General features: G+C 38.9%; 95 protein-coding genes, 1 tRNA gene, 1 pseudogene and 1 riboswitch (2 of these 98 cut by a window edge). Of the genes and pseudogenes, 44 read left to right on the plus strand and 53 right to left on the minus strand.

Annotated features, from left to right (window positions below):
• From BLR60_RS05140 to BLR60_RS05150, 3 genes are all read right to left on the minus strand, one after another.
• On the minus strand, positions 1-143 hold the beginning of the coding sequence (locus BLR60_RS05140; RefSeq protein WP_090497499.1) for a M16 family metallopeptidase. Its footprint begins 1090 nt before the window's first position; only the first 143 of its 1233 coding nucleotides appear in the window; it begins with the start codon at positions 141-143; the stop codon falls past the left edge of the window.
• A gap of 26 nt (positions 144-169) precedes the next feature.
• Complete coding sequence (locus BLR60_RS05145; protein ID WP_143009032.1) at positions 170-622, minus strand: hypothetical protein; 453 nt, start codon at positions 620-622, stop codon at positions 170-172.
• 142 nt (positions 623-764) lie between these two features.
• A complete protein-coding gene (locus BLR60_RS05150; RefSeq protein WP_090497501.1) occupies positions 765-2915 on the minus strand; it encodes a S9 family peptidase in 2151 nt (716 codons plus the stop codon).
• Positions 2916-3320: 405 nt separating this feature from the next.
• On the opposite strand from BLR60_RS05150, the gene proB reads away from it, so the two are divergent.
• Positions 3321-4400, plus strand: a complete 1080-nt coding sequence (gene proB, locus BLR60_RS05155; protein ID WP_090497502.1) for a glutamate 5-kinase — start codon at positions 3321-3323, stop codon at positions 4398-4400.
• Between the two features lie 86 nt (positions 4401-4486).
• Entirely contained in the window at positions 4487-5761 is a 1275-nt protein-coding gene (locus tag BLR60_RS05160; protein ID WP_262502247.1) for a glutamate-5-semialdehyde dehydrogenase, read from the plus strand.
• A 253-nt stretch (positions 5762-6014) separates the two neighbouring features.
• Here the strand turns inward: BLR60_RS05160 and BLR60_RS05165 are convergent, their stop codons facing one another.
• Positions 6015-7397 (minus strand): MBL fold metallo-hydrolase RNA specificity domain-containing protein, encoded by a 1383-nt coding sequence (locus tag BLR60_RS05165; RefSeq protein ID WP_090497503.1) that lies wholly within the window; start codon positions 7395-7397, stop codon positions 6015-6017.
• Positions 7398-7485: 88 nt separating this feature from the next.
• The gene (locus BLR60_RS05170) at positions 7486-7830 is read right to left on the minus strand and encodes a hypothetical protein (protein ID WP_090497504.1); all 345 of its coding nucleotides are present in this window, start codon (positions 7828-7830) and stop codon (positions 7486-7488) included.
• Positions 7831-7922: 92 nt separating this feature from the next.
• Between BLR60_RS05170 and BLR60_RS05175 the strand changes: the two genes are divergently transcribed.
• The gene (locus BLR60_RS05175) at positions 7923-8177 is read left to right on the plus strand and encodes a hypothetical protein (RefSeq protein WP_208600577.1); all 255 of its coding nucleotides are present in this window, start codon (positions 7923-7925) and stop codon (positions 8175-8177) included.
• Between the two features lie 53 nt (positions 8178-8230).
• On the opposite strand, the gene BLR60_RS05180 is transcribed toward BLR60_RS05175, so the two are convergent.
• The 7 genes from BLR60_RS05180 to ffh all read right to left on the minus strand — a co-directional run bounded on the left by BLR60_RS05180 (position 8231) and on the right by ffh (position 15162).
• A complete protein-coding gene (locus tag BLR60_RS05180) occupies positions 8231-8911 on the minus strand; it encodes a type 1 glutamine amidotransferase domain-containing protein (RefSeq protein WP_090497505.1) in 681 nt (226 codons plus the stop codon).
• Between the two features lie 87 nt (positions 8912-8998).
• The gene (locus BLR60_RS05185) at positions 8999-9568 is read right to left on the minus strand and encodes a Crp/Fnr family transcriptional regulator (RefSeq protein WP_090497506.1); all 570 of its coding nucleotides are present in this window, start codon (positions 9566-9568) and stop codon (positions 8999-9001) included.
• A gap of 112 nt (positions 9569-9680) precedes the next feature.
• A complete protein-coding gene (locus BLR60_RS05190) occupies positions 9681-10055 on the minus strand; it encodes a hypothetical protein (protein WP_090497507.1) in 375 nt (124 codons plus the stop codon).
• Positions 10056-10436: 381 nt separating this feature from the next.
• Positions 10437-11063: an XAC2610-related protein gene (locus BLR60_RS05195; RefSeq protein WP_143009033.1), complete on the minus strand. Its 627-nt coding sequence runs from the start codon at positions 11061-11063 to the stop codon at positions 10437-10439.
• A gap of 17 nt (positions 11064-11080) precedes the next feature.
• Entirely contained in the window at positions 11081-11800 is a 720-nt protein-coding gene (locus BLR60_RS05200; RefSeq protein WP_090497509.1) for a hypothetical protein, read from the minus strand.
• 125 nt (positions 11801-11925) lie between these two features.
• Complete coding sequence (locus BLR60_RS05205; RefSeq protein WP_090497510.1) at positions 11926-13464, minus strand: YifB family Mg chelatase-like AAA ATPase; 1539 nt, start codon at positions 13462-13464, stop codon at positions 11926-11928.
• A gap of 360 nt (positions 13465-13824) precedes the next feature.
• Entirely contained in the window at positions 13825-15162 is a 1338-nt protein-coding gene (gene ffh, locus BLR60_RS05210; protein ID WP_090497511.1) for a signal recognition particle protein, read from the minus strand.
• 190 nt (positions 15163-15352) lie between these two features.
• On the opposite strand from ffh, the gene BLR60_RS05215 reads away from it, so the two are divergent.
• Entirely contained in the window at positions 15353-17776 is a 2424-nt protein-coding gene (locus BLR60_RS05215; RefSeq protein WP_090497512.1) for a DUF5916 domain-containing protein, read from the plus strand.
• 175 nt (positions 17777-17951) lie between these two features.
• Here BLR60_RS05215 and BLR60_RS05220 read toward each other — a convergent pair whose 3' ends face one another.
• Complete coding sequence (locus BLR60_RS05220; RefSeq protein WP_090497513.1) at positions 17952-18938, minus strand: helix-turn-helix domain-containing protein; 987 nt, start codon at positions 18936-18938, stop codon at positions 17952-17954.
• A gap of 96 nt (positions 18939-19034) precedes the next feature.
• On the opposite strand from BLR60_RS05220, the gene BLR60_RS05225 reads away from it, so the two are divergent.
• Positions 19035-19763, plus strand: coding sequence for a ferredoxin reductase domain-containing protein (locus tag BLR60_RS05225; protein ID WP_090497514.1), 729 nt, complete (start codon positions 19035-19037; stop codon positions 19761-19763).
• Positions 19764-19765: 2 nt separating this feature from the next.
• On the opposite strand, the gene BLR60_RS05230 is transcribed toward BLR60_RS05225, so the two are convergent.
• The 7 genes from BLR60_RS05230 to ruvX form a co-directional block, all read right to left on the minus strand.
• Complete coding sequence (locus BLR60_RS05230; RefSeq protein ID WP_090497516.1) at positions 19766-20791, minus strand: DUF3078 domain-containing protein; 1026 nt, start codon at positions 20789-20791, stop codon at positions 19766-19768.
• A gap of 93 nt (positions 20792-20884) precedes the next feature.
• Positions 20885-21202: a hypothetical protein gene (locus BLR60_RS05235; RefSeq protein ID WP_090497518.1), complete on the minus strand. Its 318-nt coding sequence runs from the start codon at positions 21200-21202 to the stop codon at positions 20885-20887.
• A 2-nt stretch (positions 21203-21204) separates the two neighbouring features.
• Entirely contained in the window at positions 21205-21957 is a 753-nt protein-coding gene (locus tag BLR60_RS05240; RefSeq protein WP_090497519.1) for a hypothetical protein, read from the minus strand.
• Positions 21958-22005: 48 nt separating this feature from the next.
• Positions 22006-22848: a glucosaminidase domain-containing protein gene (locus tag BLR60_RS05245; protein ID WP_090497520.1), complete on the minus strand. Its 843-nt coding sequence runs from the start codon at positions 22846-22848 to the stop codon at positions 22006-22008.
• An 89-nt stretch (positions 22849-22937) separates the two neighbouring features.
• Positions 22938-23615, minus strand: coding sequence for a glucosaminidase domain and LysM peptidoglycan-binding domain-containing protein (locus BLR60_RS05250; RefSeq protein ID WP_090497522.1), 678 nt, complete (start codon positions 23613-23615; stop codon positions 22938-22940).
• Between the two features lie 78 nt (positions 23616-23693).
• Positions 23694-24332, minus strand: coding sequence for an O-methyltransferase (locus tag BLR60_RS05255; RefSeq protein ID WP_090497524.1), 639 nt, complete (start codon positions 24330-24332; stop codon positions 23694-23696).
• 7 nt (positions 24333-24339) lie between these two features.
• Positions 24340-24756 (minus strand): Holliday junction resolvase RuvX, encoded by a 417-nt coding sequence (ruvX, locus tag BLR60_RS05260; protein WP_090497526.1) that lies wholly within the window; start codon positions 24754-24756, stop codon positions 24340-24342.
• 623 nt (positions 24757-25379) lie between these two features.
• Between ruvX and BLR60_RS05270 the strand changes: the two genes are divergently transcribed.
• The 3 genes from BLR60_RS05270 to BLR60_RS05280 are packed head-to-tail and all read left to right on the plus strand — an operon-like array spanning position 25380 to position 28519.
• The gene (locus BLR60_RS05270; protein ID WP_090497530.1) at positions 25380-26528 is read left to right on the plus strand and encodes a DNA polymerase III subunit; all 1149 of its coding nucleotides are present in this window, start codon (positions 25380-25382) and stop codon (positions 26526-26528) included.
• Position 26529: 1 nt separating this feature from the next.
• Positions 26530-28068 carry a PSP1 domain-containing protein gene (gene ricT / locus BLR60_RS05275; protein WP_090497531.1) on the plus strand — a complete coding sequence of 513 codons (1539 nt, stop codon included), beginning with the start codon at positions 26530-26532 and terminating at the stop codon, positions 28066-28068.
• Positions 28037-28519: a gliding motility lipoprotein GldH gene (locus tag BLR60_RS05280; RefSeq protein ID WP_090497533.1), complete on the plus strand. Its 483-nt coding sequence runs from the start codon at positions 28037-28039 to the stop codon at positions 28517-28519. Before ricT ends, BLR60_RS05280 begins: the two co-directional genes overlap by 32 nt.
• Before the next feature lie 24 nt (positions 28520-28543).
• On the opposite strand, the gene BLR60_RS05285 is transcribed toward BLR60_RS05280, so the two are convergent.
• The gene (locus BLR60_RS05285) at positions 28544-29845 is read right to left on the minus strand and encodes a UDP-N-acetylmuramoyl-tripeptide--D-alanyl-D-alanine ligase (RefSeq protein ID WP_208600578.1); all 1302 of its coding nucleotides are present in this window, start codon (positions 29843-29845) and stop codon (positions 28544-28546) included.
• An 86-nt stretch (positions 29846-29931) separates the two neighbouring features.
• Here BLR60_RS05285 and BLR60_RS05290 point away from each other — a divergent pair, with 86 nt between their 5' ends.
• From BLR60_RS05290 to BLR60_RS05310, 5 genes are all read left to right on the plus strand, one after another.
• On the plus strand, positions 29932-32427 hold the full coding sequence (locus BLR60_RS05290; protein ID WP_090497536.1) for a M14 family metallopeptidase: 2496 nt from the start codon (positions 29932-29934) through the stop codon (positions 32425-32427).
• Between the two features lie 811 nt (positions 32428-33238).
• Complete coding sequence (locus BLR60_RS05295; protein ID WP_090497538.1) at positions 33239-36460, plus strand: SusC/RagA family TonB-linked outer membrane protein; 3222 nt, start codon at positions 33239-33241, stop codon at positions 36458-36460.
• 16 nt (positions 36461-36476) lie between these two features.
• Complete coding sequence (locus BLR60_RS05300; protein ID WP_090497540.1) at positions 36477-37904, plus strand: SusD/RagB family nutrient-binding outer membrane lipoprotein; 1428 nt, start codon at positions 36477-36479, stop codon at positions 37902-37904.
• A 780-nt stretch (positions 37905-38684) separates the two neighbouring features.
• On the plus strand, positions 38685-41825 hold the full coding sequence (locus BLR60_RS05305) for a SusC/RagA family TonB-linked outer membrane protein (RefSeq protein ID WP_090497542.1): 3141 nt from the start codon (positions 38685-38687) through the stop codon (positions 41823-41825).
• 21 nt (positions 41826-41846) lie between these two features.
• A complete protein-coding gene (locus tag BLR60_RS05310; protein ID WP_090497544.1) occupies positions 41847-43301 on the plus strand; it encodes a SusD/RagB family nutrient-binding outer membrane lipoprotein in 1455 nt (484 codons plus the stop codon).
• Positions 43302-43505: 204 nt separating this feature from the next.
• On the opposite strand, the gene BLR60_RS25405 is transcribed toward BLR60_RS05310, so the two are convergent.
• Positions 43506-43589, minus strand: coding sequence for a transposase (locus tag BLR60_RS25405; protein ID WP_090497546.1), 84 nt, complete (start codon positions 43587-43589; stop codon positions 43506-43508).
• Positions 43590-44145: 556 nt separating this feature from the next.
• On the opposite strand from BLR60_RS25405, the gene BLR60_RS05320 reads away from it, so the two are divergent.
• The 3 genes from BLR60_RS05320 to BLR60_RS05330 are packed head-to-tail and all read left to right on the plus strand — an operon-like array spanning position 44146 to position 49767.
• Positions 44146-47292: a SusC/RagA family TonB-linked outer membrane protein gene (locus tag BLR60_RS05320; RefSeq protein ID WP_090497549.1), complete on the plus strand. Its 3147-nt coding sequence runs from the start codon at positions 44146-44148 to the stop codon at positions 47290-47292.
• Between the two features lie 25 nt (positions 47293-47317).
• Positions 47318-48826: a SusD/RagB family nutrient-binding outer membrane lipoprotein gene (locus BLR60_RS05325; protein ID WP_090497551.1), complete on the plus strand. Its 1509-nt coding sequence runs from the start codon at positions 47318-47320 to the stop codon at positions 48824-48826.
• A 14-nt stretch (positions 48827-48840) separates the two neighbouring features.
• A complete protein-coding gene (locus BLR60_RS05330) occupies positions 48841-49767 on the plus strand; it encodes a DUF1735 domain-containing protein (protein WP_090497553.1) in 927 nt (308 codons plus the stop codon).
• 124 nt (positions 49768-49891) lie between these two features.
• On the opposite strand, the gene BLR60_RS05335 is transcribed toward BLR60_RS05330, so the two are convergent.
• Positions 49892-50593 (minus strand): hypothetical protein, encoded by a 702-nt coding sequence (locus BLR60_RS05335; RefSeq protein ID WP_143009034.1) that lies wholly within the window; start codon positions 50591-50593, stop codon positions 49892-49894.
• A 523-nt stretch (positions 50594-51116) separates the two neighbouring features.
• Here BLR60_RS05335 and BLR60_RS05340 point away from each other — a divergent pair.
• Together BLR60_RS05340 and BLR60_RS05345 are read left to right on the plus strand one after the other, a co-directional pair.
• On the plus strand, positions 51117-54284 hold the full coding sequence (locus BLR60_RS05340; protein WP_090497557.1) for a SusC/RagA family TonB-linked outer membrane protein: 3168 nt from the start codon (positions 51117-51119) through the stop codon (positions 54282-54284).
• Between the two features lie 17 nt (positions 54285-54301).
• Positions 54302-55792, plus strand: coding sequence for a RagB/SusD family nutrient uptake outer membrane protein (locus tag BLR60_RS05345; protein WP_090497559.1), 1491 nt, complete (start codon positions 54302-54304; stop codon positions 55790-55792).
• 69 nt (positions 55793-55861) lie between these two features.
• Here the strand turns inward: BLR60_RS05345 and BLR60_RS05350 are convergent, their stop codons facing one another.
• Together BLR60_RS05350 and BLR60_RS05355 are read right to left on the minus strand one after the other, a co-directional pair.
• Positions 55862-56269: a DoxX family protein gene (locus tag BLR60_RS05350; RefSeq protein WP_090497561.1), complete on the minus strand. Its 408-nt coding sequence runs from the start codon at positions 56267-56269 to the stop codon at positions 55862-55864.
• Between the two features lies 1 nt (position 56270).
• Entirely contained in the window at positions 56271-57170 is a 900-nt protein-coding gene (locus BLR60_RS05355; RefSeq protein WP_090497563.1) for a S66 peptidase family protein, read from the minus strand.
• Positions 57171-57210: 40 nt separating this feature from the next.
• Between BLR60_RS05355 and metG the strand changes: the two genes are divergently transcribed.
• Positions 57211-59319 carry a methionine--tRNA ligase gene (gene metG / locus BLR60_RS05360; RefSeq protein WP_090497565.1) on the plus strand — a complete coding sequence of 703 codons (2109 nt, stop codon included), beginning with the start codon at positions 57211-57213 and terminating at the stop codon, positions 59317-59319.
• Between the two features lie 83 nt (positions 59320-59402).
• Here the strand turns inward: metG and BLR60_RS05365 are convergent, their stop codons facing one another.
• Positions 59403-60125 carry an SDR family oxidoreductase gene (locus BLR60_RS05365; RefSeq protein ID WP_090497567.1) on the minus strand — a complete coding sequence of 241 codons (723 nt, stop codon included), beginning with the start codon at positions 60123-60125 and terminating at the stop codon, positions 59403-59405.
• Between the two features lie 368 nt (positions 60126-60493).
• Between BLR60_RS05365 and BLR60_RS25410 the strand changes: the two are divergent.
• From BLR60_RS25410 to BLR60_RS05380, 3 genes and pseudogenes are all read left to right on the plus strand, one after another.
• Positions 60494-60664 (plus strand): annotated as a pseudogene (locus tag BLR60_RS25410) (GIY-YIG nuclease family protein); the annotation flags it as partial.
• Positions 60655-60726: transfer RNA gene (locus tag BLR60_RS05375), tRNA-Arg, on the plus strand. The pseudogene BLR60_RS25410 and the gene BLR60_RS05375, both read left to right, overlap by 10 nt.
• A gap of 226 nt (positions 60727-60952) precedes the next feature.
• A complete protein-coding gene (locus tag BLR60_RS05380; RefSeq protein WP_090497569.1) occupies positions 60953-61930 on the plus strand; it encodes a S41 family peptidase in 978 nt (325 codons plus the stop codon).
• Positions 61931-62017: 87 nt separating this feature from the next.
• Here BLR60_RS05380 and BLR60_RS05385 read toward each other — a convergent pair whose 3' ends face one another.
• Together BLR60_RS05385 and BLR60_RS05390 are read right to left on the minus strand one after the other, a co-directional pair.
• Positions 62018-62851, minus strand: coding sequence for a helix-turn-helix domain-containing protein (locus BLR60_RS05385; RefSeq protein ID WP_090497571.1), 834 nt, complete (start codon positions 62849-62851; stop codon positions 62018-62020).
• Positions 62852-63823: an aldo/keto reductase gene (locus tag BLR60_RS05390; RefSeq protein ID WP_090497573.1), complete on the minus strand. Its 972-nt coding sequence runs from the start codon at positions 63821-63823 to the stop codon at positions 62852-62854.
• 386 nt (positions 63824-64209) lie between these two features.
• Here BLR60_RS05390 and BLR60_RS05395 point away from each other — a divergent pair, with 386 nt between their 5' ends.
• A complete protein-coding gene (locus BLR60_RS05395; RefSeq protein ID WP_090497575.1) occupies positions 64210-64821 on the plus strand; it encodes a GIN domain-containing protein in 612 nt (203 codons plus the stop codon).
• A gap of 266 nt (positions 64822-65087) precedes the next feature.
• Here BLR60_RS05395 and BLR60_RS25295 read toward each other — a convergent pair whose 3' ends face one another.
• Positions 65088-65216 (minus strand): hypothetical protein, encoded by a 129-nt coding sequence (locus BLR60_RS25295; protein WP_262502248.1) that lies wholly within the window; start codon positions 65214-65216, stop codon positions 65088-65090.
• A 619-nt stretch (positions 65217-65835) separates the two neighbouring features.
• Here BLR60_RS25295 and BLR60_RS05400 point away from each other — a divergent pair.
• The 11 genes from BLR60_RS05400 (at position 65836) to BLR60_RS05450 (ending at position 81988) form a co-directional block, all read left to right on the plus strand.
• Positions 65836-67419, plus strand: coding sequence for a hypothetical protein (locus tag BLR60_RS05400; protein WP_143009035.1), 1584 nt, complete (start codon positions 65836-65838; stop codon positions 67417-67419).
• A gap of 1247 nt (positions 67420-68666) precedes the next feature.
• Positions 68667-69278 carry a GIN domain-containing protein gene (locus tag BLR60_RS05405; RefSeq protein ID WP_090497579.1) on the plus strand — a complete coding sequence of 204 codons (612 nt, stop codon included), beginning with the start codon at positions 68667-68669 and terminating at the stop codon, positions 69276-69278.
• Positions 69279-69407: 129 nt separating this feature from the next.
• A complete protein-coding gene (locus BLR60_RS05410) occupies positions 69408-70913 on the plus strand; it encodes a serine hydrolase (RefSeq protein ID WP_090497581.1) in 1506 nt (501 codons plus the stop codon).
• A gap of 341 nt (positions 70914-71254) precedes the next feature.
• Complete coding sequence (locus BLR60_RS05415) at positions 71255-72790, plus strand: hypothetical protein (RefSeq protein WP_143009036.1); 1536 nt, start codon at positions 71255-71257, stop codon at positions 72788-72790.
• A gap of 27 nt (positions 72791-72817) precedes the next feature.
• Positions 72818-73156, plus strand: a complete 339-nt coding sequence (locus BLR60_RS05420) for a hypothetical protein (protein WP_090497585.1) — start codon at positions 72818-72820, stop codon at positions 73154-73156.
• Between the two features lie 18 nt (positions 73157-73174).
• Positions 73175-74818 carry a hypothetical protein gene (locus BLR60_RS05425; protein ID WP_090497587.1) on the plus strand — a complete coding sequence of 548 codons (1644 nt, stop codon included), beginning with the start codon at positions 73175-73177 and terminating at the stop codon, positions 74816-74818.
• Positions 74819-74824: 6 nt separating this feature from the next.
• Complete coding sequence (locus BLR60_RS05430) at positions 74825-78733, plus strand: hypothetical protein (protein ID WP_090497589.1); 3909 nt, start codon at positions 74825-74827, stop codon at positions 78731-78733.
• Positions 78734-78738: 5 nt separating this feature from the next.
• On the plus strand, positions 78739-80019 hold the full coding sequence (locus BLR60_RS05435; protein WP_090497591.1) for a hypothetical protein: 1281 nt from the start codon (positions 78739-78741) through the stop codon (positions 80017-80019).
• Between the two features lie 27 nt (positions 80020-80046).
• Positions 80047-80616: a TerD family protein gene (locus BLR60_RS05440; protein ID WP_090497594.1), complete on the plus strand. Its 570-nt coding sequence runs from the start codon at positions 80047-80049 to the stop codon at positions 80614-80616.
• On the plus strand, positions 80613-81266 hold the full coding sequence (locus BLR60_RS05445) for a TerD family protein (protein WP_167354692.1): 654 nt from the start codon (positions 80613-80615) through the stop codon (positions 81264-81266). Before BLR60_RS05440 ends, BLR60_RS05445 begins: the two co-directional genes overlap by 4 nt.
• A gap of 11 nt (positions 81267-81277) precedes the next feature.
• The gene (locus BLR60_RS05450; RefSeq protein WP_090497599.1) at positions 81278-81988 is read left to right on the plus strand and encodes an OmpA family protein; all 711 of its coding nucleotides are present in this window, start codon (positions 81278-81280) and stop codon (positions 81986-81988) included.
• 1262 nt (positions 81989-83250) lie between these two features.
• On the opposite strand, the gene BLR60_RS05460 is transcribed toward BLR60_RS05450, so the two are convergent.
• The 10 genes from BLR60_RS05460 to BLR60_RS05505 all read right to left on the minus strand — a co-directional run bounded on the left by BLR60_RS05460 (position 83251) and on the right by BLR60_RS05505 (position 92006).
• Positions 83251-83775, minus strand: coding sequence for a thermonuclease family protein (locus BLR60_RS05460; RefSeq protein WP_090497603.1), 525 nt, complete (start codon positions 83773-83775; stop codon positions 83251-83253).
• Entirely contained in the window at positions 83757-83969 is a 213-nt protein-coding gene (locus BLR60_RS05465) for a hypothetical protein (RefSeq protein ID WP_090497605.1), read from the minus strand. Before BLR60_RS05465 ends, BLR60_RS05460 begins: the two co-directional genes overlap by 19 nt.
• Positions 83970-84063: 94 nt before the next feature.
• A complete protein-coding gene (locus BLR60_RS05470) occupies positions 84064-84909 on the minus strand; it encodes a hypothetical protein (RefSeq protein WP_090497607.1) in 846 nt (281 codons plus the stop codon).
• Between the two features lie 12 nt (positions 84910-84921).
• A complete protein-coding gene (locus BLR60_RS05475) occupies positions 84922-86250 on the minus strand; it encodes a beta-carotene 15,15'-monooxygenase (RefSeq protein ID WP_090497609.1) in 1329 nt (442 codons plus the stop codon).
• A gap of 32 nt (positions 86251-86282) precedes the next feature.
• On the minus strand, positions 86283-86675 hold the full coding sequence (locus tag BLR60_RS05480) for a DUF6804 family protein (protein WP_090497611.1): 393 nt from the start codon (positions 86673-86675) through the stop codon (positions 86283-86285).
• Positions 86675-87280: a PH domain-containing protein gene (locus tag BLR60_RS05485; protein ID WP_090497613.1), complete on the minus strand. Its 606-nt coding sequence runs from the start codon at positions 87278-87280 to the stop codon at positions 86675-86677. The genes BLR60_RS05480 and BLR60_RS05485 overlap by 1 nt, the downstream gene beginning before the upstream one ends.
• A 966-nt stretch (positions 87281-88246) precedes the next feature.
• The gene (locus BLR60_RS05490; protein WP_090497615.1) at positions 88247-89311 is read right to left on the minus strand and encodes a type I restriction endonuclease; all 1065 of its coding nucleotides are present in this window, start codon (positions 89309-89311) and stop codon (positions 88247-88249) included.
• 103 nt (positions 89312-89414) lie between these two features.
• A complete protein-coding gene (locus BLR60_RS05495; RefSeq protein ID WP_090497617.1) occupies positions 89415-90080 on the minus strand; it encodes a response regulator in 666 nt (221 codons plus the stop codon).
• Between the two features lie 11 nt (positions 90081-90091).
• Positions 90092-91741: a tetratricopeptide repeat-containing sensor histidine kinase gene (locus tag BLR60_RS05500; RefSeq protein ID WP_090497619.1), complete on the minus strand. Its 1650-nt coding sequence runs from the start codon at positions 91739-91741 to the stop codon at positions 90092-90094.
• Positions 91742-91811: 70 nt separating this feature from the next.
• Entirely contained in the window at positions 91812-92006 is a 195-nt protein-coding gene (locus BLR60_RS05505; RefSeq protein ID WP_090497621.1) for a hypothetical protein, read from the minus strand.
• 378 nt (positions 92007-92384) lie between these two features.
• On the opposite strand from BLR60_RS05505, the gene BLR60_RS05510 reads away from it, so the two are divergent.
• On the plus strand, positions 92385-93623 hold the full coding sequence (locus BLR60_RS05510; RefSeq protein ID WP_090497623.1) for a hypothetical protein: 1239 nt from the start codon (positions 92385-92387) through the stop codon (positions 93621-93623).
• Between the two features lie 713 nt (positions 93624-94336).
• Here BLR60_RS05510 and moeB read toward each other — a convergent pair.
• From moeB to thiS, 7 genes are all read right to left on the minus strand, one after another.
• The gene (gene moeB / locus BLR60_RS05515) at positions 94337-95365 is read right to left on the minus strand and encodes a HesA/MoeB/ThiF family protein (RefSeq protein ID WP_090497625.1); all 1029 of its coding nucleotides are present in this window, start codon (positions 95363-95365) and stop codon (positions 94337-94339) included.
• The gene (gene thiH, locus BLR60_RS05520; RefSeq protein WP_090497627.1) at positions 95359-96483 is read right to left on the minus strand and encodes a 2-iminoacetate synthase ThiH; all 1125 of its coding nucleotides are present in this window, start codon (positions 96481-96483) and stop codon (positions 95359-95361) included. Before thiH ends, moeB begins: the two co-directional genes overlap by 7 nt.
• A complete protein-coding gene (locus BLR60_RS05525) occupies positions 96470-97240 on the minus strand; it encodes a thiazole synthase (RefSeq protein ID WP_090497629.1) in 771 nt (256 codons plus the stop codon). The genes thiH and BLR60_RS05525 overlap by 14 nt, the downstream gene beginning before the upstream one ends.
• 11 nt (positions 97241-97251) lie before the next feature.
• A complete protein-coding gene (locus BLR60_RS05530) occupies positions 97252-97887 on the minus strand; it encodes a thiamine phosphate synthase (RefSeq protein ID WP_090497631.1) in 636 nt (211 codons plus the stop codon).
• Positions 97888-97909: 22 nt separating this feature from the next.
• Complete coding sequence (locus tag BLR60_RS05535; protein WP_090497633.1) at positions 97910-98497, minus strand: thiamine phosphate synthase; 588 nt, start codon at positions 98495-98497, stop codon at positions 97910-97912.
• Positions 98498-98503: 6 nt separating this feature from the next.
• Complete coding sequence (thiC, locus tag BLR60_RS05540; protein ID WP_090497635.1) at positions 98504-100387, minus strand: phosphomethylpyrimidine synthase ThiC; 1884 nt, start codon at positions 100385-100387, stop codon at positions 98504-98506.
• 133 nt (positions 100388-100520) lie between these two features.
• A complete protein-coding gene (thiS, locus tag BLR60_RS05545; protein ID WP_090497637.1) occupies positions 100521-100724 on the minus strand; it encodes a sulfur carrier protein ThiS in 204 nt (67 codons plus the stop codon).
• A 64-nt stretch (positions 100725-100788) separates the two neighbouring features.
• A riboswitch (TPP riboswitch) is annotated at positions 100789-100877 on the minus strand.
• Positions 100878-101245: 368 nt separating this feature from the next.
• Between thiS and BLR60_RS25075 the strand changes: the two genes are divergently transcribed.
• The 3 genes from BLR60_RS25075 to BLR60_RS05555 all read left to right on the plus strand — a co-directional run bounded on the left by BLR60_RS25075 (position 101246) and on the right by BLR60_RS05555 (position 103314).
• The gene (locus BLR60_RS25075) at positions 101246-101524 is read left to right on the plus strand and encodes an ATP-binding cassette domain-containing protein (RefSeq protein ID WP_208600579.1); all 279 of its coding nucleotides are present in this window, start codon (positions 101246-101248) and stop codon (positions 101522-101524) included.
• A gap of 101 nt (positions 101525-101625) precedes the next feature.
• Positions 101626-101964: an ATP-binding cassette domain-containing protein gene (locus BLR60_RS25080; protein WP_208600580.1), complete on the plus strand. Its 339-nt coding sequence runs from the start codon at positions 101626-101628 to the stop codon at positions 101962-101964.
• 51 nt (positions 101965-102015) lie between these two features.
• Positions 102016-103314, plus strand: coding sequence for a leucine-rich repeat-containing protein kinase family protein (locus BLR60_RS05555; RefSeq protein WP_090497639.1), 1299 nt, complete (start codon positions 102016-102018; stop codon positions 103312-103314).
• Positions 103315-103548: 234 nt separating this feature from the next.
• Here the strand turns inward: BLR60_RS05555 and BLR60_RS05560 are convergent, their stop codons facing one another.
• Positions 103549-104211, minus strand: coding sequence for a DUF1349 domain-containing protein (locus BLR60_RS05560; RefSeq protein WP_090498004.1), 663 nt, complete (start codon positions 104209-104211; stop codon positions 103549-103551).
• Between the two features lie 168 nt (positions 104212-104379).
• Here BLR60_RS05560 and BLR60_RS05565 point away from each other — a divergent pair, with 168 nt between their 5' ends.
• The gene (locus BLR60_RS05565) at positions 104380-104946 is read left to right on the plus strand and encodes a Crp/Fnr family transcriptional regulator (protein WP_090497641.1); all 567 of its coding nucleotides are present in this window, start codon (positions 104380-104382) and stop codon (positions 104944-104946) included.
• A 150-nt stretch (positions 104947-105096) separates the two neighbouring features.
• Here BLR60_RS05565 and BLR60_RS05570 read toward each other — a convergent pair whose 3' ends face one another.
• Positions 105097-105963, minus strand: a complete 867-nt coding sequence (locus BLR60_RS05570; RefSeq protein ID WP_090497644.1) for an aldose 1-epimerase family protein — start codon at positions 105961-105963, stop codon at positions 105097-105099.
• A gap of 104 nt (positions 105964-106067) precedes the next feature.
• Positions 106068-107321, minus strand: a complete 1254-nt coding sequence (pepT, locus tag BLR60_RS05575; RefSeq protein ID WP_090497646.1) for a peptidase T — start codon at positions 107319-107321, stop codon at positions 106068-106070.
• Positions 107322-107380: 59 nt separating this feature from the next.
• On the opposite strand from pepT, the gene BLR60_RS05580 reads away from it, so the two are divergent.
• The 3 genes from BLR60_RS05580 to BLR60_RS05590 are packed head-to-tail and all read left to right on the plus strand — an operon-like array spanning position 107381 to position 110505.
• On the plus strand, positions 107381-108112 hold the full coding sequence (locus tag BLR60_RS05580) for a hypothetical protein (RefSeq protein ID WP_090497648.1): 732 nt from the start codon (positions 107381-107383) through the stop codon (positions 108110-108112).
• 31 nt (positions 108113-108143) lie between these two features.
• A complete protein-coding gene (locus BLR60_RS05585; protein ID WP_167354693.1) occupies positions 108144-109883 on the plus strand; it encodes a M14 family metallopeptidase in 1740 nt (579 codons plus the stop codon).
• A gap of 7 nt (positions 109884-109890) precedes the next feature.
• Entirely contained in the window at positions 109891-110505 is a 615-nt protein-coding gene (locus BLR60_RS05590; RefSeq protein WP_090497650.1) for a rhomboid family intramembrane serine protease, read from the plus strand.
• 99 nt (positions 110506-110604) lie between these two features.
• On the opposite strand, the gene BLR60_RS05595 is transcribed toward BLR60_RS05590, so the two are convergent.
• Together BLR60_RS05595 and BLR60_RS05600 are read right to left on the minus strand one after the other, a co-directional pair.
• Complete coding sequence (locus BLR60_RS05595; RefSeq protein WP_090497652.1) at positions 110605-111588, minus strand: hypothetical protein; 984 nt, start codon at positions 111586-111588, stop codon at positions 110605-110607.
• Between the two features lie 132 nt (positions 111589-111720).
• The gene (locus BLR60_RS05600; protein ID WP_090497654.1) at positions 111721-112857 is read right to left on the minus strand and encodes a hypothetical protein; all 1137 of its coding nucleotides are present in this window, start codon (positions 112855-112857) and stop codon (positions 111721-111723) included.
• A gap of 74 nt (positions 112858-112931) precedes the next feature.
• On the opposite strand from BLR60_RS05600, the gene BLR60_RS05605 reads away from it, so the two are divergent.
• On the plus strand, positions 112932-113963 hold the full coding sequence (locus tag BLR60_RS05605) for a dipeptide epimerase (protein ID WP_090497656.1): 1032 nt from the start codon (positions 112932-112934) through the stop codon (positions 113961-113963).
• A gap of 138 nt (positions 113964-114101) precedes the next feature.
• Here the strand turns inward: BLR60_RS05605 and BLR60_RS05610 are convergent, their stop codons facing one another.
• The gene (locus BLR60_RS05610) at positions 114102-114299 is read right to left on the minus strand and encodes a DUF6358 family protein (protein ID WP_090498008.1); all 198 of its coding nucleotides are present in this window, start codon (positions 114297-114299) and stop codon (positions 114102-114104) included.
• A gap of 110 nt (positions 114300-114409) precedes the next feature.
• The gene (locus BLR60_RS05615) at positions 114410-114727 is read right to left on the minus strand and encodes a rhodanese-like domain-containing protein (RefSeq protein WP_090497658.1); all 318 of its coding nucleotides are present in this window, start codon (positions 114725-114727) and stop codon (positions 114410-114412) included.
• 128 nt (positions 114728-114855) lie between these two features.
• On the opposite strand from BLR60_RS05615, the gene BLR60_RS05620 reads away from it, so the two are divergent.
• Positions 114856-115343, plus strand: the 5' portion of a protein-coding gene (locus tag BLR60_RS05620) for a DUF4407 domain-containing protein (RefSeq protein WP_090497661.1). The gene runs 637 nt beyond the window's last position; only the first 488 of its 1125 coding nucleotides appear in the window; it begins with the start codon at positions 114856-114858; its stop codon lies beyond the right edge, outside the window.

The following is a 115343-nucleotide window of genomic DNA, read 5'->3' on the forward strand; positions in this document are numbered from 1 at the left end:
ATAAAGTGCGCTAAACCTGCTTTGCCTTCAGGCTCATCTCTGGATCCTGTATTAACGATGATGCATGCGTGAGATATGGCAGAGGCCGCGGGCACGTGTAATAAGCGAATGCCGTTCGGCAAAGTGTGAACATTGTATTCCATTGAGGGGCAAAGATAAGGCTAATTGCTTATAAAGACCCTGAATCTGGATGTTGCAATTGTAAAGTGGAAATCAATTTATCTTTAGTTGGCCGTTTCAGTACCAAAAATATAAAATTAGCCGCCCCGAAAATCAAAAAGAACGAATTACGTGTCATAAAGAAACCAACAATATTGAAAAGGGCCCCACCTTCCAGTAAAGCTGAACTAATGATAAATGCACTTTGGTACATATTGATTTTGACATTATCGGAAGCCGTTTTATCAATTTTAGCGATTAAATTCCGGTAGAAAAAGATGCTTGCTGATAGGGTGATTAATCCCATGACCGGAAAAATCGGGTTAAAAGGAGCAGTGGTTTTAGGATCGGCATCGAAAAACATGATTTCGCGGTTGAGAAATATCGTTACCAATGCAAAAAGTAATACGCTTGAGCACAGCGCAAGATGAATGATTTGTATCGTTTTGAGTTGATTGTTCATGTTGGGATAGTATTGGTATTATTATTGAAAAAGTTCCGTCATCTCGACTGAAGCGCAGTCCCGAACGTTCGGGAGAGAGATCTGCTTAATTAGATTTCTCGACTGCGTTGCACTCCGCTCGAAATGACGGATTTATGGAAAATTATTTCGTTATTCCCTCCAGCGAGAATAAAAATGCCCATCGTAAAGACACATCTTTCAAATAATCAAAACGGCCTGACGCACCTCCATGGCCAAATTCCATATTAGTTTTGAGCAGCAGTACATTTTTGTCGGTTTTGGTGGCTCTTAATTTAGCGACCCATTTTGCAGGCTCGAAATACTGCACCTGGCTATCGTGTAATCCTGTAGTGACTAACATATTTGGGTAAGCTTTTTTCTCAATATTTTCATAAGGAGAATAGCTTTTCATGTAATCGTAAGCTGCTTTTTGTTTTGGATTGCCCCATTCATCAAATTCGTTTGTAGTAAGCGGAATGCTTTCATCCAGCATCGTATTAATTACATCTACAAAGGGCACATCAGCAATAAGGCCGTTCCATAAATCGGGCGCCATGTTGGCTACAGCACCCATTAATAAACCGCCTGCACTGCCTCCATGACCATATAAATGCCCTTTTGAGGTATATTTCTGTTCGATTAAATACTCCCCTGCTGCAATAAAATCAGTAAACGTGTTTTTCTTTTTCATCAGCTTTCCATCTTCGTACCATTGGCGGCCCATTTCCTGTCCACCACGAATATTGGCGATAGCAAATACAAATCCCCGATCTAGCAAACTTAAACGGGGAGAAGAGAAATAAACATCCGAATTTGAACCATAAGAGCCATAACCATAAAGCAACAATGGCGATTCACCATTCTTTTCGAAGCCCTTTTTGTAAACCAGCGCAATGGGCACTTTGGTACCATCTTTTGCGGTTGCAAAAACACGTTCAGTAACATAATCTTTTGGATTATAACCCCCCAAAACCTCCTGTTGTTTCATTAGTTGCTGGTCTTTCCTGATGAGGTTATAATCGTAAACCGAGCTGGGTGTAGTTAATGATGTATAATTGTAACGCAAGGTAGTGCTGTTGTATTCTGGATTTGCGCCAACGCCTACATCATACACAGGTTCATCAAATTTGAGGTAATAATCGCTTTTGTCTTTTTTTAGTACACGCAATTCGGTTAATCCGTTTTTGCGCTCAGATAAAACAGTAAAATCTTTAAATTCTTCCACACTTTCCAATAAAACATCAGCACGGTGCGGAATCACTTCTTTCCAGTTTTCTTTTTCGGTTTTATCCAACGGACATTCCATTAAACGGAAATTTTTAGCATTCCAGTTGGTTAAGATCAGGAACTTGCCATCAACAGGCATTACATCATACAAAACATCTTTTGAGCGGGCCGCAAAAACTTTAAAAGGGCTCTCCGGATGGTCGGCATCAATCATTTTATATTCTGCAGTTAAAGTTCCCTGTGAAGCGATAAAAATATATCTGCCGTTTTTCGATTTGCCTACGCCGATGTAGTTCGTATTATCTTTCTCATTGTAAACCACAGCATCCGTTTTGGCATCTGCACCGAGTACGTGTTTTTTTATTTTTTCACTCAACAAAGTAACTGGGTTTTTCGACGTATAAAAGAACGTTTTATTATCATTGGCCCAGGCCACTCCACCTTCTGTATTGGTAATGGCATCTTTTAAAATCTCTCCGGTTTCTAAATTTTTAACGTTAATGGTGTACTGCCTGCGCGAAACCTGATCGACCCCAAAAGCTAAAAGTTTATTATCGGGACTCACACTAAATCCGGTTGCACTGTAATAGGAATGGCCTTTTGCCAGTTGATCTACATCCAGCAAAATTTCTTCCGGAGCAGATAAACTTCCTTTTTTGCGGCAATATTTAAAATATTGCTGACCATCTTCTGTACGTGAGTAATAATAGTACCCATTTCTAAAAACCGGAACGGATTCGTCTTTTTCTTTAATCCGGCCTTTCATTTCCTTAAACAGGTCGGCCTGAAACTTTTCGGTACTTTTCATCATGGTATCCAGGTAAGCATTTTCTGCTTTCAGATAATTCACAACTCTGGTACTATCGGGACCCTTTTTAAAATAATCGATCATCCAATAGTAGTTATCTACTACGGTATCGCCATGTGTTACTCTTTTATGTGGAATAATTTCTGCTACCGGAGCTTTGGCATCAGGCCACTTTATTGCTTTCATTTCTTTCTTTTGAGGGTGATTACAGGCTGTAATTGCACTAAGCAACATCAGGCCGGGTAAGATACGTTTCATAGCGGTTTGATTTAGGATCAACTGCAATTTAATAATTTAGTTCAATAGTTCATTAGCCATTAGCGGTTAACTGGTTAATTGTTTAAAGCGGTTAACTGTGTTAGTCGTCGAGATCCCCGACCTAAATCCGCTAACTTCGGACTAGGGATTGATTGTTTAAATCGTTTAATTGGCTCCATTTCCAAAAGTCCAGCTTCAAACGCAATGGTTCATTAGTCATTTGTTAGCATTGCGCAGAAGAAAGCACTGATTATTTATTTCGCATAATAGACTCACAACTTGGGACTTCAGACTTAAGACTCTCACTAATTATCATTTTGGTAAAAATCCAGGACGCCTATAGATAATCATCCGAATTAGAAAAATTGATGTTAAATTGCCACATCCAAACGGTTTGAAATTATAATGAAATTAGGTTACAAAAAGATAGTTGTTAAAGTCGGTTCTAATGTAATCACGCAGGCGAATGGCTTGCCTGATGAAGCGAGGATTAAACACCTCGTAAATCAATTGGCCGACATTAAAAAGCAGGGTATTGAAGTAATTTTGGTGTCTTCAGGTGCAGTAGCATCAGGCAGAAGCTTGATCAAGGTATCTGAGAGACAAGATGCCGTAACTACCCGACAGCTACTAGCGGCTATCGGGCAGGTGAAACTGATTAATACTTACTCCAATTTTTTTGCAACACATGCTATACAATGCGCCCAGGTTTTGGTTACCAAGGAGGATTTTCGCGACCGGGCGCATTATCTGAATATGAAAAACTGCCTGCAGATTCTGCTTCAGAACGAGGTAATCCCAGTAGTGAATGAAAATGACGTCGTTTCGGTTACTGAGCTGATGTTTACCGATAATGACGAACTGGCTGGACTAATTGCCTCTATGTTAAATGCCGATGCTTTGATTATTTTATCGAATGTAAATGGCATTTATAATGGCGATCCAAAAGTAGAAGGTTCAGCTGTTATTGAGGAAATTAGTGGTTCGGTTGCTAACCTGGCCTCTTTTATTCAAACCGGTAAATCGCAATTTGGCCGAGGAGGGATGATTACCAAATCGACCATGGCACAAAAGGTAGCTAAACTGGGCATAACGGTTCATATTGCCAACGGAACAACAGCTGATGTACTGACTTCGCTATTAAACCATGAACTGGTACACACGCGCTTTGTTCCTGAAAAAAGCAAATCAGGCAAGAAAAAATGGATTGCCCATTCTGAAACTGCTGCAACTGGCGTGGTTAAATTAAATGATGGTGCCAAAACGGTATTGACATCAGGCAAAGCAACCAGTTTATTGCCTGTAGGAATTATTGAAATCCAAACAGACTTTTTAAAGGGTGATATTATTAAAATTATCGATGAAAATAACAACCTGATTGGATTAGGTATTGCAGAATATGGTTCTGATAAAGCTAGAGAACGCATCGGACAGAAAAAGCAAAAAGCACTGGTGCATTACGATTATTTTTACTCGGCTATTTAGTTGGGTTAACCACGGAGCCCACAGAGAAAAAATCACAGAGCGGCACAGAGGTGATTAAATTCTCTCTTTTTCTCTGTGAAAACCCCGTGACCTCTGTGGTAAAAAAGAAAAAAATGGATTATCAACAATACTTCGAAAAAGCAAAGCAAGCTAGTCGTACTTTGATTAGTTTGGGCAAAGAAACAACAGATGCTGTTTTAAGGGATCTGGCTGAAGCTCTAGTGGCTCATACAGCCGAAATTCTTACTGAAAACGCGAAGGATTTAGCTAAAATGCGCGTTGAAGATCCTAAGTATGACAGGTTGAAGCTAAGCGCGGCACGTATTGCGGATATAGCTAATGATCTCAAAAATGTTGCAAGCTTAAACAGTCCATTAGGTAAAGTTCTTTCTGATAAAATATTAGATAACCAGCTTCACATCCAAAAGGTTAGTGTGCCTTTAGGTGTTGTGGGTGTAATTTATGAAGCCCGCCCAAATGTTACAGCGGATGTATTTTCGCTTTGCTTTAAAACCGGAAATGTTGCGGTATTAAAAGGCGGCAGTGATGCTGAGTTTTCTAACCTGGTCATTGCAAAAGTAATACATGAGGTATTGGATAACCATAAAATTAATCGTGATGTGCTAACCTTATTGCCTGCAGAAAGAGCCGCAACCGAAGCTTTGCTAAATGCAAGGGGATTTGTTGATGTGCTGATTCCGAGGGGAAGTCAATCATTAATTCATTATGTTCGTGAAAACAGTAAAATCCCTGTTATTGAGACCGGAGCAGGAATCGTACATACCTATTTTGACGAAACGGGTGATTTAGAGAAAGGCAAAGCGATTATTTTTAATGCTAAAACCAGGAGGGTAAGTGTTTGTAACTCGTTAGACTGTGTGCTTGTTAACGAAAGCAGATTAAATGATTTACCCGCACTTTTAGCGCCTTTAGCAGATGGAAATGTAGAATTGTTTGCAGATGAAAAAAGCTATGAGATATTACAGTCTTCTTACCCACCACAGCTATTAAATAAAGCGACTCCTGAGCATTTTGGAACAGAGTTTTTATCATTAAAGCTGGCTGTTAAAGTGGTAACGGATTTGGCTGAAGCATTGAGCCACATTGCCAATTATAGTTCTAAACATAGTGAAGCCATTATTTCGGAAAATGCTACTCATATCGCTCAGTTTTTAAATGAAGTAGATGCCGCTGCGGTGTATGCCAACGCCTCTACTGGTTTTACAGACGGTGCACAATTTGGCCTTGGTGCCGAAATCGGGATCAGCACCCAAAAACTTCATGCCCGGGGACCAATGGGATTGGAAGAATTAACCAGTTATAAGTGGGTTGTTAGGGGAAATGGGCAAGTGAGGGGCTAATGATTGAAAATGTAAGAGGGATCATGGAAAGGGTGAATGACAGCCAGTAGGTGCGTCTCATATTATCATCATTTTGAGTAGGGTGTTATGTAACTAAATCTATCCAGAATGTCGTCACCCTGAACTCGTTTCAGGGTCTTTCATGCTAGATAAATCTCTCCCGCCTGTACGGGCAGGTCTGTCCTTACAGACGGGCATTCCACTGCGTTACAGTCGAGACGACTTTATATACTGGGAAAACAAAATAAATAAACTACAATTCAAAAACCGCTCCCCTTTCAGGCACTTCTACATTAAAACCATCTTCTTGCAGAGCCAGCGATAGACTTTGCAGGCTTTTATCTTCACCATGCACGAGGAATACTTTTTTGGGTTGGCCTGTTTGTTTAATTGCTTTTACTAAATCGTTATGATCGCCATGGCCACTCAGTAGGTCTGTTTGGCGGATGGTGGCATAAACCATCATTTCGCGGTCTTTAATACGCACAATGGGTGCTCCACTTAACAATTTATATCCAAGCGTCCCTTTGGCACAATAACCGATAAAAAGAATAGTGCAGTAATAATTCTGGATGTTGTAATACAGGTGATCCTGAATCCTTCCGCCTTCTAACATACCTGCAGAGGAAATAATGATACAGGGGTCAAAATAATTGGAAACATCTTTACTTTCTTTCATGGTTTGAACATAAGCGAGGTGTTCAAAATCAAATTCATCACCCATGGTTTGGTAAAAGTCTTTCGCTTCCTGACTGACCAGATTGTGGTGTTTGCGGTAAACCTCAGTCGCCTGGATGGCCATGGGGCTATCTACAAAAATCTGGATTGGTGGCAGCAGTTTTTTGGTAAAAATCTGGTTAAGCGCAAATACGAGCGATTGCGTACGGCCAATACTAAATGCCGGAATAATTAATCGTCCGGGACTTTTTATGCAGGCTTCTGTAATTTCCTGAACCAAGCGTTCTTCAAGTGTTTGGTCTTTGGTATGTACTCTGCCCCCGTAAGTTGCTTCGCTTACCACATAGTCTACCTCTGGCAAAGGCTCTGGATTAACCAATACCGGATAGTTCTCTCTTCCGATATCGCCGGTAAAAGCGATTTTCTTTTCTATACCCTCATCGTTTATGGTTAAAACAGCTGCTGCAGCCCCCAGTAAGTGGCCAACTGGCACAAAGGTTAAGCTAATATCACCATTGATCTTAAAAGGCTTGTTAAAAGCAATCGTTACAAAACGATCGATGGTATCCATCACATGTTTGTGCAGGTACAGCGGCTTTGGTCCGCTGAAGTTACCACGTTTAGTTCTTGGTTTTCGACCAGCCTTTCTTAAAAAAAGTTCAACAGAATCGAATAATAATATCGAGGTAAGATCGGCAGTTGGTGGTGTACAAAGTACCTGACCCTCAAAACCCATTCTAACCAGCGTTGGTAAGTTACCAGAGTGATCAATATGCGCATGGGTTAAAATTACCAGGTTTATGCTGGCCGGATCGAAGGGGAATTGTTGGTTTTCTTCCTGGTAGGTTTCTTTCTCGTAATCTAATCCGCAATCTATCAGTATTTTATAATGACCAATTTCGAGCAGGTGCATACTGCCGGTTACTTGTTGCGCTGCGCCCCAAAATGTTAACTTCATCTTCTTATCTATCGCGTAAAATCTTTAGCCGTAAAGTAGTATAAATGATGGGATTTTTAAACAATCAGGCGTAATTTTTTAATTATAGTTAATCGGCTTCTCTAAATTTAAGTATCCTCAATATTTCGCTTTTTGCTTCATCAGAAAAATCAGCTAAATCGGGTTGTAAAAGTGTTTTGTCTAAAAGCATGGCTATAATGGTGTCGAAAAACCACGAATTTCTAAGTCCGTCATATCTTCTGGCAATGTGTTTATCGAAATCTTTTACGGCAGTAAATATTTTATAATAATCGTCTCTATTGTCTTCAGGTTGCTGTGTTTTCCAGTCGTTTAGTATTTCGGAGAATGACTGCATTTCTTTTTTTAATTCCCGTTGTAAAGCTACTTCAAATAATTTTCGGGCAACTTTGTTATCTGCTTTAGAAAAATCCATATCGTAAATTATACCATAAAGATAAGAATGTCTTATATGTAGTCGTGCCTAACCCAAAGAAAGATTATTTATCTTTGAAGAAAAATATCCACATGCAAGAACCTTTTGATATAGAGATAGGACCAATTAACTATTCAGTTTTTCCGGAAGGAAATGATTCATACACCATTTTTAAAGATGGAAAAGAATACATTCAGATTCAGAAGGATACTTCATCGATCTGGTTAAAAATGGACTATAAAACCGAACTTCCAATTTTTGAGGAAGATGAAGAAGTGAATGCCATTGGGCAGGCCATTGAAAATTATGTACCTGAACCTGAAGACAAGGAAGAAGACGAGCTATAATAAGGAATCCTCAACAGGGATGGGAAAAACCAATCTCTGTTGAGGATTTAAATTTAGGCAAGAAGCTTCAACAGTTCTTCTGCAACTTTTTCTGATGATGCAGGGTTTTGGCCGGTAATCAATAAGCCATCAACTACCGCATACGGGTTCCAGTCGGCTATCTTACTGTAATTTCCACCATTTTTTATTAACATATCCTCTACTAAAAAAGGGACTACATTTGTTAGTTGTACCGCTTCTTCTTCGGTATTGGTAAACCCAGTTACATTTTTTCCGTTTACCAGATATTCACCATTCACCTTAACATCTTTGAGTACTCCGGGAGCATGACATACAAAGGCAACAGGTTTGTTAGCGGTATAGAATTTGGTAATGAGCTGTTGTGAAGTTGTGCTTTCTGCCAAATCCCAAAGTGGTCCGTGGCCTCCAGGATAAAAAACGGCATCATAATCATCCATCTTTATATCGGCCAATGGGGTGGTATTTTTCAATTTATCTAAAAGAATTGCGTCTTTGTCCATTCTTTTCGTTGTTTCGGTTTGAAAAGAAGGGTCTTCACTTTTAGGGTCTATTGGAGGCTGGCCACCTTTTGGAGAGGCCAGTACAATATTAATATCTTTGTCGGCTAAGGCATAATATGGCGCTGCCAATTCTTCTGACCAAAAACCTGTTTTTAAACCTGTATTTCCTAATTCATCGTGGCTTGTTAGCACGAATAAAACTTTCTTATTCATATTCTTTTTATGTTAAGTGTACCACAAATTTAACCCTGTTGGTTTTGGTAACAAAGGACTTCCATCACAGATTTATTGTGCGCGAAATCACGTTTTTGTGGAAAGTCTGCTTAAGGTTTCTCTTGAAATCCCCAGGTAAGCTGCAATTATTGTTTTAGAAAGCCGTTGCATCAATTGCGGATATTGTTGAGCGAGTTGTTCAAAGCGCTCTTTTGGGTTGGTGGTTAAAAGCGATAAAACCCTTTGTTGTAAACCTACATAACCTAAACTGTTTTTAATCCTGAAAAAATGTTCCATTTTATGACTTTCTCGGCATAGTTGATCTAAGTTATCTTTGCTGATGGAGAGTAGTTCGGAGTTTTCCAAGCAACTGATGTTGGTAATCGATTTAACATGGCCATAAAAAGCCCTGAAATCGGAAAGCCACCAGTTTTCCATTGCAAACTGGATAATATATTCTTTACCATTGGCATCTGTAAAAGTGGCCTTTAATAAACCTTTAACTACAAAATAAATATGATTGACAAATTCGTCTTCCTGGATGAGATACTGATGCTTTTTAAGTGTTTTAGGTTTGAAATGTGATACTATATGCTCAAACTCCTGATCGGTAAGGGAAATGATTTCTTCAAGGTGTGTTTTTAATTCAAAACTCATGCTATAAATTTAGCTAAATTAAGCATGAAACTTTTTTCTGATTTCAGAATAAAAGTTGGAGCAAAAAATAAGGCCCGGTTACGAACCGAGCCTCAATTTAAATCATTCTTTTTTATCTGGTACAATCTGCAGTCCAGAATTGACTATCTTTGACTACTCTTATCGTTAGATTACTAGCATCAATGCTAATACCCGTTAAGCCTGAACCAATACTTACATAGCTGTTATCTCCTTTTTTTTCAAATTTTACGCCGGTAATATCAGGAATGTTATTTCCAAAGTAAAAATTATAGGTTTCACCAACTTTGCTCACGGTTACTTTTCCATCGCTGCTGGTAATTGTATTTTCGCCACTACGGTAAGAAACTGATCCTTTGTAAGTGCCAACAAAGAAATCGCGATCTGCTGGATCGGTATCTTTTTTACACGATACCATTACGGTTAATGCTATTAAAAGCATGCTGAAAATTTGGACTGTTTTTTTCATCTCTTTCACTTTTTTAATTTTAAATAGGTAATAATTGTAACAGTACTATGACAATGACTATGCCAAACAAAAATGTGATTGGTAAATAAGATAGATGATTAGTAAGAAAATCTATTAAATCTATTTTTTAAGTGACTGTAGTTTAGGTTGTTATTAAGATTTTCTCTTCTTTTGGTGTTAGCTATTTTAATGATCCATTTTCAAAGGCTGGATGATTTATTTAGCGAATCAAAACTGTTTAGTTTAAAGGAACTTGTTCAATTTGGATCTCGTTCATTGGAATGAATCGCCTGATTAGTCTGGTGCCTAAGTTTATAATAACACTCAAAATAAAAGCAAGCTTGATGATTTTTAGATGTTCATTATTGACAGGTTAATTGTTTATCTCTTTGATCTGTTGGTTTTGGGTTGTTGTTTTTTTAAAATTGCGTCAATATTTTTATCCAGATCTAAATTTTCCGTATCGTCGAAAGGCTCGCCGATTTTATAAGGTATTTGTTTTTTATTAAGTCTATACAACTGATAATAATTAGTACCTGTTAAACCATAACTCACAATCACTTTGTATTTTTTGTTGTAGTTGGGGTTAACAATTTTATCGAAATCTTTAACCTTGGTTAAGGTATGGTTTTGGGAATTAACAAGATAAAGATTGTAATACGAGTTTCCTCCTCTGCCACCTGTATCTTCGAAAATTAACAGATCTTTTATACCGTCGTTGTTATAGTCTTCGTAAGTGATATTGTCAGTAATGTGGCGCATATCACGATTTTCTTTCCAGAAAATTTTGTCAGCTGTTTTTCCGCTTTTACCGAAATAAATATTGGCCTTGGACAGTTCTTTATCAACCATTAAGTATTGTATTGCCAGTACATAGCTTTTATCTTTAAATGGACAAACGTATTGCCATGTGCCTTTTGCATTAGGCTGATGGAATATTTTTTGCGCAAACGAATGGCTGGAGATAAATATAAAGCATAGCAAAAATATCCTGTACTTGTTTGGCATCTTGTAATAGATTGGCGTTAAATTTCTGAAAATTTTTGGGTAAGTTCTTCCGTCATTTCATCAAGTGTAAACAATCTGCCCCAATTAAACTTTTTCCATACCGTTTTTGGTTTGTTGGTTTTGTCGCTAAACATATTGCCACCAGAGGTTTCACTTTTTTTTCGGGTAGAGAAATTAATACTGGTAATGTTTTCTTCTCCTGAAGATCGACTATATTCTCCCGTTTGAAAGCCGATCAGTTCCATTTTTTGATTCTGGAACCTGAATGTATAATCGACATTACTCACCCCGTAAGAACCACAGCTTAACCAATATTGATAACTTAAAATGAGCACTCCGTTTTTTATGCTGATGGCACCGGTTTCTTGTAAAGGATCGGCGAGGCAAGTGTTCTCTGCATCATTTTCAGTTGGAATAAAATTAGTGTTTTGGGCCTGTAAGCTATAATTGCCGGATGTTTTAAAAAGCACCAAAAGCATGCGGGGATTCACATTCAGTTGATCACTGCCCATACCGTCGTTTTTGATGATATTTTTCGGATTGGTATTCTGGATAATGATTGCTTCATCAGGTAAATGATCTTTATTTAAATCACCTTTGGCCCGATAAATTATTTTCCATCCTTTTGGAACAAAGGCATTTATATTAGTGCCGGTTTTAGGGATTTGAGGATGATCGCTTTGGGCAAATAACTGAACAGAAATTAACAATAACAATATGCCTGTAATATTTCTCATATAACATAAATTAGGAATGAGCTAAAAATAAGAAGATAAATTTTTCATATATGATACTTGCTGATCAATAAACTTAATCTTTATCAAGATAAAGAACAAATTAAAGCGCTCCTTTGTGTAAAGAATTATCCTGCCCAGCCATCTCTATCCAAACTCCTGTAATTGATCGACTCAGCTAAATGTTCAAGCTCTATATTTTCACTGCTGGATAGATCGGCAATGGTTCGGGCTACTTTTAAAATACGGTCGTAGGCACGGGCCGATAACCCTAGCCTTTCCATTGCAGTTTTTAATAAATGGGTTCCGGCTTCGCTGATCTGGCATACTTTGCGTACCATTTTCGGACTCATTTGAGCATTGCAATGCAGGTCTTCTCTATCTGCAAAACGAAGGTCCTGAATTTCTCTTGCTTTAATTACCCGATCCCTGATGTGGTTACTTCTTTCCGTTTCAGTAGTAGAGGCTAATTCGGTAAAATCAACAGGTGTTACTTCTACATGCAGATCAATCCGGTCTAGAAGCGGCCCCGATATTTTGCTTAGGTATTTTTGCACCACACCAGGTGCACAAACACAATCTTTTTCCGGGTGATTATAAAAGCCACAAGGACAGGGGTTCATGGAGGCGACCAACATAAAACTGGCTGGATATTCTACCGAAAACCTTGCCCTTGAAATGGCGACCTTACGATCTTCCAGGGGCTGGCGCATTACCTCTAAAACGGTTCGTTTAAATTCTGGCAGTTCATCCAAGAATAGAACGCCATTATGCGCCAGTGATATTTCTCCAGGTTGTGGATTCATTCCCCCGCCTACCAGCGCAACGTCACTGATCGTATGGTGTGGAGAGCGGTACGGGCGGCTTGTCATTAAAGCATCGCTAGCAGCGAGTTTTCCTGCAACGGAATGGATTTTTGTGGTTTCTAAAGCCTCGTTTAAATTTAAAGGGGGTAATATAGTTGGCAGGCGCTTAGCCAGCATGGTTTTGCCCGCTCCTGGCGGACCGATTAAAATAACATTGTGACCACCCGCAGCTGCAATTTCCAATGCCCTTTTAATATTTTCCTGACCTTTAACGTCTGCAAAATCGTGTTCGTAATTATTGATGTTTTTTAAGAATTCTTCTTTGGTATTTACTTTAACTTGTTCCAGCGCTTCGCTTTTGTTAAAGAAAGCGACTACCTGCGCCAGGTTTTCTACGCCATACGCCACTAAATCATTTACGATTGCTGCTTCACGAACGTTTTGTTTCGGTAAAATGAAACCTTTAAAGCCGTCTTGTTGTGCTTGGATGGCAATTGGAAGGGCGCCTTTTATGGGCTGGATACTTCCATCTAAAGAAAGTTCCCCCATAATGAAATAATCTTCCAGTTCGTCGGCAGGGATTTGCCCAGAGGCTGCTAAAATACCAATGGCAATTGGCAAATCATATGAAGAGCCTTCTTTTTTCATATCGGCAGGTGCCAGGTTTACTACTATTTTCTGCTTAGGCATGCGAAAACCTGAAACATTAATGGCACTGGCCACCCTTTGCAAACTTTCTTTTACCGCATTATCGGGTAGGCCTACCATATAGTATTTGGTACCCGCGCTAATATTCACTTCGATGGTTATGGTTAGTGCATTTACGCCATAAACAGCACTCCCGTATGTTTTTACAAGCATTTAGGTTTAATTAAATAAATTCGGATGTAAATTATTCGGGATGAATATTGATTCTAATATACAGATTATTTAAAAAAAGATCAAGCTTTGGTATCTATTGACGGATCGGTTTTACCAGCCTTTGTTAAATAAACCTGATTGTACGAATGCCGATTCCTTCTATCGGCAGCAGGGAAAGCAGGACTGAACCCTGCTATGGAAAACTGAACACTCATTTCCAAAACCTAAAACAAAAAAATCCCGACCATTACTGATCAGGATTTGAATATTTTTGGGAGATGCTGATCCCGAAGTTTCAGGACAGCATGAGGTTACTTTTTTAACCTTATGCCTTAAACCCTCTACCCTAAACCTTCTTAACTATCTGCCAAATGGCATTTTAGGCATACCTTTCATCATCGCTGCTGCAGCTGCAGGGTTCGAAAACTGCTTCATCATTTTACGCATATCTTCAAACTGTTTAATAAGTTTGGTTACTTCTTCAACCTTACTTCCAGATCCTTTTGCAATACGTAAACGGCGACTTTGCTGAATGCTATCCGGGTTTTCTTTCTCAAATGGTGTCATCGAATTGATGATGGCTTCGATTGATTTGAATGCATCATCCTGGATATCGACATTTTTCATCATCTTGCCTACACCTGGTATCATACCCATCAGATCTTTCATGTTACCCATTTTCTTAATCTGCTGAATCTGGTTGTAGAAATCGTTGAAATCAAATTTATTCTTGCGGATTTTCTTCTGCAATTCTGCAGCTTCTTTCTCATCGAACTGCATTTGTGCACGTTCAACAAGCGAAACCACATCACCCATACCCAAAATACGCGATGCCATACGATCTGGATAGAAAACATCCAGTGCTTCCATTTTCTCGCCGGTACCGATAAATTTAATCGGCTTGTTTACCACCGATTTAATGGAAAGGGCTGCACCACCGCGGGTATCGCCATCCAATTTGGTTAACACAACGCCAGTAAAATCTAAACGATCGTTAAATACTTTGGCCGTGTTTACTGCATCCTGACCAGTCATCGAATCCACAACGAATAAAATTTCGTGTGGTTGAGTTTTGGCCTTAACTTCAGATATTTCGTTCATTAACGATTCGTCGATCGCTAAACGACCGGCGGTATCGATAATAATAACGTTATTTCCATTTTGTTTACCGTGTGCAATACCTTCTAAAGCGATACCAACAGGATCATTTGATGCACGGTTTGCATAAACAGACACACCAACAGAAGTTCCTAAAACCTCCAATTGATCTACAGCTGCCGGGCGGTACATATCGCCTGCTACCAATAAAGGTTTTTTGCCCTTGCCTTTTAAGTGTAGCGCCAGTTTACCGGCAAAAGTGGTTTTACCCGCACCATTTAAACCTGCAATTAAAATAATAGTAGGGTTTGCTTTAGTCTCTAACTCTGTAACTTCGCCACCCATTAAGGCTGCAAGTTCATCGTTCATGATCTTAGTCAGCAATTGACCTGGAGAAACCGCGGTAAGTACGTTTTGCCCCAAAGCTTTTTGTCTCACCTCATCAGTAAAGGCTTTTGCTGTTTTATAGTTAACATCGGCATCCAGCAATGCTTTGCGGATTTCTTTCATGGTTTCTGCCACGTTGATTTCCGTAATACTGCCTTGACCTTTTAATACTTTAAATGCTCTGTCTAGCTTGTCCTGTAAATTATCAAACATCTTTTTTTAAGCTAAAAGCTTTATGCGAAAGGGCAAAAAGCTACTTGTTTTTAATAAAAGGCAAATGTATCAAATTTTGCTTGTAAATCGCTGCACCTCAAAGTCAAAACTTTGGGAAGATATATTAAATTTTTCTTTTGGTGCAACATTCTGGTTAAGGTGCGGTCTTATACCTAACTAAGCTAAACGAATGAAACGCTATCTCCTTATTCTTTTTGTATTTTCTTGGGCTTTTTCTCAAGCTCAGGATATTTCGAAACAGCGTCAACTGGAGGCGAAAAGAACGCTTCAAATCCCTAAAATAGATGGTGTTTTAGATGATGTATGTTGGAATAATGTTCCCATTGCCACTGATTTTATTCAGATCAGGCCAAATCCAGGAAAGGTAGAAACGCATGATCGGCGTACTGAAATGAAGGTGCTTTATGATGATGTGGCCATTTATGTTTATGCCCGGATGTACGATCATCCTGACAGCGTTTCGCACGAATTGGTTTCGAGGGATAATATTGGTAACGCTGATTTCATTTCGATCATCGTTGATCCGTTTTATGATAAAATGAATGGAAATGGGTTTTTTGTTACGGCAGCAGGCGTTCAATTCGATGCCAAATACTCGCAGGTTGGAGATGAAGATGCAAACTGGAATGCGGTATGGGAAAGCGCAGTTAAAATTGATGACAAAGGCTGGACCTGCGAAATGAAGATTCCTTATTCGGCCCTTCGGTTTTCTGGTAAGGATATCCAAAACTGGGGTTTGAATTTTAGCCGCAGGATACAGCGGAGTAATACGCAAACCTTTTGGAATTTTGTAGACCCTAAAGTTAATGGCTTTATTAACCAGGAAGGACTTTGGACAGGAATAAAAGATGTTAAACCACCTTTAAGATTATCTTTTTCGCCATACATTTCGGCCTATGTAAACCATTATCCTGTTAATTTGCCCGGGGTAAAAAATACCACCTCACGGTTTAACGGGGGTATGGATGTTAAATATGGAATTAACAACAGTTTTACACTGGATATGACCTTAGTACCCGATTTCGGGCAGGTTCAATCTGATAACCGGATATTAAATCTTACTCCTTTTGAAGTGAAATTTAATGAGAACCGCCAGTTTTTTACGGAGGGGACCGAACTGTTTAACAAAGGCGATCTTTTCTATTCCAAACGGATTGGTTCTATACCATCTTATTATAATTATAGTGAGGTAGGCAGCACGGATAAAATTGTAAAAGATCAAACAGAGGCTAAGGTGTTAAATGCCACAAAGATTTCTGGCCGAACCGCAAAAGGGCTTGGCATTGGCCTTTTTAATGCAGTTACCGGTAGCATGGAAACCGAGGTTGAAGATGCTCAGGGGAACATTCGGATGGTAGAAACGCAACCACTTACCAATTATAATATTTTGGTTTTTGATCAGTCGTTGAAGAACAATAGTTCGGCTACATTTATCAACACCAACGTGCTCAGGCAAGGCACGGCGTACGATGCCAATGTGAGTGCTTTGCTTTTCAATCTAAATAATAAAGGCAATAAGTATTTCGTAAATGGCGGTGGTAAGATGAGTTATTTAAGGGGAGAAGAATCGACTACGGGATATAGTTATACATTACGGTTTGGTAAGCAGAGCGGCAACTTTACCTGGAGTTACAATCAGGTATATGCTGATGATAAGTTTGACCCATCAGATATGGGTTTCTTTACCAATAACAACTTTTTAGATCAGCGGATAGGCATTGGTTATAACGTGTATAAACCTAGCAAATGGTATAATCAATTTGAAAGCTGGATTAATTTAAACTATTCGCGCAGGGCAATACCAAGTGTTTATCAAAGAACAAGTACAAATGCAGGGTACTGGGTACAGTTTAAAAATCAATGGTCGGCAGAATTGGATTTAAGCTGGGAGAGAAAGGGTAATGACTTTTATGAGGCACGCAACGGGCAATTATACCGTGCGCCAGAAAATTACGGCATCAGTCTTTATATAAATCCAAACCGCGCCAAAGCCTATAATTTTGGCGGAAATGTACGCTACTTTAAACAGCAGCTTTTCGGCGGAAAACAGTATAACTTTTACTTTTTTCAGAACCTGAGGCTGAATGATCAGGTGGCGTTTGGATTAGACTTGAATTTTAATCCGAACTACGACTACGTAAATTGGGTAACGGCACAAGGCAACCAGGCTATTTTTTCGAGATACGACCGCCGGACGGTAGAAAACTCTTTCGATGCCAAATACACCTTTACCAATTTAATGGGAATAACTGTTGTATTAAGACATTATTGGAGTGATAGAAGAAATAAGGAATTTTACCTGCTTAATCCTGATGGGCATTTAACAAAATACCATGGTGTGCCATTAACCGGAATGGACAGGAATTATAACGTATTTAATATTGATTTAATTTATACCTGGCAGTTTGCGCCGGGCAGCACCCTTTCTGTTTCGTATAAGGATGCGGCCGAAACTTATGATACTTTTTACACACAGCGTTACAACAAAAACCTAAGCGGGATTTTAAATGCTCCTCAGAACAATAGCCTTTCGGTAAAGGTGTTGTATTATGTAGATTATCTAGACTTTAAGAAAAAAAGGAAGAGAGATTAAACTCCTTTTCGTCATGCTGAATATATTTTACAAGTAGAAGTAGTGTTTTCAATTGTCTTGTAGCTACTGTGTGGTCAGCACCTTTCTTGCAGTTAAGACCCTGAAATAAATTTACTACGTAGCTTTCCGCTGCACTACAGGTCAGGGTGACGATCACTTGAAACCAGAAACTAACCTAACGGGCTTTCCCCGGGCTTATGCCAAATTTCTTGCTAAAGGCAGTGCTGAAATGTTGTACTGAAGAATAACCCAGTTCATCCGAAATGATTTTGATGTCCTTGTTGCCATCTGCTAGTAGTTCTTTAGCCTTCTGGAGTTTATAATCGCTTAAATAACCAAAAACAGTGTTTTTAAATACTTCTTTAAAGCCCTGTTTTAATTTGAACTCGTTTATGCTTGCTATTTTTGACAGTTCGGTTAAAGATGGCGGGTGATTGGCATTGGCCAGCAGGTATTCCCTGGCATAATAAATTCTTTCTTTATCGTAATTAGATTTAATAGAGGTATTTGTTTTTTTAGCCGCCTCTTCAAAAGCTTGTGCCTGTAGCGCAAGCAGTTCCAAACATTTAGATTGAAGAAACAAGAGTTTTAATCCACCTGTAAAGTTGCAGTTCATAATATCATTAATGCAGCTATGCATGGCTAGGGTAATGGGCAGGGTTTCCGATGAAATTTCTACCGAACGGCTGTTCATGATGTTTTCGGCAAAATTCTTTAACAGGATGCTGCTTTCGCAGGTTAAATCAATAAAACGTGCCCTTTCGAAATTTATCTCAAAAAATTTATGTGGACCTCCCGTATCAAACTCTGCCGTCCCATCAAAATCTGGACTATAGATAATGTTGTGCTGGTTTGCTTTAATATCCTGGCGTTTATTGGTGAGGTAATTTTCCATAATGCCCCCGCCGATGAGCGCAAAGTGGAGCTCAACCAGATCAGGTTCATCAAAAGCTTTGATGCGCAGGCGGCTCTGTTTCACTACCATATCACCGTAAACAATATAAATACCCGAAAAAGCGATCTCCACAATCTCTGCATCGCCAAAGGGAAAGCTGTATTTGTTCCTTCTTTCGGTTACCAGTGCCTGATTAAATTCGTTATTGTCGAACTTGTTGCCAACAGTATAGTATTTATCGTCACCATCGTAAATGTTTAAAGCCATAAAATCCTTTTGATATAAACTTTAATCCTTTTGGTATAAAAAGATGCGTTTGTTAGACCACTACTTTTGTTCAAAGTTACTAAACAAAAGAATACGATGCCTAAATTACCTTCATGGCTGGCCAACACAATGGAAAAAGTGATCAGCAATAAAATATATCAAGTAGAAGTTACAGAAACCAAAATGTTAAGCAGCAACTTAAAGAGCGTTACCTTTAAAGGCGATTTTTTCGATGCTAAATTTATTCCGGGAATGGAAGTGCTGTTTAGGGTTAATGCCAACGAGTACAGACATTATACATTATCAGGCTTTGACGAAGGACACGAAACCTGTGAGGTGATTTTTTATCTGAACAGGCAAGGACCCGGTCATCATCTGGCCGTAAATATCCAAAAAGGGGACCGTTTAAAACTGATTGTAGACCGGGCAAAGGTAAAATACAATGAAGCATCCAATCAGCATTTCTTTTTTGGCGATGAAACCAGCCTTGGTTTATACGAATCGCTAGGTAAAAAAGTAATGGATGAAGATGTAGAATATTTCGGGGTGTTGGAACTTCAGGAAGAGAACCTGCATTCAGTTGAACATCTTAAATTATTGATCGATACCGTACCATCTGACCTGAACGCCCCTGCGAAAAATGCCATTACCTGGATGGACAATATGCATCCGCTATGTTGGGAAATGTGGCAAAATGCTACGTTTTATTTAACAGGCAGGGCAAAATCAGTACAGCAGTTTAAGCGTTACCTAAAACAAAGGGGCGTAAGCTTTAGACAGATTATTACCATGCCTTATTGGGAAATGGGTAAGGTTGGTGGCTAGACTTACCTCGGGAAAGTAAAGCCAAAACCAAGTGCTAAAGTTTGATTCGCCTGTATTTTGTTTGTACCTGTATCTTTATCAAACAGGAGTACACCGGTTAAACTGGTGTTCATAAAGCGGTTAATTTTTGCCGTTAATGCAACATCTAAACGGTGATCAATATTGCTCATTTTAAAATCCTGATACGGAATGAACATCTGATAACGTGCTTTAAGATTGGTATTGGTAAATATATCCTTATCAAACGCACTTACAATCTGGAAAGCCAGTTCATTACGTACTTTTTTGCCATATTCTACACCATAAACAGTAGCTTTTGGTGGATTGGCATTATTAGTAGGATCAAGAAATAGCTTTTCGTCCAACACAAAAGTTTGGCGTGCCGTACCTGTACCTATACGGGTAGAAAAATATTTAACCGGTTTATACTCGAAACCGATAGATTCTGTTAAATAACCCGGTCCCATAAATTTTGAAATAAGCGTGGCGGTTTCCTGTCCGTTTGTAACGCTGTAAGAGTAACCATTGTCAAATTGGGATTCAAAACTTAACGATCCGAAGAAAAACCAGCTTTTGGAGAGTTGAAAAGAAGCTTTATTATCCCAGAAAATACGGTCGTTCGTTTTCTTTTGCAGCTGATCTTTATTTTTGATTTTACCATACTGCAAAACCAGCTCGCTTACATAACTATAACTGTCTTTATTGTATTCTGCCTTCCAGTTTAAAAGCCCCCCAACTGCCACAGAGTTGGTACCACCGCCTTTCCAGTTATTACTGAACTGAGCCTGGTTAACATTGATGCCAATATTAGTCCTGGTTTTCCAGTAATTAATCTTGGCATTTACTACCAATGGCTTAATTTTTACAGGTTCAAAGTTTAACGGCCCTTGTCTACTTGGCAACGGGCTACGTTTTAACTTGATATTCAGGTCTTTTGTATTGATCGGAATAGTATCAATTTCCTGTGCATATAATTTTGTAGAGCAGAAACTTAGAATCAGGATGATGGCAGCTAAACAGTTCTTCATTACCTACAAAGAAAAAGAAAAATTTTAGAGATAAAAAGCATTTAACAAAATGATTACCAGAACACCTATTAAGACAAAATAGAGATGGTAGTTTCACTCTGTCTTGATCCAGCCGTACCAATTACCATTTTTCAGGTAATTTAAATCAGTTTCATAACGGTACGCTTCCTTCTCAAAAACAATATTCCGATAGGCCAGATCGTGTTTTTTGTATATGATCAGGTTAATTAAATAATTAAGCATATATAAGATATAAAAGGGAAGCACAAGTAATTCCAGCTGTTGACGCAAATGGATTTTCTCGTGATTGATAATCTCCTGATCGTTTTTAAGCCTTGCCGATTTTAACAGGATAAATGGAAAGATGGCCATGCCTGCTGCTGGAAGTCTCTTAACGATCAGAATTGGCATGCTCACAACTTATCGATCGTTATTTTGGGTAATGTCGGTAATTTTAACGCTGTAGGATTTAACCTGTAGCTTTTATAGGCATTCCTGATAAAAAGATTAAAAGCATAATCTGAGGCATCAAGCACAAATTGATAGGTCGGGCGATATTGTTGCATAAAATCGGTCAGTTCAGCATCTTTTATACCCAATACCTGGCTCACCAGATTGGCATTGAAACGGTAATCGATCAGGTCTTCACGATAATCTTTTTCCAGGACTTTTTGCAGGTGACGGGCATTTCTCCCTTGTCTGCTTAACAGGTTGTAAATGGCGTCAATACCTAAGCCAACACCACCGTTGCCTAAATTCAATAAATCTTTACTACTTCCTTTCATGGTTTGGTAGCGGTATTCCTGAACATTCTTTTCGTATTGCTGCTGCGGGCTCAATCTTTTTTGTTGAATAACTACGTCACGGAGTCTGATACCGAGCGATCTGAGTTGAAAATATGCAGCAGTTTGTCCCTTAAAAACAATAGTATCTACACCATAGCCCGATAGAGCCGCAACCAAGGTATCGCCTGGCAGTGCAAAAGTGCTGAATTCGCCTTTTGTATTGTTGTATAAGCCATCACCTGTGCGGATGTTATAAATATAAACTTTAGCCAAACGCTGCTTGGTTTCTTTATCAATAACAATACCCTGCACAGGTTTATTTTGTGCATGAAGCCACGTAGAGAAGCCAAGAACAAGTATAAAGGGAATAAAAAATTTCATTCAGTTACAAAACTACAAATATCTTGCTGGCTATGTTTGCACTTAACATTATTTAACCTTAAGTGTCTGACCAAGCTTAATGGCATCGGTAGTCATTTCATTCAGCATTTTTAACTGATCAACCGTTAAATTAAAGCGTTTTGCAATATTATATAAGGTATCTCCTTTCACAACCGTATAAGTGCCATCTGCCAGAATTGGTTTGGCACCTGCCGGTGGCGTTTCAACCGGGGTAAACTTAGCTTTCTCCTTTGGGATATTTTGATTGATTTCTGAAAAGACACGATCTTCTCGGGCAATTTTTTGCTTTTCGCTTTCCGGTTGATCGTATTGGTAAAGCTGATATTTTTCGATGGTGTTGATGAGCAGATCTGGATATCTTGGATTGGTTGCATAGCCCGCTGTTTTCAATCCCTGCGCCCAGCTCTTGTAATCGTTTTTGTCTAACTGGAAAAGAAAACTGTAACGTTTACGTTTTAAAAATTCAGAATGGTCTCTAAACGATTCCCGGGCATCTTTATACACCCTAAAACAGTCATTTTTCTGGTCATCATCACGGAAATAGTTCTTTCCTTTCCACTCTGAGGTGCATTTAATGCCGAAATGGTTGTTGGCGTACTTGGCTAAATCGCTGTTTCCACTACCAGATTCTAAGATTCCCTGTGCCAAAGTAATACTTGCAGGGATACCGGCCGAGTTCATCTCTTCTATGGCTACACCTTTAAACTCATCGATGTAACTTAAAGTATTGTAACTTTTGTAATTGTTGTTATTCGCCTTGTTGGCTTCTTTTTCGATCTTTTTATTGTTTTTAGAAAATTTTCTGGTGCCGCAGGAGCTTAAAAAAAGAAGGATTGCCGCGATGGTAAGGTAATGGTGATATGAACGCATATAAGTTTAATTGTTTAAATCGGTGAACTGGTTAATTGTGAACTGCAAATTGCAATTTAGACTTAGGAATCATGACTACGGACTTAAGACTAATATTTAATCTTCTGTCCTGGTTTTAAGTTTGCCTTTTTAATGCCGTTTTTTTGCATAAGGGCTTTAACGTTTGTGCCTTTCTTTTTGGCAATTATGTTTAGGTTATCGCCAGATTTAACGGTATATATCTTTGTTTTTCTTCTGTTTTTTGCCCTGCGATGAACAGGAGCTGCATACACAGGTTCCTCGTACCCCTCTGGACGCTCATCGTATTGATAGAGTTCGTATTTTTTAATTAAGCCAATTACCTGGCTGGCCCAGCTTCTGCTATGGGCGTAACCACAGCGGCGGATACCGTAAGTCCATCCCTTGTAATCATATTGATCATATTTCCCAAAAAGATTGTTAAAAGGCTCCCGGGTTTCCATAATTTCTACAAAGTGGCTGTAAGATTCGTCGGCATTTACATAATCGCGGTATGAAGAATGGATTTCTGCATTGTTATTTGGCCCTTTTACACCGAAATGGTTATTAAGGTGCTGTGCAATTCTACTATTGCCAGCAGCAGATTCATGTATGGCAACAGCTAAAATAACACTGGCCGGAATTTTATGATCGTGCATTAAACCTTGTGCATATGCTGCATGTTCGGCAATATAATCATCGGTATCTTGTGCTTGCGCAATCATTCCTGATAAGAGCAGTACACAAAAAGTAAGGATTTTATTAGTCATGGTTAACTGTACAAATTGTTTAATTGGTTAACTGTACGACTAACCGATTAAAACACTTAACCGATTAACCATAATATATTAAGCTTTCTTCCTGATCACAAACAAACCATCGCGAACAGGTAAAATTAATTTCTCAACCCGTTCATCTTCAGCTATTTTATCATTAAAGCCAGTAATATTTCTGGTGTCTTTATCCTGTTTTTCCTGAAGTACTTTTCCACTCCATAATACATTATCAACAATGATAATTCCGCCCGGGCGAACACGGTCAAAAATCAGATCATAATAGGTGCCGTTGTTTTTCTTATCTGCATCAATGAAAACAATGTCGAAAACTTCATCTAAACTTGAAATGGTAGTAGTAGCATCGCCAAGGATGTAATTAATCTGATTATTATAGGCTGATTTGGCGAAGTTGCGGCGAACCATGTCTTCCAGTTCCTCATTAATATCCAGCGTATATAACAGGCCATCTTTGGTTAATCCCTCGGCAAGGCATAAAGTAGCGTACCCGGTAAAAGTGCCAATTTCTAAAATCCTTTTAGGGGCAACCATTTTGCTGAGCATGCTTAAAACCCGGCCTTGATAGTGGCCAGAAAGCATGCGGGGCATTAAAACTTTAAGGTTGGTTTCGCGGTCTATGTGTTGAAGCAATTCGCTTTCAGGCTCGCAGTAGGTAATTAGTAAATCCTGTAAATCGTCGTTTATTAGGCTCATTTGTTGGTTATAAACGGTTACTTTCCATAAAATATTGTAAAATAATGGTTGCGGCAATGGTATCAACCCGGTCTTTGTCTCTTCTGTCCATTTTTTTTAAGCCACTTTGCATAATGGCCTGATGTGCCAGTTTAGAAGTAAAACGTTCATCAACCCAATGCCTTGGGATATCGGGAAATGATTTTTTCAACAGCGTGGCAAAACCTTTTACATGTTGTGCCGAATCAGACGGAGAACCATCCATTTGTTTAGGATCGCCCAGTACAAAGGCCTCAACTTGCTCATTAAGCATATATTTTTTAACATATTCGATCACATCTTTAGGGTGTACCGTATCCAGGCCTGTTGCAATAATTTGCAGAGGATCGGTTACCGCAATACCGATGCGTTTTGTTCCATAATCAAATGCGAGGATCCTTGCCATAAGTTAAGCGTTAGGGGTTGGCGCAAAGCGTTGGCCCATCTTTTAATTTTAAAAAGTTCAAAGGTAAGGTTTTTGAAATAATAGGTAAACCTAAGAGTAATGCTGTTAACCAGCGTGTTATTGACTTAAAATTGATTTCTTCTATTTTTGAAAAGCAAAACCTGTGTTACTTGGGTATGTCCTGTCCTGCTGTATGCTTTAGCCCTCATGCTTCGGGGCTGCCGCTCCCATCAGGTTTAGTTAATGCAGACCGGTGCGGTTTGGGTAATTTGCGTAGTGCGCTATTTGATGTTCCTAAAGAATACTGATTTAGTTAAATAAACCTGGTAGGGCGTAAAGCGTTTAGTGCCGTTAAAAAACAAAAGTCAAGGATAAGGTTTTTAGTAAATCGGTTTTCAAGCAAAAAGGCTTCCTCAAAACCAATCTAAACCCTGGTGCAGCGGCATCCCAAATTAGTTCAATTTGGGATATAGCGGAAAAAGGGACCGAACAGAACAAAAGCACTACCGGAGCCTGCTTTTCTAAAAAATAAAATGTCGTTTTAATCTAAAAAACGCAGCTTCTGAAACAACTTCAGGATGCCGAGGCTGTGAATCTCATATCTATTTCTTATTTTGCACCAAATGCAGTTTAAAGAAATCATAGGACAGGAAAGAGTGAAGCAACAATTGGTGCAGACGGTTAAGGAAAACCGGATTAGCCATGCGCAGCTATTTTTGTCGCCTGCCGGTTCCGGGGCTGTAGCACTGGCTATTGCCTATGCACAATACGTCAATTGCCTTAACAAAGGTGAAAATGATAGTTGTGGCGAATGTTCGAGCTGTAGAAAATACGAACGTTTAATTCATCCCGATTTGCATTTCTCCTATCCTTTTTTTGCTTCTGCTAGTGTAAAAACGGCTGTAGATGTGCTGGAAGAATGGCGGGGCATGCTACTGCAGGATCCTTATTTTGATATGGATATTTGGCGTTCCAAACTCGATGCGGCCAATAAACAGGCCAATATTAACATCGCTGAATGTCACGATATTATTAAAAAACTGAGCTATAAAGCCTTCGAAGCCGAAACAAAGGTTTTAATTATGTGGCTGCCCGAATACCTGGATAAAGCCGGGAACGCCTTGTTGAAATTAATTGAAGAACCGCCTGCAAATACACTGTTTATTTTAATTGCGCAAAGTCAGGATCAGATTTTAACGACCATTTTATCCAGAACGCAGATTGTGAAGATCCCAAAACTTTCATCAGAAGAGGTAACCGGATATTTATTAAAGGCGAGCGGATTAACGGAGCATCAGGCTATTGATTATTCATTTTTGGCCGATGGAAATTTAATTGAGGCTAAAGCGCTTGCCGCAGATACACAGAGCGACAGTTCTGGCACATTTACGGCCTGGTTAAGGATGGGTTTTGGAAATAAATTGCCCGATTTGATCGACTTTACGGATGATGCAGCGAAATGGGGAAGAGAAAACCAGAAGAATTTTTTAAAGTATGGTGTAAATTATTTACGCGAATGCTGTTTAATTTTAAGTGGTGCCGAAGAATTGGTGAAATTGCCTCCGCTAACCTTCGAAACTGCCAAAAAACTGAGTATGCACGTGCTTACCTTACCTATGGCCGAGGCCATTATTGGCGAGTTGGAAAAAGCGCATTACCATATTGAAAGAAACGCAAACCCAAAAATTCTGTTTTTAGATGTATCTTTACAATTGGTAAAAATTATCAAGTTTAAAACGCTCCCTGCGGGGACTCAATATATATACAATTAATATGGGATGTGGAAGTTGTTCAACAGGTGGTGGTTGCACCCCTAATGGATGCAAAAGTAATGGCTCATGCGGCACCGGTGGTTGCCAAACAATGGAAGTTCATGATTGGCTGTCTAATTTGGATATGCCTTCTAATTATAAACCTTTTCAGGTTACAGAAATTAAGTTTAAGGGCTCGCGTAAAGAGTTTTTCCTCAATAGCGATAACATTTATCTCGAAATTGGAGAACTTGTTGCCGTTGAAGGGCCAACTGGTGGTTTCGACGTAGGACATGTTTCGCTTACCGGCGAGCTGGTGCGGATCCAGATGAAACGCCGTAAAACGGCACTCGATCAGGTCACCAAAAAAATCTACCGTAAAGCTACCGAAGCTGATGTGGAGAAATGGAATGCCGCCAAGGGAATGGAATGGGAAACCATGCATAAGGCGCGTAAACTGGCACTCGATCTCCGTTTGCAGATGAAAATCAGCGATGTGGATTATCAGGCCGATAAAACGAAAGCTACTTTCTTTTATACTGCTGATGGACGTGTGGATTTCCGAGAGCTGATTAAAAAGATGGCGGAAAGCTTCCGTATCCGGATTGAAATGCGCCAGATCGGAATGCGTCAGGAAGCTGGCCGTTTAGGTGGAATCGGTTCCTGCGGTCGCGAATTATGCTGCTCTACCTGGTTAACAAATTTCAAAACCGTATCTACAGCTGCGGCCAGATATCAAAATTTATCATTAAATACCTTAAAGCTTGCGGGGCAGTGCGGTAAATTAAAATGCTGCTTAAACTACGAGCTGGATACTTATCTGGATGCTTTAAAAGATATTCCCGATAGAATTGAAAACCTGGATACGGAGGCCGGTTATGCCCGTCACCAGAAAACTGATATTTTCAAAAAAATCATGTGGTTCAGTTACCAGGGTGACGAAAACTGGATCCCGGTTAAAGCCGCACGTGTAAAAGAGATTATGGCGATGAATAAGGCAGGTAAAAAAGCACCTAACTTAAAAGAAGAAGCCGTTCAGATCGCCGCACCGGTTGTGGTAGAAAAATCTTTCGATTACGAAAATGTAGTGGGTCAGGATAGTTTAACCCGCCTTGACGAACGTTCTCGCTCTAAAAATAACCAGAACAGAAACAACAACCAGAAAAATAGCCGCAACAATAACCAGAATAAGAGAGAAAGAATTCCTGCAGGAGAGAAAAATGCTGGGCCTAATAACAAACCTCAGCAGGCTCAACAGGGTGTACAGAAAGCGCAACAAAGCGGAAAGCAACAACCTGGCGGAGCAAAACCGCAACAAAATTCGGGTCAAAAGGCTCAACAAGCAGTGCCGAAACCACAACATGTTAATGGACCAAAGCCTCAAAATAACAAACCGAAGCAAATGCAAGGACCAAAACCTGAAGTTAAGGCTGAAGGAAATGTTATTATAGAAGGTACCAAGCCAGAGCAGAGCAAAAATAAGAACAGAAATAACCGTAGGAAAAACAATAACCGCCGAAACAATAATAATGGCTCAGAGAATAAACCTGCTGCTGAATAAAAGGCAAATTATTTTGCTTGCATTTTTATGGACGGTTACGCTATTTGTAGGCTGTAAGGACAGTGTAGTTGATAGCAATATAGAAATTGCCGACCGCAGGTGGACTTACCGTAACCATATTTCTACAACATTTGACATTAAAGATAATACCAAGGCCTATAATATTTATTTTAAGTTAAGGCATACAGCCAATTATAAATATGCCAATATTTTTATCCTGGCTCATTTTAAAGATGGGAAAAAAGTAGTAACCAAACGCTATCAATATAAATTGGCCAAAAATGATGGCGAATGGTTGGGTAGCGGTTCCGGGAATGTATTTAGTTATACCCTGCCCATGTTAACCAACTATCATTTTCCGCGAAATGGCAAATTTGAGATTGAAATTGAGCAGAATATGCGCGATAATCCGCTTTTGGAAGTAAGCGATGTTGGATTGTTGGTAGAGTAATAAAGCGTGTTAGGCATCCTTACCCTACAAATATTGCAGCAAGCTTTCCAATTTCATTCCCCGCGAGCCTTTGAGTAATACTAAATGATCGTGGACTAAGTTTTCTTGTAAGTATTGAGTCGCCTCAGCAGGCGTTTCGAAAAATATGCCTTTAAAACTGTCTTTAAATGTATGGAAATCCTTCCCGATAAAAATGATTTGATCTAAACCACTTTCATTGGCTTGTTTTACGATCAGTTCGTGTTGATCACGTGATTCAGGGCCTAATTCGAACATGTCGCCCAAAATAGCCGTCTTTTTATCAGCCGATATTACGGAGAGGTTTTTCAAAGCCGCAGCCATGCTGCTAGGATTGGCATTATAGAAATCGCAGATTACCGTGTTTTTTTCAGTTTTAGTGAGTTGCGAACGATTGTTTTTCGGCTGGTATTTTGATAAACCGGTATTGATCTCTTCAGGACTCATGTCGAAAAAGTCTCCTATGCAGATTGCTGCCAGGATATTTTCAAAATTATAACTGCCGGTTAAATTGGTTGTTACTGAGGATGAAGTCTCATGATTGGTCCAGTTTACTTCGATAAAAGGATCGCTGCTTTTTAGTTCCCCTTTAATGGTATTGCCGTTTTCTGTTCCATAATAAATGAGCTTGTTTAAGCCTGCTGCTATACTCATTTTAAGTAAATCAGGATTGTCCCTATTAATAAAAGTATAGCCATTGGTCTGTTTAAGGTAAGCGTAAAGTTCTGCCTTGCCTTTTTTTACCCCTTCAAAACCACCAAAGCCGTCTAAATGTGCCATGCCTACATTGGTAATAATGCCATGGGTGGGTTGAGCGATGGTGCAAAGCAATTCTATTTCTTTTTGATGGTTGGCCCCCATTTCAATTACCGCAACCTGTACATCATCGGTAATGGACAATATCGATAGAGGAACACCAATATGATTGTTTAAGTTACCCAAGGTGGCAAAGGTTTTATACCGTTCGGATAAAACAGCATTTACCAATTCTTTGCTCGTTGTTTTTCCATTGCTACCCGTTAAGCCGATAACCGGAATATTGAGCTGTTTGCGGTGATGGCGCGCCAGCTCCTGTAAGCTGCTTAATACATCTTCAACCAATAGAAAGTTATCGTTTTCTGCGTATTTTTCTTCATCAATTACGGCAAATGCTGCCCCTTTTTCTATGGCCTGGGCGGCAAATTCATTGGCATTAAATAGATCACCCCTTAAGGCAAAAAAGATACAACCGGGTGTAATGTTTCTTGTGTCGGTAGAAATAACAGGGTTTTTAAGGTAGTAATCGTATAGTTTTTCGGTTGTAATCATGCCTATCGTAAAAAAAAGTATGATGTAAAATTAAGCTTTCGCATCAACAAAAAACAAAATTAGTACATTAGTTAAAATTATTCCTTATGAAAAGACTCTTAACGTTCTGTCTAGTCTCCCTCAGTACTGTTTTCTTTGTGCAGGCACAGCTAAAATCTCCCGACGATTTTTTAGGTTATCAGTTAGGTTCGCATTTTAGCCCCCATCACAAAGTAGCCGATTATTTTAGGCAAACTGCTACGGCTTCTGCTAAAAATATGAAGTTGATTGAATATGGTAAAACCAATGAGGGCAGACCGTTAATGGTAGCGATTGTATCTTCGCCAGAAAATATATCCAAACTGGAACAGATCAGGAGTAATAATCTGGTTTTGGCAACAGGCACCAATAATACTATCGATCTAAATAATCAACCAGCTATGCTTTGGTTGAGCTATAATGTACATGGTAATGAGGCCAACTCTACTGAAACCGCCATGAAGATGCTTTACACCTTAGTTTCGGGTTCTAATAAGCCTGCTGCCGAGTGGTTAAAAAATACCATTGTAATCATTGATCCTTGCTTAAATCCAGATGGAAGAGACCGTTATGTAAATTATTTTAATAGTGTCGTAGGAAAAATACCTAATTCAGATCCCTCATCAAGGGAGCACATTGAACCCTGGCCAGGCGGCAGACCAAACCATTATTATTTTGATTTAAACCGCGACTGGGCCTGGCAAACTCAGATTGAAAGTCAGCAGCGTTTGGCTTTGTATAACCAATGGATGCCGCAGGTACATGTTGATTTTCATGAACAGGGTTATAATGAGCCTTACTATTTTGCGCCGGCAGCAGAACCGGTTCACCAGAACATTACACCCTGGCAAAAAAGTTTCCAGGTGGTTGTAGGTAAAAACAATGCCAAATACTTCGATGCCGAAGGCTGGCAGTATTTTACCAAAGAACGTTTCGATCTGCTTTATCCCTCTTATGGCGATACCTATCCATTATATAATGGAGCAATCGGTATGACTTATGAACAGGGTGGCATCAGGGCCGGATTATCTGTGGTCACTAACGATGGCGATACCTTAACCTTGAAAGATCGTATTGCACACCATTTTACCACCGGAATGTCTACCCTGGAGGTAACTTCCTTAAACCATCAGAAATTATTAGAAGAGTATAAAAAATATTTCCAGCAGGAATTGGCTAATAGCCCGGGTGTTTATAAAAGTTATATTATAAAAGCGACCAATTTATCACGCTTAAAAAAACTGGCCGAACTGTTAACTAAAAATAAGGTCGAATTTGCCTTTGGCGGTGATAAAAACGGAAGAGGTTATGATTACGATACCCAGAAAGAAGAAAATTTTAGCATTGCCCGGAATGATTTAATTGTAAATATGCAGCAGCCAAGAGCAGTTTTGGCTAATGTTTTATTAGAACCACAAACCTTTGTAACCGATTCTAATACTTACGATATTACGGCCTGGGCCCTACCCTATGTGTATGGACTAAAGGGGTATGCCAGTAGAGAAAGTATAAAAGGAAAATTTCCAGCGCTTGAGGAGCCTAAAATCGTTGATACCGAAGTTGACAAACCGCTAGCCTGGTTATTTAGCTGGGGAACAAGTGAAGATGTTAGGGTTTTAACAGCATTGCAAAAAGAAAACGTGAAAGTGAGACAGGCTGATCAGCCATTTTCGGTAAATGGAAAAGATTATCCTGCCGGCACACTGATTGTACTGAGAGCAGAAAATGAAAAAACAATAAAGGGGATGAAAGATAAAATAGCCTTTATTGCAAAAATGTTGGATAAACCTATTCAGGCGGTAAGCAGTGGTTTTGTAGAGAAAGGTAAAGATTTTGGATCCAATGTTTATCCATTATTAAAGCAGCCGAAAATTGCCATTGTATCAGGTATGGAAGTTTCTTCTCTGGCTTTTGGTGAAGCCTGGTTTTTTCTTGAACGTGACCTCAATCTTTCGCCTATTATTATTAATGCCAGAGATTTAAATAACCTCGACATTAATAAGGTAAATACACTGATTTTACCAGATGGAAGTTACAGTGCTTTTATTGGCGATGGCTTAACGGCCTGGTTAAATAAAGGAGGCAGACTGATTTTGATGGAAGATGCCATTGAAGGTGTGCTGGATAAAAAAGGCTTCGATATTAAAAAGAAGGAAGCTGTGGTAAAAAAAGACGAAAAACCAGAGGCAAGTAAACTTCTTTTTAAGAACAAAGATAGGGATGATTTTGAAACGACTATTCCTGGTGCAATATATAAGATCAATCTTGATTCCAGTCACCCGTTTTCTTATGGGCTCGGTAAAACCTATTATAGCTTAAAAACCGATCGTAAAATCTATGAGCCATTTGTTAAAGGCTGGAATGTGGGTTTAATTAATGAAAAAAGTTTAATGGCAGGAGTAGTGGGCAAAAAAGCAAAGGAAGAGCTTAAAGCAGGGCTTTTAATTGGCGTGCAGGATTTTGGACGTGGCCAGGTAGTTTATTTGGCTAATGACCCGCTATTTAGGAACTTTTGGGAAAGTGGGAAAACTTTGTTTTCTAATATAATTTTTTGTGGATATTAGTGCATAATATATAAAGCGACTTTTGAGTCTTCATTATGTCATTGCTAATTGAAGAAATAAATTAATCTTTTTTAATGGTGACCATTTGTCCTTACAAAATATATCAGATAACCATCTGATCAACGGCTATAGTACCTCAATAGATGCTAAAAGTACATATTTGCAATTGCCCTGTACTACTTCGTGGTTTGCATTTTCTATAAATAAGTCCTGAAATGAATCACCTTCCCACGAGCGAGTTTAGGCTAGATTTCTATGTGTTTATTCCCTGCGGTAAATGCAGCAAAGGATAGAAAAATAAAACTTTCTAAATCTTCAGAATAGATTATTAATTGAATTCAGTATTAATAAATACATGAATAATCGCTAAGGCTGTTCATGTATTTTTTTAAAAGGGACATTTATGATCGGTCGATAATTAGATATGAATAGCTGAATTTTAACTTTTTAGTTTGTTTTTATTGGTGCACGCTGCTTTATTTTGTATTCTTTATTTATTGTTGCCAAAATTTTATTTTTTTAAGTTAAAATTGAATTTATTGTGTGTGTTTTTTTGATTTTATCTATTTTTTATGTGTTTTTTTTGTTTTTAAGTTTAAATAAAATATGATTTTGCTTTTAATTTTTATTAAATATATAATTTTTATGATTTTATTTTAATAATTATTAAAATTCGTAGTTTTTGTTAGTGATTTAGTTGATTTTTTGGTTTGTTTTATTGCTTTTTAATAAAAATTTATTAAAAAAAGTTTTTTAACCTGAATTTCAACACTTACATTAGGTGAATTATTAACTAAACTACTTCTTAATTATGAAAAAACTTCTACCGAGTTTGTTCATCTGGCTGTTTTTTGCACTATCGGCAATGGCACAGGAGCGAACTATCACCGGAACAGTTACGTCTTCAGAAGACAAACTGCCAATCCCTGGAGTAAGCGTAAAAATTCAGGGAGCCACAGGGGGCACCTCAACTAATGCTACTGGAAAGTTCTCCATTAAAGTCTCGCAAGACGCCAAAATTATTGTATTCTCCTCAATCGGGTTTACCACTCAATCCAAACCCATTGGAAGTTCAGATGTAATTAATGCAGTATTATCTTCAGATGCTAATGCTTTGGAAGAAGTTGTGGTAACTGCTTTGGGCCAGGTTAGGAAGAAAAATACCTTGTCTTATGCAGCGCAGCAGGTGAAAGGCGAAGAACTTACACAAACAAGGTCATCGAATGCGGCTTCTGCCTTATCAGGTAAAGTATCTGGTTTGCAGATTATTCAGGGCAATGCAATTGGTGGATCAACCAATGTTGTAATCAGGGGTAACAAGTCTTTAACAGGGAATAATCAGGCATTATTTGTGGTTGATGGCGTTCCGGTCGATAATTCAAACAATAATTCTGCTAACCAGAGAACAGGAAGGGGTGGTTATGATTATGGAAATGCGGCGGCAGATATTAATCCTGACGATATAGAATCGGTTAACGTGCTTAAGGGAGCTGCAGCAAGTGCACTTTATGGCTCCAGAGGAGCGAATGGTGTAATTATGATTACTACAAAAAGCAGGAAAAGTAAAGGCATGGGGATTACGATTAATAGCGGTTTAACCGTTGGAACCATTGACAAATCAACTTTCCCTGAGTACCAAACGGAATATGGTGCCGGCTATTCAAGTGGATATGAAAGCGGAGATGGTTTCTTATTAATTGATGTTCAGGGTAATGGTGTGAAGGAAAAGGTCGTTCCTACTTCTGAAGATGCATCTTACGGAGCAAAATTTGATCCAAACCTGCTTGTTTATCAATGGGATGCCTTTGACCCGTACTCTCCTAATTATAAGAAAAAAACGCCTTGGGTTGCTGCCGCAAACAATCCGTCAACATTTTATGAAACGGCAATTTCTAATAACAATAATATATTATTTGATGCCGCATCTGATAAAGGGACAATCAAGCTGGGTTATACCAGAAGTGATGACCGTGGAACGTTACCCAATAGCAAAATCGTTAAAAATATATTGAATTTTGGCTCTACTTACCAGATTACCGATCGGTTAACCGCATCGGCACTTGCGAATTACTCAAAAGTTGAGGGTTTGGGCAGGTATGGGTCAGGCTATAGTGGGTTAAATGTGAACCAGAATTTTAGACAATGGTATCAAACCAATGTTGATATGATGGCCCAAAAGGATGCTTACTTTAGAAATAAGCAAAATGTTTCATGGAACTGGGCTGACCCTTCTACACCTGCAGGCCTGGTACCTAAATATACAGATAATTATTATTGGACAAGGTATCAGAATTATCAAAATGATACCAGGAGCAGGATTTTTGGGAATGCGTCTTTAAATTATAAGGCAACTGACTGGCTAAATATTCTCGGACGTGTTTCTTTAGATACTTACAATGAATTTCAGGAAGAAAGGGTTGCCGTAGGAAGTCAGGGAGCAGCTTCTTATGCCCGCACAGACAGGTCTGTAAGCGAAACAAATTTTGACCTTATCGCAAACTTTGATAAAAATGTAACAAAGAACCTTAATTTGAAGGCATTGTTTGGTGGTAATATCAGAAAGAATTTATTGAACAGTGTTGCCTCCGCAACAAATGGTGGACTCATTGTGCCAGGGCTTTATAGTATTTCTAATTCTGTTGGTGCCGTAGCAGCCCCTGTAGAAAGATATGAGCCTAGAGAAGTTGATGGATTTTTTGGTGGAGCTACCCTGACCTATAATGAATTTTTAACCTTAGATGGTACTTTTAGAAGAGATAAATCTTCTACACTTCCAGGAGTCGGAAATGCATATAACTATTATTCGGTTGCTGGCAGCTGGTTGTTCTCCAAGCAGCTAAAGGATAAAGTTGACTGGATATCATCCGGAAAACTACGTGTTAACTATGCTACAGTTGGAAACGATGCACCTTTTGGTAGTATCAAAAATGTTTATACCTCTCAAAATCTATTTGGATCAAGCATTTTATTTGCCTATCCATTTACGACTAATAATCCTTCATTAAAACCCGAAAAGACAGAAAGCAGCGAGATTGGTTTAGAAATGGCTTTTTTGAATAACCGCATTGGTTTTGATGCTTCATATTACCTGACAAAATCAAAAAATCAAATTATACCGGTTGCGGTTTCTGCTGCAACAGGATTTACCAATACCTATGTTAATGCTGGTGTGATAAGAAATAATGGTGTCGAGGTTTCATTGTATGGTTCACCAATTAAAACACAAGATTTTTCCTGGAACATTAATATCAACTGGACAAAAAACAACAGTAAGGTTTTGGAGTTGTATAATGATAGTAAAAATTTGCAGTTAGCTAGTTTTCAGGCTGGCATAAGTGTTAATGCCACTTTAGGTCAGCCGTATGGAACCATTCAAGGTAAAGATTATGTCTATAATGCAAACGGAGAAAAAGTTATTGGTGCAGATGGATATTATAAAATAACATCTAGCACAACCAATGTTATTGGCAATATTAACCCAAAATGGATTGGTGGTATTTATAATAGCTTTAAATATAAAAACGTATCCCTGGGATTCTTAATCGACATCCGTTCTGGAGGCAATGTTTGGTCATTAGACCAATTTTATGCCACTTATACCGGTATTTTACCTAATACCGTTGGTTTAAATGATCTGGGTAATCCGGTAAGGAATCCGGTAACTAATGATGGAAATAGTGGAGGTATTATTTTAGAAGGCGTAACAGAAGACGGTAAAGTTAATACTAAGCGTGTTGTGATCGATGCCAATTCTCCTACCCTACCGCAATCTGCATTTTCATACGATGCCAGTTATGTAAAACTAAGAGAAGCTACATTAACCTATTCTTTCCCGAAAGCCATGATTTCAAAATGGGGACCTATAAAAGGCATTGATCTTTCTGTTTTCGGAAGAAATTTATGGATCATACATAAAAATCTTCCTTATTCAGATCCGGAAGAGAATTTGTCTTCTGGAAATGCGCAAGGGATACAAAGTGGTGCATACCCAACAACCAGAACAGTAGGGATTAATGCAAAACTATCATTCTAATTAAATCAACGATAAAATGAAAAAATCAATTATATTTTTTGCAATGCTTGTTGCTTTTACGGCTTGTAAAAAGAATATCACGTCACTTAATATTGATACCAAAAAGCCATCTGAGGTTCCTGCGGCAACTTTGTTTTCATTCGCAACTAAATCTTACAGCGACGTTGTTACGAGTGCTAGTGTTAACAACAATGTTTTCAGGTTCACAACGAGCCAATGGGCCATGGTAACTTATCAGGATGAAGCCCAATACGATTTTGGTACCAGAAATATTCCTCAAGCGTGGTGGACCACGATGTATAGAGAAGTACTCCAAAATTTAGCCGAATCATCAAATATCATAAAAGCCAATACTACGTTAAACGCTGGTATAAAATCGAATCAACTGGCAATTATTGATATCATGCAGGTACTAGCCTTTAGTACGCTTGTTAATACTTTTGGCAATGTGCCTTATAGCGAGGCGCTTGATCAAAAAAATCTTTTTCCGAAATATGATGATGCGAAGACAATATCATTAGATCTTTTGAAAAGGCTAAATACCGATATTGCCCAGCTCAATACGGCTAGTGCAGGATTTTCTGCAAGTGAGGACCTTATTTTTCAGGGTAACATTTCAAAATGGATAAAATTTGGTAACTCTTTGCGGATGCAACAAGCTTTAATTTTGGCAGATGCTGAAAATGCGATCGCGAAAACTGCTGTCGAAGCATCAGATGCAGGCGCAATTTCTGCCGATGTAGATAATGCAGCTTTTAAATATCTGGCAGGTGCACCAAACCAAAACCCACTTTATGTTGATATAGTAACCGGTGGTCGTGGCGATTATGTGGCTGCGAAAGACTTGGTTGACAAATTATTAGCGCTGGCAGACCCTCGCTTATCACAATATTTTGGTACCAATGCAAATGGCGCCTATGTTGGTGGTATAGTTGGGCAGGTAAATACGATATCTGCTGTTTCCAAACCTGGACCTAAAGTTTATGCTCCTGATGCACAAACCTTACTGATGGATTATGTAGAAACTGAATTTAACAGAGCAGAAGCCGCTGAAAGAGGGTATGCTGTTAGCGGTAACGCAGAAACGCACTACAATAATGCAGTTACAGCGTCGATTTTATATTGGGGAGGTACTGCTGCGGAAGCATCTGCCTATCTTGCAAATCCACTAGTTTCCTATGCAACTGCATCTGGTACCTGGAGAGAAAAAATAGGTGTCCAAAAATGGATCGCACTTTATAATAGGCCTTTTAACTGTTGGACAGAATTAAGAAGACTGGATTTTCCAAAAGTTACTGCACCGGTAGGCGCTAAATCTGGTTTTCCTAACAGACTTAATTATCCGAGCAATGAACAGCAGTTAAATGGGAATAATTACACTCAGGCTTCCGGTGCAATTGGCGGAGATGTTGTAACCACAAAATTATTCTGGGATAAGTTTTAGAAATGGAATGAAACTTTGATAACAAAAATGCATTCTAAAAGGTTATTTTAATATGGCGTTCGCATTTTAGAAGTTTTCCTTAATTTTTATTTAGAAGATACTAAGAGGCTGTCCGATCTTTTTGGGCAGCCTCTTAAGTTATATAAGGATTTGAGGAAATAATTTTCGATAAGCCGGCTGCGGTTTTGGCCAACATTCTGTAAATTATTATAACTGCTTTTGTAATTAAGCTAAAGATCCGCTTTTTAGAAAACTTTTCGGCTAATGGGGAAAACTTTGTTTTTAACGCAATGTTTTGTGGTTTCTAAAAATAGCCAGTATACGTAAGCTAATTTAGATCATCACAGGTAAACATCTGTAAGATGTATTTTTTAACTACTTTTTTTTAAAAAAAATTCTTGAGGTTCAAATAACAGCTACAGTTTTGAGAAAAAATCAAGTGTAGAAAAATTTTATAATTAAATGCAAAACGCTTTATCACTTGGAAGATTAGTTATGTAAGATAATCAGACAGCTGAAGTTTATGGCATAATTTTGTTGACTGTATAGTTTTGACTCTTTTTAGCTGATTTTAAGCAATATATGGCTTTTAAAGTTAAAATCCAAGTGTTTTTTAAGATTCTGTATGGACTAAAATTATAATATGTCTTTTTAATAATGCATATTGTTTGTCAATTTTAAGTCATTATACCTGTAGATTTAGTTAAATTTTGTTAAATTATTGCTGATCTCCATTATATTTAGGGCTCAAAATAATAATCATTTTTTAACTTAAATTTCATGAAAAAACTTCTACAAAGTTTGTTCGTACTTTTGTTTTTTGCATCTGCCGCAATTGCTCAAGATAGAACAATTACTGGTACGGTTACTTCTTCGGATGACAAATTGCCTATCCCCGGAGTTAGCGTAAAAGTAAAGGGTACACGATCAGGTACCATTACAGATTCAAATGGTAAGTATTCTGTTTCAGTTCCTTCGGGTTCAACTATTTTAGATTTCTCTTATATCGGTTATTCAACTCAAAGCAAGAGTATTGGTACTGAATCGGTCATTAATGTTGTGATGATGTCGGATTCAAAAGCGTTAAGTGAAGTGGTAGTAACAGCACTAGGAATTTCGAGGGAAGCTAAGTCTTTGGGATACAGTGCTTCTGTAATTAAAAGCGATCAATTGACTGATGCCAGATCGACAAATGTTCTTAACTCTTTAGCTGGTAAAGCCCCTGGGGTGAGAATAAATTCTCAATCAGGTACTTTAGGTGGCTCAACGAAAGTTGTAATTAGGGGTGTTAACTCTTTGGGTGTTAACTCTCCATTATTTGTAATCGATGGGGTGCCTGTTACAGATGGCACATCAGCTGGAGGTACAGCTGCAAATAATGTTGACTTTGGAAATAGAATTGGTGATTTAAGTTCCGATGATATTGAGTCAATGACAATTTTAAAGGGAGCTGCCGCAACGGCTCTTTATGGCTCAAGAGCAAAGGATGGCGCTATAATTATAACCTCCAAAAGAGGTACAAATAGCTCAAGAACATCTATTAGTGTAAATTCATCTGCGCGTTTTGAGAATCCATTGGTACTACCTGAATTTCAAAATGAGTATGCTCAGGGTATCTATAACACAACAACAAAGACTTATGATTACGGTTTGAAATATTCAAATGGATGGGGTCCAAAAATCGCTGATGTTCAAAATCAAAAATTTCAGGATTTCTTGGGCCGTCAGGTTACTTTACAGGCCTATCCAAACAATGTAAAAGATTTTTTTAACACCGGAGCATCATACACTAATAACGTTTCAATTGCTGGAGGTGGCGATAATTCAGATTATAGACTAAGTTTTACAAGTGTAAATGAAAAGGGTATTATTCCTGAATCAAAACTAGGTAAATATAATTTTTCCGTTAACGCAGGTAGGAAATTTAGTGATAAGTTATCATCTAGATTTGTTGCTAGTTACACAAGAATAAATGCTGACGGCCGTCCATCACAAAGTTCAAATAACACTAATGTTATAACGTCAGCTATATACGGATTACCTCGTGTGGTTGATATTAATGATGTAAGAGATAATGTGATAGATGCAAACGGTAAACAAATTTTCTTAACTACAGATAGAACTGGCAATAATCCATATTGGATTATGAATTATAATAGAACCTCAAATACAGTAGATAGATTTTTAGGATCCTATACTTTTGAGTATAAACCATTCTCATGGATGACTGTTAGTAATGTTCTTGGTGGTGATATCTACACAGAAAAAAGAGCTAGTGTAACACGTAAAGGTACAGCTGGAATAAATAACGGAGCTTTCACCAATACCGATATTTTTCAAAGACAAATTAATGATGATCTCCTAGTTTCAATGGAGCAAAATAATTTAATAAAAGACTTTAAATTTAAATTGGTAGTTGGTGGTAACATTAATGAACGTTCAAGTCAAAGTACTGTTGTTAATGCAACGGATCTAACTATTGATCAATTGTATAATTATTCCAATGCCGTTAAAGCAGTCCCAAGTTTAGGATATAGTAAAAGACGTTTAATGGGTTTATATGGTTCATTAAGTGTGAGTTATAAAGATTTTCTATATTTAGATGTAACAGGTAGAAACGATTGGACATCTACATTACCTGTTAATAATCGCTCATATTTTTATCCGTCTGTAAGTGGTAGTTTCATATTTACAGAATTATTAAAAGATCAAAATTTGGATTGGCTATCATATGGTAAATTACGAGCGAGTTGGGCTTCTGTTGGAAGTGATTTATTGCCTTACAAACTAGATTTTCAATATGATCCAGTTACCACGATCTTTTTACAATATGTAGGTGCTCAAACAGCAATTTTTCCTATTGGCAATATTTCTACAGCATTTTCTGGTCCTAGAATTCTTCCTAATGCTGCCCTTGTACCAGAAAAACAGAATTCATATGAGTTTGGTACTGAATTGAAATTTTTGAAAAACAGAATTGGTCTTGATTTCTCTTATTATAATACACGTACTAAAAATCAATTGATTGATATTGATGTTGCAATATCTACAGGTTATTTTGCGAAAACAGTAAACGTTGGAGCAATTAGAAATAGAGGAATTGAACTCGCTTTAAACTTAGTACCGCTTAAGGCTAAAGATTTTTCTTGGGATATAACTGCGAATTTCTCAAAAAACAAACAGGTTGTTGAGGCATTGGCTCCAGGCTTGAATCAATATAGCTTATCAAGTGGATGGAGCGGTTTGCAGATTAAAGCAGAGGTAAATCAAAGCTTTGGTCTTTATGGTTTAGATTGGCAAAAAGATCCAAATGGAAATATTGTTATTGATGCTGCAAGTGGATTGAAAATACCATCAGCTTCAGCACAGCGTTTGGGTAATATTTATCCAGATTGGATGCTTGGTTTAAACAATCAATTTAGATATAAAAACTTTAGTTTAAGTGGCTTAATTGACTTTAGACAAGGTGGTGTATTTTATTCTGGAACTGTTGCAAATTTAAGGACCAGTGGCTTGGCCATTGAAACAGGTGGAGATAGAACACCGATTGTTGATAAAGGTGTTAATTTGGTTAATGGTCAATATGTGACCAATACAACTGCAGTTAGAAGTATGCAAGACTACTGGGGAAATGAAGCAGCGGTTGCAAATACTATAGGTAATATTTTTGATGCTTCTTATGTTAAATTAAGAGAAGTAAGGTTCTCATACGCAATTCCTGCAAATTTGCTTAAGAAAACAGTTTTTAAATCAGCAGAGATAGGTGTAGAAGGAAGAAATCTATGGTTGATCAAGAGTCACGTACCTCACGTAGATCCAGAAATGAACTTTTTTGGAGCAGGTGTTGTCGGTGAAGGCGTAGAATTCAATAGTATTCCTTCAACAAGGTCATTTGGTTTCAATTTAAGATTTGGACTGTAATCAATTTAAAAAAGAAATATCATGAAAATGAAACATAAAATTATATTATTTTTACTCCTTGTCTCGGTTGGTGGGGTTTCATGTAAAAAGTATTTAGATATAAATAGTAATCCCTTAAGTTCTTTAACTGTAGAACCAAAGCTGCTTTTTGGTTATGCTATTACTGCTTGGGATGCTAATAAAAATAGTGGTGATGCCTGGCTTCCTATAGGTCTTTTTGGTCAGACAATAGCCAGTGGTGGTGATTATGGCTGGGGAAAAGATAATGTGTATAACGTAAATGCCACCGCCCTTGGCAATACATGGAAAGTATACTATAGTACGGCTGGCAATAATCTTAAGTTGGCTATTAAAAATGCAGAAAGTGCAAATCCTGTTGATAACAATACAGCGGCACAATGCAAAATCATATTGGCGCAGATAATGTATGAGGCAACTACCTTATATGGTGATGTGCCTTATAATCAGGCCTTTGATCCTGATAAATTTCCTTATCCACAATATGATACTCAAAAAAGTGTTTTAGAGGCAGTGATTGCTCTGTTAGATGAAGCAAATGCACAAATTAATTTGACAAGTACTTTAAAACTTACAGATTATGATGTGTTTTACGCAGGAGATCTTAATAAGTGGAAAAAATTAGCCAATTCGATTAAGTTTAAAACCTTAATGGTAATGGTTGATAAAGATCCTTCAAAAGCCGCAGCCATTGGTCAGTTATTAGCCAATCCTTCTTCAATGATTTCAGCAGCAAACGAAAGTCAGCTAAGACCATATTACGGGACAACTAATAATGAAAATCCAAAATTTAGATTGTTTAACCGCTATACGAATGGAGAAAATCAGTGGTTTTTTGCTAATTCAAATGTGTTTGATTATATGTTTCCTAATGCAGCAGTTAGCGACCCAAGAATTCCCAGGTATTTTGACAAGGGAACTAATGCCACTTATAAAGCTATCGGTTCTGAGGTGACGGCTGATGAAACTGTCTCCTTAATTAGCGCATACCTTTACAGAAAAGATGCGCCTTCAGTTATTTTCTCTTATCAAGAATTATTGCTTTTAAAAGCTGAAGCCTATGCACGGGGTCTTGGAGTTTCTCAAAATCTGGCAACTGCTCAAGGCCTTTACAGAGAAGGTGTTATTCAGTCTTGTTTATTTTATGGTGTATCAAGTACTGATGCGAACAATTTTGTGAATACTACACTTCCGAATTTAACAATTACAAGTGATCCACTTAGACAGATTCATCTTCAACAATGGGTGGATTTAATGGATAGACCAATGGAGGCTTTTGTACAATGGAGAAGATCTGGGCCAGAAGGTAGTGAAGTTCCGGCTTTAACTTTGCCTATTGGTGCAACGTCAGGAGCATTAATTAGAAGGTATACATTATCATTAGATGAAGTTGCTGCTAATCCTAACATTCCTAATCCACAACCAAGATATTTCGACAAAATGTGGTTTGATTTGTAAATCCTTAAATTTTTGAAAAGAATAGGGTAATTTGTTTATAAATTGCCCTATTCTTTGTTACACCTTAAACTTAATTTAAGGCGGATTCGACTTATGTAGCTAGTTTTAGCTGGCGTAGGTTATCAAAATAATATTGAATGACGGCTTTTTAGAAGATAAAATATACCACACTATTGCACAGATTAATTGAGCAAAGTTTCCTGATCAGCCGTGACTTGTACGCTGCAGCTTACAGATATTCTTAATTTCATCATTTATACATTCTATTATAGCTCTTTTCCTGAGCATAAGATAGTGATAGCTTTAGGTTGACGATTATCATATTTATCTCTGACACTTACTTTGTCGCGATCTAATTCCATCTCTCAAAAGCATATTAGCCAGAACTCTGTACACTTTTCTTATATCGCCTATTAGCTCACCTAATACATCTTGTAAATTCTTCAGTTACCGATCTTCAAATTTCCTTTTTTTACTTCGCTGTATTAATCATGGCTACATAATCCACATGAAAATTTCAGCGAGATCTGTAAATGATCGTCGAGTCATTTACTCATTATATCATGGTTGACGGAATAGTATTTGGTCTGGCATCTGGTTCTGATTAATTTACGCTTTTATTCCAATAAGTTTTAACGAAAAACAGGGTTACAATGCTAAAATCTCAACCAATATTCAACTAAAAAATTAGTTTTCAAATTGATTAGGCTGCTTTTTTTTACGTGTGGACAGTTTTTTTAAAAAAAACAAAATAAGTGTTAAAAAATGTTAAAGAATATTTGGTGTTATAGCTAACTAACTATACATTAGCGCTAATTATCATTAACTAACCTATTTTCAAATTATGAAAAAACTTCTACAAAGTTTGTTCGTTCTAATGCTTTGCGCTTTTTCAGCGTTTGCCCAAGAAAGAACAATATCAGGTACAGTTACATCATCAGACGACAAATTGCCGATCCCAGGTGTAAGTGTAAGAGTAAAAGGTACCCAGGCTGGTACCGTTACAGATGCAAGCGGAAAGTATTCCATCAAAACTTCATCTGCGTCAGCAATCTTAGAATTTTCTTACATTGGCTACGTGCTTCAAAGCAGAGTTGTCGGTACTTCAACTTCCATTAATGTGGCTTTGGTTTCCGATTCAAAAGTTTTAACAGAAGTAGTTGTAACAGCATTAGGTATTACAAGACAAAAGAAAGATCTTGGATATGCTGCAACAACAGTGACCAGTAAAGAGATTACTCAGGCCAAGGCAGTTAATGCTGTTAACGGTTTACAGGGTAAGGTTTCTGGTATGAATGTTACTTCAACTAATAGCGGGGTTTTCGAAAACGTAAAGATCAATCTTCGTGGTATACGTTCCCTAACAGGAAATAATAATCCGTTATTATTGCTGGATGGTGTTCAGTCAGATATCAACTATCTTTCGTCTATAAATCCGAACGATATCGAATCAGTAAACGTATTAAAAGGTTCTGCGGGTGCGGCACTTTATGGACCAGATGCCAGAAACGGTGTAATTGTTGTAACAACTAAACAAGGTTCAAAAGACGAAAAACCAGTAATTACTTTAAGTAACTCAACACAGTTTACTCAGATTTCATTTTTCCCTAAGTTTCAAGATAAATTTGGTTTAGGTGGTGCTGGAGAATATATTCCTTACGAAAACTGGTCATGGGGACCTGCATTTGATGGTTCTACAGTAGATGTTGGGCATACATTGCCAGATGGAAGTATTCAAACAGTACCTTATAGCCCTACAGACGAGCGTAAGAAATTTTTCGATACTGGTGTTACCATGCAAAATGATGTTTCATTTGCCACAAAAGAATTTTATTTAAGTTTCCAGGATGCTAATATTAAAGGTATTGTTCCTGATGATAAAAACAGAAGAACTGGTGTTAGACTTAACGTGTCTAAGGAATACGGTAAATTCAAAGTAGCATTCAAAACAAACTATAGCCAACAAAACTATAATGTTTTTGATGATGCAGCAATGTCAACTTACAACAGTAACAATAATGTAGGATTAAATGGTGGATTGATGAATTTGATTTTCAATACACCAGCATTTGTTCCATTAACATCTTACAAAGATTTTACAGGTAATAAATTTGCTACTTATAATAACTACTTTACCGATTATGGTTTAAATCCATACTTTGCTATCGATAACTGGAGAAAAGAAGGTAAGAGAGCAGATTTAATCTCTAGTGTGGATCTAAATTTTAAAGCTACAGATTGGTTAAACATTACTTACCGTGCGGCAATAACTTCTCAGACCATTAATGAAAGAAGAAGCTCAAAAGGCGAAGTGCCTAATGCATACGGATTGGGAAGATCTTTTAAACTGATCCCGGGAGCCATTGAAGAAAGGTCTTTCAGCAATACCCGTTTATCTTCAGAAGCATTTGCATCTGTTAACAAACAGTTAGGAAGCGATTTTAAATTAACAGCTATTGTAGGTACTTATCTTCGTCAGGATGAAGGACGGGATAATAGAATAGGTGCGTCAAGCTTAGTAGTTCCTGAATTATTTAACGTTGCAAACCGTGTAGGTTTGTTAACAGGTACTTCACCATATCAAAAATCAAGATTATTAGGTGTTTATGGTAGTGCAGGTTTGAGCTATAAAGGTTGGGCAAATATTGAATTTACAGGGCGTAATGACCAAACTTCAGTTTTAGCTACAGAAAATAACTCATTCTTCTATCCAGGAGTAAGTGGTGCTGTAGTTTTAACAGATGCTATTGAGGCATTAAAAAATAATAAAATTCTCTCTTATTTAAAGCTAAGAGCGGCTTACAATAAAACAGCAAACGCTGATATTGCCCCTTATTTATTAGCAGCAACATTCTCTCAAACTGCTGGTTACCCTTTTGGAACCTTACCTGGCTTTACGGCAAACAATACCACTTATGATGCTTTGTTAAAGCCTGAATTTATCAAAAGCTTCGAGGCGGGCGCTGAGCTTGGTTTCCTAAATGGAAGAATTGGTGTAGAAGCAACTTACTTTAACCAAAAAATGACTGACCAGATTATTCCGATAAACGTATCAGCTACTACTGGTTATACACTTGCAAACGTAAATGCATCTTCATTTAATAATAAAGGTGTTGAGTTAGACCTGAAACTTACCCCATTGGTAGATTTAGGCGAAGTTAGGGTTAATTTCAGAGCAAATGCAACGTATAATACAACAGAAGTTACCAAAGTTTACGAAGGATTACCTGAGGTATTAATTGGTGGATACACGAATGGAGCAAACTATGTTGTTAATGGTTACCCTGCTTTTGTGATCAAGTCTACTGATTATGTTAGAGATCAACAAGGGCGAGTTGTTGTAGATGCTTCTACTGGTTTACCTACAGCGGATCCGCTTACCAAAATATTCGGACAGACCATGCCAAAATGGATTTTAGGTTTAAATCCGTCGGTAAGTTGGAAAGGTTTAAATGTTTCTGCTTTATTTGAATATAAGGGAGGGCATTATGCTTACCACGATATTGGCCAGGCAATGGCTTGGACTGGGGTAGGTTATGAAACGGCTAGTAACAACCGTCAACCATTTGTATTCCCGAACTCATCGATCAGAAATACTGATGGAAGCTATTCTCCAAACACCAATGTCACCATTAATAATAATGAAAACTTTTATACAGGTGTATACAGAACAGTTGGTACAAATTTCCTAACTAGTGCAGCATCGTGGAGATTACGCGAGGTTTCCATTGGTTATGAAATTCCAGTGAAAATTTTAGGAAATCAAAACGTAATTAAAGGTTTATCTGTAGCCCTTACAGGCAGAAATCTTGCTTTATGGTTACCTAAGACAAATATTTACACTGACCCTGATTTTACTTACACTGATACAAATACATCGTTCGGTGCTGGAACTTCTGGAACAGCAACAAGTAACCGTAATGGTATCAGCGATTCTAGTATCAACCCTCCAACCCGTAATTTTGGTGGTAACATCACGATAACTTTTTAATAGAGTAAATAAAGAGATAAGAAAAATGAAAAAGATTATATATGCTTCCATCCTGTCGTTACTGGTAATGGCTGGTTGTAAAAAAAGTTTCTTTGATATCAATCAAAATCCCAATGCTCCGGTAGAGGGGTCGGTTACCCCCGCGCTATTATTGCCTTCAACACTTTCACGTACTGCAGCTAAGATGGCAACTTCTTATAACTATGCTGCGTTATGGATGGGCTATTGGGCACGTTCTGGTACTTATGGACCGAGCACTGAGCAAGAGTCATACGCAATCACCACTACATTTGGTGCAACACAATGGACAAATGTAAACACAGGTTGGTACGATATTTTGTTTGACGCAGATATTATGGAAAAAAAGGGCACAGCTTCTGGGCAAACATTCTATGTTGGTGCTGCTAAAGTAATTAAGTCAATCGGTTTTATGTACCTGGTTGATCAATTTGGCAATGTTCCTTATTCAAAAGCTTTTGATTTCCAGAACAATATATTACCTACTTATGATAAAGGCGAAGATATTTACGCAAGTTTACTGGCTAAACTAGATGAGGCTGCAAAAACATTTGCAGCCATCTCAAGCACAAGTGCTGAAATAAAAGCAGCAGATATTATGTTTAAAGGTGATGTAACCAAGTGGAGAAAGTTAATTAATACCCAACGCTTAAAGTTATTAATTCACCAGTCAGAATATTTAAGTGCAGCTGCTGTTACAACTGAGATTGCTAAAATTACCGCAGATGGTAGTGGTTTTATTACTGCAGGCAATAGCGCAAGTGTAAACCCAGGATATGCTGTTGCAAAAGATCAACAAAATCCATTTTGGGGTGCTTATAAAACAACAGAGCTTGGGGCTGTGGTAGATGATTACAATCGTGCGAATAATTATATTTTGAATAAATTCAGGAATAATGATGACATCCGCTATCAATATGTATTCAGCAAAGCTGCTACACCATTAAATGGTAACACTTATTATGGATATAATTATGGAGAAAGTATTCCTAATAGTGATCCAAAAGCAATTAACTCTTCCGATGTGGCAGGCCCAGGTTTAGCCAAAAGCCCTACTCAAGATCAGTGGGTGTTTACGTCGGTTGAAAGTCTCTTCCTACAGGCAGAGGCTATTCAGAGAGGTTGGATATCTGGCTCTGCTCAAAGTGCATATAATGCAGCTGTCACAGAGTCCTTTACTTGGTTAGGTGTTGCAGACGCGACAAATACGGCAACAACTTATTTAGCGCAAGCTAACCCTATAGTAAGCTGGACACTGGCAACTGATAAGATTAGATTAATTGACATGCAAAAGTATTTAGCTTTGATCGGGATCAATAATTTTGAGGCTTATGTTGATTATAGAAGACTAAGTGTTCCAGCAGATCTTCCGTTATCATTGTCTCCTAGCCGCGGTAGTAATATTATTCCTTCTCGTCTATTATATCCTCAAACAGAATATAATACCAATGCTGCAAACGTAGCTGCACAAGGAACAATTAACGCTCAAACTTCAAAGATTTTTTGGGATAAATAATTAATCAAACTGAAATGAAAAAATATTCAATCATATTATCCCTAGCGTTATTAACCATGGGATTATCATCATGTTTAAAAGATGATCTTGTAAGTGATCAAAAATATGGCATGATCAATGTTGATGCTGCTAAAGTTGCTCAGTTGCCAAGTGTATCAAGTGCATTTGCTTTGCTTTTGGAAAACAAAAGTACTAGTTTAAACTTTGTAGAAGTGAGTTTAGCACAGAGTGAACCAGCAGCAGAAGATGTAGTAGTTACTTTGAGTACAGATCAAACTGATGCAAAGGTTACAGCAAATAATAGTGATCCTAATAATAGTAAAATTGCGGCTTTCCCATCTAATAAATATACTTTACCTAACGGACTTAAAGTTACCATTCCCAAAGGTTCTAGATCGGGTTATCTTAAGCTAAATCTTAATCAGCAAGATCTAAGCCCGGCAACGCCATATGTATTGGCATTTAGAATTGTAAGTGTTGATAAACCAGAATACGTAATTAGTGGAAATTATAACACTAGCTTAGTAACGGTTTCGGCTAAAAATACTTGGGACGGTATTTACGCGATGAATGCAGGTAGTTCCGTACAGAGATATTCAGCTCCTGGCGTACCTACGGTAGGTGACGCTTTGAATGGTAGCCTTGCTGCTAATCCAGATTTAACTCTATCAACTGTAGATGCAACAACGGTATTGATCGCTAATCTTAGATGGGCTAATGGTAATGGTGTTGCAGGTATTGATAACCTTCAGGCTGTAATTGATCCGGCTACCAACTTAGTTACAATGAAAGCACTTGGTAATGCAACATTAAAAAATATACCAGGTAAGGATAATAAGTACGATCCTGCAACTAAAACGTTCACATTGAACTTTGATTGGAATCAAACAGCAGCACCTAGGGCTGTATCTTTAGTTATTAAATACAAAGCTAGTAGGTAATAAGAAAACATTATAAAAGTAATGCCCCCAATAGTTAAAGCTTTGGGGGCATTTTTTATTGAATAATTATAATTAAACCTAGTGTGTCTTTTAAGCCAATTTTATATAGATTTTTTTTGATTTGTTATAGAGTATTATAATAGTCGAACAACTTCGAAAGTTCGTCGTCTTTTTTTAGATTCAAATTGTTTTCGCTAATATAACTATTCAATTTCTGTTGTTTCGATTGTTCTAAAATTGACAACAGTTGTTTTTTGTCTTTCTTTACTTCAATAATTTTTTTATTGTTTTCCAAAAAAATAAAATAAGTATAAAACTTTTGCTTCTGTTTTACACTATAAATGGAGCCCGCGGGTCTTTCATCAATTATTTTAATCTGAGTTTTCTTTAAAAGTGTCGCATTTCCGTCTGAAAGAACTTCATAAAATGTAGATGCGTCTCCTCCAGCTATTGATGGGAATCCGTTTTTAAATTTTTTTACATTTGAGCGTCCTGTCTCAGTTGGTAAATTAATGGAGAATTCCTTTACCCCAAGTTTAAACACCTGTGGTTTATCGTTTTCAGATTTAAATATCGGTCTGTTATTCGCTATATCATAAATTAAATCTAGGTTGCGATAGATAGAATCATTACTTAGTTTAACGGCCCCCTTATTCCAGGTAGAGGCTAACCAGTCCTGATTTGTTTTGTCTGTGCTTATTTTTCCAGAATAGTTAACGTCATTGTTAGCTAAGGTAATCTCAGTGCCTACCTGAGCTTGACTACTAAAATAAGATGCAGTAAGAATAGATGATAATAAGATAGTTTTTTGAAAGAGATTTTTCATGTTCAAATGCTTTTTTATAAATTTAAGAATAATCATATCTTTTTACTATTAAAAGCAAATCATATTTATAAAAACTGAATCTGCTCGTGTTAATCGTGTTAGTTTAGTATTTTCTGCCTTAAAATATTTATAGGATGATTTGGATCAGCCATAAAAAATCGTGGTTGATTTAGGTGTATTTTTACTGAAGAGTTGATGGAAGATTGCTTTAAAGTGAATCTTCAATTTGTTAACTTTGGCTGAATCTGTTTAGTCTTTTACCAATCTAATGGCAACATTTAATGAGTTTTTCTTTTGCTTTTGAAAAGAAATCAAAAACTTAGCCTGTCATATCACTAAAATGCAAGCTTTCTGTACCAGACGGTTATATATTTAAACATAGGCATAATTTATTTTGTCTTCTGATATCAACTATATAGTTCGTTTGAAGTCAAAGTAAATTATAATAAATTTTTAGTGTAATATTTGCATTACAGAATACTAAATTATATCTTGTAATATTATTAACTAAACTAAACTTTTTATGAAAAAACTTCTACAAAGTTTGTTCATATTGTTGTTTATTGCCACCTCGGCAATAGCGCAAGAAAGAACAATCACAGGTACAGTTACGGGAAAGGATGATGGGATGCCGCTCCCGGGTGTAAGTGTTAAAATTAAAGGTGCATCCGGTGGAACCATAACGGGTGCAGACGGAAAATATTCCATTAGAGTCCCTCAACAAGCTACAGCCTTAGAATTTTCTTACATTGGCTATATTGCCCAGTCAAGGGTGATAGGTGGAGGGGCGACAATTAATGTTGCCTTGGTGAGTGACTCGAAAACATTAACCGATGTTGTGGTTACTGGTTATGGTGTAACTAAGAAAAAAGACTTCACCGGCGCTGCGGCAACAGTAAAAGGTGATGACCTTAAAGATAAACCGGTACAAAGTTTTGTGCAGGGCTTAACTGGGCAAGCTGCAGGGGTTAGCATCATCCAGCCGAATGGTTTGTTAAATAACCCGCCTGTTATTCGCGTAAGGGGGGTAAGTTCAATCTCATTAAGTTCTTTTCCTTTGGTTGTGGTTGATGGTATCCCTTTCCCTACTGGCGATGCATCGGTGAACTCTGCAACAAACAATCCACTAGGCGATATCAATCCGGCAGATATCGAAACGATTGATATCTTAAAAGACGCAGCTTCTACGGCGCTTTATGGTTCAAGGGCAGCTGCTGGTGTATTGGTTATTACTACTAAAAAAGGAAAGAGCGGCGATGCCAAAATTACTTATGATGGATGGTATGGTGTAAACAATGCGGTACGCTTGCCAGAGCTGTTAAATGCACAGCAATATATGGACAGTAAGAATACAGCCATTGCAAATGCGCTGGTGCTAAATCCAAATGCAGTACCGGCATCTCAAAGAGACGCCAATAATAAGAGTTTCTTTCCAAGTTATAATGCCGATGGTTCTCTGGTTGATACAAAGTGGTACGATGAGGTTTATAGAACAGCCAGGTCTCAAAATCACAACGTAACGCTAAGTGGTGGTACAGCTAAAACAACTTACTATTTGTCTGGCGGTTTGTCAGATCAGGATGGTTTCTTAAAAAATAACACATTCAAAAGGTATGCGGCCCGCCTAAATGCGACACATAAAGCTACAGATTGGTTAAGCCTAAGCATGAATGTGAGTTATAACAATAGCATTAACAAGGCGCCAAATAGCGGATCTGCTCCAGGCGCAGCATTTAACTCTTCAGGGTTAGGCCGTATCGCTATCGCTATTGCCCCAAATGTACCGGTATATAATGCCAATGGCGGTTACAATATTTCTGCTAATAATGTGGGTAATGGTGCTAACCTGATCACCAGTACATGGGCTCACCCAACTGTATTGGTAGACAAAGATATAAACAGCTCGGAGAATAACAGGTTCTTAACTAATCTGGGAGCAGACCTTAAAATTATTGATGGCTTAAACTTCAGGACCAACTTCTCTTGGGAAAGAGCTAATACTGAAAATATCCAATTCTGGAATCCTATTCAAGGGGATGGTTATTCTTATAATGGCTATGCTTATAACAACGCTGCAAGAAGAAATAACTGGAACTGGATAAATACCTTGCAATATATGAAGACCTTTGATGGAGCACATAACTTGAGCTTGACCATTGGTAGTGACGTTCAAAATACCAGAACAACAAACTGGGGGGCAATCCGTCAAGGATTAGGAGATCCAACTTTCTTCAATCAATTTCAGGGAACATTTACGACCAATGTTCCAGGCGGAAATAGTATCAATGAAATCGCATTTCAGGCATATTTGGCCAGTGTGAACTATAATTATAAAGGAAGGTATTTTTTAAGTGGGAATTTTAGAAGAGATGGTAACTCTGCTTTGTCAGCAAATAATAAATGGGGTAATTTTGGTGGTGGATCTGTAGGGTGGACAATATCTGAAGAAGAATTCTTTAAAAATGCTTCGTTAAGCAAAACGATCAACTCTTTAAGGTTAAGAGCCAGTTATGGGCGTGTAGGTAATGGCAATGTGCCTGCTTACAGCGAATATACGACTTATAGCCCAGGCCTTTATGGAGTTACGCCGTTTGCATGGATTTTCGGTCAGGCTGGGAACAAAGAGCTGAAGTGGGAAACAAGTAATCAATTGGATATCGGTTTAAACCTGGCTTTGTTTAATAACAGGTTGACTTTTGAAGCTGACTATTTCAAAAAAAACATCAACAATTTATTACTTAATGTACCGCAAGCACTTTCAAAAGGTATCCCGAACGATCCCGCGGGAACAATTTTGGCTAACGTTGGATCAATGTATAATAAAGGTTTTGAGTTTGCTTTGGGCGGTACACCGGTTAAAACAGCTAAATTTTCTTGGACCGCTAATTTAAACTTAACCACTATTAAAAACGAAGTAACGGCTTTAGATCCGAACGTATCACAGATTATCGGTACCACTGGCGGTCTTGAATCAGCGAGCGTAACTAAGGTAGGCGAATCAATTGGTAGTATTTATGCTGTTAAAACAAATGGTGTTAATCCTGCTAATGGTAGAAGGATTTATATTAATGCTGCAGGTCGTGAGATTCAATACCAGCACTTTGGTGGTGCCAATGCATGGACTTATTTAGATGGTACACAGGCTCCTTCTCCTGCAGGTGATGCTCAGGTAATTGGTGGTACGCTGCCTAAGTGGTACGGTGGTTTCAATAATACTTTAAATTATGGAAACTTCGACTTAAACGTAATGTTTACCTTCTCTGGTGGAAACTATATTTACAATGGTACCCGTGCCGGACTTTTAGATCAACGTGTTTGGAACAACTCGACTGAAGTACTGAATGCATGGACAACGCCAAACCAACAGACAAATATCCCAAGGGTGGTTTATGGAGATAATGTTTCAAATGGTTCATCATTTGCAATTGATGCAAACGTAGAGAAAGGCGATTTCTTGCGGCTGCAGGCAGCAACCCTGGGTTATCGCATTCCAAAAGATATTTTTGGTAAATCAGGCATTAACAGTATCAGGGTTTACGCATCGGTAAACAATGCTTTCCTGATTACAAAATATACTGGTGTAGACCCGGAAATATCAACAAATGGAAATAGTAACCTTGCAAGTGGCGTTGAACGTAACTCTATTCCACAGGGCAGATCATTTACATTCGGTATCAGTTTAGGCTTATAATATTAATTATCACATTCATGAAATTATTTCATATCAAAACATATCAATTGAAGTTAGCTACTGCAGCTATACTGGCAATACCCTTAATTGGAAGCATTTCATCCTGCAAAAAAGAATTTTTAGAAAAAGTTCCGGAACTAACACTTCCTGATCAAGATGCATTTGCAAACCCAACAAGAATATTAGGTCAGGTAAATGGATTATATTCTTCGTCAAAAGCAGGTTCGTTATTTGGCGGAAGGTACCTTATATATAACGATATCAGGGCAGAAGAATTTGTTAATAGGACCGGAAATGTTGTTACAGGTTATGATGTTTATCAGGGAACCAATAACTCAACCAATACTTATGTTGCCAGCTTTTTTTCACAGGCATATCTAACAATCAACAGGGCAAATCTATTTTTAGATGGTCTCTCTAAGAACAGTACAGTTTTAACACCTGCCGTTAATGCGAACTATGCCGGTGAAGCCAAATTTATCCGAGCGTTAAATTATTTTGCGTTAATACAGATTTTTGCAAAGCCATATGTAACTGATAATGGTGCTTCAAGGGGACTGCCATTGCGTTTAACACCTGAAACATCGTTAGCGAACAATGCATTAAAAAGTAGTACAGTGGCCGCAGTCTATACGCAGATTTTAAAAGATTTGGATGAAGCTGAAGCCAGTTTGCCTGATACCTATAGTACACCTTTGTTGCGTACCACGCGGGCGCACAAGAATAGCGCTATAGCCTTGAAAACCCGTGTTTATCTTGCAATGGGTAATTACCTAAAAGTATTGGAAGAAGGAAATAAAATAGTGCCGCAGGCGGCGCCCTTTAAGAACGCAGCTAGAACTGCTCACGAACTACAGGCAAGCGTAGTAAGTGTTTTTCAATCTCCATTTACTACTTCCGAATCGATATTCTCTTTCCCAATGGCGGATACTAATGCACCAGGGACGCAGAACCAGCTTGGATATTATTATAGCTGGGCTGGAAATGGAAACCTGGAATATTCATTAAATAAGGCTGGCGCCGGTATTTATGCAGATCCTGCCTGGCCAACAAGCGATGCCAGAAAATCACTTTTAATACAGGATGCAACAATTTCAGGAGTATTACACTCTTATCCAATTAAATATGGAGCAGTATCTCCATTTATTGATTTTGTTCCGATGATTAGGTATGCAGAGGTATTATTAAACGTGGCCGAAGCCGAAGCGCTGGCCCCAGGAGGAAATCTTAGCCGTTCGAAAGCACTTTTACAAGCTGTTCGTACGCGTTCAGATGCGTCTTATGTTTACGGAGCATTGCTCACTCCAGCAGCATTAGAAGCCGCGATATTAAAAGAAAGAAGGATTGAGCTTCTGGCCGAAGGATTTAGGTATAATGATCTTGCCAGAAAAGCAGCTCCACTTCCATCATTCGGTGCCGGTGCATCTATTCCCGTTAACGATCAGCGCTACACATTCCCCATACCAATTGGAGAGTTAAATACAAATCCATTGGTTAATACGCTTTAATAAAAATCTGGTAAAAAAACGAGGCTGTCTTAAAACACAACCTCGTTTTTTTTTTGCTCTTGAAGTAGCCTATTTCTTATCGACACTATATTTCCCGGGGCCGATAAAAATCAACCCGATAAATACAATACCCAATTCAATGGCATGACTGGCACCCTGCAAACCTTCGCCCTGGCCAAAATGAACCAACGCAGCTATAATCATCGTAAAGACTAATAAGATCAATGCCGGGCGGAAAAATAAGCCTACAATCAAAAGAAAACCGCCAAAGGTTTCTGTGGCTGCTGCCATAAATCCCCAAAATATGGGCATAAAATTTATGCCGATTACTTTCATGCTTCCGCCTAAGCTAGTCCAGCCACTTGGTCCACCGGCAAGTTTCGGGAAACCATGAATAATAAACATGATCCCTAAACCAATACGGAGCACTAATAAGCCTGTATTGCGGTATTTTCCTAACTTGTCTAAAATTGCCATCTTATAAATATTTAAATTGAACGTTATTTGTTTCTACTTTTAAGTTCACCTCAGCACCTAAAACCATACTAAGGTTATTGTCGATATGTCCGGTTGGGAAATTAAAGCAGACCGGAAAACTATAATCTTTAACAATATCCCAAATCACTTCATCTGCAGTTTGCCCGAAAGAAATCTTTTCTTCTTCAATTTCTGTAAAGGCCCCAATAATCAGTGCTTTTAATTGTTTTAGTTTTCCTGCTCTTTTCAGCATACGCAACATTCTGTCGATGCCATATTCTTGTTCGCCTACATCCTCCAGGAAGAGGATTTTATCGGTAAAATCCATTTCCGAAACCGAACCCTGTACCATGGTAAGCAAACTTAAATTGCCGCCAATTAAAACTCCGGTTGCTGCTCCTGTCCTGTTTTTAGATAAGCTTTGATAAGAATAAGTCTGTTTCTCACCAAATAAAGCCTTTTGTAACGAAAGTAAAGCCTCGGGTGTAGATTCGTCAAATGTATAAGGCATTTGTGCGTGTATACATTGGCAATTGCAGTGCGCAACCAAATGTGATAGCAAAACGGTAATATCACTGAAACCCACCAACCATTTGGGGTTCTTGTTAAATTCAGTAAAGTCAAGGTCGTCAATAATCCGGATGATACCATAACCTCCACGTCCCGAAATGATTGCTTTTACAGATGGATCATCCAAAAAACGCTGAATATCTTTGGTTCTTAAAGTATCAGTCCCTGCAAATTGGTGGTGGCTGGCGTATACACTCTCTCCAATAACAACGTCCAGGCCCCAACTTTCCAATAATGTTATGGCATGGTCTATAGGTTTGGGTAATTTCTTTGCCGGACATACCAGCGCAATCTTATCTCCTTTTTTTAAATACGGGGGCTGTTTAATCATCTTCAAAACACTTATCTTTGCCAAATTAATAAAAATTGTTTTGGATAATAATAAAATAAAAAGATATACCGTAACTGCAGCGCTTCCGTATACCAACGGACCAGTTCATATTGGGCACCTGGCTGGTGTTTATATCCCTGCAGATATTTACGCCCGTTATTTAAGATCGAATAAACGCGATGTAAAATTCATCTGTGGATCTGATGAAAATGGTGTACCCATTACTTTAAAAGCCAAAAGAGAAGGAATTACACCGCAGGAAGTGGTAGATAAATACCACAAAATTATTGGCGATTCTTTTAAAGAGTTTGGCGTATCTTTCGATATTTATCACCGTACTTCATCGCTTACGCATCACCAAACCGCTGCTGATTTCTTCGAAACCCTTTACAATAAAGGTGTTTTTACCGAAGAGGTTACCGAGCAATATTACGATCCTACTGCAAAACAATTCTTGGCCGATCGGTACATTACCGGTACCTGCCCTAAATGCGGCAATGAAAATGCTTATGGCGATCAGTGTGAAAACTGCGGTTCTACATTGAATGCAACCGATTTAATTCATCCAAAATCTACCTTGTCAGGCGATAAGCCTATCTTAAAGGAGACTAAAAACTGGTTTCTGCCACTGGATAAGTACGAAGATCGTTTACGGACTTATATCGAAAGCCATAAAGAATGGCGCCCGAATGTGTACGGCCAATGCCAAAGCTGGTTAAATGCAGGTTTGCAGCCAAGGGCAATGACCAGAGATTTAGATTGGGGTGTACGTGTTCCGCTTCGTGATGCTGAAGGTAAAGTATTGTATGTGTGGTTTGATGCGCCAATCGGATATATTTCTGCAACCAAAGAGCTGTGTAACTATGCCAAGCTTGATGTGTGGAACCCAAAAGCAGAAGAATATTATATCAGCAATTACGAAAATGACAAATGTGGTTGGGAAGAATACTGGAAAAGCGACGAAACCAAGTTGGTGCACTTTATCGGTAAAGATAATATCGTTTTCCATTGCATTATTTTCCCTGCGATGTTAATGGCGCATGGTGAATATACTTTGGCCGATAATGTGCCGGCAAACGAATTCTTAAACCTGGAAGGACAAAAAATCTCCACGTCTAAAAATTGGGCCGTTTGGTTGAATGAATATTTAAGAGAGTTTGAAGGAAAACAAGATGTACTGCGTTATGTATTAACCGCAACAGCGCCCGAAACTAAGGACAATGATTTTACCTGGAAAGATTTTCAGGCCAGAAATAATAATGAGCTGGTAGCCATACTGGGTAATTTTGTAAACCGGGTGGTGGTGCTTACGCATAAATATTTCGATGGTTCGGTACCAACCTGTATGGAAATTACTGAGGTAGATCAGGCTGTTATTGACGAACTGGCCGGTTATCCGGCTAAAATTGCCGCATCTATAGAGAACTACCGCTTTAGAGAGGCTTTATCAGAAGTAATGAACGTTGCCCGTTTAGGGAATAAATACCTGGCCGAAACCGAGCCCTGGAAACTCATTAAAACTGACGAGGACCGTGTAAGGACAATCTTGCATATTGCGCTTCAAATTGCGGCCAATATTCAGATTTTAATTGAGCCTTTTATGCCTTTTACCGCAGAAAAGTTAATGAAGATGCTTAAAAATGGCGGCCATGATTGGGATGATGCAGGTACCGTTAACCTGTTAAAACGTGGTCATGATATTGGAGAAGCTGTGCTCTTATTTGATAAAATTGAAGATGCAGAAATCGATTTTCAGATCGAGAAACTGAATCAAAGCAAAGCCAGTAATGCAGCCAATAATGTTGTTGCTGCTCCGGCAAAAGAAAATATCCAGTTTGACGATTTTTCGGCAATGGATATCCGGGTTGCCACAATTGTAGCCGCAGAGAAGGTAGAAAAAACCAAAAAGCTGTTGAAGTTAACGGTGAATACAGGTATTGATGAGCGGACAGTGGTTTCTGGCATTGCCGAGTATTACAAACCTGAAAATATTGTAGGTAAACAGGTAAGTATGATAGTGAATCTGGCACCTAGAGAAATTAAAGGTATTTTATCTCAGGGCATGATTTTGATGGCCGAAAACGCAGAAGGCAAACTCACTTTTGTGGCACCTGTAGAAAAATTTCAAGAGGGCAGTGTAATCAGGTAATATGTACTTTTACTAAAAATATTAAGCCATTCGGGATTATTCGAATGGCTTTTTTTTATCCGGTGTAAGTCCTGTTTCTGACATTAGGGGTTCATCCGCTTAAAATAGGCGGCTATGGTTTCGTTGTTAGCTTCTGCTCTGTCTGTACTGGTGCCAAAAGTTAATTCTGTTTTGCCTTCTCCCATCTGCTCAAATACCGAGTCTACAAAGTCGCTTACCGATGGATATGCATCATGTAACCCTTTACCGCCCAATTCAGTATTTAAAGCTGGTGGAATCATTTCAATAACCTCGATATTAGAAGCTTTTAGGCTATGGCGTAGGGAAAGTGTAAAAGATCGCATAAATGCTTTAGTTCCACAGTAAACAGGCACTGCTGCTAAAGGCACAAATGCCAATCCCGATGTTACGTTAATAATGGTGTCTAACGAATTTAGCTGACTAAACAATTTTGTTAAATGGAGTGGTGCTAAAATATTCGTCGTAATTTCTGCGCCTGCCTTTTCGTAAAAATCGTTGTCGCTCATGTTCATCCAGTTCTGAATGCCGGCATTATTAACCAGTACATTTAAATCGGCATGATGTTCAGCAACCCAGTTGTACAGTTCAATCCGGTCTGCTTCAACAGCCAAATCGCATACTTTAGTGATAACCGAAGGTAGTTTTTCTGCGGCTTCTTTTAAAGCAGATGCTCTTCGTCCACAGATAATCACGGTATTGTTTTCACGGATAAACCTTTCAGCCAGTCCGAAACCAATCCCGGTTGCCCCTCCCGTAATCAGGATTTTATTTTTTGTTAGTTTCATATTCTTAATCAATTTAATAAAACAAAGATGAGGCTATTGAAATGATTTATTATGGTGAGTAGTACAGTTTTAATAACGCAACTAAAAAAATACCAGTTCGTCCGATAGAGGTCTGTTATCATTATTCTTTGCGTTTTTAAAGACAATTTCCTTCAGATAACTGCTTGTTAAAATGAATTCTCTTGCGACAAAACTTTTACTATATTTGCGCAACAAAATGGTCCCGTAGTTCAACGGATACCAGCCTGAACGACGTAATCGGGCAGGGAATAGAGGTTTTCTAAACTTTAGATATGAGTTACTTTGCCTATGTAATTAAAAGTGTACACTTTGATTATTTTTATAAATGACATTGTGAAGATTTAGATAAACGATTAAAAGAGCATAACGCAGGTAAGACGAAGTCAAATAAGGCTTATCTCCCCTTCATAATTTTTTATTATGAAGAATTCCCAACAAGGGATGAAGCAATTAAAAGAGAAAAATATTTTAAATCTGCTTCAGGAAGGCGATATTTGAAAAATAAAATGGTCCCGTAGTTCAACGGATAGAATAGAAGTTTCCTAAACTTTAGATATGAGTTCGATTCTCGTCGGGACCACTGCTTTAAACCCCCTTTAGATTCTTCCTAAAGGGGGTTTTTGTTGATCACACCTATTTCCTAATTTAGTGTGAAAGTAGCTGCGTATATCGTGTATCTCTCAAATGGCAGTGATCGGTAAAGCCATTTAATACGTTTTCCTGTGCAACCTTTTTCATTAATTCCGCATCTTCAAAATATATTAATACTCTCTAGTACTAATTAATTTATATTTAAACAGAAAATAATGAAGATCCAAGCCTATCTATTAATCATCTTGTGTGGAGTATTTCATAGTCCCGTTTATAGCCAAAACAACTCACCGGGCCGTGGTACAGTGAAATTAAATAAAGAAATTTTCACCATACTGAAAAATAATTCCATGTTTAGCAACAAATTGGATTGGCGAAGTATAGAAGAGGAAAGCAAAACACTATCGTTAACCAACAACGATTCTACCAACCAGCAGATGCTTTATCAGTTCTATACTAAGAAGCTAAGGGCAGCCGGCGATAAACACTCTTTTTTTATTTCCGGAAAACGGATGAAGCAGATTGCTGAGGCGCCAGTGGTAGAATGGCCGCAGGGCGACTATCTGGGAGATGGGGTTGCCTGGGTTAAGGTACCAAGGTGTTTGAGCTTTGATGAAACGAAAGATGCTCTTTTTGCCGATACCATCCGTCGGATCATTCAAAAATTAGATACGCAAAACAATATTGCAGGCTGGATTGTAGATCTGCGCCATAATACAGGTGGTAACATGTGGCCTATGCTCGCCGGGCTGAATGCGCTGATTGTTGATGGTACAGCAGGCTATTTTGTAGTTGGCAACACCGAAAAGAAGCAGCCCTGGCCAAATGAAAATGGTAAAATTTCGGGTAAGCCAGCAAACATCAGTACTTATAAAATTAAAAACAACACGGTAAAAATCGCTGTATTGATAGATGCCAGAACCGGAAGCAGTGGCGAAATGACAGCAGTTTCCCTACTGGGGCTGCCCAATGTTAAATCTTTTGGGCAAACATCAGCCGGATATACCACCGCTAACTATACCTTCAATCTGTCCAATGGTGGCCAGTTGCAATTGGCCAGAAGCTACGTAGCCGACCGCAATGGAAAAGGCTATCCTGAAGACATTAAACCCGATGTTTTTATTGATGACCTTTCTAACAACAGGAATGACCGTGTAATTGGCGCTGCCAAAGCATGGTTATTGGAGAAGTAATGCTAAGTTTTGTGACCTGTTAAGACGCATGGTTTTTCCTATTTAAGAAGTTGCCAGCTTGATACCAGGTGCTTTAACTGCCTGTGGTTATACTTGCCTGGCTATTTCGAGGTAAGTAAGTTCGCTAGGCGCTAATCCGAATTTCTTTTTAAAGGCATGCGAAAAATGCGAAAGGCTTTCGAAGCCTAAATCCAGATAGATCGCTGAAGGCTTTTGCTGTTTATGCTCAATTAAAAATTTGGCAGCTTCAAGCCGTTTAGAGAGTAGCCATTGGCGGGGTGGAAGGTCGAATTTTTTTTGAAAATCACGCTTAAACCCAGCCAGGCTGCGGCCGGTAAGTTGGGCAAATTTTTCTACAGGCACATTAAACTGAAAGTTATTGAGCATGAACTTTTCCAGATCTATTTTATAGGGTTCTGAATAATCAAATAAAAAGCTTCGCAATATCGGCATTGCCAGCAGCAATAATTTAACACCCTCTTTTACCTTCAAAATACCCATTTCATCCGTCATGGAGGCTCCTGAACTTCTGGCATACGGAACAATGGAATGAAAATAGCCCTGCAAAAATTCATTGGAGGGAATCAGAAGGTTTGGCGGGCCTGTATACTTCCCGCCAGATTCCAGTTTTTCCTCCAATGCAATTTTGCGCATCAGGTCTTCCTGTAACGAGATTACAATGGTTTCATAGCTGCCTCCGTCACCAGGTGTTTTGATCAGCGTACCCAGCTGATTTTTACCGATCAGCAACATTTCTCCCGCACCCATTGATATGGTTTGAGCAGAGGTTTCCAGCGTAAATTGTCCTGAAACCTGTAATATCAGGGTATGGTGATTCCAAAAGCATGCCTTCTGTTTCCTTTCGGTTGACAGGTAGGAATAAAAGATTACACCAGGAAGAATTTCGGCCGGACTTTCCATTTATCGTGCTAAGTAGGTACCACCTTTAATGGCCCCTATTGCAAAAGTAGTATTTAATGTATTCATTTCTTCTGGAGTGAAGCTGATTTCCATTGCTTCGATATTTTCGGCCAAACGCGATCGCTTGCTCATGCTTACCAATGGCATAATCTGGTTGCCCTGCGCTTTTACCCAGGCAATGGCAAGTTGTGTTGGCGTAACCCCTTTTGTAATGGCTAAATGTTTCAGTACCTCAACCTTTTCAAGGTTATGTATGAGATTTCCATTCTGGAAACGCGAGAAATGGTTGCGGTAATCATTATCCGGAAGTGGTGCAGTCATTTCGCCGGTGAGCAAGCCCTCTGCCGTATTCGCGAAAGCTACAATGGCAATGCCCAATTCCTTAGCGGCCGGCAGCAATTCATTTTCTATCTGTCGTTCAGCAAGCGAATAGCCAATTTCTAATGCACTTATGGGGTGCACCTCATTGGCTTGCCGAAGTTGCGCTGCGGTAATTTCAGAAACACCAATGTGTTTAATTTTGCCTTCCTTCACCAGATCGGCCACAGTGCCAATAATATCTTCCACGGGCACGCTATCATCCATCCGGCTGGGTTGATAAAGGTCGATGGTTTCAATGCCGAGGCGCGTTAGCGAGTAATTAACGAAATTCATGATCGAATTTGGCCTGAGGTCCATTCCTAACCATTGACCGTTATGAAAGATGGCGCCAAACTTCACGCTGATGAAAGCGTCATCGCGCCTTCCTTTAATCGCTTTTCCAATCAGCATTTCGTTATGGCCTGCGCCATAAAAATCGCCGGTGTTCAAAAAATTGATGCCAAGATCCAAAGCTTCCTTTATCGTGGCAATACTTTCTTCTTCATCAGGTGTTGGTCCTCCCCAAATGGAAGACATACGCATGCAGCCTAGCCCCAAGCCTGATACCAATGGGCCATTCTGGCCTAATTGAATTTTATTGATGTTTTTCATAATACAAATATCTGTGATCAAATCTCAATCAGATTGCTTGTACAGCTCAATTAATTTGCTTCTGTAGCTCATCTCCGCTGCTCTGGTTAAATTTATCTCCTATTGTATTGTGATTATTAAACCCGATTACATCAGATATGAAACAGGCAGAACCAAATATATAAGTGATATATACCCTAAACAGGGCTGGCTGCTATGGATAGATACGGGCGTATACAACAGATTAAAAATAACGATAAAATTTAACAGGCGTTCGTCTAGAAATTACGGGCGTTGGTCTACTGGTTACCAACAATGGTATAATACAAGCTTTTTGCCTGCAACGTTTACGGCACAACGGCGTCTTAATAACAAAACAAGAACAAAGAACTTAAAATATTAAAGATATGAAAACCTTAACAAAAACCTTATTCGCAGTAGCATTAACAGCAGTAGTGTTCACTTCATCAGCCATGGCCACTTTTGCCAACGAGCCCGTTAAAGCAGAAACCAAAACTTCTTCCCTATCTACATTCAACAGGATCTGGGTAAGCGGTAATGTAAAACTCATCTTAACACAAGGTGAAAAACAAACTGTAGCGGGCGAGAGCAACTACGATGCTGCAAAAACTTCAGTAACCACTGATGGAAAAACCTTATTCATCAATTCAATGGAAACAAGTCAGGTAACGTTAAATATTACCGTAAAGGATTTAGAAAGAATCGAAGCTTATGGTCAATCGGTTGTGGTAACCAGTAATAATTTCGATGTAAAATACCTGCAGTTATTTTTAAACCAGAGCGCTACAGCGAAGATAAAAACTACAGCAGGCAGTTTATATACCATTGTTAAAGATGATGCAGTATTAAAACTAAATGGTACTGCCGGTGAAAGTACAATGATTGCAAGTAACAGGAAAAATTTAAAATTAGCCGACTTTGCCAGTCTTAAATCTGCATCCTATGCTTCTGAAGCGATCATGAAAGCGGAGCAAAATGCAATGGTTTTAGCAAAATAAACATATCAATCAAATAAGCTAAAGCTGCTCAACTGGGTGGCTTTTTTTGTTTCAATTCATTCATAATCTGCACTTTTAGTAATTAGTATTTCAGACCATTACAAATGGAATTAACTAAAATTTAACGGTAAACATGCATCCGTATGAATATGCTAATATTCTAAAATAGGATTCGAATGTAATTTAGGGTGGCTAACCGACATTTTCTGGTGTCTTGATATTTTTCAGGAAAAGCTTTCCCTTGGGCTGGTGCTTAATTTCTATAACTAAGCGGCTATATCGATGAAAAGTATAGCGTTCTCATTAAGTTTAGGAACTTCTTTTTTAGAGCTTTGTGCAAAAACTGCAATACCAATAGTAAGCAGGGTTATGACCATAAATAATTTCTTGTGCATTTTTTGGCTTTTGATGAGGTAGCAATAATAAATATTTTCTTAATAATGTATTTCTGGCAGAGCAGGTAATTAAAACAGTATCTATTAGAATTTTGTAATCAAACGTGCATGGAGAGATAAAGCTAGATTATAAATAGAAATGAATAAGCTTCTATTAATAGTCCGTAGTCTCCTTAGCCGCAACCCTCAGGCTCGAGACCACGGACAGATGGGGTAATACTCGTTCTTAATTTCGGTCTTGCAAAAAGTAGCCTATGGTTTTGATCAGGCTTACCGGTTGCTTTACATGTAATTGGCAGCTGTCCGTAACCTGGGGAGTTACTTCAGTGTTGTCATATAAAGTATATGTGATAAATTAGTTAAAATAGTCATCATTTTGTTTTTTACAGCTACATTTTATACCTTCGCAAGCTTCAAGTCAGTCAACTTAAATGTTTAAAACCTCATCAGTTAAAATAATTTCGCCTCAAACCTATATCAATAAAGAGAGCTTTATTCACTATGGCTTTAGATCCAGTCGGATAGATTCGTTCTATCCATAGGCCATCTTTGTATTCTCTTAAATAAGGCTGGCTGCATTAATCTTAATTTATAACAGCTTATATACCTAATATACATTATGAAACAAACTTTATTAAGAAGCCTACTCGGGCTAACTACAATTACAGCATTACTTTTTAATTCGTGTTCCAAGTCTGAATTAGTTGACTCCAAGAACAATACAGAAAATTTTGTGAATCCTAATAAGGTTATGGGGCTCCCATCGCCTAACCTGGCATTCGATCAACTGTCGGCATTTCCTTATGGGCCAACTGAAACTGTGCCTGCTCCATGGGCCGGAGGAACAGGAAGGTCATTTCCCGTTCAATATCTTGATGATTATAGAGGCGCTGATGGATGGGAATTATATTATAATACTTTTACTACAGCAAGGAAAGCAAATGATCCTTTTTTCATTATTTATAATCGATATCGGGGGCTGATGCGGTTATATTACTACATGATTCCAAAATCTGGTGCCTCTACTGATGTGGTTACCTTTCAACTCGATTTAAGAGGGACCACTAATACCTCCAGTATTCTTAATTTTGAACAAGGTGAATTGGTAAATTTTGACCAACTTAATACCGTATCTACCAAGGTGCAAAATGAAAAAATTGTTCAAAGTGGAACATGGTATGCTGAAGAGTTTGAATTGGCTTATGACCCCATGCTTTCCAGTACAAGCTACGTAGCAAATCAGTTGAGATGGAGCATGTACTCTACTTCTGTAAGCCAAATCACACTTAATGGCACTCAAAAAGGAACCATTGATGGCACTATCCAGACCCCAAATCCAACAGGTAGTGGTCTTTTTGGAACACTTTTAAAAGGTGCGATATCTGTTGGTGTTGGCCAATTGGGTATTTTAGCTGTGGGTTCCAAGGCACTAAATAATTTTTTCTCTAAAAATTTAGGACCTTTTAAATTAGCAGATGTAAAAACAGGGGTAGAGGAGGCTGCTAAGGGAGAGAATAAAAGTGGCGGTAAGAGTATTTTTAATGCGGTACTGGGGGCTATTAAAGGAGGAAGTAATGACCCTGGATTTAGTGAACAAAAAGTAAATTTAAAGCTGAATACGCAAATCAATCTCAATGGTAGTATAACCCAAAGCCCGGAGGGAATGTTTAATCCTGTGGTATTCATTTCAAATACTCAAGGTTTAGAAAATATAGCTCCTGATTATATACCTAACTATCCGGCTTCGCTTGGTGTTTTTAATATCAGTAACACGCCCACTGTAAATATTTATAAGATTATCCCTCCAGTTGAGGAACCATCAGATGTACCTAGTAAAATGAATACCTACATATACGGTTACGATCTTGATCAAGCATCATTTAATATTGTATTTAATCCAGCAGTTATCAATGGAAACGCTAATGGAGCAACTATTCAGAATTTAAAAAAAGAAGTAGTGTTACTAAGTGTAACCGGAAGCCGTCAGCCAGCTGAGGTTGTAGGTAATAAAGAATACCTGGATGAATCAACTATAGCTTATACAAATTTTTCTTATATTTCTTTTGTTACCCCACTTAAAACATTTGAAGCGCCAGCTAATTTATACATAAGGATATCGTTTGATGTCGTTCCAAATAATAGTAGCGCTGCAAGAACAACAATTATTAAAACCTTTTTGGCAAAACCAGTCAAGCAATACTAACCAGCTTTAATATTGTAATTTTTTTTTGATCGCATTAAAGATAAAATAGCCCGTATCAATCTTTAAAGTTGCTACGGGCTTTATATTCAGCTAAATATCCCTTTAAATTAGGATATAAAATTTATTCTACTAACCTTGATAAATTAGTGGCCTTCCAAGAATTGTAAAATACCATTAATGAGGGGGATGTAAATACTTCGAAAGAAAAGATGCTAAGTCAAAGGGGTACGGAAATTGCGTATCTCAAAGGTGATCTAAAAGGTTTAAAGGCCCAACTCAATGAAATGTTGTAGTATGAGGCATGTGGACAGGCTGTAATCAGCTGAAAGTTTTGTAATAATATTAATTATTTTTAGCTTGATTGTATATTGATGAGGTGAAAATTTCATTCTCAAATATGTAATTTTCTGTATTGGTAAACTTCTCAATCCTATCAATATTCATTTTCTTCTTTAAAAACTCCGGTTCATAGAATTTTCCGCTAACATTCTTTGAGTGCAAATGAGCTGACAAAGCTACAGGTTCCTCCTACCCATCTTGGAATTAAAAGCAAAGCCATTGGTATCGTTTCAGACTCCTTGGTACATTAAAATTTGAAATACTGTCGGGTTGAAATGTCGAAAGAAGACCCGATATTTTCTGCCTTTTAGATAATAAAATTTACCGGCTGATTCTGTATCTGAAGATTTTGCTTTTTTATCCTCACACCTACAAATTCTTTAAATTGTTGTTTGTAAATAACACATTGGTTTCTATGAATCCTCAGGCTGTTCATTAAAATACTATCGGGGGAGGCTGAAGGTTTGTACAGTCAATCATAGAGCCTTTCAAAGATATGAAGGGATTTGACAAGTACCTTTCTGATTTAATCTTTTATCTCTTCGAGATTAATAATTATAATGCCCTTTTCAGAATAGGATGGGTTTTGTTGATTAAATCACTAATTGTGTAGAGAACCGGAATATCTATGTGGATACCGACCCCTCGGGTTTCCGATTAGCCAAAGTTCTTTATTTTGAGGATCATGGCTTATTCTGGAACTATTCAAACTCATCCCTTAATGATGCGGCCTTAGCCTTAAATGCTCAAAGTACCGGAGAATTACCCTAACCGTTCGTCTAGAAATTACAGGCGTTGGTCTAGTAGTTACTGATGCTGGTATAATACAGCGTTTTTGCCTGCAACGTTTACGGCACAACGTCGTCTTAATAACAAAACAATAACAAAGAACTTAAAATATTAAAGATATGAAAACTTTAGCCAAAACCTTATTCGCAGCAGCATTAACAGCCGTAGTATTTACTTCATCAGCCATGGCAACTTTTGCCGCTGAGCCTGTTAAAGCAGAAATAAAAACTACTTCCTTATCCACATTCAACAGGATCTGGGTAAGCGGTAATGTAAAATTGATCTTAACACAAGGTGAAAAACAAAACGTAGCAGGCGCAAGCAATTACGATGCTGCAAAAACATCAGTAACCACTGATGGAAAAACCTTGTTTATCAATTCAATGGAAACCAGTCAGGTAACATTAACTATTACCGTAAAAGATTTAGAAAGAATTGAAGCTTATGGTCAATCGGTTGTGGTCACCAGTAACAACTTTGAGGTAAAAAACCTGCAGTTATTTTTAAGCCAAAGTGCTACCGCAAAAATCAGAACTACAGCAGGTAGCTTATATACAGTAGTTAAAGAAGATGCGGTATTAAAGTTAAATGGTACTGCAGATCAAAGCACCATGATTGTAAGCAATAGAAAAAATGTAAAATTAGCTGACTTCGCCAGTCTTCAATCATCATCATATGCTTCTGAGGCGATCATGAAAGCAGAGCAAAATGCAATGGTTTTAGCAAAATAGGATCTATTCTCATTTCGATAAACAGAGCCACCCTATTTGGGCGGCTTTTTTTGTTTAAGTGATCGAATTCCAGGAATATTTCTGTATTATGCGTATCATACTAATTGAATTATACCGATATAACATGTTATGAAAAATACCGTAAAAGCCTATTTGGGCAGCCTTAAGGCGACCACTCAGAAATCCTATGAATTAACTACCTGCCTGGTTTTGTTTTTTTCGGTTTTCAGTTTTAACATTAGCCTTGCGCAATCCACCGTCGAAGACCGGATCAAACAGGTGGAGAACGGGCTTACGGAGAATATCCAGACCGGCGATTCCGCTGCTGCGAATTTGCTCGAGCGCATGAAACATTTTAAGGTGCAGGGACTCAGCATCGCGGTAATTAAGGATTATAAGGTCGATTTTGCAAAGGGCTATGGCTTTGCAGATCCAGAAAAGAAAATCCCGGTAACCGATAAAACGCTTTTTCAGGCAGCATCTATCAGTAAATCGCTGAACAGCCTGGCCATCTTAAAGCTATTTAAAAATCGCAAGCTGGATTTATATGCAGATATTAATACTTATCTCAAAAGCTGGAAATTCCCTTACGATTCGATTTCGAAGGGAAAGAAAATCAATATGGCCAATCTGCTCAGCCATACTGCCGGCTTAAATGTGCATGGCTTTGCAGGTTATGAGGCAGGTAAGCCGCTACCTTCTGTCATTCAAATTTTAAATGGCGAATCACCGGCCAATTCAGATGCGGTACATTCACTTTTCCCTCCGGGCAGCCGCCAGGAATATTCCGGTGGGGGCACAACCATTTCTCAGCTGGTACTCACCGATGTTACCGGAGAAAAGTATGAAAACTATTTAAGGGACCAGGTATTAAAACCGCTGGGCATGCTTAGCAGCACTTTTGCACATCCACCAACAGGCATCAGCCAGTCATTACTCTCCGCAGGATTCGACGGGGATGGGAAAGAGGTGAAAGGCAAATATCATATTTATCCGGAGCAGGCTGCCGCCGGTTTATGGACCAACCCTACAGACCTGGCCAAATATATCATCGAAACCCAGCTTGCCTACCAGGGTAAATCGGCAAAGGTGCTTGATGAGGAGACAACAAAGTTACGCCTCAGTCCTTACATGAACAAAAATGGTGCTGCATTGGGCGTTTTTGTGGAAGATTACAATGGAGTAAAATACTTTGGCCATGGTGCGGGGAATGCAGGGTTTACCGGCGGATACTATGGGAGCTTTGAGGGTGGGAATGGTCTGATAGTGATGGTTAATTCAGATAACGGAGAAATTGTTCAGGAGCTGATCAACAGCATTTCCACGGTATATGGTTTTAAGGGCTTAAGCAAAACCAAAAAAGTAACCCTCGCTGAGGTTTCTGATCAGGATCTGGATCGTTATCTGGGCAATTACCAGCTCACCCCCGAATTGGTATTAACCGTAAGCCGCGAGGGTAAAAGGGTTTTCGTACAGGCAACCGGTCAGCCCAGGATAGAGGCCTTTCCAGAAAGCAATAACAAGTTCTTTTTTAAAACGATTCAGGCCAGTATGGAATTTGTAAAAGATCAGAATGGATTAATAAAAGAGCTGATTTTTATTCAGGGCAGAACGATTCATGCGAAAAGATTGTAAATCCCTTACCTACCTACGCAGGTAAAGAATTTTCATATTTATTTTTTTTAGACGAGGTCGCATATCCATATGTCCTAAATCATTAATAACCTCCACTATTAGGTTTAGAGGGGATGGTACAACGTAACCAGTATACATTTTGAAAGCATTAGCAAATGATGTAGAGCAGTTTAGCTTGAGCTGATTGGTTTGAATGCGTAGAAATGTGATGGTTTCTTAAAATTAAATCAAAATTTTATCGCCTGTAATTTTCCCTTTACGGTTTTCCGTAAGGATTGCCGTTGCCGTGCTTATACTTTTGGTCAACTAAACCATACTCAAAGCACTAAAATGTATAAATTATGAAAACAGGCAATACCCGGAACTTTATCAGGATAATGGGATTATTGGGGCTATTTGCAATTTCAGCTTGTAAAGGTTCCGGAGAATCCCGATCAGAAGATCCCTTCGCAGCTACAAATTTCAACCCTTATGATCAGGATTTAGGAAGACGTATCCAATCGTACCATAATGCTAATACACCAGATGAGACCAAAAAAGGTACTCCGGCACTTTATATTGATTTCTCATCTGGAATAAATAAGGCTTTTAATGATCCTACGATTAAAAGTATGATGTCGGCCTGCTTTAACACTATTCTGGCCCAGCAGTTTGAAGTTTACAAATTAGGTTCCAACAAAATCTCATTGCTCAATGTAGCTAATACCACCGAACTGGGTCAACAGGTAAGCGACCCAAAACAATACGCCGGTATTTGGGCGCCTTTGCAATCAGCGGTAGAAAAAATTGTGGCTGGTAATAGCGATGCACTTTTGATTACCGATTTTGAGGAATGGCAAAAAAACATGGAGGTGACCAGTACCGCCTTTTTAAAAATCCCATTCTCCAGGTGGATTGAAAAAGGAAATTCCATTCACTTTTTTATTGCTGATTACAAAGAGGGCAAGGTGAATAAACACCTCTATTTTACCATATTCAGTTGTGCCCATCCGGATGCAGGAAGTATGATTTCAAAACTCGAACCGAAACTTTCACCATCAACAACCAGGTTTGATTTATCGAACAGTGCTTATCAACTGTCAACCGGATATCCTTCCGAAAAATCAGGTGGTATTTTTTATGATGATGACGCGAAATCAGACAAAGCCAAAAATATACTCGATTTAAAAGAGGGTTACATTAATGGACTTAAAAACGGGTTTAACTTCGAGTTTTATCCACTTGGATTAGATTGGAAAAGCATCGACCAACTGCACAGTACTTATGCTGGGCAAAACCAGTTTAACGATTTTTTCAGGAAACTTTTTATCGACCTCAGTAATGAAGATAGTTACACTTTTGGAAACTTCAGCGTAAAAGTTTCGGATGTAACTACTGATTTTGAAAACTTTGCAAAAGCAGATGAAGCTAAAAAACACAAACCCAAATTAACCAAAGGCAATAATGGCGAGGCTAAGTTTTCTGATCAGGAAAAGGATGCAATTGCACTGGCATGTTACAATACCGACGGGAAATTAAAAGAACAATGGATTTATAAAGCACAGGCCTCAAGCCCGCTCAATGAGGTTTTTACCCTTAACCAAACCCTTTTTACCAATACCAGGGCATCTAACCCAAAACACGTAGAATTTGGTGTTGCCTTCGACCCTAAATTCAGTGTAGCCAGCATCCATAATCCGGAAGGTTTGATCAGGGTAGATATTTTATCAAACACGGCCACACCAAATCTGCAGGGGGGCAAAATGGCCAAATTCGAATGGGTAAATGCTAAAAATACCGCTAATACAGCTTTGTCAGAATCTATAAAAAATACTTTACAGGAACTTAAACCTGTAGATAAAGTAGTGTACTCGTACTACATCAAAACTAAACAGTAATCTAAAATCATTAAAATAAATTCTAAAATGGAATCAACTTCAGCTTACATTATCTCCATCATCACCGCATTAATTTTTCTACTGGTATCGGCCATCATTGCAAACGCCATTAAATTTGAAGGGGGGAGTAATCCCAAAGATCCACAGACACGTAAAACCTGGTTTTGGGTATTGGCCATCTTAAATCCGGCAGTTTGTTTTTTACTGGGTTATTATGTATTTAAACCAGATGCAAACATTATGGTACTGAATAACTATGTAACAGCCCTGAGTATTGGTACAGCTATCGGTTTTATACTCTACATCATCATCGGTTTTGTACTGAGCAAAATATTTGCCACCGGAAAAATCGGACACTGGTTTTAATCCTTAATCAAAATAGCAATGGATAAATTATTCGTAATCGCCATAGGCGGTACCGGGATGCGTTGCCTGGAAGCGTTTACGCACTTGTGTGGAATCGGGATGTTCGACAATCAGGAAATCGAAATCCTCACGCTTGATACCGATCAGAACAATGGGAACAAAGGACGGGTTGAAGAACTGATCGGCCTTTACAACCGGATTAAAACAACCGGTACCAGCGTAGGCGGAACGCCAAATGCAAATACTTTCTTCTCGGCAAAACTGAATTTACACCGGTTTTTTACCAATTATGCCGGCCCGGGAAGAGAAACCTATAAAAACATCAGCAAAATTGCAACGGGTTCGCCCGAGCAGCAGAAAGCCAATAAATTAATCTCAGATCTGTTTTTGGATAATAGTTCGGTACAGGAATTTGCTTTAGATCATGGCTATAGGGCGCAAACCCACCTCGGTTCTATGCTAATGTACCATGGCATAGTAGAAGCCGCCCGTAATATTATTAAAGGTGCTGCAGTACAATCGCAGGAACGTGAACTGGATACTTTTATGGGCAAACTGGAAAGTGCCGGTGCAGATGCCAGGGTTTTTATTTTTGGTTCTATATTCGGCGGTACAGGTGCGTCATCTATCCCGGTAATCCCTAAAGCACTCCAGGATTTTGTAAAAATCCGTTCAAACGGCAACGCCAGTATCGATTTTGCCAAGGCCAAATTTGGTTCTACTTTATTAACAGCGTATTTTACTTTTAATAAACCAGATGATAAACAGAAAGCAAGCAAAGCCAATAGTGTAATAGCCGATTCGTCGTTTTTTCCGCTAAACAGTCAGGCAGCGCTGCAGTTTTACCAAAGTGACCCTACCGTTCAGAAATGTTATAAACTGCTTTACCATATCGGCTGGCCGGTAGAAAGTAAAAAAATTGACGGCAACAACATTTCCAATCAAACCATCACCGGTGGAAGCGAACAGAAAAACCCCTGCCACATTACAGAATTGTTATGTGCCTGTGCCGCTTATGATTTTTTTACCCGGAAAGATGGGTTTAACAGCGCAAAGGCTGATTACCTCTATAAAGCAGTAGAATTTAAAGATAATTCGTTCAATTTCTCGTTTGACGACTTTATAGGAAATGAAAATAAATCAGGAGAAATATTTGTAAATAAACTGGGTGCTTTTTTCTCCCTGGCACATATTTCATTAACCAAAAACGGTGGTGCTTTTGATGATGCCGGCATAAAAGGTTTCATTAAACAATGCGAGAACCAAAAACTCAACCAGTACAGTACCATTACCGATGCAGAGTGCAAAGACATCAACGAATACTTTAAACTCTTCGCCTATACATTTAAAGATGCCAAATTTATACCCGGCTGGCTTTACCAGGTGAGGAATTCCGTTGCCCCGGGCAGGTTCCTCTTTGATAGCAAGGCATTCCCTGATAACCCTACTGAACTAAAAAAACTGGATGTCGGCACCATTTTCCTGGATGAGAAACACCATTGGAGTAAAGGCGGGCTTTTTAGAGACCGTTATGACGTTTTTGTTGAAAAACTAATCAACACCAGCCCGAAAGATGAGCAGAAAGTAAATACAACCAAAGAGAAATTCCTCGCGCATATTTTTAACGCACTTACCATTTCACAAAACTTCGATATAAACTAAAGCACCATGTCTGATAAAAGAATCAAAGCACTGGCGATAAAAGTTCACCCCAAAACAGAGCCGAACGGCGTCGAATTTGCCTGGGATAAAATCCCCCAGCTTGAAGTATTTACCAAAAACATCCTGATCCCCGAAATCGCTGTAGATCAGGATGGTAATTCTGCTGTTAATATCGGAACTATTGTTTCTGGCATACCCTCTGTATTTGCCCGGGCCAATTTATTCAAGAATGCCATAGATAATATCCGCGATAAAGATGCTGAAGCATCAGGTTTAATGTTGTTCTACAAGTCGCTGATCAGTGAATGGAAGGGGTTAATTAGTTGTATAGCCTTAAACTATAAAGATATAGAAGTCAATAGGATTCATCTATCTTATTCAGACGGAGGGCATTTAAACACAACAGCCAACCTATACGAACCTACCGGTGCATTTGGCAATATGCTGTTTGAACGTAAACCCTTATGGTGCGATCAATCATTGGCCAATAATGCCGACAGGATACCCTTTATTGATGTCATTTCCTTTAAAGGTAACGTTATCGGTGGAACTTCTCCTGACAGTTTTGTTTTTACTTCGGTATCCTACCAGATCAGGGAGAAATTTCCCTTCATTAACGTACAGAACGGAAAATTCATCGATCCCTTACAATCGGAGATTAATCCGCAGGAACTTTTTACCCTATATGGTTACGCCAAACACATTCTGGATAATATTGAAAGGTTCAGGTTAAATTATGCCGGTTTAGAAGAACTGATCAGGCCTGAGTATGGCAATATCTCTACCTGTATCCAGGCCTGGATGAACGATATGGTCATTTATCAGCAGGCTAAGGGCTACCCTAAACTAGATAAATCTACCCCTCCCGAAGTGGGTTCGTTATTCAATTATCCTTTTAGCCTGCTTTTTAACTATTCCACCGCATTATATGGTTCGGAAGGAATTATCTATAATGAATCGAAAGAAGGAAGTATCTTATTCGATCCGAAAGACTTACTGCTTCCGGATACTACAGAGATCGCCCAGATCGATTTTGGCAGGGATGGCATGGAAACTCCAAATTTCCTGAAAACCAAACCTATTTTGCTACTGGCGGCCGAAACCAAAGGGCAGCTGCACAGCTATGCTTATTTTACCCTGCCCTTAACGCCGCTGGCGCTAAATGTTTTTGGTGCTACACTTGATGCATTGGTGGGCATTTCAGAATCATCAAATGTGAAATCGCGGATTACCGCTATTTACGATCCAACAGAAAAAGATGGGGAACGTTTGATCGTTCAGTTAAAACTATATACCGAAACCGGAAACGAGATTGTTAAAGAGGTCATTTATAGGGTAACCTCCGAATCGATCAGCGGGAAAGACATTTTAATGTGGCCTAATTTTATTTCCAAACAATGGAACCGCTATTTCCTGTATTCCGAAATACCGCATAACGATGCCAAGTTTCAGGCTACCCCATTTATAGGAAATGTGGATGACGATTTTTTCAGGATTGTACTGGATGAAAAGGGTATTCCTTTATACCTGGCTATTAACGGAAAAGCGGCGGTAATTTCCGAAAAATACGGCAATATTAAAGCGCAGTTGCATATCGCATCCAATAATGCGGTGGCCGACAATAAATACAAATACGAGATATACGAAAGCAATAAACCCTTTAAAGGCGTAAAATTTGCACATGCAGGGGTTGATTGTGGTTTTGGGATTATCCGTTACGATGGATCGGGCAATACGCAGGCTTTACCGGTGAACATGCTAAACGCGCCAAGGACATTATCGCCAGCCTTTTTAGGCGTCGATTTTGGCAGTACCAATTCTTCTATTGCTTACTTTTCCGATCAGCGGAACGAGGTTTGCGAAAACCTGAAACTCACCAATAAAAGGGTATCATTACTGGCCAGCGATAGCAAAAACAACGATGAACGGCCTGCGGTGGAAGATGAAATCTTTTTTTTCCAGAACGACGAAATCCTCACCAATTCCATCAAATCGGTATTAACCATCCACGATTCTAGAAGAGTGGTAAATGATAGCAATATCCAGGTTAACTCCTTAATGGCCCAGGCCGTAAAGGGTGGTTTCCCCTGTTTCGAAAAAAACCTGCCCATCGAAAATGCAGAAAATAACCGCTATATTTTAGGTTATAACCGCATTGGCAGGGCAGAGCTGGTTTACAATATGAAATGGTCTACCCAGCAGATTGACAAAAGTTATAAAACGGCCTATCTCAGTACCTTACTGCTTCATGTATATGCACAATTGTTTATCGAAGGACACGAACCGCACACTTTAAAATGGTCGTATCCCTCCTCAATGGGTAAGGAATTGTTAAGTGAATACAGGGGCATATGGGATTCGCTTAAAGAAATATCACCGATTGAAAGCCCTATTAAATTAAAAACCTTCCCTCCTTCCGATCTTTCTGATATAGGCGATACCTCGGGCAGCAGCAGCTGGGGATCTCCGGTAGCTCAATCGGGTGGCTGGGGCAGTCAGGCTTCAGTACCTGCTGCCACAACACCTGCATGGGGTTCAACTGGCACTGGCAATAGCGCCTGGGGCGAACAACCCCAGGAAGCTGTTGCCACAGGATGGGGCAATGAGGCTAAAAGAACACTTACAGCGGTCGATATCAAAACGGAAACCGGTCCGGTAAGGTTCGATTTCAAGAAATTGAGCAACGAAGAATCCTTATCTGAAGCCTGCGCCGTAGCCAATTACCTGGTGCGCCCAAATGGGGGTTACTCCATTAATCCCGGAGAACTGGTGCTTTGTTTCGACATTGGTGGCAGTACAACAGATATCACGGCGCTGTGCCAAATGGAAGGCGGAAAGGCAATGATCAAACAGAACTCCATCCGTTTTGCGGCGGAACGCGTAGCACAGGCCACCAAATTTTCGCCCAACTTTAAAAATGTATTGCTCCGGATCTGCGAAAAGAAAAAAATATCAATCCAGGGTTTAAATTCGGGTACACCTAAATTTAACGAAAATACCGCGCCCTATTATTTCGAACAGGTTGTTGATCGTTTAGAGGCTTCAGATTTTGAAACTTTTTACCTCTTAATCGCTGCCGAGTGTAAAGAAATGATGAGCATTAACCTTTACGTTACCGGTCTGATTATGTTTTACGCAGGTCAGCTGGCCTATAAACTGCGGAATGAAATTGTAAAATCAGAAGATGCACCACCAGCGGTTAAAGCCATTCCGCCTAAAATAAAAATTGCTTTTGCAGGTAAAGGAGCCAGGATATTCGATTGGTTTACCGCAGTAAATCCGGCCGCAGCAGACGATTATTATACACAGATGTTTATCAGGGGAATGGGTGGAGAAGCAGTGGCTAAACAAACCATTAGTCCGATCACCACAAGCCCTTTAAAAATAATCGATATCAATTCACAACGCGGAACAGATAATGCGGATGTTAAATACGAAGTATCGAAAGGTTTGGCCATCCCAACCAATATCACCAGCATTTTGGTGCCCACCAACAAACAGGCCATTGAGATTTTAGGTGAAGATAATTTCTGTGTGGTTACGCCCAATGGCGAATTTAAATACCTCGAATCAACCAATTCCATTACGCCGGAAATGCTGGAGCATATTGGCAATCATTTTATCTGTTTGCCGCAGGAAGGCAAAGCCCACTGCCCAAGGTTTATGGATTTTGCCGATCTGTTTTATAAGGTATCATCCGGCATGTTCGGTTTAAAAATGAACGCGACAGATTTTATGGCCGGTTTCCAGGATATGAACATCGAAAACTACATCAAAGGAGAGCCCGATTTTATCAAAGCACAAAAGCGGAAACACGACGATCAGAAAGATTTCGATTATGTAGCGCCGATCATCATTCTTGAGGGGATGAAATTCTTCGAAAAACACCTGCTTAAAGGCATCCAAAAACAATAGTAACCATGGGATTCTGTGTATTGGCAAAAATATCAAAGCGGACGGTAACTTTCTGGTATCAATCAGACAGTAACCCGTATGCCCCATTAGAAATGAGGGAATCGAACGAGGTTCCCTTATATTTTTATGTAAATGGCAACGATTTTATTTTTGGTGCTGCAGCAAGGGAACGCTTTTACAAAAACGATCCTTATGCTTATGGCAATTATTTCGAAATTGTAAAAGATCCGGCGAAACACTTCAGTATATATGGTAACAAAAAACCAGTAAAACAGCTGTTTTATTATGGTGTAGAACAATACTTATCGCACTTTTTAAACACTGTATTATACAAAGCCGAATCTATTGAATCGTACAGGCAGCAGTTCCCTCTGCGCTTTTTATTTGATGATGATATTGAAGACAATGAGAAATCACTGATCGAAAACCTGTTTCAGGAGGCCGGCTATTTTAATTTAGACCGTATTGCATATCACCATACCCTTTTTAATATACTCACCCAAAAGCAGGTTGTGCCAAACAACAAGGCTATTTTATTGATGAATGGCATTGATGATATACTTTATTTAAACTTCTACAAAGATATCAAGACCGAAGCCCTTGGATCGGCCAAACTGCCAGGTCAGGGTGCCGACCCGAGGGTAAAAATTCTGGCCGATATGATTGTAGAATATATCCTCCTGCAACATTCTTACCTGTCGGTTAATAAAGATACTGAAATCGCATTCCTTCTTCCGTTCTGTGCAGCTTTACTTCAAAACATCAGTCCGATTATTAAAGGAGAAGCCGAACTATCTGACGGAAACCGGTATTGGTTTAACGTAAGGGAAAGAAATCTGAACGACAGGCTGCAATATTATGCCAATGACGGGATGATTTTTGCCGCAATAGACGATCTGCTGAGGGCAAATAATTTGCAGGCAGATCGTGTGATGATCCTGCTTGGATCAGAAGAAATTAGCACGACGTATTTTTCCGATAAACTGCTTAAAAAGTATCATCATGTGATGGCGTTGCAGCCTGTTGACGTTAGAGATACCATGCTGGCTATTTTTCAGGCCATTGGCAGTGCCGGTTACAGTGTAAAGCTAAAAGCACCAATTGCGCCACTAGTATCGGTGCGCCCCCCACTCCCAACGCCGAAATTGCCGCCGCCATTACCACCAAAAAAACAAAGCGATGTTCCAAAACCCATAAACATCCCCAGGCTGCCCGAAATAAAAGCAACACCTAACACTAAAAATAATCCTGTAAAACCACCGCCTTTACCTCCAAAAAAAAATTAAGGCGCATAAAATCTAAAACTTAACAAAATGGCTATACAAATAGAAAAAAGAAAACCCGTTTCCCTGATCGGGGAAGAACCGGGCTTAAATCAACTCATTGCAGGCCTGGGCTGGGATACCGCTATTGTAAACGGGCACCCGGTAGACCTCGACCTTTCCGTGTTTATGCTGGGCGAAAACGGCAAACTCCTTGCCGATGAATACTTTGTTTTTTATAACAACAACACGAGTCCCGATGGTTCCACCCATTATCCTGGCGATAGCAGGGGCGGCGAAGGCGATGGAGACGATGAAGTAATCCATATCGATTTATCCAAAATAGATCCGAAAGTAGAGTTCCTTTATTTTGCCGTAACCATTGATCAAAGTGAAGAAAGAGGACACCATTTTGGCTATGTTCAAAACTCCTATATCAATATCAGGAACCGTGCTGATCAATCGGTTTTATGCCAATACCAGCTTAGAGAGGAATTTACAAATGAGGATTCCATTATGATTGCTTCCATTTCCAGAAATGGGGGAGCATGGAATGTAGAAGCCCTTGGCCAGGCCTTTTCAGGCGGTTTAAATACACTAATAGAATTATATCAATCATGAGCAGTTTTAATTTAAATAAGGGAGATAGGTTCTCTCTTTCCAAGGCAGCACCCGGACTCACCATTGTAAAAATAGGAATGGGCTGGAATCCTAACGAAGAACCTGGCGGTCCGGAGTTTGATCTCGATGTTTCTGCTTTTTCGATTGGCGGAGATTTCAAAATCCCTTCCGATTCGTATTTTACCTTTTACGGGCAAATCCGTATGGGTAATAAAATTGAGGATAAGGTAGAAAAAGGCCTCTTTAGACCGTTTACAGAAGACGGTGCAATTATCGGTGCCATTGATGATCCGGACGGGAGCAGAAGTGACGGCGACGATGATGAAGATATGTTTATCGATTTGTCAAAAGTGAGCCCTAAGGTGGAGCAGATTATTATATGCTGCACCATCTGTAAATACCCGAACGACAATAAAAAAGACCGGAGAACATTAGACCTCAATTTTGGAAAGGTGGACGATTGTTACATCAGGATTGTGGATGAAAGCAATGGTTCTGAAATATTGCGTTACGACCTGAAAGACCAGTATACGAATGAAGATGCCGTAGAATTTGGGCGTTTGTTCCGTGTTGGCGAAAGCTGGGAGTTTGAAGCGATGGGCAGGGCACATACGGGCAGTTTGCAAACTTTGGTTGATATGTACACTTAGAAAATAAAATTATGGCATTCGATTTAAATAAAAACGACGGCGCTAAAATAGCCCCATCTAAATTTGATCTTTCCAAAGGAGAGATCGAAAAAACCGCTGGCCGATCGCGGGCCTGGTTGATCGGTTTATTCGGGATACTGGTTGTGGGTGGCGGCCTCTGGTATTATGCATCAGGCAAAACAGATCCTGCAGCAAAAACATCCGCAGCAAACATTTCTTCCGATCCGGCTTCAGTTGTCGTACCTGCTAAACCAGCAAAAGAAAAAGCTAGCGGTATGGATACCATTGCTGTAGCAGCGGTAAAATCACCTGCGATAAAAGAAGATTCGATCAGAAAAACCCGTCAGCATACAGCCCCTGCCAAATTACCAACACAAGCGCTCAAAGCTTTAAACCATGCTGTGCCGGTAACCTTTGCTCAGGGTTCATCATCTTTTGCAAGCTCCAACAAAACCTTAATCAAACGCATGGTTGCTTATTTGATCAAAAACCCTGCGGCATCCATCCATATTGATGGTTATGCCAGCAGCGATGGTCCGATAGCCTTAAATCAGCAGATATCGCAGGCAAGGGCCGATGCCTTTAAAAATCATTTAAACTCTTTAAGTATCGAAGCAAGCCGGATAACCGCTACAGGAAAGGGCATTGAAAATCCGATGGCTTCCAATAAAACTGCCAGTGGAAGAAAAAAGAACAGGCGTGTTGAAATCACATTTTTATAAATGAAGTAGTTGAAAATCTCGTGGCAAAAAGCAGAACCAGAAAAACAAAACAAAGGGGTTTTAAAGAAATATTAATCCTGTTGGGGATGCTTTTTAGTGGCATCCTCTTTATCATCAGAATAATTTTCGGGCGCATTGGCTGGTTAGAAGTTTTTGCGCCTGTGATTATCGTATTTCTAATTCTATATCTCCTCTCGGTATTAAAAACGGCAGTGAGGAAAGTGTAGCTCAACAAATGAAAATTTAAAAACCTGCACTAACGGCTATAATTGGCCAGTTAGACAAGGTTTAATTATTAAGCCTGTGGAATGGTAAAATCTCTGCGAAAAACCAATCATAAAATCAGTAATTACCAACAACTGCCTCGTTTAAAAAGATCTTATTGCAGCATTTTAGGCCGTAATTTTGCTTAGCTGTTTATTTTTAAAGCCAGTGTTTAAAACATCTTTAATCGGGCTTAGGGACATGGCGCAAGGGCAAACTTGTTCCGCTGTGCCAATAAGGTCAGTACAGGGCTTACTGCTTTTTTAGGTAGGTACCTTGGGTAATCTGCGCTGCGCCATTTGCTGCCAATAACACTACCCACCTTGCAAGAAAATGCACCATTTGCGCGTTTTAATACTTTGCCATATTTTGGTTTTTTAAGTGAAAAATGTTTAACTAATCGGATTTCAATTATACCGGTATGTTCAAATCCATGATCAAACCTAGTCGCTTTAAAGCAATGGAACTCATTTTGGACTCAATCGGGCCAAATTGAGCCAATTACATATTATAAAGAGCTAAATGAGCTATCCTAAAATCTAGTTTGGCGGGCAAATCAGCAGGCATGTGCGGGCAGCCTGCCTTAGGGCAACATCACCAAAAGCACAGTAAATTTTTACCATAAAAAAACCTATTCTTTACCTTTTAGGTAACGAATGGGTAACCAATGGGTAAACAATAGGTAAAGGATTGGTAACCAAAAGGTAACCCAGGGGTAAGCTTGGTACCAAGAAAAGGTAAACAACAGGTAAAGGAGGGGTAATTAAATACGGCCTTTTCGGTGGTTTTTCAGGCAGGTGAACAGGTATATCGTGCACTCAAAAAGCAATACAGACTGACTGATAAGATGCTCACAGCAGTCCATGTGTTTGCCATGTCATACTGCATTGATCAAATACCATTGACAACTATTGTTAGCGTAAGCGTATTGTGAAAATAAACTATCCTGCGCAGCTCTACCACGTAATACAGAAGGAATATTTTGTAGTGCAGTGAATTTATTTCCCAGAAAGATGCTTCGTTCCCCGCCACTCCCATGGCGCTACCGCATCTGCTTCCTGCCATAAACCTACCTTGTTTTTCCTCGCGGTGATTTCCAACTGCGCATATAGCGGGTCATGCGAGTATTTTTTAAAATGCCAGGCCATACCCAGTTTAAGCATTTCCTGATTAAGCACCTGTTTTTTATCGTTAACAACCACGGCGATCAATCTTTTATACCGGTCGTATTTTTGGCCCTGAACAGTTACCATTTGCCCGAAACATAAATCGGACAAGGTCTGTTTGGCTTTTGTCCCAAAAGGCTGGTGGCCACGTTTCTCGGGACAATCGATATGCGCCAAACGGATTTTAACCGGATGATCCTGATACAATACCTCCAAAGTATCGCCATCTAAAATCCGGATAACCCTGGCGGTAAAAACCAGATGACTATAGTTGATGCCTTTATTTCCTGCCGGCTGGATGAAGCAGGACTGAAGCGTGAGCAATAACAGCAGCAGGCTTACTTTTCCCAGCCGCATAATGTTTTGCCTTCTTTTTTGGCTTTTTCTATATCCACTTTTATAATCTTGTAAGTACAATTGCTTAAACCACGACAATCTGAGCTATTGTGGTATTTTTTAGCGCCTGGACTGTTGCATACATATACGGTTGTAATTTCTTTGCAGGTAATAATGTTAGCAAAGAATAAGATGAGTAGGGAGAGTGTTTTCATGATGGGGGGATTGATTTTAAGGGGTTTAATCGTTTGATTATAAAATAATTAATAATTATAAGAATAGCAATGAGCATTGCTATGGTTTATTGACTCACTGAATAAAATTGTTAATTATGGGTTCTATACTAGAAGGCAGGTCGGTTATCCGAAGTTCAAATTTCTTAACTTTCATCGCTTTAAACCAATCTGCCCAGTATTGTTTAATCACATCTTCTTCATAAGGATTTTTAATGGATGGATTGATGCCTAATACTATAATTTCGAGGTCTTTTAGGTTATAAGGGAAGGCGATAAAACCAAGATTCTTTTGCTTCATGACGGCTTGGTAACTTGCAGTGGTGAGCTTTTTTAAACTCAGAAATTGCGGAGTGATGTAAGAACTTTTACCGGCATTTTCAATTTTGCTGTCTTTATAGTACATATACCCATCGGTTAGTATCACTAAAATATTCCGATGCTGGGGTTTAATGCAATATTCGCGAATGTTGTTTTTAAAAAACTTCCAAATATCGGAGCCAACATAATTGTGATCTTTAATAGCCCTCTGGTAAATTTTGGTCGGGTTATCGGTATAAAGCTTTTCTATATTCAGGAAATCCTTTTTACTGGTTTGGGGGCTAAAACTAACCTTTAACTGATCACTTAGCTGATCAATATTAGGGATATTGGGCAAAGGATTAAAGAAAACCTGCATCTGGTCTTTTAACAGCAGCATCTTTTTTCCCTTTACATGGTTAGTAAATGCTTTTTGTACTGATTTGATATATTGCAGGTCGCGTTGGTAAATCCCGGGATTCTTTTTAGGGTCTATCCGATCAGATAAATCCAGTAAAAAGCTGATGTTCAGGTTCTGTTTTGCCGGCTGAGCTTTAGCTTCTTTCGCAAAAGCAGTTGTAATGAAGAGCGGCAGTAATATGTTTAGTAAGGTATGCTTCATGATGCCTGGTGGTTATAAAGTTGTGACGTAAACAGCATTTTGTGAATCTTCATTGGCCCCTACACTTTTAAGGTTTTCATGATAAGTTTCCATACATTCAGTTTGAAGAACAACTTTTTCGTGTTGTGAAATTCGGAGTTTTTCGTTAACGAAGGTAATCCAGCCTTGCATGTATTCTGAGGCATATAATACATATTCTTTTGTGGGAATAATTACCGCATCAATAATACTTTGAAGTGCTTTAACCCGTTCTTGCGCTGCAATTGAATCTGTCTTAACTTTATTAAGTTCTTCTATCAACTTTGCTTTTTGAATTTCAATATCGCTTATCCTATCCTGATGGATTTGGATGTCTTTTTTTCTCCGCAACTGTTCGTGTTTGATTTTGTCTTTCTCCCGGTGTTCTTTCATGATAAAATCGAACACCACTCCCCAGATGAGGTACACTACAAAACCGGCAAAGATGATTCCCCAGAACTGGATTTTCCCAAACGCAATGGGGATATTAAATTCAGGTGTATTAAACGTTTTGGTTAGCTCGTAAATCTTTTCTTCAATCTGGTAAGCCAGAATGGCATCAAAGACAAAGGTAGTCAGTAACAACAGACCAATTTTAGTGTAATTCACAATGCTTCTAACCTCCCCAAACATGTGAATTAAATAACCCAGCCCTAAAAAGACAAAAGGGATAAAGGTTACGAAAGCACCTTCGAGTGAACCGTCATGCCAGGCTTTTTCAAAAGCTTTCGAATCGAGTACATTCATAATGATGGTACTATTGGCATCAAAGGGTTTAAAAAATGCAGAGTAAGAAGTAGAGATATAAAAAGTGAACAGATACAGACTTAAAGGCATCAGGATGATTAAACCGATCCAGAACTTCCCCGAAGCACCTTTTGAAGCACTGATATGATATTTTTCCGGATTCCGGGGCAGGTCGTTAATCTCGAGCTTTAGCTCTTCGATATGATCTTTTACGGCCCTGATATCGGCTTCTACTTTCACGATCTGCTGTTCTTTACTTTCTTTACTGATGACCAGTGTTTTGATTTCGGTCTCTCTGTTTTTCTGCTCAGTGATGTAGGGCTCTTTTGCCAGTTGCTGTTTCTCTATCAGCTCTTTTTCTTCATTCTGAAACCTAGCATAAATGGCGTTTAAGCAAATGGAAAGTGCCAGTGGGCTACCACTATTTCTCGAGCCATCCCTGAAACCGGCTTCGTGGTAAGTTCTTTTTCTTACATCATCTCCATCATCAATACTTTGATTTTGAACCTGATTATTTTGAGGCTGAGGCTGATTATCCGTTTTTGGACGGAACAATTCTTCTATTTGGGCGATCATAACATTACGTTTTAGTTTGATTTATGATGTGATTATTGTATTTCTCTTTTCACCGAAACAATACGGTCTCTAGAGTATGTTTTTTGAACGGGTAAAATTTCAGCTGTTTTTTCGGCTTGTTTTGCAGGTTCACTTTTCTTATAAAAGGCAATAATTAAAAACAGGAGTCCGGTGAGGATATCGAGCGGGATCCAGATGCTTTTTCTATGCAGGTAAATAGGAAACAGGGGATTAAAAAGGATGAGTACGAGAACAAAAATGATGGCTAAGGAATAATTTTTTTGCTTGATCCAGCTATAAATAAGTAAGGCTGCTCCCAATGAAACAATGGTTCTTAAAAAGGTATAAAATTCAATGGGTAACTTCAATATGGCTACAAAACAGCAGATTGAACAGACAATGAATATGATTTTTTTAGCATTCATTAGACACGCGATAGAATTTCATTTTTCTTGCTGTCAAATTCTTCCTGAGAAAGAATTCCATTTTCTAATAAAGCTTTTAATTTTTGTAAAACTGCAAAAGGATCTTCGGTTTGGGCAATATTTTCATTTGGCATATTAGGAGTATTATTTACAACAATTCCGCCCCCTGCCGCTGCTCTTTTATCCTCTAGGTCTTTTTGCCTTCTATATTCCCGCATTTCTTCCTCTTTCTCCTGAGCATACTGATAGAGTTTTCTTGCTTGATTTTTTGGCAGATAATCCATCATATTATTGAAATTTCTTACAGTCTTCATGGTAAATGTTGCGCCTAATATCCCCTCTTTAATGTGGCAATCTGCAACATCTTTCCAGCTGTAATCTTGGAAATCCATTGACAAACCGAAATTCTTTGGTTTACAAAATATTAACCGCCTATTCGTTAATGCAATGCAATCCGGCGAGAAATTTATTGCTGGTTTCTTTTGTACCGCTATATATTCTACCTGTTCGTTAGAAGTAAGCAAGCTATTAATCCGCTCTAAAATTTTTTCTACCGCTTTTGGATCTTGCTCTTCATTTAAGAACTTTTTTAAATCATTTATCATAATCTTTTGTCTAATGTGGCTATAATTTTCATATCAAAAGTATATAAGCCCAATTCCTAAACCTTACGGGAAACCGTAACGCGAAAAACTATTTTCATGATTTCGGAAATCTAGATACGCTATAAATCAAAGAATTAGATAAAACTTAAATCATAACGAACAGTAAAAGAAGTATGACTATATTTTCTAAATAGATTTCTCCACTGCGGTCGAAATGACGACCTCACAAAACGTATAGTCTTCTCGAAATTGCCAATCGGTTTTTATGAAATAAATCATTCCTTCGGCTTGATATCGTCTTCCGATTTTTCTTTCTTCCACCGATTGTTATCGGGGCGCTTACTCGATAAAAATGTATGGGCAATAACAGGTTTCATGGTTGCGGTATCAAGGTGCCTGGGCGTTGCCTATGACAAATATTGAGAGTAGCATCATAATCTAGTTTTCATAGTGCTAAGTTATTCTGGCTAAAAGCGTATTCTTACGGCTAACCTCACGGGAATCCTTCGGCTCCGCTCAGGATGATAAACGCTTTTTTAAACCACAGAGATAAGACACCGAGAACAGAGAGGTTATTAATGGCTATAATTATTCCCACCGCAAAAGATCTGTCGGCTCTGCTGCGATCGGCAGATTCCAATAGAATGGTTGTCATCTTAACCGGAGCAACGCAAAGTGCCTACCTGTGCAGACAGGCTTGCCTGATACCGGCGGGAAAGTAGGTTATCGGAATCAAATTTAAAAGATCTCTCTGCCTGTACGGGTAGGCGCTGCAGTCGAGATGACGATTTTACGGCATAATTTACTTCTTAAAATCGTGTTATTTATATTGATTTTATGAAATACTTATCCCCGGGATGAAAAATCAAGCTGAGCGTTTGCATCATTAAAATGAGGAGCTGCCCCTGTCTCCTCCCATGACAAGCCATGAGGCAACCCCAACATTTTTGTGAGAGATGTGGTTAATTAATAATTTTCTAAAGTTTGATGTAATTGAGCTCTGTAGTCGTAAAGTTCATCCAGATTAAACAACTGTTTTTTCTCGCCGGCATCTTTCCCTTTCTCAAAAGTTTCGATGTATTTGTTAGCCGTATTAAAATGAAATCTGCAGATCGGTTTCCGGTTATTATCATCCAATAATACGCCAAAGTAAGATTGGGTATCGCGTGCCGCGATGCGTGCTGAAGAAATTTTTTCGCGTAGAATGGCTTTTACAATCTGGAAGGCTTCCAGTTCTTCCTCAGTGGTTACAATTTTTGAAGTGTCAGCATCTTCAATAACGGGAATTAATTTGTCTTCTTCCTTTTTTTCTATTTTTTCATTAATGTTCAATGCCGATTTTAAGCGGTCGCTGATGGATTCATTAATGGAAATGGCAAGGGCTTTTTTAGTATATTCCTTAAAGGCAATCATCCGGTTTGCGGTTAAGGGTTTGTTGAAAAACCGGTTCACCAATAGTTTTACCATTTCATCAGAAGGATTGTCAATCTCTTTTTCAAATTCCTTCCTAATGGCTTTGATGTATTTTAAGCCTTCGGCCGAATCGAGGATCGTTTCCAGATTATATTCGTTTTTGGTGAAACTCTCCAGGATTTTAATGGCGTTATCTTTCAGGTCTTCGATATCGATAGTGAGGAAAGGTTTCTCATCCATAATATTCGGTTTTTCCAGATCGGCGTAAAAATTATACACCGTGCCATTGGTTAATACGCCAAACCTTGCTTTTGACACATGGTAATAGCGGTGCAGCTGAGAGTTATGTGCATCAGCATTTTCTTTCCAATGTTTGCATTCGAAAATGAGGATAGGTTCATTGTTTTTTCGGATGACGTAATCCACCTTTTCCCCTTTTTTGGTGCCGATATCACAAATATGTTCCGGGATCACTTCTGTAGGATTAAAAATATCGTAACCCAGAATTTGAATAAATGGCATTACGAATGCATTTTTCGTAGCTTCTTCGGTATTGATCTGATCTTTTAATCCGACCACCCGCTGGTGGAGTTGTTCTAACTTTAATTTAAGATCCATTTAGGCTTGGTTTTTGGTTTATTGATCAAAAGTAAAGCAGCTGAAGATGTTATTCTTACGGGAAACCGTAGGCATTTAGCTAAAAATCAGAACAGATAAAGTGTCAAATGATCTTATTTGCAATGCAATGTGCAATCAATTGCCCGTTATTTGAAATATTTAAAGAAGTTTTAATGTGATTGATCCTTTTCTCAATACTGCTGAGACTATGTGGTTCCAGTTTTTTCTGTTTCAAAAGATCAGGCATCTCCTTTTGTGTTCTGCCTTCCAATAGTAATAAAACAATAGCCTTATCATATTCAGTAAAAATATGTGAGCTAATGTGTTTTTGCCGCAGATTGGGAGAATGGTATTTTTTATTTTTATAAATACTTTCCATAGCCAATTTTAAATCCTTTGCATCATGACGTGCCTTCGGAACGAATCCATCAATATTTAATTCCTGGAAAAGTGCATTCGCGATTAATGCCCGGTTTTCAATAGAAAAGACTAATACTTTAATATCAGGCTGTACAGCTCTTATAGCTGTAATTAATTCACGGCCATCAGCTATTTTCTGTTGAGTATATTCCTCATCAAATGATAGATCAGTAATAATCAATTCATATGGATCAAGTTCCTGCAATGCTTTTTTTACTCTGGTTAAAGCATCATCACAATAAAATACATAATCCTGGTTGTTGATGGTGATGTTTAACTCAGCAAGTGCATTGCGAAGAGAGAGGCTAACAATTTCATGATCTTCGGCTATTAATACCTTTTTGAACATAGATATACATTTTATATTGGAAACGAGAGTTTAATTTCAAGTCCTGCATCAGGCTTAGTGTCAAAAGTAATGCTACCTGAAATATTTTCTATACGGTTTTCCGTATTGGTTAAACCATTCTTTTTAAAAGCCCCTTGCATACCCTTTCCATTATCAAAATATATAACTGATATAACGTTGTTTTTTTTAGTAAATTCGATACTTACACAATCTGCACCACTGTGTTTGGCCATATTGGTCATCAGGTTTTGCAGAATAAAATAAACCTCGTACTTGGTACTTTCCTCAACCTTCTCCCAAAGTTTTTCATCACTTCCCTTTACTACAACCTCAACCTTGTCTGATGAATAAGCATATAACATTTTATTAACATCTCTGAAAAAGCTTTCTTTAATATTAATGTTCGTGTTTTGGTATAAAATATTTCTGGATATGTTATAAACAATTTCAAGTTGATCTGCAACCTCGGCTCTGTCCATTCCCGGATCATTCTCTACTTCAGTCATGACTTGGTATATCTTATTCGCAACTTCATCGTGGACCTTTTTTACGTATTTAAGTTCAGTTTTTTTAACCTCAAGCTCTTTTTCCTTTTTTAACTCTTTTTGCCTCCTTCGGTAAAACATATAGCCTATCATTAGACACGCTACCAATGTTCCTATACCTATATTTCTTAAAATTATATCTTTTTGCTTTTTGACATTTTCTGCTTGAGCTTTAAGATAGTCTGCTTCGTTTTTTTCGGAATTATAACGTATAACAGCAAATTGATTTTTTGCGGCTGACCGTATATCCTGTATACTGTCACTGATCCCTTGGTATGCTTTAAAATATTTTTTAGTTAACCTAGACGGGCTAATTCGAATCAGTTTTTGAAGTGCTTCAAGTCGATCATCCGGGCTATTAAGCTTTGTTGCAATTCCATACATCTTTTTTGCATATTTAAATGCTGAATCAGATTTTGTATTTTCATAATAATCGGCAAGATGCGAATAACTAGCGTTTTGACCCCATTCATCTTTACCATCTTCTCTAATCTTTAAAGCAGATAATAATTTGGGTATTGCATTATAATTGGAATTTTGTAACCATTGTGTTTTTGCAATATTTGAGAGAACCCTTGCATACTCTCTACTGTTTTTTCTTTCTTTTAATATAAGCTTCTTATAGATGTTAAGTGCAAGATTGTACTTATTTGTTTTTTGATAAACGAGTGCTTTATTATTTAATATTCTAAGCCTAAAAGAATCATCTTTTGAAAACTTAAGTGCCTTTTCATAATACGTTAATGCTGAACTATAATTCTTAAGATTATAATTATTAACTCCAAGCTCATTATAAGTTGAAGAAAGACAATCATAATCTTTATCCTCACTCTCATTTAAAAATTTTAAGGACAAGGCTAGACTTTCAAGGCTTCCGAAATAGTCGCTTGATTCGGATTGAATTGAAGCCATATAGTTATATGATATGGCGATCGTTAAACTATCTTTACTATTTTTAGCTACCGTATTAAAGTAAAAAAAAGCAGAATCATTACCTTTATCATGTAATATTAGTGCTTTATGAAAATCTGCATCTAGAACTTTTTGCTTATTAATTTCTTTTTTCTGACAAGCTAAAAATAGAATTGCAATAGCTATTAATAGGGAATTTTTCAATGGTCGAGAACTTAATTTATTCAAATATAACAAAAGTAAGGTAGTATCTACTACCTTACTTTTATTCTTACTATGGGTTTGTAGGTGGTTTTATAGGTGGCACATGACCTGTTTCGCCACCTGTATCATCACCTGGATCCCCTGTATCAGTAGGGTCGGTATCATTAGCGTTTACTACTGTACCACCGCTGTGGCCGCAATTATTATTTGTATTTGTAGGCGTTGCCAGGCCAAGTAATATGGCAATAAAAAGAGGTAAAAACATCTTGTCAAAATTTTAGAATTTGAAATACTGGGAGGGTATCCGCGACCGTTCGCGGACCTTTCTCCGGGTTGTAAATCAGAAGGCCTTCTGAAAATTTTGGGAAGTTTTGAGTGTCTGTCGCGGGAGTTAGTAACTGCTTCCCAAACCGGCTATTCACAACCGCGATTTCTACTCTTTTTATTAATCAGTTTTTTATTTTAGCTTTGATAATGAATCGCCACCTGTGCTGATCAACGATACAAATATGGGGGCTTCAAAAAGCTAATGGCCAGATAATTCCGGTTCTACACGAAATACTTTTTTAATTCTTTTGAATTCTGGAAAACCGTAAAAATTCCAGAAATACCGTTTTTACTTTTATGCTAAATTTTTTGAAAAATGCCTGAAGATTATCAAGACTTAGTATTGGCTACCTATAGAAAGAAATGCGAAGAAAGAAAGCTCCATTTAAACCTATTAAAGCCAACTGTAGTAAAATTAAAAAAGGAATGCATTAAGAAGTATGATGCCAGTGATGAAGCTAAAGATGTGTTCTCAGACTTTTTTGATAAAGACAAGATGGATGATATCTCCTTGATTTTATCAAAAGCTGATCCTGGTGATTTTAGACCGCTACTAAATCATATAAATGGTGCAACAAAAAGAACTGATGAAAGGAATAGTGAACTTTTAGCATGGTTAATAGATTTTCAGCCTAGGCCAAGTACAACTTATTATAAAAGTTTTGATAAAGATAAGGCATCAGATATAGTAGAAGTTATTGATACACCTGATGTTAAAATTGATGAAACACTTACGGCGATAACAGGTGGAAACAATGACGATAATAAGAATCTCGAAAATGAAAAAATAAGTAAAGACGAAAGAGAAAATAAACAGGACGACAGAATTGAAGAAGTAAAGGAACCAAAAGTCAAACCGACTACACCGCCCATTGTTGTTATTCCTATAAAAACTGGTGACGTCAAAATAAATGGAGGTAATACTGAGCCACCTCCCACAATTCCTAAAAAACCTGAATATGTGCCCCACTTCTCTCCCCACTACATCACCATTTCCTGTATCATTTTACTATTCGTTGGCACCACTTCTTTTGCTGTTTGGGAACGTCGTGCTATAACAGTCAGGGCGGCCCAATCAGATGAAAAATTTATGTACTGGGATGAAGATCACTACGAACCCATTAAAAATGAAAAACAAAATGTTGGTTCAGCAATAATTCCATTAAACGTTCAAACGTTAACGCATCAAAGAAAAATTAATTTGCCTGATACGCTAACCAGTTATTCAATTGGAAAAGTGTGGTATAAAGGCCATGGAAAGGATCATGAGTTTTTTACCGCTAGCGGTCCTTATCCTCAGGATTTACAACGAGTGTTGAAACCACTTACCAACAATATTTTAACCAAGCATACTTCTAATTACAGGTATATGCTTACCCGTTTAGTATGGTTTATATGTGCAGCTTTTTTTATAGGTCTCTGTGGTTTTGCAGTGAGTAAGATAAATAAAGTTGATAAATCGAAAGAAGAAAAGGATCCAGAGATAAATTTAGCACCAGAAATTACTCATGATGTGAACGGAACTGAATCCCCGCAATACATTATGCCAGCTTGATCCGGCAACTATTTGATGGGAACTAAAAAGTGCTCGTCGGAGATACTGCTGATGCAGCAATGGGTTGTTAGCATAGGATCCCACGCCTGCGCGGGGATGACGGCTTTTTTATTAAAGTCTGTTAATTGGAAGCAGTTTAAGGGCTATGCAAATTAATTTAAGCGCCAGGCCTTTGGCGATTAACATCAAGCATAAAATCTATGTGTTCTCTGGGTCTTTTTTCTTTGTGGGCCCGATGGTAAAAAACGCAAGTAAGTCCGAAAACCGAGCTACAAAGCGAAGGTATCCCTCCATGCAATCTGTCCTCCTGAGGGATAATTTATTGTATAAAAATCAATATGATTGACGTACAATTGTTTTCTTTTAGTCCTACGGCGCAGTCTTGCCTCGGCTCACCGCCGCCGAAGGGCTCTTACTTTTTGGCATCAAAAAGTAACAAAAAATGCCGGCTGAAAATTTTTCTTTTAAAGCTAGTAGTAGGGCTTGGTCAGTGCAGTCCGAAAAATTTATTAGGCCGGTTTTAAGTAGAACGGTGATGCGGTGCTATGGCCTAGCTGCACGGAAATGCATGATGTAATAATCCTCTCATTAATAGGCAATTATAAATTAACGTCAATGGTAACGGAGTCGAATGAGCTATCAAGGATGGACGACGGGCGGTTGGCGTATCGCCGCAATTAACCAGTTAACCCGATGACTAGTGAACAAATAAACTAAACCAATCCTCCTGTTAAACTATAAACCTGTCCTGTGTAGATTCCTTCCAATAATTGCACTGCCATTTTGCTCCGTTGCCCGGTTTGGCAATAACATACTATTTTTTTGTTTTTTGGAATAGCGTCGAGCGAATTATTCAATTCGTATAAGGATATATTTACCCCACCAAGGTTGTTTTCTTCATGTTCGTAATCTTCCCGTACATCGATCAGGAAAACTTCATCTTTGTGAGCCAAAAGCCATTGGGCTAAAGTAGCTTGATCAATTTCCTTTATTGCTTTAGTTTCGGATTTAATTGTTGGGGTTTGCTTTTCTGAAGTAATTTTAAATACGGATACATTATTATTTAAAGCATCGATAGTCATCAATTTGCCTGATAAAGTTTCGCCGATGTTGCAGATTAGTTTAACGGCTTCGTTGGCCATGTATAATCCGATAATTCCGGGCAAAATGCCGATTACCCCACCCGCTGCACAGGTCATGCTTTCTGCTGGTGGTGCCGGGTAAAGGTCTCTGTAATTTGTGCCGCCTTGATGATTAAATACCGCAACCTGGCCTTCAAAACCCAAAATAGAGCCAAAAATGAGTGTTATACCTAAACTTACACAGGTATCATTCACCAGGTATCGCGTACTAAAGTTATCAGAACAATCTATGATTAGGTCATATTCCTGACAGATAGCTATGGCATTAGCTGGCGTAAAACGTTCGTAATAAACCGTAAAATTGACGTGGGGATTGAGCAATGCAAGTTTTGCACTCGCTACCTTTGCCTTTGGTTGGCCAATATCGTTGTGGTTGTATAAAATCTGACGCTGCAGGTTGCTTAACTCCACCACATCATCATCTACAATGCCAATTGTTCCGGCCCCTGCTGCAGCCAGATATTGCAATACGGGACAGCCCAGGCCACCCGCACCAATAACCAGTACCCGTGCTACTTTCAGTTTTTCCTGTCCCTCCGGGCCCAGTTCGGGCAGTATCATTTGCCGGTTGTAGCGGTTTAATTCTGCTCTGGTTAACATGATTGGTGGATTAAACTCCTGTCCCAATCTTTCCAGATGGGTTCGTAACCTTGTTTACTGATCATGGCGGCAATTTCCTGTGGCGAACGTTCATCAGATATTTCGAATTGCTCCAAAGATTGTGGTGCTACTTCGTAACCGCCCGGATTGGTTTTAGAGCCCGCACTAATCGCTGTGATCCCCAGTTTAATAATATGGTTCCTAAAGGTTTCTGTTTCACGGGTAGAGATAGACAGCTCCACTTCGCTATTAAATAAACGGTAAGCACAGATGAGTTGTACCAATTCTTTATCATTCATCACCACTTTAGGTTCCAAACCGCCACTAAAAGGGCGTAACCTCGGGAAGGAGATACTGAATTTACTCTGCCAATACTGTTTTTCCAGGTAAGATAGATGTAGGGCCGTAAAAAAAGAATCAGTTCTCCAGTCTTCCAGTCCGATGAGTACGCCAAGCCCCATTTTATGGATCCCAGCCTGCCCCAACCGGTCGGGAGTTTCTAAGCGGTATAAAAAGTTGGCTTTTTTGCCTTTCGGGTGGTGTTTGCGGTAATCGTCCTGATGGTAGGTTTCCTGGTAAACGAGCACCGTATTTAAGCCACGTGGAATAAGTGTTCCATAATCTTCCACATCTAACGGCTGTACCTCCATGGCTATATGGGCAAAATGCGGACTGATCAGGTCCAGTACTTTTTTAAAATAATCGGTATGTACTGTTTGATTGGCTTCGCCTGTTACCAATAGCACGTGCTCATAACCCATGCCTTTAATTACGGCAACCTCCTGCATAATTTCCATTGGGTTGAGCGTTCTGCGCCGCACTTTATTATCGTAACTGAAGCCACAATAGGTACAGATATTATTACACTCATTAGAAAGATAAAGCGGAATATACATTTGGATGGTCCGGCCAAACCGGTCTAAGGTTAAGCGCTGGCTAATCTGTGCCATATCTTCGAGATAGGGCAATGCCGCTGGAGAAATTAATGCTTTAAAATCTTCCAGCGTTCGTTGCTGGTTGTTTAAAGCCCTTTCTACATCGGTGGCGGTTTTATCATAAATACTGGCTTTGGTATCATCCCAGTTGTAAGATTCGAATACCTGGTTAAAACTCTTCATCAAGAAATGTAGTTAGTGGACTGCTTGCCGCAGCATATTGTGTTTGCGTGCCTAATTTAGACTCGAAAGCCATTCTACCGGCTTCAACAGCCAGTTTAAAAGCAATAGCCATATTGGTTGGATCTTTAGCAATGGCAATCGCAGTATTCACCAAAACGGCATCGGCGCCTATTTCCATGGCTTTGGCCGCATCAGATGGTGCACCAATACCTGCATCAATAATCACAGGTACCTTGCTCTGGCTGATGATAATCTCTAAAAAATCGATGGTTCTTAAACCTTTATTACTGCCAATAGGCGATCCTAATGGCATTACTGCTGCGGTTCCCACATCTTCTAAGCGTTTGCATAAAACGGGGTCGGCATGGATGTAAGGCAATACTACAAAACCAAGTTTAACCAGTTCTGCTGTTGCTTTTAACGTTTCGATCGGATCAGGCATCAGATATTTTGGGTCTGGATGGATTTCGAGCTTGATCCAGTTGGTTTCTAGCGCTTCGCGTGCCAGCTGAGCGGCAAAAACAGCCTCTTTTGCATTACGCACTCCTGATGTATTGGGCAATAAGTTAATATGCGGATGTTTAAGGTGCTGGAGGATATCATCATCCTTGCCTTTTAAATCCACCCGTTTAAGGGCTACGGTTACAAGTTCGGAGGCCGAGGCAATTAAAGCATTTTCCATTTCTATGGCCGAAGAAAATTTTCCTGTCCCGGTAAAAAGGCGTGAGCTAAAGGTTTGATCTGCTATGGTTAACATATCTGTAGTTTTTAAATCGAATGAATACTGAATTTGCTGCTGATTTCTTCCAGAACAGCAGCCGTTTGCGTTTGGTTGGTGAGTGCTGCCGAAAGGGCAATTCCGTAAATTCCGGTTTCAAGGATAGCCGGAATATCAGCTGCTTCGATACCGCCAATGGCGATAATGGGGATACTGATTCCAGCTTTTTTTACTTTTTCCATCAACTGTTGGTAACCTTCCAAACCTACAATGGGACTTAGGTTTTCTTTGGTTCTGGTAAACCGGAAAGGGCCAAGGCCAACGTAATCTGCTCCTTCGGCTACCCTTTGCCGGATATGTTCGAAAGTATTCGCGGTACCGCCGATGATCTGGTGTTTGCCGATAATTTTTCTGGCTTCGGGAACAGGCATATCCTGCAGGCCCAGGTGTACACCATAACTATTTACGGCTTTTGCCAGGTGCGGATAATCATTGATGATCAGTTTGGCACCATAACTTTGGCATAAGGCCTGTGCTGCTTTTGCAAAAGGCAGGATCTCGGCTTCGGCCTGGTGTTTGATGCGGAGCTGGATCCACTTTCCACCAGCTTGTAATACCGCTTCAATGCCATCGATATGTGTACCTGTTTTAGGGGCTTGCGAGATATATTGTAGGGACGCTATCATAGGGTTGGAGTTAAGTTAGGGGTTAAGCCTGGCATTTGGCCCGGGCTTTTTTAAAAATAGAAAGCGCCTGTGAAGGATCGCTCCAGATGCTGCCCAATAGTGCAACACCATCGAAATTCATTTCGTTAACCTGATCAATTTCAGTTAAACCGATGCCGCCAAGGGCAATAATTTTTGGCATGCCTTGTTGTTTTTCCAGGCGGAAGTTAGGTGGAACGACGCCTCGATAACCGGGTTTAGAAAAGCTATTAAATACCGGGCCAAAGAAACTGTAATCATATTGATGAATCTGTTGCAGATCTGCCAGGTGATGAAGAGAAGTGCTCAAAATCTTATCCGCTGGCCATATGTCCTTATCTCTTTCTTTTCTGAAACTTTCGGTATGGTGGATTCTTTTCATATGGTAATCGTTAGCCAATACATGGAAATGGTGTAAGGCAATACGTGGATGGTATTCGGGTAAAATACCATCCATAAATTTACGGTGTGTAGCCTCATCTTCCGTTGGTTTCCGCAAATGGAAAACGCTTAAGCCAGCTTCGAAAAGCTGGTTAACGAGATGGCATTCTTCTTTAAAAAAGGTGGGCCTGGCAATCACAATCAGTTCCATAATCACTTAGGAATAAATTTCACTTCCTTTTTCCGTAAACTCTTTCGATTTTTCCTGCATGCCCTTCGCTAAAGCTTCGTCTGCTTCTACGCCCTGTTGTGCCGCATATTCACGTACATCCTGGGTAATTTTCATGGAGCAGAAATTTGGTCCGCACATGGAGCAGAAATGGGCAATCTTGGCGCCATCTGCCGGTAGGGTTTCATCATGAAATTCTTTTGCCGTATCCGGATCAAGCGAAAGATTAAACTGGTCTTCCCACCTGAATTCGAACCTTGCTTTGCTTAAAGCGTTGTCGCGGTATTGTGCGCCGGGGTGTCCTTTGGCCAGATCGGCCGCATGAGCCGCAATTTTATAGGTTATTACACCATCTTTAACGTCTTTTTTGTTTGGCAGGCCCAAATGTTCTTTAGGGGTAACGTAACAGAGCATGGCGGTTCCGTACCAGCCGATCATGGCAGCGCCAATAGCGGAGGTAATATGGTCGTAACCTGGGGCAATATCGGTTGTTAATGGGCCCAAAGTATAAAATGGTGCTTCTGCGCAATGTTCCAGCTGTTTTTCCATATTGGCTTTAATCAGGTGCATAGGCACATGGCCAGGCCCTTCGATAATGGTTTGTACATCATGTTTCCAGGCAATTTTGGTCAGTTCGCCAAGGGTTTCAAGTTCCGAAAACTGTGCGGCATCGTTGGCATCTGCAATACAACCAGGTCTTAAACCATCGCCTAAAGAAAAAGCCACATCATAAGCTTTCATGATTTCGCAAATTTCCGCAAAATGGGTGTAAAGGAAGTTTTCTTTATGGTGGGCCAGGCACCATTTGGCCATGATCGATCCGCCGCGCGAAACAATTCCGGTAATTCTTTTGGCTGTTAAAGGCACATAGCGAAGCAGTACACCGGCGTGGATGGTAAAATAATCAACGCCCTGCTCGGCCTGCTCAATTAAAGTATCGCGGAAAATTTCCCAGGTGAGGTCTTCCGCTTTCCCATTTACTTTTTCGAGCGCCTGATAAATAGGAACGGTACCAATGGGCACCGGCGAATTGCGGATAATCCACTCGCGGGTTTCGTGAATGTTTTTTCCGGTAGAAAGGTCCATAATCGTGTCTGCACCCCAACGGCAGGCCCATACCGCTTTTTCTACTTCTTCTTCAATGGTGGAGGTAACAGCAGAATTACCAATATTAGCGTTAATTTTTACAAGGAAATTGCGGCCGATAATCATCGGTTCGAGTTCTGGATGGTTAATGTTGCATGGAATTACCGCACGTCCGGCTGCTACTTCATCCCGAACAAATTCTGGTGTAATATATCCTCTGGGGGTATTGGCACCAAAACTATTGCCCTGATGCTGGTGGTTCATTACCTCATGCTGATTGCCCAATTGCGCATTCAATTGTTCGATCTGCTGGTTTTCCCTGATGGCGATGTATTCCATTTCGGCAGTAATAATACCTTTTTTGGCATAATGCATTTGCGATACATTGGCGCCAGTTTTAGCCTTGTAAGGTTTTTTGATAAAATTAAAGCGCAGGGCATCCAGTTTTTCATCGGCTTGCCTTTGTTGCCCGTAAACTGAAGATAACTGAGCGAGTTCTTCAACATCAAGCCTGTCTTTAATCCATTGTTCACGCAATCTCGGAAGCCCTTTCCTGACGTCGATATCAGCATCAGGATCGGTGTAAGGGCCACTGGTATCGTAAACCGTTACCGGCGGATTCGGCTCGGTTAAACCAAAACCATTGTGAATTTTGGTTTCCGTTAAACTGATTTCGCGCATGGCCACCTGGATATCATGAATTTTGCCGGGTACAAATATTTTGCGTGAGGCTGGAAATGGACTGCGGCTGATGACTTCCTGATTTGGTGTTTTTTCTGTTTTCATTTTGAAATGTTTGAAGGAGAAATGAGTAATGGAGTGAAGGAGAAAATGAGTGAAGTAGAAATGAAGGAATGAGTGATTGAATGATTGAATTTTTGAGTGTAAGTATCCCCACTCCCTCATTCAATCCTTTTATTTACCCTCCTTGAGTGGCCTTGATGAGTATAACCTGATCTCCCGGCTTTAGCGCATATGTATCCCAGATAGATTTGGAAACGATGGTTTGGTTAACCGCTATGGCCAGGCCGTTTGTTTCTGTTGAAATGACAACGGTCAACATCTGTTCGATAGAACACGATTCGTTAAGTTGGTAGTTTTGATTGTTTATAGTGACTTCCATATTTAAAAAAGTTGGAAAAACTATAGAGATTGCCCCAAAATGGAGATCGAAAAGACAGCAATATGATATTGCTTTCACTTTTCCCTTCGGCAGTACTAACTGCATCAGGTTCAAAGGGTATTTCTCAGCACGTAGGCACCCCTAAAGTTTTTTGTAAATATATGCGATTAAAGTTTTAATGCAAATAAATTTATATAGATAAAATCTATTGATTAAAATTTACATATAGAACTACCTTATCGACTCGTCATCTCGACTAGAACGTAGTGGAATGGAGAGAACTACGTAGGCAGATTTCTCGACTGCGTTGCACTCCGCTCGAAATGACGACACTCTTCCCTAACTCCCGATCAGATTAACTCATCAATCCACACCAACGCTTTTCGCAAAACACAAAAATTCACTACCTTTGCATCATCACCAAAACACCTAATCCATGTAAGATTCATTTCTTTCCAAAAAATAGATAACCGGCATCTCGTTTCCGTTGCTGCAATTATTTACCAATAAAAAAGAAATTTATGCTTAATCTACAAGGGCTGGGCTTTAGCCATACTAATGGCGATTTACTGTTTTCAGATTTAAATCTCACCATCAACAAATACGAAAAAATTGCACTCATTGGCCATAATGGAACAGGAAAATCAACACTTTTAAAAATTTTGGCAGGTAAACTATTACCAACTTTCGGGCATGTTAAAACCGAATCGGTACCTTGTTTTGTGCCGCAGCTTTTTGGCCAGTTTAATGAATTTACTGTTGCACAGGCACTTCATGTTGAAGATAAACTTAGGCGCTGAGCCAAATCCTCAATGGAGAAGTAACCGACGAAAATATGACTAAGCTTAATGAAGACTGGACCATTGAAGAACGCTGTGCGGAAGCTTTAAGCCATTAGCGATTGGAAAATTTAGACATCAACCAAAAAATGGACAGCTTAAGCGGCGGACAAAAAACAAGTGTATTTTTAGCTGGCATTGCCATCCACCGTCCCGATATTGTTTTGCTTGATGAACCGACCAATCATTTAGATCTGGAAGGCAGAATCCTCTGTTCGTTAACCATCAGCAACCAATCGCCTGATCTGATTGTATTGGATGAACCGACCAATAACCTCGATATCCAGAATATAGAAATTTTAACTGCAGCCATTAACGAATACAAGGGAACGCTTCTGGTGATAGCACACGATGAATATTTTCTTGACGATATACACGTAGAACATGCCATTCATCTTTAAAATAAATATATAGCCTTATCTTCGTCTCCGATTATTAAAACCAGTACACCTATGCAAAGCCTGTTAGCACTACAAAGCGGAAAACTTAAAGGATCGGTATCGTTAAAACTTTCTGAAAATCTAACTGAATTCCCTTCAGAAATATTCGATTTGGCCGACACATTGGAAGTACTGGATCTTTCTTTTAATCAACTAAGCACTTTGCCGGCAGATTTTGGCAGTTTAAAGAAACTGAAGATTTTCTTCTGTTCAGAAAACCTTTTTACCGTTATGCCTGAGCAATTAGCGGATTGCCCTTTGCTTGATATTGCGGGTTTTAAATCTAACCAGATCACATTGGTACCAGCTAAATCGCTAAATCCTAATCTCCGCTGGCTGATTTTAACCAATAACAACATTGCCGAATTACCCAAAGAAATTGGCCTATGTACACGCATGCAAAAGCTGATGTTATCGGGTAACCGTTTATCAGCACTGCCTGAAGAACTGAGCAATTGCCAGAATTTGAGTTTATTGCGCATTGCCGCAAATAAATTGCATGAATTGCCTCAATGGATTACACAACTGCCTAAACTATCATGGATTGCATTTTCGGGCAATAATTTTAGCAAAATACCGGCTGTTGAAACACTTTCATTGATTAACTGGCACGATTTAGAAATCAGCCATTTGTTGGGTGAGGGGGCATCGGGCATCATTTCTAAAGCCAATAGAACCATTGGTGATGAAACCCGGGAGGTGGCGGTTAAAATATTTAAGGGGAATGTGACCAGCGATGGCTTGCCTGAAGATGAAATGACGGCTTATATTGCTGCAGGTTACCACCCCGGTTTGGTTAACCTCATCGGGCAGATTGCACAGCATCCCAATGAAAAAAAGGGATTGGTAATGGATCTGATCCCGCATCATTTTTACAATCTTGGCAATCCGCCGAGTTTAGAAAGCTGTACCAGGGATGTTTTTCCGCCAGACAGAAAACTTTCCGAAAAACAGATTATTGGCATCGCTAAAACCATTGCATCGTTAGCCGCTCAATTACATGAGGCCGGCATTATGCATGGCGATTTATACGCGCACAATACCTTGGTTGATGATGAAGGCAATACCTTGTTCGGCGATTTTGGTGCAGCAAGTTTTTATGATAAATCAGCTAAAATCGCAGCTGCACTGGAGCGGATTGAGGTAAGTGCTTATGGTTACTTACTGGATGATCTACTTTCTTTAAAAGACGAAGCGGTAAGTGAAGAAGTTTACAAGATGATCAGCAAACTAAGAGATGCCTGTTTGGCGGCAGTTCCTTCGGATCGGCCAGATTTTCAACATTTGGTTGATCAGTTGGTTCAGATTTAATCACAATTGCTAGAAAGGTCGTCATTCTCGCGCAGGCGGGAATCTTAAAGCATTTTACATTAAGATTATCATAAGTTTTCCTTGTTTAAAAGGCATTCATGAGCACTCCGTGGTTCCCAATTAAGTTGGGAATGACGGATCTTCGCGTCCTATCAGCTTTCTAAATCACCCGTGATCTGTGTTGATTTTATATAATAATTCAACTTCATAATGATGATTACTTTATAAAAAATATTAATTCTGCTGCTTTTTTGCCCAATCCAACCTGCGCTGATCAGGTGTGGTTGTAACCTTGAAATTTTCAAAGGTGGCATTAAAACCTTTACCATCCGGGCAGGCGGCTACCAAACCCACCATTACAGGCGTATTATCTTTAAAATAACAGGTGCGCAGCATGGTATATTTTTTATCATCTAAGGAATAGAAAATCTCAACGGCATCCAGTTTTCTAACCGCTTTCATCCAGATGGATGCAGGTGCCTTTTCCAGTTCTACCACGCTCCAATCGCTGGTTTTATGCGTTACCACCGCACTTACGTTCTGTTTTCCATTTACAAATTCAACACCGGCTTTAATCCATTCTTCTTCGTTAATGCGGAGCATCAGTCCCATCTGATCAAAAGTGGTTACATAATTTCCCGTAATTTTCACTTTTACCTCAAATTCGCCACCGTAAGTAGCATAGTAAAAAGGCGCATCATCAACAGTAAAACCATAATGCGATATCCGCCAATAGTCGGTTTTGGCCGGAACAAACAGGCTAAAAGTATTTTTATCCTTAATCTCCCATTTTTCAGGTTCGTTAAACCAGTTCATTTTGGTTAAACTCTGGGCAAAGGTTTTTATACTCATTAAAGAAGATAGTAACGCCATGATGGCAAGTGATTTAAGTTTCATTTGTGTGTTTTGTATGTTGTGTGCTGCAAACATAATGCAGGGAAAATTTTTAGTAAAGGACATACATCACTATTTTAATGTGATGATTATCACGCAAATATTTGGTCAAAGCAAGTCTGTCAGGTTTAAAAATCTTGAATAAACTGTACATTTGTTTGCATTAGAAACATGGAATTAGATTTTTTAAGAGCGCACATCCATCAGATCGTTTGTTTAACAGATGAAGAATTTGAGCATGCTGCATCTTTTTTTACCAGGCGGAAATACAAAAAACACCAGTATATTATCCAGGCGGGTGATACGGCCAGTCAGGAACATTTTGTATTAAAGGGAATTGTAAAATCTTCTTACACCGACCATGAGGGAAAAGAATATATTTTGCAGTTGGCCATGGAAGAATGGTGGTTTTCTGATCCGAATGCTTTTAATACCGGAACGCCTGCCACTTTAAATGTAGACTGTATAGAAGATACCGAAACCCTGTCTATCTCTTTTGAAAATAAGGAAAAGCTCTGCGCCTCCTCCCGCAAAATGGAGTATTTTTTCAGAAAAAAGTATACCACGGGCAACATGGCTTTGCAAAAAAGGGTATTGGCTTTATTAAGCAACAATGCTGGCGAGCGTTACAAGCAATGGCGGAACCAATATCCAACTTTACAAAAAAGAATTCCCAAAACCCTTATTGCATCCTATCTTGGGGTAACCAGGGAAACTTTAAGTAGGTTATCGCTTTAAATTTCAGCATTCTGTTTGGTTTTGTTTTTGCCACGAAGGTCACAAAGAAAATTCACGGAGGGTGGGGACCATATTGGAGATTATGACCCCACTACTGTACTGACTAAATCAAATTCAAGTTTCTGGTGCAACTAATCAGGAAAAACCAGGTTAAAAACACTCTAATTCCCAAAACCGCGACCAGTTTTTGCCTGCATCAAGTTTTACTATACCCTCTTTGTGTGATAACTCCTGGTTGTGGTTAATGCCATCAGCAACGCCGCACCAGGGTTCTAAACACACAAATGGCGCATCGGTTGCCGCCCATATTCCGAAGAATGGAAAATCTTCAAAATGGAAATGCAGGCCATAATCATTTTTGGTGTTCAGTAAACTAATGCAGTTGCTTTGCAGGTTTTTAAAAACCAGCGCATCGTTATAAAACAGTTCATGAGTAAGCTTCAGCTTATGTGCAGTAAGCGCAATATTTTTGGTTTTGTCGGCCACCAGGCCGTCTTCAAGTTTCCAAAAAGTTAATTTCTCATCGGCATTAAAGGCCAGGTAGTAATCTTCGTAAACGGTATCTGGCGTATTGGGTACCGCAAATGCAGGGTGCGCACCAATAGAAAACAGAAGCTCGCTAGTTCCGTTGTTTATCACCTCATAAGTTAAATTCAACTTTCTATCTATTAACCGATACCTTAGTTTGAGCTCAAAATAGAAAGGATATACTTTTAAAGTATCTTCGCTTTGGGTTAACGAAAAAACGCCCTCGCTTTTACTTATTTTTTCGAAGTTAAAAACATGATCGCGGGCGAAACCATGACGGGGTAGTTCGTAGTTTTTACCCTGGTAAATAAAACTATTGTTTTTTAATGAACCTACAATGGGAAATAATACCGGACTATGTTTCGCCCAATATTTTGGGTTGGCATTCCATACATATTCAATCTGGGTTTCTTTACTAAATAAACTTTGAAGTTCTGCGCCTTTAGCCGCCAGGCTAACTTTTATAAAATCGTTTTCGAGAGTTATCATTACAAGTTAAAATTAGCAAAATTTGTGCTTTGAAGTTATCTTTTTTAAATAGGGGGAAATCATCAGACCGAATTAGCTCAAGACCTGAGACTTTTGATTTCAGACTAACCACGCTCCTCCCAGATACAAGCAATATTTATAATGGTTTGTACCGCTTTTTCCATATCCTGTACGCTTACCCATTCTTGTTTGCTATGAAAGGCATGTTCTCCAGCAAAAATATTGGGGCATGGTAAACCCATATAAGAAAGTCGCGAGCCATCAGTTCCGCCACGGATACTTTGTTGTTTAGGTACTACACCCGCTCTTTCAATGGCCTCAATACCGTATTGTACAATTTGAGGATGCTGATCTAAAACCTGTTTCATATTGCGATATTGTGCTTTGATATTCAGCTTGTAGGTAGATTTTGGGTAGCTGGCGATTACCTTTTTTACCGTTTCTTCCAAAAACCGGCCATGCGCAGCCAATTTCTCATCGGTAAAATCCCTGATGATAAACTGTGCTTCTGCTTCTTCCACCTGGCCGTTTATACTTACCGGATGGATAAAACCTTCTTTTTGATGTGTGGCCTCTGGCGTAAGGGTATCTTTTGGCAGCGAATCTAAAATTTCGGCAAGGATCTTAATTGCACTTTCCATCTTTCCTTTTGCAAAGCCCGGATGCGTACTTACACCATAAATTTTAAGGGTAGCCCCATCTGCAGAAAAAGTTTCATCTTCAATAGAGCCGAGTGTTTCCCCATCAATGGTATAACCAAAATCGGCACCTAATTTCTTTAAATCAGCTTTGTCTACGCCCCTGCCTATTTCTTCATCTGGCGTAAAAAGAAGTTTGATGGTTCCATGTTTTACTTCGGGGTTTTTTATTAAAAAGGCAGCAGCTTCCATAATTTCAGCTAATCCTGCCTTATTATCGGCTCCCAATAAAGTTGTTCCGCTTGCGGTAATAATATCGTTTCCAATCTGATGTTTGAGGTCTTTGTGCTCAGAAAGTTTGATTACAATATGAGGGTCGTCTGGCAGAATCAAGTCTTGTCCCTGATAATTATCATGAATAATCGGTTTAACATTTTCGCCGCTACAATCAGGCGAGGTATCCATGTGCGAACAGAAGAAGATAACGGGCAACTGCTTGTTTGTATTTGATGGGATGGTAGCGTACACATAACCATTATCATCCATTTCGGCGTCGGAAATGCCTGTTTCTAACAATTCCTGAACCAATACTTTACCCAGGTTCTTTTGTTTTTGGGTTGATGGGCAGGTAGAAGAATTTGGATCGGATTGGGTATCAATTTTAGCATATTTTATAAACCGCTGCTCAAGAGATTTATCAAAGTTGGTATATGTACTCATAATTCAAAGGTAAAAGTTATATATATTGGATAATCATATTATTTTTGTAAAAAAATAATATGATTGTTAATTTGCTGAAAGCTACTTATCTAACCCTGCTATTTGTTTTTATAGGCAGTTTTTCTTTCGCCCAATCCAGCTATTTTAATATGTCGTACGGCTTTGGTGGAGGAATAAACAATTCTTATACTGATGTTTATCAAGGTAGTATTGGATATACAACTTATGGCGTATTCGATTTTCATATCACTCCATTTGTAACCCTCGGTTTAGAAGGACAGTATGGTTTGATTCAAGGAGGAGACATAGAAACCGACCCCAATAACCGTCAGTTTGTAAACAAATATACAGCGCTTAGCGCCAATGTAAAATTGATGCTTGGCGAAGTAGTAGACTATTATCAAAGTGAATTTTTATACAAAATCAGAGGTTTGTATGCAGGCTTGGGCATAGGTATAATCAATAATAATATTACCGATATTGTAAGGATTAAGCCAGCTTGGGCCGCTTCCAACCCTGGTTATGGTCCATTTCCGGGCGAAAATAAGACCTTGAACATGATGGTGCCTTTAAACTTAGGGTTTAATTATTATATTAATGATGGCTACGGTTATATGCGATATGTCATCAATTTCAATGCGCAATCGACCGTTACTTTGGGCGAAGGGCTTGATGGCTATAACGACGTAAGAACTCAATTTAAAAACTTCTCACCTGATATTTACAGCTCCTTTACATTAGGTTTCAGGTACATGTTAGGTAATATTAAAACTTATCGTAGAACGCTTTAATAACCGTATTTTGTTTCTTAGCTTTAGAGGTATGAGAAAACTCTTTGTGTTGTGTTTGCTGTTAATAAGGCTAAAAGCTATCGCACAAGAAACACCTTTCGAATTAAGTGGAAAAACAGCAACCACAACGTATACTCAAGCCACATCTTATTACAAAAATTTGGCTAAAACATATCCTGAAGCCAAACTATTAGCCTATGGAAATACCGATTTTGGTAAACCTTTACACTTATTGGTTTTATCACATGACCGGGTTTTTGATCCGGTACAGATCAGGAAACAAAATAAAAGAATTTTATTGATCAATAATGGCATTCACCCTGGCGAACCTGAAGGCATAGATGCATCGATGATGCTGGCCCGCGATCTGCTTAAAGCTGGTAAACTGCCAAAAGATGTCGTGATTTGCATCATTCCACTTTACAATATAGACGGCAGTTTTAACCGTAGTGGAACATCCAGGGCGAACCAGAACGGGCCAGTTGCTTATGGTTTTAGGGGCAATAGCAAAAACCTTGATCTGAACCGCGATTTCATTAAAACGGATTCGAAAAATTCAGCAGCATTTCAACTCATTTTTAATATCTGGCAGCCAGAAATATTTGTGGATACCCATACCAGCAATGGTGCCGATTACCAATATGTGATGACGCTTATCCCGACTCAAAAAGATAAGCTAAACCCTATACTTTCTGATTACTTGACCAAAACTTTAGTGCCTGATTTATATGCCGGTATGGAAAAGCTAGGTTACCCGATGGTTCCTTATGTAAACTCAATAGGCGAAACCCCCGAAACCGGGATAACAGGTTTTATCGAATCGCCGCGTTATTCAACTGGTTACACCACACTGCATAATACCATCGGTTTTATGCCCGAAACCCATATGTTGAAATCGTACGATTTACGTGTGGATGCAACTTACAAGCTTTTGAAAACCTATATTGAGGTTGTAGAGCGGGATGCCAAAATGATCGGGGCCAATAAACGAAAAGCCGACGAGGCAGTGGTTACGCAAAAAGAATTTCCTTTAGCCTGGAAATTGAATAAAAACGAGGTTAATGATATAACTTTTAAAGGTTTTGAAGCCGGCCAAAAAACCAGCGCAGTGAGCGGTGCTGATCGTTTATACTACGACCGTAAAAAACCTTACACTAAAACCATTAAAGAATGGAACAAGTATGAACCTTTATTATCTGTCCAGAAGCCTGTGGCCTACATCATTCCGAAAGCCTGGGATCGCATAATTTCACTGCTTAAACTAAATCAGGTTAAACTCAGCGAATTAAAAAGCGATCAGAAAATTGCTGTAGACAGTTATTATATCGGCGATTTTAAAACGGTGACCCGTCCATATGAAGGTCATTACCTGCACTCCGGTGTAGCAGTAAATACTGTTCCGCAAAAGCTGCAATATTATGCCGGCGATTATGTGGTTTATGTAAACCAGCCGTGTAACCGGTATATTGTAGAAACTTTAGAACCCCAGGCTACAGATTCTTATTTCAACTGGAATTTTTTCGATTCTATTTTGGATATGAAAGAGCACTATTCGGCATATGTTTTTGAAGATACGGCTGCAGAACTGCTAAAAAATAACCCTGATTTAAAAAGTAAACTGGAAGCCAAAAAGTTGGCCGACCCCGAATTTGCAAAGAATGGTGCCGCACAACTTGATTTTGTGTATAAAAATTCTGATTATTACGAAAAAACACACAACAGATATCCGGTTGCACGTTTAGTAACAGATGTGAAACTTGATTTAAAATAAGCCCAAAATGGAATACTTCAATATTGCTCCCGTAGCCTCCTTAATTTTTGTTTTTACTATTATTACCAGCCTATATGCTTTCTACGATCGTTCGATTTATGGAAAATTTATGCTGCATCCTTATAGTGTTTCAAAAGGGCAGAATGTTTTCACCTTGATTACCAGTGGACTTGTACACGCCGATTGGATGCACCTATTTTTTAACATGTTTACTTTTTATGCTTTTGCCTTTGCACTTGAAAGTATGATGGGCAGCTGGCGTTTTGGATTGCTTTACTTTTTGGGTTTGGTGCTGAGCGATCTGCCAACGGTGATCAAACATAAAGATAACTTTAATTACAATAGCCTTGGCGCATCAGGGGCAATCAGCGCAGTGCTTTTTAGTTATATTTTATATAATCCAATGTCCAAAATTTATATCATGTTTATCCCGATCGGGATTCCTGCGGTAGTTTTTGGGATTATATATTTGATTTATTGCGCTTATGCTTCCCGCAATTCAAGGGATCATATCAATCATGATGCACACTTTTTTGGCGCTTTAACCGGATTGATTTTTACGATTATCTTCGTGCCGGGGATTCTGCAGAACTTTATTACGATGTTAACGGGAGGGCGATAGTATTCATTAAAAGAATCGTCATTTCCGTGAAACCATTCGTGTGGACACATCTTCTGTTAATTCTATATTTGTTTTTAGTGCACATTCATAAGTCGGCCGTCACCCTGCCGTAGGCAGATAAGGTTTCTCGAAGAAACTCATTGGCTCTTCAGGGTTTTTAATAATTTCAAACACAACATAACCCCAGGGTTTCCAGAAGTTTTCCAATACCTGTGCATATATTTTATGCTGCCAAACATCAAAAAGTGGTTTGGTCATGTTACCCCGTAAAGGCATCGCTTCAATATAAATAGTGCCTTCTACAGGCATAAAGGTATATTCGGGTAAGCGGTTAAAAAGATAGGCTGAGTAATAAAAGCGGGCGCTTAACTCTTCAAATTGTTCGGCGGTTAAGGCTTTTCCTTTTATCTCATTAATGATATCCTGGTGATAGCGTTTATTGGTGCCATTATCCTGTAAACAGGCAATGATCCCAAAATCTTTCATTTTTAACGAGAAGGTTAACGTGTTAATCTCATCACGGAAACTGAATGGTGTTTCTCCGTTTTCCAGTTTTACCACAGTAATAGACCATGGTGTGAAATCTTCAAACTCCAGGCTGGTATACAGATTTTGCATCATGAAATTTAAGTTGGCAAATTTCATCATCAGCGATTGCGACATGTTTAAACCATCGGCAGTCATTTCTTTGCGTAGTGCCGAATGCATTTCGATATATACAAAACCATATAAAAATTTGCCGATCCAGTTAAAAAGATCCAGTTCTGGCAATACGGATACCGCATCGTAACCTTTTCTGAAGGCCGCTTCGATCTTATCTTCCAAAGGATTTAGAAACTGCTCATTGATCTCGGTATTTACCGGGATAACTAAGGTATTGTACGAACGGATACTCTCATCCAAAAACTGGATCTGCTCTTCGCCGCTTAAACCTGCCTGTTCCAGCAACCATTTGGGAAGCAATGGCACCTGAATAACAGGAGAATTAAATGTTTTTCCGCTTAAAAAGCAGGTTTTGTATAAAAAATCGAAGTTTTGGAAAGGATTGTATAAGCCGGTATTCATCACTGCAATATTAGCCATTATATTTTTAGGGCTGAGCAATGATCTTTTATTTTAACGTGAAGATTACAACCTCGCCCTGTTCGAGGCCTTGCTTTACCAACTGTAGCTGCATCCCCCCATGCCGGCGATTTTAACAGGGTGAGATCAGGTTTAATAGTTATTGTAGTAATAACTGATATCGTCTACCAGCTGGTTGTAAATTGGTTTGGTAAATTCCAGAAACAAAGCACTTGGTGGCGGTGGTAATTGTTCTTTTCTTCTGGTCATGGCTAACTGTTGTTTACTCAATGCCCTGTCATCACCTTTATAACTTGCCCAACTGTCTTTCCATATATAAGTGCCGGGAAATTTCTGTTGACGTACCAGTTTTTTTGTTTTCCAATCGGTAATACTCATATCCAATAAACCTGATGAGGAGATATTCTTTTCAAAGATACTCAAGATAGCTTTTACTGTACCGTAAACTGGTTTTTTATCGCGTGTTTCGCCGATTACCACACTATCGCGTTTTAACTTTTCAACTCTTTCTTTTTCATAGGTTTGGCCTACCACAAAATCGTCAAAGTTTAAGCTTAATATCTGATCGGGAACAATTTTTTGGTTGGTAGCTTGTGCTTCGCCGTAAAAAATTACAAACTTATTCCTGGAGTATTTTGCAATAAACTGATCAATCTGCTGCTGAAAATAATCAGCACTTAATTTATACATACTGCTGTTTACGATAATCGGCTGTACCACCACCCTGGTTACGGCGGCCCAATAAGCATCCTCCATTTTAGCCTTAACATCTTTATAATTGGGCTGAAGATTCTGCGCTTTTTCGAATTCATAATAAGCCTTTTTAGCGGCCTGACGGTTATTTTCGCTCATATAGCCTAAGCCAGAATTATATCTTGCAATAGCAGCATTGTATTTGCTATCGGCTAATTCCCTAACGTATTTCGAAGGGCTTGGAATAATGATCAAACATGCCGGACAGCTATTGATGTCATCTGCCAATTGATTGATTTTTTGATAATCGTACATCACCGATTCCCACCTGAATAAATCATTAGACATTTTAGCTTCCTCAATTTTTCGTAAATGATCTTTCAAAGCTAAATCGTAAGCCATTTTTAATACTTGCATGGCTTCGCTGTTTTTAGGTGAGTTTTGTAGTCTGCTTACCGATTTTTCAACCGATAAATCGTAATCACCTTTTTGCAGGGCATTTTTTCCTGTGGTACATCCTCCAATAATTATTAAGGATAAATAAATAAAATACCGTAATCTTGAGCTGTTTTTCATGGCGATGGCGTTATGTTATACAAAGGTAATTCGTAATCCGATAATTACCTCATTTATTTAGTAGACGATTGATAATGAAAATTAGTTGCAGGCCATTTGAGTTAGATTTAAAACATCCTTTTTCGATTTCGAAATTTACGCGTACCAGCACGCCGCTGATGTTGTTAAAGATAGAGCATAAAGGTGTAACCGGTTATGGTGAGGCATCTATGGTGCCATATATGGGCGAGAGCTACGAAAGTGCAACCAATTTTCTGAACCTTGTAGATTGGGATAAAATCCAATACCCATTCGATTTCAAAGAAATTATTACTTATCTCGATAGTATTGCCCAGGGCCAGCCAGCGATTAAAGCGGCTATTGATATTGCGCTTAACGATATTCAAGGGAAACTGTTAAATAAACCTTGTTATGAGATTTATGGCGCAGACCCGGCTAAAATGCCGGTAACTTCTTATACCATTGGTATTGATACCCCTGAGGTCATCCGCGAAAAACTGAAGGATGCTGAAGCTTTTAAAGTGATTAAAGTTAAGCTGGGACGGGATAACGATCAGGAAATTATCGAAACGATCAGGAGCATGACCAATGTACCTTTATATGTAGATGCCAACCAGGGATGGGCAGATAAGATTAAAGCCATTGATTTAATTTACTGGCTGCATAACCAGGGTGTAGTATTAATCGAACAGCCAATGGATAAAAATAACCTCGATGGAAATGCCTGGTTAACCGAACGTAGTCCTATTCCACTACTTGCAGATGAAGCCGTACAGCGTTTGGCCGACATGGATCAATTGAAAGGCGCTTATCATGGAATCAATGTAAAACTGATGAAAAGTTGTGGCATGTATGAAGGACATCAGATGATTTTGAAAGCCCGTTCTTTTGGGATGAAGGTGCTGATCGGTTGTATGAGCGAAACCAGTTGCGCTACTTTGGCTGCCGCGGCTTTGGCTCCTTTATGTAACTGGGCCGATTTAGATGGGCCGTGGCTCACTAAGAATAATCCGTTTAAAGATCCGGCCTTTGAAAATGGAAAGTATATCCTCAATAATTTGCCGGGTTTAGGACTGGAAGGTATTACTCCTGATCTTTTTATTTAAAGCAGAGTAGAAAAATGATGAATGACAGGATTATAGAATGATTGAGGATCCTAAGCGAGATGAGATAGATGAATTTTGGCTGGGCATTATCCCTTAATATTCACTCATTCAAAACTCACTCATGCTGTCATTAAATGGCTACTTCTGGTCTTTTTCTTTAAAGCTTTTTTTGATGTCTTTAGTAAGTTGATACTTAAAGTAGAACAAACAAGCTGTTGTGCCTACCAAAAAACCAGCCGGAAGGTATTTATGATTATTGTAACACCAAACCAGTCCGAGAACAGAAAGGATAATGGCCAGGTTATAGAAGATGTTTAAAGCAAATTTTTTACCCACGGTAGAGATGATTGAATTAGAGAATGATTGAATGACAGCATTATAAAATGAATTTTGAATAAGCGTTATGCTATTAACATTCACTCATTCAAAACTCGTTCATTCTATCATTAATAAACCGGCATATTTGGGTCAAAAGCCTCTTGCCAAGCTAAAATACCGCCTTTTAAGTTATAAAGATTTTCCAGTCCGTATTGTTGCTCTAACTGCATTACTGCTGCGGCGCTTCTTTTCCCACTACGGCACTGAATAATTACCGGTTTATCTTTCGCAACCTTATCAGCCTCAATTAAAATTCCACCCAAAGGGATGTTTTCGCCTTCAAGATTGGAAACCTCATATTCGAATGTTTCACGAACATCAATTAATTGAAAATCTTCTTTGTTATCGATTTTCTGTTTTAGTTCTTGTACCGATATTTCTTTCATTTTATTAAATGTATTTATGCAAATATATGAAAATCAATTTTAGGGTTCCCATCAAAAAAATGCTATAAATTTTTGTCTGAAACTGTAACAACTATTACCCTTAGGCGTTTAACTATAAATAGTTACAAATGGACAAACTGAACCGTTTCTTTTGGTTTTGCTCTGGCGCTCACATCCCGACACTGGAAAAATATCCTACAGAACAGAATAAATATACCGGCATCGGTGCCACCATCTTTTTTACCGGTTTATTTGCCGCACTATCAGGGGGCTATGCCATGTATTTTGTGTTCAAGGGCGACGATATGGCTGTAATTTTTGCCATTATTTTCGGCTTTTTATGGGGAGCAGCCATCTTTAATATGGATCGGTACATCGTATCCAGCATTAATAAAAGTGCCAGTACCAATAAACAGATATTACAGGCTACCCCGCGTATTCTGTTGGCTATTATGATCGGTATGGTTATTTCGAGGCCGATAGAGCTTAAAATTTTCGATAAAGAAATTAAAGAACGCTTAAAAGTAAGTTACTTAAATGGTCAGCGTGCTAAAATTGATACGCTAAATAAAGCTTTCGAGAAAAAGTATCAGGTAGAATTTGGCAGGTTAAATCA

Origin of the sequence: Pedobacter terrae (assembly GCF_900100705.1) — a bacterium.
GTDB lineage: Bacteria > Bacteroidota > Bacteroidia > Sphingobacteriales > Sphingobacteriaceae > Pedobacter > Pedobacter terrae.

Excerpts from the sequence above, each read along its gene's own strand:
- BLR60_RS05145 (WP_143009032.1), bottom strand. The coding sequence starts at position 622 with ATGAACAATCAACTCAAAACGATACAAATCATTCATCTTGCGCTGTGC.
- BLR60_RS05150 (WP_090497501.1), bottom strand. The coding sequence starts at position 2,915 with ATGAAACGTATCTTACCCGGCCTGATGTTGCTTAGTGCAATTACAGCC.
- proB (WP_090497502.1), top strand. The coding sequence starts at position 3,321 with ATGAAATTAGGTTACAAAAAGATAGTTGTTAAAGTCGGTTCTAATGTA.
- BLR60_RS05165 (WP_090497503.1), bottom strand. The coding sequence starts at position 7,397 with ATGAAGTTAACATTTTGGGGCGCAGCGCAACAAGTAACCGGCAGTATG.
- BLR60_RS05170 (WP_090497504.1), bottom strand. The coding sequence starts at position 7,830 with ATGGATTTTTCTAAAGCAGATAACAAAGTTGCCCGAAAATTATTTGAA.
- BLR60_RS05175 (WP_208600577.1), top strand. The coding sequence starts at position 7,923 with ATGCAAGAACCTTTTGATATAGAGATAGGACCAATTAACTATTCAGTT.
- BLR60_RS05180 (WP_090497505.1), bottom strand. The coding sequence starts at position 8,911 with ATGAATAAGAAAGTTTTATTCGTGCTAACAAGCCACGATGAATTAGGA.
- BLR60_RS05185 (WP_090497506.1), bottom strand. The coding sequence starts at position 9,568 with ATGAGTTTTGAATTAAAAACACACCTTGAAGAAATCATTTCCCTTACC.
- BLR60_RS05190 (WP_090497507.1), bottom strand. The coding sequence starts at position 10,055 with ATGAAAAAAACAGTCCAAATTTTCAGCATGCTTTTAATAGCATTAACC.
- BLR60_RS05195 (WP_143009033.1), bottom strand. The coding sequence starts at position 11,063 with ATGCCAAACAAGTACAGGATATTTTTGCTATGCTTTATATTTATCTCC.
- BLR60_RS05200 (WP_090497509.1), bottom strand. The coding sequence starts at position 11,800 with ATGAGAAATATTACAGGCATATTGTTATTGTTAATTTCTGTTCAGTTA.
- BLR60_RS05205 (WP_090497510.1), bottom strand. The coding sequence starts at position 13,464 with ATGCTTGTAAAAACATACGGGAGTGCTGTTTATGGCGTAAATGCACTA.
- ffh (WP_090497511.1), bottom strand. The coding sequence starts at position 15,162 with ATGTTTGATAATTTACAGGACAAGCTAGACAGAGCATTTAAAGTATTA.
- BLR60_RS05215 (WP_090497512.1), top strand. The coding sequence starts at position 15,353 with ATGAAACGCTATCTCCTTATTCTTTTTGTATTTTCTTGGGCTTTTTCT.
- BLR60_RS05220 (WP_090497513.1), bottom strand. The coding sequence starts at position 18,938 with ATGGCTTTAAACATTTACGATGGTGACGATAAATACTATACTGTTGGC.
- BLR60_RS05225 (WP_090497514.1), top strand. The coding sequence starts at position 19,035 with ATGCCTAAATTACCTTCATGGCTGGCCAACACAATGGAAAAAGTGATC.
- BLR60_RS05230 (WP_090497516.1), bottom strand. The coding sequence starts at position 20,791 with ATGAAGAACTGTTTAGCTGCCATCATCCTGATTCTAAGTTTCTGCTCT.
- BLR60_RS05235 (WP_090497518.1), bottom strand. The coding sequence starts at position 21,202 with ATGCCAATTCTGATCGTTAAGAGACTTCCAGCAGCAGGCATGGCCATC.
- BLR60_RS05240 (WP_090497519.1), bottom strand. The coding sequence starts at position 21,957 with ATGAAATTTTTTATTCCCTTTATACTTGTTCTTGGCTTCTCTACGTGG.
- BLR60_RS05245 (WP_090497520.1), bottom strand. The coding sequence starts at position 22,848 with ATGCGTTCATATCACCATTACCTTACCATCGCGGCAATCCTTCTTTTT.
- BLR60_RS05250 (WP_090497522.1), bottom strand. The coding sequence starts at position 23,615 with ATGACTAATAAAATCCTTACTTTTTGTGTACTGCTCTTATCAGGAATG.
- BLR60_RS05255 (WP_090497524.1), bottom strand. The coding sequence starts at position 24,332 with ATGAGCCTAATAAACGACGATTTACAGGATTTACTAATTACCTACTGC.
- ruvX (WP_090497526.1), bottom strand. The coding sequence starts at position 24,756 with ATGGCAAGGATCCTCGCATTTGATTATGGAACAAAACGCATCGGTATT.
- BLR60_RS05270 (WP_090497530.1), top strand. The coding sequence starts at position 25,380 with ATGCAGTTTAAAGAAATCATAGGACAGGAAAGAGTGAAGCAACAATTG.
- ricT (WP_090497531.1), top strand. The coding sequence starts at position 26,530 with ATGGGATGTGGAAGTTGTTCAACAGGTGGTGGTTGCACCCCTAATGGA.
- BLR60_RS05280 (WP_090497533.1), top strand. The coding sequence starts at position 28,037 with ATGGCTCAGAGAATAAACCTGCTGCTGAATAAAAGGCAAATTATTTTG.
- BLR60_RS05285 (WP_208600578.1), bottom strand. The coding sequence starts at position 29,845 with ATGATTACAACCGAAAAACTATACGATTACTACCTTAAAAACCCTGTT.
- BLR60_RS05290 (WP_090497536.1), top strand. The coding sequence starts at position 29,932 with ATGAAAAGACTCTTAACGTTCTGTCTAGTCTCCCTCAGTACTGTTTTC.
- BLR60_RS05295 (WP_090497538.1), top strand. The coding sequence starts at position 33,239 with ATGAAAAAACTTCTACCGAGTTTGTTCATCTGGCTGTTTTTTGCACTA.
- BLR60_RS05300 (WP_090497540.1), top strand. The coding sequence starts at position 36,477 with ATGAAAAAATCAATTATATTTTTTGCAATGCTTGTTGCTTTTACGGCT.
- BLR60_RS05305 (WP_090497542.1), top strand. The coding sequence starts at position 38,685 with ATGAAAAAACTTCTACAAAGTTTGTTCGTACTTTTGTTTTTTGCATCT.
- BLR60_RS05310 (WP_090497544.1), top strand. The coding sequence starts at position 41,847 with ATGAAAATGAAACATAAAATTATATTATTTTTACTCCTTGTCTCGGTT.
- BLR60_RS25405 (WP_090497546.1), bottom strand. The coding sequence starts at position 43,589 with ATGCTCAGGAAAAGAGCTATAATAGAATGTATAAATGATGAAATTAAG.
- BLR60_RS05320 (WP_090497549.1), top strand. The coding sequence starts at position 44,146 with ATGAAAAAACTTCTACAAAGTTTGTTCGTTCTAATGCTTTGCGCTTTT.
- BLR60_RS05325 (WP_090497551.1), top strand. The coding sequence starts at position 47,318 with ATGAAAAAGATTATATATGCTTCCATCCTGTCGTTACTGGTAATGGCT.
- BLR60_RS05330 (WP_090497553.1), top strand. The coding sequence starts at position 48,841 with ATGAAAAAATATTCAATCATATTATCCCTAGCGTTATTAACCATGGGA.
- BLR60_RS05335 (WP_143009034.1), bottom strand. The coding sequence starts at position 50,593 with ATGAAAAATCTCTTTCAAAAAACTATCTTATTATCATCTATTCTTACT.
- BLR60_RS05340 (WP_090497557.1), top strand. The coding sequence starts at position 51,117 with ATGAAAAAACTTCTACAAAGTTTGTTCATATTGTTGTTTATTGCCACC.
- BLR60_RS05345 (WP_090497559.1), top strand. The coding sequence starts at position 54,302 with ATGAAATTATTTCATATCAAAACATATCAATTGAAGTTAGCTACTGCA.
- BLR60_RS05350 (WP_090497561.1), bottom strand. The coding sequence starts at position 56,269 with ATGGCAATTTTAGACAAGTTAGGAAAATACCGCAATACAGGCTTATTA.
- BLR60_RS05355 (WP_090497563.1), bottom strand. The coding sequence starts at position 57,170 with ATGATTAAACAGCCCCCGTATTTAAAAAAAGGAGATAAGATTGCGCTG.
- BLR60_RS05365 (WP_090497567.1), bottom strand. The coding sequence starts at position 60,125 with ATGAAACTAACAAAAAATAAAATCCTGATTACGGGAGGGGCAACCGGG.
- BLR60_RS05380 (WP_090497569.1), top strand. The coding sequence starts at position 60,953 with ATGAAGATCCAAGCCTATCTATTAATCATCTTGTGTGGAGTATTTCAT.
- BLR60_RS05385 (WP_090497571.1), bottom strand. The coding sequence starts at position 62,851 with ATGGAAAGTCCGGCCGAAATTCTTCCTGGTGTAATCTTTTATTCCTAC.
- BLR60_RS05390 (WP_090497573.1), bottom strand. The coding sequence starts at position 63,823 with ATGAAAAACATCAATAAAATTCAATTAGGCCAGAATGGCCCATTGGTA.
- BLR60_RS05395 (WP_090497575.1), top strand. The coding sequence starts at position 64,210 with ATGAAAACCTTAACAAAAACCTTATTCGCAGTAGCATTAACAGCAGTA.
- BLR60_RS25295 (WP_262502248.1), bottom strand. The coding sequence starts at position 65,216 with ATGCACAAGAAATTATTTATGGTCATAACCCTGCTTACTATTGGTATT.
- BLR60_RS05400 (WP_143009035.1), top strand. The coding sequence starts at position 65,836 with ATGAAACAAACTTTATTAAGAAGCCTACTCGGGCTAACTACAATTACA.
- BLR60_RS05405 (WP_090497579.1), top strand. The coding sequence starts at position 68,667 with ATGAAAACTTTAGCCAAAACCTTATTCGCAGCAGCATTAACAGCCGTA.
- BLR60_RS05410 (WP_090497581.1), top strand. The coding sequence starts at position 69,408 with ATGAAAAATACCGTAAAAGCCTATTTGGGCAGCCTTAAGGCGACCACT.
- BLR60_RS05415 (WP_143009036.1), top strand. The coding sequence starts at position 71,255 with ATGAAAACAGGCAATACCCGGAACTTTATCAGGATAATGGGATTATTG.
- BLR60_RS05420 (WP_090497585.1), top strand. The coding sequence starts at position 72,818 with ATGGAATCAACTTCAGCTTACATTATCTCCATCATCACCGCATTAATT.
- BLR60_RS05425 (WP_090497587.1), top strand. The coding sequence starts at position 73,175 with ATGGATAAATTATTCGTAATCGCCATAGGCGGTACCGGGATGCGTTGC.
- BLR60_RS05430 (WP_090497589.1), top strand. The coding sequence starts at position 74,825 with ATGTCTGATAAAAGAATCAAAGCACTGGCGATAAAAGTTCACCCCAAA.
- BLR60_RS05435 (WP_090497591.1), top strand. The coding sequence starts at position 78,739 with ATGGGATTCTGTGTATTGGCAAAAATATCAAAGCGGACGGTAACTTTC.
- BLR60_RS05440 (WP_090497594.1), top strand. The coding sequence starts at position 80,047 with ATGGCTATACAAATAGAAAAAAGAAAACCCGTTTCCCTGATCGGGGAA.
- BLR60_RS05445 (WP_167354692.1), top strand. The coding sequence starts at position 80,613 with ATGAGCAGTTTTAATTTAAATAAGGGAGATAGGTTCTCTCTTTCCAAG.
- BLR60_RS05450 (WP_090497599.1), top strand. The coding sequence starts at position 81,278 with ATGGCATTCGATTTAAATAAAAACGACGGCGCTAAAATAGCCCCATCT.
- BLR60_RS05460 (WP_090497603.1), bottom strand. The coding sequence starts at position 83,775 with ATGCGGCTGGGAAAAGTAAGCCTGCTGCTGTTATTGCTCACGCTTCAG.
- BLR60_RS05465 (WP_090497605.1), bottom strand. The coding sequence starts at position 83,969 with ATGAAAACACTCTCCCTACTCATCTTATTCTTTGCTAACATTATTACC.
- BLR60_RS05470 (WP_090497607.1), bottom strand. The coding sequence starts at position 84,909 with ATGAAGCATACCTTACTAAACATATTACTGCCGCTCTTCATTACAACT.
- BLR60_RS05475 (WP_090497609.1), bottom strand. The coding sequence starts at position 86,250 with ATGATCGCCCAAATAGAAGAATTGTTCCGTCCAAAAACGGATAATCAG.
- BLR60_RS05480 (WP_090497611.1), bottom strand. The coding sequence starts at position 86,675 with ATGAATGCTAAAAAAATCATATTCATTGTCTGTTCAATCTGCTGTTTT.
- BLR60_RS05485 (WP_090497613.1), bottom strand. The coding sequence starts at position 87,280 with ATGATAAATGATTTAAAAAAGTTCTTAAATGAAGAGCAAGATCCAAAA.
- BLR60_RS05490 (WP_090497615.1), bottom strand. The coding sequence starts at position 89,311 with ATGGATCTTAAATTAAAGTTAGAACAACTCCACCAGCGGGTGGTCGGA.
- BLR60_RS05495 (WP_090497617.1), bottom strand. The coding sequence starts at position 90,080 with ATGTTCAAAAAGGTATTAATAGCCGAAGATCATGAAATTGTTAGCCTC.
- BLR60_RS05505 (WP_090497621.1), bottom strand. The coding sequence starts at position 92,006 with ATGTTTTTACCTCTTTTTATTGCCATATTACTTGGCCTGGCAACGCCT.
- BLR60_RS05510 (WP_090497623.1), top strand. The coding sequence starts at position 92,385 with ATGCCTGAAGATTATCAAGACTTAGTATTGGCTACCTATAGAAAGAAA.
- moeB (WP_090497625.1), bottom strand. The coding sequence starts at position 95,365 with ATGTTAACCAGAGCAGAATTAAACCGCTACAACCGGCAAATGATACTG.
- thiH (WP_090497627.1), bottom strand. The coding sequence starts at position 96,483 with ATGAAGAGTTTTAACCAGGTATTCGAATCTTACAACTGGGATGATACC.
- BLR60_RS05525 (WP_090497629.1), bottom strand. The coding sequence starts at position 97,240 with ATGTTAACCATAGCAGATCAAACCTTTAGCTCACGCCTTTTTACCGGG.
- BLR60_RS05530 (WP_090497631.1), bottom strand. The coding sequence starts at position 97,887 with ATGATAGCGTCCCTACAATATATCTCGCAAGCCCCTAAAACAGGTACA.
- BLR60_RS05535 (WP_090497633.1), bottom strand. The coding sequence starts at position 98,497 with ATGGAACTGATTGTGATTGCCAGGCCCACCTTTTTTAAAGAAGAATGC.
- thiC (WP_090497635.1), bottom strand. The coding sequence starts at position 100,387 with ATGAAAACAGAAAAAACACCAAATCAGGAAGTCATCAGCCGCAGTCCA.
- thiS (WP_090497637.1), bottom strand. The coding sequence starts at position 100,724 with ATGGAAGTCACTATAAACAATCAAAACTACCAACTTAACGAATCGTGT.
- BLR60_RS25075 (WP_208600579.1), top strand. The coding sequence starts at position 101,246 with ATGCTTAATCTACAAGGGCTGGGCTTTAGCCATACTAATGGCGATTTA.
- BLR60_RS05555 (WP_090497639.1), top strand. The coding sequence starts at position 102,016 with ATGCAAAGCCTGTTAGCACTACAAAGCGGAAAACTTAAAGGATCGGTA.
- BLR60_RS05560 (WP_090498004.1), bottom strand. The coding sequence starts at position 104,211 with ATGAAACTTAAATCACTTGCCATCATGGCGTTACTATCTTCTTTAATG.
- BLR60_RS05565 (WP_090497641.1), top strand. The coding sequence starts at position 104,380 with ATGGAATTAGATTTTTTAAGAGCGCACATCCATCAGATCGTTTGTTTA.
- BLR60_RS05570 (WP_090497644.1), bottom strand. The coding sequence starts at position 105,963 with ATGATAACTCTCGAAAACGATTTTATAAAAGTTAGCCTGGCGGCTAAA.
- pepT (WP_090497646.1), bottom strand. The coding sequence starts at position 107,321 with ATGAGTACATATACCAACTTTGATAAATCTCTTGAGCAGCGGTTTATA.
- BLR60_RS05580 (WP_090497648.1), top strand. The coding sequence starts at position 107,381 with ATGATTGTTAATTTGCTGAAAGCTACTTATCTAACCCTGCTATTTGTT.
- BLR60_RS05585 (WP_167354693.1), top strand. The coding sequence starts at position 108,144 with ATGAGAAAACTCTTTGTGTTGTGTTTGCTGTTAATAAGGCTAAAAGCT.
- BLR60_RS05590 (WP_090497650.1), top strand. The coding sequence starts at position 109,891 with ATGGAATACTTCAATATTGCTCCCGTAGCCTCCTTAATTTTTGTTTTT.
- BLR60_RS05595 (WP_090497652.1), bottom strand. The coding sequence starts at position 111,588 with ATGGCTAATATTGCAGTGATGAATACCGGCTTATACAATCCTTTCCAA.
- BLR60_RS05600 (WP_090497654.1), bottom strand. The coding sequence starts at position 112,857 with ATGAAAAACAGCTCAAGATTACGGTATTTTATTTATTTATCCTTAATA.
- BLR60_RS05605 (WP_090497656.1), top strand. The coding sequence starts at position 112,932 with ATGAAAATTAGTTGCAGGCCATTTGAGTTAGATTTAAAACATCCTTTT.
- BLR60_RS05615 (WP_090497658.1), bottom strand. The coding sequence starts at position 114,727 with ATGAAAGAAATATCGGTACAAGAACTAAAACAGAAAATCGATAACAAA.